109 protein-coding genes are annotated in these 109,564 nt (G+C 71.5%); 62 read left to right on the top strand and 47 right to left on the bottom strand.

What is annotated here, in order from left to right; translation table 11 throughout:
- Positions 1 to 17 precede the first annotated feature (17 nt).
- Positions 18 to 332: a hypothetical protein gene (locus tag GUI43_RS07045; RefSeq protein ID WP_112587620.1), complete on the top strand. Its 315-nt coding sequence runs from the start codon at positions 18 to 20 to the stop codon at positions 330 to 332.
- A gap of 76 nt (positions 333 to 408) precedes the next feature.
- On the opposite strand, the gene GUI43_RS07040 is transcribed toward GUI43_RS07045, so the two are convergent.
- Positions 409 to 747 carry an STAS domain-containing protein gene (locus GUI43_RS07040; protein WP_112698375.1) on the bottom strand — a complete coding sequence of 113 codons (339 nt, stop codon included), beginning with the start codon at positions 745 to 747 and terminating at the stop codon, positions 409 to 411.
- A 211-nt stretch (positions 748 to 958) separates the two neighbouring features.
- Here GUI43_RS07040 and GUI43_RS07035 point away from each other — a divergent pair, with 211 nt between their 5' ends.
- The 5 genes from GUI43_RS07035 (at position 959) to GUI43_RS07015 (ending at position 5,382) form a co-directional block, all read left to right on the top strand.
- On the top strand, positions 959 to 2,716 hold the full coding sequence (locus tag GUI43_RS07035) for a PP2C family protein-serine/threonine phosphatase (RefSeq protein ID WP_112698374.1): 1,758 nt from the start codon (positions 959 to 961) through the stop codon (positions 2,714 to 2,716).
- Entirely contained in the window at positions 2,713 to 3,750 is a 1,038-nt protein-coding gene (locus GUI43_RS07030; RefSeq protein WP_112698373.1) for a cobalamin B12-binding domain-containing protein, read from the top strand. The genes GUI43_RS07035 and GUI43_RS07030 overlap by 4 nt, the downstream gene beginning before the upstream one ends.
- Positions 3,751 to 3,866: 116 nt before the next feature.
- Positions 3,867 to 4,214, top strand: a complete 348-nt coding sequence (locus GUI43_RS07025; protein WP_112587612.1) for an STAS domain-containing protein — start codon at positions 3,867 to 3,869, stop codon at positions 4,212 to 4,214.
- Between the two features lie 85 nt (positions 4,215 to 4,299).
- Complete coding sequence (locus GUI43_RS07020) at positions 4,300 to 4,746, top strand: response regulator (protein ID WP_112587610.1); 447 nt, start codon at positions 4,300 to 4,302, stop codon at positions 4,744 to 4,746.
- Between the two features lie 114 nt (positions 4,747 to 4,860).
- Positions 4,861 to 5,382 carry an ATPase gene (locus tag GUI43_RS07015; RefSeq protein WP_112698372.1) on the top strand — a complete coding sequence of 174 codons (522 nt, stop codon included), beginning with the start codon at positions 4,861 to 4,863 and terminating at the stop codon, positions 5,380 to 5,382.
- Positions 5,383 to 5,409: 27 nt separating this feature from the next.
- Here the strand turns inward: GUI43_RS07015 and GUI43_RS07010 are convergent, their stop codons facing one another.
- From GUI43_RS07010 to GUI43_RS07000, 3 genes are all read right to left on the bottom strand, one after another.
- Positions 5,410 to 6,261, bottom strand: a complete 852-nt coding sequence (locus tag GUI43_RS07010; RefSeq protein WP_170158692.1) for a hypothetical protein — start codon at positions 6,259 to 6,261, stop codon at positions 5,410 to 5,412.
- Positions 6,262 to 6,620: 359 nt separating this feature from the next.
- Positions 6,621 to 7,046 carry an OsmC family protein gene (locus GUI43_RS07005; RefSeq protein ID WP_030332593.1) on the bottom strand — a complete coding sequence of 142 codons (426 nt, stop codon included), beginning with the start codon at positions 7,044 to 7,046 and terminating at the stop codon, positions 6,621 to 6,623.
- 70 nt (positions 7,047 to 7,116) lie between these two features.
- Positions 7,117 to 8,064 (bottom strand): serine/threonine-protein kinase, encoded by a 948-nt coding sequence (locus GUI43_RS07000; RefSeq protein ID WP_112698437.1) that lies wholly within the window; start codon positions 8,062 to 8,064, stop codon positions 7,117 to 7,119.
- 199 nt (positions 8,065 to 8,263) lie between these two features.
- Between GUI43_RS07000 and GUI43_RS06995 the strand changes: the two genes are divergently transcribed.
- The 5 genes from GUI43_RS06995 (at position 8,264) to GUI43_RS06975 (ending at position 14,339) form a co-directional block, all read left to right on the top strand.
- Positions 8,264 to 8,494 carry a DUF8847 domain-containing protein gene (locus tag GUI43_RS06995; RefSeq protein WP_112587606.1) on the top strand — a complete coding sequence of 77 codons (231 nt, stop codon included), beginning with the start codon at positions 8,264 to 8,266 and terminating at the stop codon, positions 8,492 to 8,494.
- A 119-nt stretch (positions 8,495 to 8,613) separates the two neighbouring features.
- Positions 8,614 to 9,354, top strand: coding sequence for a response regulator transcription factor (locus GUI43_RS06990; protein ID WP_372494781.1), 741 nt, complete (start codon positions 8,614 to 8,616; stop codon positions 9,352 to 9,354).
- Positions 9,332 to 10,837 (top strand): sensor histidine kinase, encoded by a 1,506-nt coding sequence (locus GUI43_RS06985; protein WP_112698371.1) that lies wholly within the window; start codon positions 9,332 to 9,334, stop codon positions 10,835 to 10,837. The genes GUI43_RS06990 and GUI43_RS06985 overlap by 23 nt, the downstream gene beginning before the upstream one ends.
- 44 nt (positions 10,838 to 10,881) lie before the next feature.
- Positions 10,882 to 13,098, top strand: coding sequence for an ArnT family glycosyltransferase (locus tag GUI43_RS06980; protein WP_112698370.1), 2,217 nt, complete (start codon positions 10,882 to 10,884; stop codon positions 13,096 to 13,098).
- Positions 13,095 to 14,339, top strand: a complete 1,245-nt coding sequence (locus GUI43_RS06975) for a glycosyltransferase (protein ID WP_112698369.1) — start codon at positions 13,095 to 13,097, stop codon at positions 14,337 to 14,339. Before GUI43_RS06980 ends, GUI43_RS06975 begins: the two co-directional genes overlap by 4 nt.
- A 43-nt stretch (positions 14,340 to 14,382) precedes the next feature.
- Here GUI43_RS06975 and GUI43_RS06970 read toward each other — a convergent pair whose 3' ends face one another.
- From GUI43_RS06970 to GUI43_RS06960, 3 genes are read right to left on the bottom strand one after another with little or no spacing between them, the layout of a single operon-like run.
- Positions 14,383 to 15,519, bottom strand: coding sequence for an FUSC family protein (locus GUI43_RS06970; protein ID WP_112698368.1), 1,137 nt, complete (start codon positions 15,517 to 15,519; stop codon positions 14,383 to 14,385).
- 46 nt (positions 15,520 to 15,565) lie between these two features.
- Entirely contained in the window at positions 15,566 to 15,940 is a 375-nt protein-coding gene (locus GUI43_RS06965; RefSeq protein ID WP_112698367.1) for a sensory rhodopsin transducer, read from the bottom strand.
- Complete coding sequence (locus GUI43_RS06960) at positions 15,937 to 17,154, bottom strand: D-arabinono-1,4-lactone oxidase (RefSeq protein ID WP_112671318.1); 1,218 nt, start codon at positions 17,152 to 17,154, stop codon at positions 15,937 to 15,939. Before GUI43_RS06960 ends, GUI43_RS06965 begins: the two co-directional genes overlap by 4 nt.
- 68 nt (positions 17,155 to 17,222) lie before the next feature.
- Here GUI43_RS06960 and GUI43_RS06955 point away from each other — a divergent pair, with 68 nt between their 5' ends.
- Entirely contained in the window at positions 17,223 to 19,064 is a 1,842-nt protein-coding gene (locus GUI43_RS06955) for a glycoside hydrolase family 15 protein (RefSeq protein WP_112698366.1), read from the top strand.
- A gap of 4 nt (positions 19,065 to 19,068) precedes the next feature.
- On the opposite strand, the gene GUI43_RS06950 is transcribed toward GUI43_RS06955, so the two are convergent.
- Positions 19,069 to 19,917 (bottom strand): arginase family protein, encoded by an 849-nt coding sequence (locus GUI43_RS06950; RefSeq protein WP_112587600.1) that lies wholly within the window; start codon positions 19,915 to 19,917, stop codon positions 19,069 to 19,071.
- A 201-nt stretch (positions 19,918 to 20,118) separates the two neighbouring features.
- Between GUI43_RS06950 and GUI43_RS33770 the strand changes: the two genes are divergently transcribed.
- The 4 genes from GUI43_RS33770 (at position 20,119) to GUI43_RS06935 (ending at position 25,205) form a co-directional block, all read left to right on the top strand.
- Positions 20,119 to 20,268: a hypothetical protein gene (locus GUI43_RS33770; RefSeq protein WP_165947858.1), complete on the top strand. Its 150-nt coding sequence runs from the start codon at positions 20,119 to 20,121 to the stop codon at positions 20,266 to 20,268.
- A 17-nt stretch (positions 20,269 to 20,285) separates the two neighbouring features.
- Positions 20,286 to 21,716 (top strand): class I SAM-dependent methyltransferase, encoded by a 1,431-nt coding sequence (locus tag GUI43_RS06945; protein WP_112698365.1) that lies wholly within the window; start codon positions 20,286 to 20,288, stop codon positions 21,714 to 21,716.
- Positions 21,709 to 23,712 (top strand): sulfatase-like hydrolase/transferase, encoded by a 2,004-nt coding sequence (locus tag GUI43_RS06940; protein ID WP_112698364.1) that lies wholly within the window; start codon positions 21,709 to 21,711, stop codon positions 23,710 to 23,712. Before GUI43_RS06945 ends, GUI43_RS06940 begins: the two co-directional genes overlap by 8 nt.
- A 209-nt stretch (positions 23,713 to 23,921) precedes the next feature.
- Complete coding sequence (locus GUI43_RS06935; RefSeq protein ID WP_112698363.1) at positions 23,922 to 25,205, top strand: citrate synthase; 1,284 nt, start codon at positions 23,922 to 23,924, stop codon at positions 25,203 to 25,205.
- A gap of 333 nt (positions 25,206 to 25,538) precedes the next feature.
- Here GUI43_RS06935 and GUI43_RS06930 read toward each other — a convergent pair whose 3' ends face one another.
- Positions 25,539 to 26,810: a glycosyltransferase family 4 protein gene (locus tag GUI43_RS06930; protein WP_225855447.1), complete on the bottom strand. Its 1,272-nt coding sequence runs from the start codon at positions 26,808 to 26,810 to the stop codon at positions 25,539 to 25,541.
- A 480-nt stretch (positions 26,811 to 27,290) separates the two neighbouring features.
- On the opposite strand from GUI43_RS06930, the gene glgX reads away from it, so the two are divergent.
- The 6 genes from glgX to GUI43_RS06900 all read left to right on the top strand — a co-directional run bounded on the left by glgX (position 27,291) and on the right by GUI43_RS06900 (position 36,968).
- A complete protein-coding gene (glgX, locus tag GUI43_RS06925) occupies positions 27,291 to 29,408 on the top strand; it encodes a glycogen debranching protein GlgX (RefSeq protein ID WP_112698361.1) in 2,118 nt (705 codons plus the stop codon).
- A gap of 1 nt (position 29,409) precedes the next feature.
- Complete coding sequence (gene treY / locus GUI43_RS06920; RefSeq protein WP_112698360.1) at positions 29,410 to 31,713, top strand: malto-oligosyltrehalose synthase; 2,304 nt, start codon at positions 29,410 to 29,412, stop codon at positions 31,711 to 31,713.
- Complete coding sequence (treZ, locus tag GUI43_RS06915) at positions 31,713 to 33,437, top strand: malto-oligosyltrehalose trehalohydrolase (protein ID WP_112698359.1); 1,725 nt, start codon at positions 31,713 to 31,715, stop codon at positions 33,435 to 33,437. Before treY ends, treZ begins: the two co-directional genes overlap by 1 nt.
- Before the next feature lie 819 nt (positions 33,438 to 34,256).
- Positions 34,257 to 35,447 carry a helix-turn-helix domain-containing protein gene (locus GUI43_RS06910; protein WP_112698358.1) on the top strand — a complete coding sequence of 397 codons (1,191 nt, stop codon included), beginning with the start codon at positions 34,257 to 34,259 and terminating at the stop codon, positions 35,445 to 35,447.
- Between the two features lie 131 nt (positions 35,448 to 35,578).
- Positions 35,579 to 35,740 carry a hypothetical protein gene (locus GUI43_RS33765; RefSeq protein ID WP_170158691.1) on the top strand — a complete coding sequence of 54 codons (162 nt, stop codon included), beginning with the start codon at positions 35,579 to 35,581 and terminating at the stop codon, positions 35,738 to 35,740.
- Positions 35,727 to 36,968 carry a helix-turn-helix domain-containing protein gene (locus tag GUI43_RS06900; protein WP_112698436.1) on the top strand — a complete coding sequence of 414 codons (1,242 nt, stop codon included), beginning with the start codon at positions 35,727 to 35,729 and terminating at the stop codon, positions 36,966 to 36,968. The genes GUI43_RS33765 and GUI43_RS06900 overlap by 14 nt, the downstream gene beginning before the upstream one ends.
- A 28-nt stretch (positions 36,969 to 36,996) precedes the next feature.
- Here GUI43_RS06900 and GUI43_RS06895 read toward each other — a convergent pair whose 3' ends face one another.
- The 4 genes from GUI43_RS06895 to GUI43_RS06880 form a co-directional block, all read right to left on the bottom strand.
- A complete protein-coding gene (locus tag GUI43_RS06895) occupies positions 36,997 to 37,866 on the bottom strand; it encodes a hypothetical protein (RefSeq protein WP_146765871.1) in 870 nt (289 codons plus the stop codon).
- An 80-nt stretch (positions 37,867 to 37,946) separates the two neighbouring features.
- On the bottom strand, positions 37,947 to 38,414 hold the full coding sequence (locus GUI43_RS06890; RefSeq protein WP_112698355.1) for a peptidase inhibitor family I36 protein: 468 nt from the start codon (positions 38,412 to 38,414) through the stop codon (positions 37,947 to 37,949).
- A 334-nt stretch (positions 38,415 to 38,748) separates the two neighbouring features.
- Positions 38,749 to 39,378: a 4a-hydroxytetrahydrobiopterin dehydratase family protein gene (locus tag GUI43_RS06885; protein ID WP_112698354.1), complete on the bottom strand. Its 630-nt coding sequence runs from the start codon at positions 39,376 to 39,378 to the stop codon at positions 38,749 to 38,751.
- An 82-nt stretch (positions 39,379 to 39,460) separates the two neighbouring features.
- On the bottom strand, positions 39,461 to 40,474 hold the full coding sequence (locus GUI43_RS06880; protein ID WP_112698353.1) for an aldo/keto reductase: 1,014 nt from the start codon (positions 40,472 to 40,474) through the stop codon (positions 39,461 to 39,463).
- Positions 40,475 to 40,565: 91 nt separating this feature from the next.
- Here GUI43_RS06880 and GUI43_RS06875 point away from each other — a divergent pair, with 91 nt between their 5' ends.
- Positions 40,566 to 41,144 (top strand): TetR/AcrR family transcriptional regulator, encoded by a 579-nt coding sequence (locus tag GUI43_RS06875; protein WP_112587563.1) that lies wholly within the window; start codon positions 40,566 to 40,568, stop codon positions 41,142 to 41,144.
- 22 nt (positions 41,145 to 41,166) lie between these two features.
- On the opposite strand, the gene GUI43_RS33760 is transcribed toward GUI43_RS06875, so the two are convergent.
- Positions 41,167 to 41,328, bottom strand: a complete 162-nt coding sequence (locus GUI43_RS33760; protein ID WP_167457775.1) for a hypothetical protein — start codon at positions 41,326 to 41,328, stop codon at positions 41,167 to 41,169.
- Here GUI43_RS33760 and GUI43_RS06870 point away from each other — a divergent pair.
- A complete protein-coding gene (locus tag GUI43_RS06870; protein ID WP_249037671.1) occupies positions 41,327 to 42,001 on the top strand; it encodes a DUF6518 family protein in 675 nt (224 codons plus the stop codon). The genes GUI43_RS33760 and GUI43_RS06870 overlap by 2 nt on opposite strands.
- 182 nt (positions 42,002 to 42,183) lie before the next feature.
- Here the strand turns inward: GUI43_RS06870 and GUI43_RS06865 are convergent, their stop codons facing one another.
- The 4 genes from GUI43_RS06865 to GUI43_RS06850 form a co-directional block, all read right to left on the bottom strand.
- Positions 42,184 to 42,606, bottom strand: a complete 423-nt coding sequence (locus tag GUI43_RS06865) for an SHOCT-like domain-containing protein (protein WP_112698352.1) — start codon at positions 42,604 to 42,606, stop codon at positions 42,184 to 42,186.
- A gap of 11 nt (positions 42,607 to 42,617) precedes the next feature.
- Entirely contained in the window at positions 42,618 to 42,875 is a 258-nt protein-coding gene (locus GUI43_RS06860; protein ID WP_112587557.1) for a hypothetical protein, read from the bottom strand.
- Positions 42,875 to 43,252 carry a DUF2089 domain-containing protein gene (locus GUI43_RS06855; protein WP_211326655.1) on the bottom strand — a complete coding sequence of 126 codons (378 nt, stop codon included), beginning with the start codon at positions 43,250 to 43,252 and terminating at the stop codon, positions 42,875 to 42,877. Before GUI43_RS06855 ends, GUI43_RS06860 begins: the two co-directional genes overlap by 1 nt.
- A gap of 221 nt (positions 43,253 to 43,473) precedes the next feature.
- The gene (locus GUI43_RS06850) at positions 43,474 to 43,917 is read right to left on the bottom strand and encodes a hypothetical protein (RefSeq protein ID WP_146752881.1); all 444 of its coding nucleotides are present in this window, start codon (positions 43,915 to 43,917) and stop codon (positions 43,474 to 43,476) included.
- A 151-nt stretch (positions 43,918 to 44,068) separates the two neighbouring features.
- Here GUI43_RS06850 and GUI43_RS06845 point away from each other — a divergent pair, with 151 nt between their 5' ends.
- A complete protein-coding gene (locus GUI43_RS06845) occupies positions 44,069 to 44,401 on the top strand; it encodes a YciI family protein (protein ID WP_112698351.1) in 333 nt (110 codons plus the stop codon).
- 206 nt (positions 44,402 to 44,607) lie between these two features.
- Here GUI43_RS06845 and GUI43_RS06840 read toward each other — a convergent pair whose 3' ends face one another.
- Positions 44,608 to 45,681: a glycoside hydrolase family 43 protein gene (locus GUI43_RS06840; RefSeq protein ID WP_249037670.1), complete on the bottom strand. Its 1,074-nt coding sequence runs from the start codon at positions 45,679 to 45,681 to the stop codon at positions 44,608 to 44,610.
- 146 nt (positions 45,682 to 45,827) lie between these two features.
- Between GUI43_RS06840 and GUI43_RS06835 the strand changes: the two genes are divergently transcribed.
- Together GUI43_RS06835 and GUI43_RS34225 are read left to right on the top strand one after the other, a co-directional pair.
- Complete coding sequence (locus tag GUI43_RS06835; RefSeq protein WP_146765870.1) at positions 45,828 to 46,169, top strand: hypothetical protein; 342 nt, start codon at positions 45,828 to 45,830, stop codon at positions 46,167 to 46,169.
- Positions 46,170 to 46,299: 130 nt separating this feature from the next.
- Positions 46,300 to 47,304: a hypothetical protein gene (locus GUI43_RS34225; protein WP_181518495.1), complete on the top strand. Its 1,005-nt coding sequence runs from the start codon at positions 46,300 to 46,302 to the stop codon at positions 47,302 to 47,304.
- 256 nt (positions 47,305 to 47,560) lie between these two features.
- On the opposite strand, the gene GUI43_RS06825 is transcribed toward GUI43_RS34225, so the two are convergent.
- Complete coding sequence (locus GUI43_RS06825) at positions 47,561 to 48,445, bottom strand: S41 family peptidase (protein WP_112698349.1); 885 nt, start codon at positions 48,443 to 48,445, stop codon at positions 47,561 to 47,563.
- 57 nt (positions 48,446 to 48,502) lie between these two features.
- On the bottom strand, positions 48,503 to 49,168 hold the full coding sequence (locus GUI43_RS06820) for a TetR/AcrR family transcriptional regulator (protein WP_112698348.1): 666 nt from the start codon (positions 49,166 to 49,168) through the stop codon (positions 48,503 to 48,505).
- A gap of 101 nt (positions 49,169 to 49,269) precedes the next feature.
- Between GUI43_RS06820 and GUI43_RS06815 the strand changes: the two genes are divergently transcribed.
- Complete coding sequence (locus GUI43_RS06815; RefSeq protein ID WP_112698347.1) at positions 49,270 to 50,184, top strand: SDR family NAD(P)-dependent oxidoreductase; 915 nt, start codon at positions 49,270 to 49,272, stop codon at positions 50,182 to 50,184.
- A gap of 93 nt (positions 50,185 to 50,277) precedes the next feature.
- On the opposite strand, the gene GUI43_RS06810 is transcribed toward GUI43_RS06815, so the two are convergent.
- Both GUI43_RS06810 and GUI43_RS06805 read right to left on the bottom strand, forming a co-directional pair.
- Positions 50,278 to 50,667: a hypothetical protein gene (locus tag GUI43_RS06810; RefSeq protein WP_146765869.1), complete on the bottom strand. Its 390-nt coding sequence runs from the start codon at positions 50,665 to 50,667 to the stop codon at positions 50,278 to 50,280.
- A gap of 105 nt (positions 50,668 to 50,772) precedes the next feature.
- Positions 50,773 to 51,705 carry an NmrA family NAD(P)-binding protein gene (locus tag GUI43_RS06805; protein ID WP_112698345.1) on the bottom strand — a complete coding sequence of 311 codons (933 nt, stop codon included), beginning with the start codon at positions 51,703 to 51,705 and terminating at the stop codon, positions 50,773 to 50,775.
- A 105-nt stretch (positions 51,706 to 51,810) separates the two neighbouring features.
- Between GUI43_RS06805 and GUI43_RS06800 the strand changes: the two genes are divergently transcribed.
- On the top strand, positions 51,811 to 52,380 hold the full coding sequence (locus GUI43_RS06800; protein WP_112698344.1) for a TetR/AcrR family transcriptional regulator: 570 nt from the start codon (positions 51,811 to 51,813) through the stop codon (positions 52,378 to 52,380).
- Positions 52,381 to 52,401: 21 nt separating this feature from the next.
- Here the strand turns inward: GUI43_RS06800 and GUI43_RS06795 are convergent, their stop codons facing one another.
- Entirely contained in the window at positions 52,402 to 53,076 is a 675-nt protein-coding gene (locus GUI43_RS06795) for a winged helix-turn-helix transcriptional regulator (protein ID WP_112698343.1), read from the bottom strand.
- 75 nt (positions 53,077 to 53,151) lie between these two features.
- Between GUI43_RS06795 and GUI43_RS06790 the strand changes: the two genes are divergently transcribed.
- Positions 53,152 to 53,649: a pyridoxamine 5'-phosphate oxidase family protein gene (locus GUI43_RS06790; RefSeq protein WP_249037669.1), complete on the top strand. Its 498-nt coding sequence runs from the start codon at positions 53,152 to 53,154 to the stop codon at positions 53,647 to 53,649.
- A gap of 41 nt (positions 53,650 to 53,690) precedes the next feature.
- A complete protein-coding gene (locus GUI43_RS06785) occupies positions 53,691 to 54,275 on the top strand; it encodes a dihydrofolate reductase family protein (protein ID WP_112698341.1) in 585 nt (194 codons plus the stop codon).
- A 5-nt stretch (positions 54,276 to 54,280) separates the two neighbouring features.
- Here the strand turns inward: GUI43_RS06785 and GUI43_RS06780 are convergent, their stop codons facing one another.
- Entirely contained in the window at positions 54,281 to 55,000 is a 720-nt protein-coding gene (locus GUI43_RS06780) for a DsbA family oxidoreductase (protein ID WP_112698340.1), read from the bottom strand.
- Positions 55,001 to 55,115: 115 nt separating this feature from the next.
- Here GUI43_RS06780 and GUI43_RS06775 point away from each other — a divergent pair, with 115 nt between their 5' ends.
- The gene (locus GUI43_RS06775) at positions 55,116 to 55,547 is read left to right on the top strand and encodes a winged helix-turn-helix transcriptional regulator (protein WP_112698339.1); all 432 of its coding nucleotides are present in this window, start codon (positions 55,116 to 55,118) and stop codon (positions 55,545 to 55,547) included.
- Between the two features lie 5 nt (positions 55,548 to 55,552).
- Here GUI43_RS06775 and bla read toward each other — a convergent pair whose 3' ends face one another.
- The 3 genes from bla to GUI43_RS06760 all read right to left on the bottom strand — a co-directional run bounded on the left by bla (position 55,553) and on the right by GUI43_RS06760 (position 60,016).
- The gene (bla, locus tag GUI43_RS06770) at positions 55,553 to 56,476 is read right to left on the bottom strand and encodes a class A beta-lactamase (protein ID WP_112698338.1); all 924 of its coding nucleotides are present in this window, start codon (positions 56,474 to 56,476) and stop codon (positions 55,553 to 55,555) included.
- Between the two features lie 26 nt (positions 56,477 to 56,502).
- On the bottom strand, positions 56,503 to 59,115 hold the full coding sequence (rph, locus tag GUI43_RS06765) for a rifamycin-inactivating phosphotransferase (RefSeq protein ID WP_112698434.1): 2,613 nt from the start codon (positions 59,113 to 59,115) through the stop codon (positions 56,503 to 56,505).
- Positions 59,116 to 59,314: 199 nt separating this feature from the next.
- Entirely contained in the window at positions 59,315 to 60,016 is a 702-nt protein-coding gene (locus GUI43_RS06760; RefSeq protein ID WP_112698337.1) for a DUF4396 domain-containing protein, read from the bottom strand.
- 156 nt (positions 60,017 to 60,172) lie between these two features.
- Here GUI43_RS06760 and GUI43_RS06755 point away from each other — a divergent pair, with 156 nt between their 5' ends.
- From GUI43_RS06755 to GUI43_RS06740, 4 genes are all read left to right on the top strand, one after another.
- On the top strand, positions 60,173 to 60,643 hold the full coding sequence (locus GUI43_RS06755) for a hypothetical protein (RefSeq protein WP_112587529.1): 471 nt from the start codon (positions 60,173 to 60,175) through the stop codon (positions 60,641 to 60,643).
- A gap of 367 nt (positions 60,644 to 61,010) precedes the next feature.
- Positions 61,011 to 61,538 (top strand): pyridoxamine 5'-phosphate oxidase family protein, encoded by a 528-nt coding sequence (locus GUI43_RS06750; RefSeq protein WP_112587527.1) that lies wholly within the window; start codon positions 61,011 to 61,013, stop codon positions 61,536 to 61,538.
- A gap of 68 nt (positions 61,539 to 61,606) precedes the next feature.
- The gene (locus GUI43_RS06745; protein WP_244220648.1) at positions 61,607 to 62,212 is read left to right on the top strand and encodes a TMEM175 family protein; all 606 of its coding nucleotides are present in this window, start codon (positions 61,607 to 61,609) and stop codon (positions 62,210 to 62,212) included.
- A 14-nt stretch (positions 62,213 to 62,226) separates the two neighbouring features.
- A complete protein-coding gene (locus GUI43_RS06740) occupies positions 62,227 to 62,670 on the top strand; it encodes a DUF5990 family protein (protein WP_112587525.1) in 444 nt (147 codons plus the stop codon).
- A gap of 13 nt (positions 62,671 to 62,683) precedes the next feature.
- Here GUI43_RS06740 and GUI43_RS06735 read toward each other — a convergent pair whose 3' ends face one another.
- Positions 62,684 to 63,775, bottom strand: a complete 1,092-nt coding sequence (locus GUI43_RS06735) for a winged helix DNA-binding domain-containing protein (protein ID WP_112698336.1) — start codon at positions 63,773 to 63,775, stop codon at positions 62,684 to 62,686.
- A gap of 9 nt (positions 63,776 to 63,784) precedes the next feature.
- A complete protein-coding gene (locus tag GUI43_RS06730; protein ID WP_112698335.1) occupies positions 63,785 to 64,972 on the bottom strand; it encodes a DUF418 domain-containing protein in 1,188 nt (395 codons plus the stop codon).
- 187 nt (positions 64,973 to 65,159) lie between these two features.
- On the opposite strand from GUI43_RS06730, the gene GUI43_RS06725 reads away from it, so the two are divergent.
- Positions 65,160 to 65,813, top strand: a complete 654-nt coding sequence (locus GUI43_RS06725; protein ID WP_146765868.1) for a hypothetical protein — start codon at positions 65,160 to 65,162, stop codon at positions 65,811 to 65,813.
- 5 nt (positions 65,814 to 65,818) lie between these two features.
- Here the strand turns inward: GUI43_RS06725 and GUI43_RS06720 are convergent, their stop codons facing one another.
- Positions 65,819 to 66,532 carry a carbonic anhydrase gene (locus tag GUI43_RS06720; RefSeq protein ID WP_249037668.1) on the bottom strand — a complete coding sequence of 238 codons (714 nt, stop codon included), beginning with the start codon at positions 66,530 to 66,532 and terminating at the stop codon, positions 65,819 to 65,821.
- 165 nt (positions 66,533 to 66,697) lie between these two features.
- Here GUI43_RS06720 and GUI43_RS33755 point away from each other — a divergent pair, with 165 nt between their 5' ends.
- Entirely contained in the window at positions 66,698 to 67,204 is a 507-nt protein-coding gene (locus GUI43_RS33755; protein ID WP_170158690.1) for a hypothetical protein, read from the top strand.
- 70 nt (positions 67,205 to 67,274) lie between these two features.
- On the opposite strand, the gene GUI43_RS06710 is transcribed toward GUI43_RS33755, so the two are convergent.
- Complete coding sequence (locus GUI43_RS06710) at positions 67,275 to 68,789, bottom strand: DUF1996 domain-containing protein (protein ID WP_112698333.1); 1,515 nt, start codon at positions 68,787 to 68,789, stop codon at positions 67,275 to 67,277.
- 248 nt (positions 68,790 to 69,037) lie between these two features.
- Positions 69,038 to 70,048, bottom strand: coding sequence for a saccharopine dehydrogenase family protein (locus GUI43_RS06705; RefSeq protein WP_112698332.1), 1,011 nt, complete (start codon positions 70,046 to 70,048; stop codon positions 69,038 to 69,040).
- Between the two features lie 94 nt (positions 70,049 to 70,142).
- Between GUI43_RS06705 and GUI43_RS06700 the strand changes: the two genes are divergently transcribed.
- A complete protein-coding gene (locus GUI43_RS06700) occupies positions 70,143 to 71,096 on the top strand; it encodes a helix-turn-helix domain-containing protein (protein WP_112587513.1) in 954 nt (317 codons plus the stop codon).
- An 8-nt stretch (positions 71,097 to 71,104) separates the two neighbouring features.
- On the opposite strand, the gene GUI43_RS06695 is transcribed toward GUI43_RS06700, so the two are convergent.
- The 3 genes from GUI43_RS06695 to GUI43_RS06685 form a co-directional block, all read right to left on the bottom strand.
- Positions 71,105 to 73,156 carry an amylo-alpha-1,6-glucosidase gene (locus tag GUI43_RS06695; RefSeq protein WP_112698331.1) on the bottom strand — a complete coding sequence of 684 codons (2,052 nt, stop codon included), beginning with the start codon at positions 73,154 to 73,156 and terminating at the stop codon, positions 71,105 to 71,107.
- 3 nt (positions 73,157 to 73,159) lie between these two features.
- Positions 73,160 to 73,522: an SCP2 sterol-binding domain-containing protein gene (locus GUI43_RS06690; protein ID WP_112587509.1), complete on the bottom strand. Its 363-nt coding sequence runs from the start codon at positions 73,520 to 73,522 to the stop codon at positions 73,160 to 73,162.
- A 79-nt stretch (positions 73,523 to 73,601) separates the two neighbouring features.
- A complete protein-coding gene (locus GUI43_RS06685) occupies positions 73,602 to 74,633 on the bottom strand; it encodes a carboxypeptidase-like regulatory domain-containing protein (RefSeq protein ID WP_170158689.1) in 1,032 nt (343 codons plus the stop codon).
- A 244-nt stretch (positions 74,634 to 74,877) separates the two neighbouring features.
- On the opposite strand from GUI43_RS06685, the gene GUI43_RS06680 reads away from it, so the two are divergent.
- The 3 genes from GUI43_RS06680 (at position 74,878) to GUI43_RS06670 (ending at position 77,869) form a co-directional block, all read left to right on the top strand.
- A complete protein-coding gene (locus GUI43_RS06680; RefSeq protein ID WP_112587505.1) occupies positions 74,878 to 75,828 on the top strand; it encodes an SRPBCC family protein in 951 nt (316 codons plus the stop codon).
- A gap of 28 nt (positions 75,829 to 75,856) precedes the next feature.
- Positions 75,857 to 77,029 (top strand): zinc-dependent alcohol dehydrogenase, encoded by a 1,173-nt coding sequence (locus tag GUI43_RS06675; RefSeq protein WP_112587503.1) that lies wholly within the window; start codon positions 75,857 to 75,859, stop codon positions 77,027 to 77,029.
- Positions 77,030 to 77,311: 282 nt separating this feature from the next.
- Complete coding sequence (locus tag GUI43_RS06670; protein WP_112587501.1) at positions 77,312 to 77,869, top strand: GNAT family N-acetyltransferase; 558 nt, start codon at positions 77,312 to 77,314, stop codon at positions 77,867 to 77,869.
- Positions 77,870 to 77,873: 4 nt separating this feature from the next.
- Here GUI43_RS06670 and GUI43_RS06665 read toward each other — a convergent pair whose 3' ends face one another.
- The gene (locus tag GUI43_RS06665; protein ID WP_225855331.1) at positions 77,874 to 78,893 is read right to left on the bottom strand and encodes a S66 peptidase family protein; all 1,020 of its coding nucleotides are present in this window, start codon (positions 78,891 to 78,893) and stop codon (positions 77,874 to 77,876) included.
- Positions 78,894 to 79,241: 348 nt separating this feature from the next.
- Here GUI43_RS06665 and GUI43_RS06660 point away from each other — a divergent pair, with 348 nt between their 5' ends.
- Positions 79,242 to 79,628 (top strand): DUF2267 domain-containing protein, encoded by a 387-nt coding sequence (locus GUI43_RS06660; RefSeq protein WP_170158688.1) that lies wholly within the window; start codon positions 79,242 to 79,244, stop codon positions 79,626 to 79,628.
- A 34-nt stretch (positions 79,629 to 79,662) separates the two neighbouring features.
- On the opposite strand, the gene GUI43_RS06655 is transcribed toward GUI43_RS06660, so the two are convergent.
- Positions 79,663 to 81,141: a glutamate-cysteine ligase family protein gene (locus GUI43_RS06655; RefSeq protein WP_112698432.1), complete on the bottom strand. Its 1,479-nt coding sequence runs from the start codon at positions 81,139 to 81,141 to the stop codon at positions 79,663 to 79,665.
- A gap of 153 nt (positions 81,142 to 81,294) precedes the next feature.
- On the opposite strand from GUI43_RS06655, the gene GUI43_RS06650 reads away from it, so the two are divergent.
- Positions 81,295 to 81,633 carry a DUF3817 domain-containing protein gene (locus tag GUI43_RS06650; protein ID WP_112602008.1) on the top strand — a complete coding sequence of 113 codons (339 nt, stop codon included), beginning with the start codon at positions 81,295 to 81,297 and terminating at the stop codon, positions 81,631 to 81,633.
- A gap of 60 nt (positions 81,634 to 81,693) precedes the next feature.
- Here the strand turns inward: GUI43_RS06650 and GUI43_RS06645 are convergent, their stop codons facing one another.
- Positions 81,694 to 82,242 carry a hypothetical protein gene (locus GUI43_RS06645; RefSeq protein ID WP_211326661.1) on the bottom strand — a complete coding sequence of 183 codons (549 nt, stop codon included), beginning with the start codon at positions 82,240 to 82,242 and terminating at the stop codon, positions 81,694 to 81,696.
- 142 nt (positions 82,243 to 82,384) lie between these two features.
- Between GUI43_RS06645 and GUI43_RS06640 the strand changes: the two genes are divergently transcribed.
- The 3 genes from GUI43_RS06640 to GUI43_RS06630 are packed head-to-tail and all read left to right on the top strand — an operon-like array spanning position 82,385 to position 86,394.
- Entirely contained in the window at positions 82,385 to 83,509 is a 1,125-nt protein-coding gene (locus tag GUI43_RS06640) for a baeRF2 domain-containing protein (protein ID WP_112698327.1), read from the top strand.
- Entirely contained in the window at positions 83,502 to 85,256 is a 1,755-nt protein-coding gene (locus GUI43_RS06635; RefSeq protein ID WP_112698326.1) for a thiamine pyrophosphate-binding protein, read from the top strand. Before GUI43_RS06640 ends, GUI43_RS06635 begins: the two co-directional genes overlap by 8 nt.
- Positions 85,257 to 85,305: 49 nt before the next feature.
- Entirely contained in the window at positions 85,306 to 86,394 is a 1,089-nt protein-coding gene (locus tag GUI43_RS06630; protein WP_112698325.1) for an iron-containing redox enzyme family protein, read from the top strand.
- Positions 86,395 to 86,461: 67 nt separating this feature from the next.
- Here the strand turns inward: GUI43_RS06630 and GUI43_RS06625 are convergent, their stop codons facing one another.
- Positions 86,462 to 86,692 (bottom strand): CDGSH iron-sulfur domain-containing protein, encoded by a 231-nt coding sequence (locus tag GUI43_RS06625; protein WP_112587484.1) that lies wholly within the window; start codon positions 86,690 to 86,692, stop codon positions 86,462 to 86,464.
- A gap of 145 nt (positions 86,693 to 86,837) precedes the next feature.
- On the opposite strand from GUI43_RS06625, the gene GUI43_RS06620 reads away from it, so the two are divergent.
- Together GUI43_RS06620 and GUI43_RS06615 are read left to right on the top strand one after the other, a co-directional pair.
- Positions 86,838 to 88,280 (top strand): hypothetical protein, encoded by a 1,443-nt coding sequence (locus tag GUI43_RS06620; RefSeq protein ID WP_225855330.1) that lies wholly within the window; start codon positions 86,838 to 86,840, stop codon positions 88,278 to 88,280.
- A 222-nt stretch (positions 88,281 to 88,502) separates the two neighbouring features.
- On the top strand, positions 88,503 to 89,651 hold the full coding sequence (locus GUI43_RS06615) for a SigB/SigF/SigG family RNA polymerase sigma factor (RefSeq protein ID WP_112587482.1): 1,149 nt from the start codon (positions 88,503 to 88,505) through the stop codon (positions 89,649 to 89,651).
- Between the two features lie 64 nt (positions 89,652 to 89,715).
- Here GUI43_RS06615 and ctaD read toward each other — a convergent pair whose 3' ends face one another.
- From ctaD to GUI43_RS06590, 5 genes are all read right to left on the bottom strand, one after another.
- Positions 89,716 to 91,707 carry an aa3-type cytochrome oxidase subunit I gene (ctaD, locus tag GUI43_RS06610; RefSeq protein WP_112587480.1) on the bottom strand — a complete coding sequence of 664 codons (1,992 nt, stop codon included), beginning with the start codon at positions 91,705 to 91,707 and terminating at the stop codon, positions 89,716 to 89,718.
- Positions 91,708 to 91,831: 124 nt separating this feature from the next.
- The gene (locus GUI43_RS06605; protein WP_112587478.1) at positions 91,832 to 92,560 is read right to left on the bottom strand and encodes an ATP-binding protein; all 729 of its coding nucleotides are present in this window, start codon (positions 92,558 to 92,560) and stop codon (positions 91,832 to 91,834) included.
- Between the two features lie 128 nt (positions 92,561 to 92,688).
- Entirely contained in the window at positions 92,689 to 93,165 is a 477-nt protein-coding gene (locus GUI43_RS06600; protein WP_112587476.1) for a DUF4383 domain-containing protein, read from the bottom strand.
- An 89-nt stretch (positions 93,166 to 93,254) separates the two neighbouring features.
- Positions 93,255 to 94,394, bottom strand: coding sequence for a glycosyltransferase (locus tag GUI43_RS06595; protein ID WP_112698324.1), 1,140 nt, complete (start codon positions 94,392 to 94,394; stop codon positions 93,255 to 93,257).
- Between the two features lie 23 nt (positions 94,395 to 94,417).
- Entirely contained in the window at positions 94,418 to 95,401 is a 984-nt protein-coding gene (locus GUI43_RS06590; protein WP_225855332.1) for a glucosyl-3-phosphoglycerate synthase, read from the bottom strand.
- A 227-nt stretch (positions 95,402 to 95,628) separates the two neighbouring features.
- Here GUI43_RS06590 and GUI43_RS06585 point away from each other — a divergent pair, with 227 nt between their 5' ends.
- The 8 genes from GUI43_RS06585 to GUI43_RS06550 all read left to right on the top strand — a co-directional run bounded on the left by GUI43_RS06585 (position 95,629) and on the right by GUI43_RS06550 (position 104,930).
- Positions 95,629 to 96,639, top strand: a complete 1,011-nt coding sequence (locus GUI43_RS06585; protein ID WP_112698323.1) for a Gfo/Idh/MocA family protein — start codon at positions 95,629 to 95,631, stop codon at positions 96,637 to 96,639.
- Positions 96,632 to 97,720: a zinc-dependent alcohol dehydrogenase gene (locus tag GUI43_RS06580; RefSeq protein WP_112698322.1), complete on the top strand. Its 1,089-nt coding sequence runs from the start codon at positions 96,632 to 96,634 to the stop codon at positions 97,718 to 97,720. Before GUI43_RS06585 ends, GUI43_RS06580 begins: the two co-directional genes overlap by 8 nt.
- 41 nt (positions 97,721 to 97,761) lie before the next feature.
- A complete protein-coding gene (locus GUI43_RS06575) occupies positions 97,762 to 99,570 on the top strand; it encodes an ABC transporter ATP-binding protein (RefSeq protein WP_225855329.1) in 1,809 nt (602 codons plus the stop codon).
- Positions 99,571 to 99,645: 75 nt separating this feature from the next.
- Positions 99,646 to 101,937, top strand: coding sequence for an accessory Sec system translocase SecA2 (secA2, locus tag GUI43_RS06570; RefSeq protein ID WP_112698321.1), 2,292 nt, complete (start codon positions 99,646 to 99,648; stop codon positions 101,935 to 101,937).
- Positions 101,938 to 102,118: 181 nt separating this feature from the next.
- Positions 102,119 to 102,859, top strand: coding sequence for a GAF and ANTAR domain-containing protein (locus tag GUI43_RS06565; RefSeq protein ID WP_091408352.1), 741 nt, complete (start codon positions 102,119 to 102,121; stop codon positions 102,857 to 102,859).
- A gap of 358 nt (positions 102,860 to 103,217) precedes the next feature.
- Complete coding sequence (locus GUI43_RS06560) at positions 103,218 to 103,703, top strand: DUF2231 domain-containing protein (protein ID WP_112587466.1); 486 nt, start codon at positions 103,218 to 103,220, stop codon at positions 103,701 to 103,703.
- Positions 103,704 to 103,900: 197 nt separating this feature from the next.
- Positions 103,901 to 104,095 carry a helix-hairpin-helix domain-containing protein gene (locus GUI43_RS06555; RefSeq protein WP_112698320.1) on the top strand — a complete coding sequence of 65 codons (195 nt, stop codon included), beginning with the start codon at positions 103,901 to 103,903 and terminating at the stop codon, positions 104,093 to 104,095.
- Positions 104,096 to 104,171: 76 nt separating this feature from the next.
- Positions 104,172 to 104,930, top strand: coding sequence for a class I SAM-dependent methyltransferase (locus tag GUI43_RS06550; RefSeq protein ID WP_112698319.1), 759 nt, complete (start codon positions 104,172 to 104,174; stop codon positions 104,928 to 104,930).
- Between the two features lie 107 nt (positions 104,931 to 105,037).
- On the opposite strand, the gene GUI43_RS06545 is transcribed toward GUI43_RS06550, so the two are convergent.
- Both GUI43_RS06545 and GUI43_RS06540 read right to left on the bottom strand, forming a co-directional pair.
- Positions 105,038 to 105,988: a DUF3500 domain-containing protein gene (locus GUI43_RS06545; RefSeq protein WP_181518493.1), complete on the bottom strand. Its 951-nt coding sequence runs from the start codon at positions 105,986 to 105,988 to the stop codon at positions 105,038 to 105,040.
- Between the two features lie 31 nt (positions 105,989 to 106,019).
- Complete coding sequence (locus tag GUI43_RS06540; protein WP_274526580.1) at positions 106,020 to 106,367, bottom strand: ankyrin repeat domain-containing protein; 348 nt, start codon at positions 106,365 to 106,367, stop codon at positions 106,020 to 106,022.
- 109 nt (positions 106,368 to 106,476) lie between these two features.
- On the opposite strand from GUI43_RS06540, the gene GUI43_RS06535 reads away from it, so the two are divergent.
- From GUI43_RS06535 to GUI43_RS06515, 5 genes are all read left to right on the top strand, one after another.
- Positions 106,477 to 106,854 carry a signal peptidase I gene (locus GUI43_RS06535; protein ID WP_112698318.1) on the top strand — a complete coding sequence of 126 codons (378 nt, stop codon included), beginning with the start codon at positions 106,477 to 106,479 and terminating at the stop codon, positions 106,852 to 106,854.
- A gap of 112 nt (positions 106,855 to 106,966) precedes the next feature.
- The gene (locus GUI43_RS06530; protein ID WP_112698317.1) at positions 106,967 to 107,422 is read left to right on the top strand and encodes a cysteine dioxygenase; all 456 of its coding nucleotides are present in this window, start codon (positions 106,967 to 106,969) and stop codon (positions 107,420 to 107,422) included.
- A gap of 40 nt (positions 107,423 to 107,462) precedes the next feature.
- Entirely contained in the window at positions 107,463 to 107,951 is a 489-nt protein-coding gene (locus tag GUI43_RS06525; RefSeq protein WP_091408377.1) for a rhodanese-like domain-containing protein, read from the top strand.
- A 50-nt stretch (positions 107,952 to 108,001) separates the two neighbouring features.
- Positions 108,002 to 108,547, top strand: coding sequence for a winged helix-turn-helix domain-containing protein (locus GUI43_RS06520; RefSeq protein WP_112698316.1), 546 nt, complete (start codon positions 108,002 to 108,004; stop codon positions 108,545 to 108,547).
- A 247-nt stretch (positions 108,548 to 108,794) separates the two neighbouring features.
- Positions 108,795 to 109,400: a winged helix-turn-helix domain-containing protein gene (locus GUI43_RS06515; protein WP_112587450.1), complete on the top strand. Its 606-nt coding sequence runs from the start codon at positions 108,795 to 108,797 to the stop codon at positions 109,398 to 109,400.
- Positions 109,401 to 109,564 lie beyond the last annotated feature (164 nt).

Here is a 109,564-nt window from a genome sequence, read left to right as displayed (position 1 = left end):
GCGGAAGGAAGGTCGTCATGAAGGAAGTTGTCGAGATCGTCCCCGCTCGACCCGGCTGGTACGCCCGCTGGCAGCTCACACCCGAGCTCACCAGGTGTTACCCGGTGAGCCTGTGGGCGCTGCTGGAGGAGGCCGACGGAACGGGCCGCGAGGTGATCGGGATGGACTGCATCGGTCAATGGCCCGGCGCGGACGACAACGAGGCGGGTGGGCAGTTCGTCCGCTACCTGTACCAGACGCCCGATTCGGGGGAGCCGGAGGACGTGGACCCGGCCCCGATCGGCGAGCTGCGTGAGGACGGCCCCCGGCTCCAGCCGATGACGGCACCCTAGACATTCCTCCGGCCCCCGACCCCAGGTCCCAGGGTCGGGGGCCACCCCGTTCCGCTTCCCGGGGGTGGCCTACGGGTCAGCCGATGGCGCGCACGTCGTCGTCGGCGTACGCCTCGGCGAGCAACTCACTCAGGCCCGTGCGGTCCAGCATCCGCTGAAGCTGAGAGCTGACCCCGGTCAGTCGGATCGCCCCGGCGGCCCGGTGCACCATCAGCAGCGCGCTGAGCCCGGAGGAGTCGCAGAGGGTCACCCCGGTCAGGTCGACCAGAACCGGGGCGTCACAGTCGCCGCGCAGCTCGGCCGCCGCGGCGACCAGGTCGGGCGCGCTGTCGTAGTCGAGTTCGCCGGTCAGCCGGAGTCGGACGTTCCCGGCGGCGAGCCGGGTTGTCTCGATGGTCAACAGCTGATCGGGCATCCCACCATTTTCCTTGTCCAGCGACAAAACGCAAAGCGGGGGCGGCGAAGCGCCCTCGTGTCCCTCGTCCGACACCCCCGCCGTGGCGGTGTCCGTCACCTGCCGTGAGATGCCGCTTTCCGGGTTCCGGCGTAGGGTGGCTGGAGAGTTTTGACAGTGGACGCCGGTTCCGGCACGGGTTCGGTGAACGACAAGGAGTGAGGCTCAGCTGGTGACTGCTTCCGACGTCAGGGACTGGGACCCAGGCGACGGACGGCTCTCCATGCCGAGCACGACTCGACCCTCGGCGTGGTCCGCCGACGTTCGCCGCCCCACAGCGGCCCTGCCGCCGCTGGCCCCCGACCGGGGGCAGGCCACCCCTGACTGGTTAGAGGTCGTCGAGCACTTCAGGGAAGGGCTGGTGGTCTGCGACGCCGATGGCGTCGTGCGGCACGTCAGCCCGGTGGCTGAGCGGTTGCTGCCCGAGGTGACGCCCGGCGAACTGCTCAGCGCGGCCGGTGTGCCCGGGTTGAGCGAAGGCGTCCCCGGGAGCTTCACCCATCGCGGGCGCCGGCTCACCGCGCGCCAGGTGCCGCTCTCCGGTGACCGCTGCTGCTGGTACGTCGAGGACGTCACCGACAGCGTCAGCCGCGCCGACGCGCTGCTCGCCGAACGGGCTCGCTCGGCATTCCTGGCCGTGGTCGGCGACAAGCTGGGCAACCCACTGCACCCCGACCGGGCCGCCGCCGCGGTCGTCCGACTCGCCGTTCCGACCCTGGCCGAGGTGGCGGTGCTGGTGCTCGCCCCGCGGGCCGGGCGCGCCCGCTGGTGGCGGGCCTCACGCACCGACGACGAGGTGCCGACGGTGGACAGCGGTGTACTGGCCGGCGGCGAGCTGCCGACCGCCATCGCCGACGGGTTGACCGGGGCCGAGCCGCACGCGGTGGACTGGCTGGTCGAGCAGGCGGTCGACGCCGGTTGGCTGCCGGGGCTGGCCGGCACCGAGAGCGCTGCCCGGGTCGTCCCGCTGCCGGGGCGCGACGAGCCGGTCGGTGTGCTGCTGGTGGCCCGTCGCGCCACCCGCTGGTACGACGAGGACGACGTGGAGCTGGTCCGGGCGTTCGCGGCCCGCGCCGGCGCTGCGTTGACCACCGCGCTGCTCTACCGCGACCAGGCCGAGGTGGCCGACACCCTCCAGGCCAGCCTGCTGCCGGTCGAGCCGGCCGAGGCCGTCGGTGTGCAGTGGGGCACCGCGTACCGGCCCGCGCAGGCGGGGCTGCGCATCGGCGGCGACTTCTACGGTTCGCACCGGCTCACCGACGGTGGTTCGGTGTTCTTCCTCGGCGACGTGTCGGGCAAGGGTGTCGAAGCCGCCGTCTTCACCGGCCAGCTGCGCCAGTGCCTCCAGGCGCTGCACCGGTTGGAGTCGAACCCGGCGCGGTTGCTGCGGCTGCTCAACGACGCGTTGCTGGAGACGACCCAGGCGCACGGCCAGGGCCGCTTCGCCACGATCGTGCTGGGTGTGGCCCGCCCGGAACGCGACGGTGGCCTCACCCTCACCATGGCCGGCGGCGGGCACCTGCCACCACTGGTGCTGCGCGCCTCCGGTGAGGTGGAGACGGTGCCGCTACGCGGCATGCTGATCGGGGTGGTGCCCGACCCCCGCGTCGGAGAGGTGACAGTGCGGCTGGCGCCGGGCGAGACCTGCCTGCTCTACAGCGACGGCGTGACCGAGGCACGGGGCGGCCGGCGCGGAGACGAGCAGTTCGGCCCCGAGCGGCTGGTCACGGCGCTGACCGGCTGCCAGCGGATGCCCGCGCCGGCCCTGGCCGAACGGGTCGAGCAGATCACCTGCGACTGGCTGGCGCAGGGCGACCACGACGACATCGCCGTGCTGGCGCTGCGGGCGGCCGGCCTGAGCGGGCGCGGGGCGCGGCACCTGCACTCGGTGCCCGCCGGCATCGACCAGACAGAGGAGACTGACGCGTGACCGCCGCCACGGCCACCACCGATCTCGCCGACGCGTACTCCGGGTACCTGGACCACCTCGCCGACGCCGACGAGTACGCCGCGACCGACCTGGCGATCGGCCTGCTCGACGCGGGCGTCCCGGCGGAGCGGGTGCTGCTCGACCTGGTCGCGCCCGCCCAGGCCGAGGTGGGCGAGCGGTGGGCGCGCAACGAGTGGAGCGTCGCCCAGGAGCACGCGGCCACCCACATCAGCGAGCAGGTGGTGGCGGCGGTCTCCGCGCACGTCAAGGCGCGGCCGACCGGCGGCCGGGTCGTGGTCGCCTGCATGGACGGCGAGTGGCACGCGCTGCCACCCCGGCTGGTGGCCGAGGTGCTGCGGTTACGCGGGTGGCAGGTGACCTTCCTGGGCGCCAGCGTGCCCGCGGCGCACCTCGTGTCGTACCTGCACCGCTACGACGCCCACGCGGTCGCGCTGGCATGCGCACTGCCGATGCGCCTGCCGTACGCCCACCGGATGATCGAGGCCTGCCGCCGCTCGGACGTGCCGGTGGTGGTCGGCGGGCGTGGGTTCGGCACGGACGGCCGGTGGGCGCGCCGGCTCGGGGTGGCCTGGGCACCGGACGCGCCCTCGGCGGCGGAGTTGATCGCCGACGAGCGGGCGCTGCGCGGGGCGCCGCCGGCGCGGCTGGCCCACCTGGCCGACGACGAGTACGCCAGCCTGGTGCGCCGTCGCGGTGAGCTGATCGACAGCGCGTTGGCGGAGCTACGGGAGCGGGTGCCGGCGGCACGGGCGTACACCGCCGCGCAGCTTGACGCGACAGTGAGCGACCTGGGCCACATAGTGGATTTCCTGGCCGCGGCGGTCTACGTGGACGACCCCTCGTTGTTCACGGAGTTCGTGGAGTGGCTGTCGGGGATTCTGGGCAGTCGTGGGGTGCCCGCCGGGGCCATCGTCCTGCCGCTGGAGCACTACGCCGCCGCGTTGCGGGACTTCCCCCGGGCGGCGCGGGCGCTGGCGCTGGGATGCGCGGCGCTGCCCGCCACCGCCCGCTGACCGACCCGCTGGTGGCACCCGGAGCGATCACCGCGCTCGGCGGCGGACGAGTCAGCTCTGCGTATACTTGCCGGACTGCAAACGTCCCACCCGAGGGTGGAGCGAGGGGGAGAACGGTGACGTTCAGCGTCAACTACGTCGAGCGCGACGGTGGTGGCGCCTGCCTGCGGCTCGTGGGCGAGCTGGACCTGAGCACCGCCCCCGAGCTGACCGCCGCGCTCGACCGGCTCACCGCGGCGGGCGAGACCCGGGTCCTGCTCGACCTGACCGACCTCACGTTCTGTGACTCCACCGGGATGGCCGTGTTCGTCCGGGGTGACAATCAGGCGGCGGCCGACGGGGGGTGGCTCCGGCTCACCGGCGCCCACGGGAGGGTCGAGCGGGTGCTGCGCGTGACCGGTCTCGCCGACGTGTTGCGCTACGAACCGGAGTCGGTCGACCCCGCGTCCCGCAGTGCTTCATGATGGGCTAGATTTCCCCGCCAGCATTTCCCCCGCCAACGCGGTGACCGTCAGGGTCCCGTCCCCGCCGACTTCGAGGCAGGTAGTGATGGGCGTAGACAGCCCGCAGCCGGTACGCATCCTGGTGGTCGACGACGACCCGGGTGATGTGCTGATGATCGAGGAGGCGCTGGCGGACTCCGACGTCGACAAGATCATCGACGTGGTGAGCGACGGCGAGGAGGCGATGGAGTTTCTCCGCGCCGAGGGCCGGCACGAGCAGGCCCGCCGACCGGACGTGATCCTGCTGGATCTGAACATGCCGCGGATGGACGGTCGGCAGGTGCTCGGGGCGGTCAAGCAGGACGAGGATCTGCGGACCATCCCGATCGTCGTGCTGACCACCTCGAACGCCGACACCGACATCGTCGGCAGTTACACGTTGCAGGCCAACGCGTACGTCACCAAGCCGATCGACCTGGACGACTTCAACGACGTGGTTCGCCGCATCGACGAGTTCTTCGGCCGGGTCGTCGTGCTGCCCAAGCGCACCTGAGGCCTGCGCCACCCGCGCGCATGCTGAACATTTTTCCCGAACCCCCTCGGCGTGAGCGGTCGCGGCCGAGGATCCAGGTGGGGAAGTAACAGCAGCTGCCTGGGGGGCGACAGTATGAGGTTCTCCGTCGTTGAGACCGGTTACGACCAGCGACAGGTGGATTACTGCCTGGACGAGTTGGGAATCCGGCTGTCCCGGCTCGCGGCGCGGGCCGAGGGCGCGGCCGGGGCGGGCCGGGAGTGGGACGAGATCCGCCAGGAGGCAGCCTGGCTCAGTGGGCTCCTGCAGCGACTCGATCTGGGCGACGTCGCCGCCCCCCGGTACGCCGGTGACGCGGTGCGGCGCGAGGCCGCCGAGATCCGGGCCCAGGCCCGCGCCGAGCTGGACGAGGCCCGCGAGGAGGCCCGACGGGTGCGGGAGCGGGCGTACGCGGAGGCCGTGCAGGCCCGACGTGACTTCGAGGCGGCGCTGGACGCTCGCCGACGGCGCGAGGTGCGGGTGGACGAGATCCTCAGTCAGGTGACGGTCGACCAGGTGCCCGCCGACACTCCCACCGCAGCCGCCGGGGTGCCGGGCAGCCGGGTCGGGGTCGGCGGCCCGGACGCGGGCGCGGAGCCACCGCCGGGCCGTCGCTGAGACGCGCGGGCGTGGTGCCCTTCTGGCTCAGGCGGTGAGCGCCGCCGCGACGGTGGTCGCCCGGTCCTCGTGCTGGGCGTACGCATCCGGGTAGGCGGAGATCTGCACGGCCTGGGCGGCGGCGGTGACGCTCATGTCCTGCCAGCCGGGGATCTCGTTGAGCGCCGTGTAGAAGGCCCGCGCGGCGTACGACGGGCGCATCAGCTGGGCCACAGTGCCCCAGCCGCTACTGGGCCGCTGCTGGAACAACCCGACCGAGTCGTGGTCGGAGCCGCTGCCCTGGTTCGGGTACTCCGCCGACTCCGGGAGGACGTCGCTGGCCAGGTTGTAGAGGTTGCTCTCCTGCATGGCGGTGGACAGTGCCACCACCAGGGCGCGGCGCGGCATCTTCATCTCCAGGCCGACGTCCACGATGATCTTCGCGTTGTCCATCTGTGCCTGGTCGAGGCCGGCGACCGGCCGGGGGCGGCGTGGCTTGACCGGCTTCTTGGGCGCCTTTTTGCGGACGGCGGTGGGAGTGGGCGTGGGCTTCGCCGTCGGGCTGGGCAGGACCCGGGCGGGGGCGGCGTCGCGATCCAGTGACCGGGAGGCGCGCTCGTCGGCGATGGCGGCGCGGTCGGCCACCGCCTCGGCGAGCGGCTCAACCGTACGGGGGGTGTCGTCGTTGCCTCTGGCGGTGGCGACCGCGACGAGGCTGAGGCAGCAGGTGACACCGGTGGCCAGCGCCACCCGTACCGGGGTCGAGCGCAGCAGGGCACGCCGCGACGGGTCGGGAGCGCGGTGACGGCCGGTCGTCCGTTCGGTTGATGCGGCGTCGTCCGAGGGGGTGCTCGGGCGCGCGTCGGTCAGCTTCTGGGCGGAGGGGTCGTCGGGATGCACCTGACGAGGCTAAAGAGCTGAATGCCCGATGCCACCAGCCCGTACGGTGGCATGCGCCACAATTTGCCCTGATCATGTCGACTTTATTGGGCAAAACACGAGCGAAGTAGATCAACCTCGCGGATCACTCCAGACGGTTATTCCCGACTTGTCGGGTGAATGCGGTCGCCCCACCACTACGCCAGCTGCACCTCCGGCAAACTTCAGGACTCAGCCGAACAACCGAGGCACGCCTCCGCCAACCGGCCCCCGTTACCCCCCACCTCGGCGCTCTCGCACTTGCTGTCCGCGACATAGGGGCACGCCCCTCATATCGACGACCGAAAGTGCAAGATCGGCGCGGTGGGGCGTGCGTGGAGTCAGTGTCGGCCGTTCTCGGCTGGGGTGACGGTCAGGCGGTGTCGGCTGGCGTCGCCGCTGGAGAACGGCCAGAGCCGGTCGGCGTACTCGACCAGGTCGGCCAGTTGATCTCGGCTCAGCCCGGCTGAGGAGATCTCCGCGTGCACGTCGGCCCGGTATCGGCCGTCGTTGTCCCGTCCCAGCTTCGCCTCCGCGCGGACCTGCACGGTGTGCGCCTCGTCGGTGATCTCCCCGGCCACCTCCACCGCCGCGTGATGCAGGCAGGAGGCGAAGGCCGCGGCCAGCAACTGTTCCGGGGTCAGCCCGGTGCAGTGCGGCGCCAGCGGTGAGGCCAGCGCGGTGGAGAGCCCGCCATCGTCGGTGCGTACGTGACCGCCCTCGGCGGTCGCTGTGGCCTCACGCAGCCAGGAACTCTGATCCGGCATCGCGTTTCTCCCGTCGCTCACCAGGCCGGCTACCCCTTCGCCGCCCGGCGAAACGCCGCCTGTCGTCCGGTCAGCGCCCGGCGGGCAGGTTCGGCTCGTCCACCAGCGCCACCGCCTCGGTGGCCTCCGCGGCGGCCCGTTCGGTCCACGGCGACGTCGGGGCCGCCCGGCGGGTCGTCGGGACCGTCATCGGCACGTACACCCGGGCGTCCACCGCCTCGGCCAGCAGCAGCGCGGCGACCAGGCTGGTCGGACGCTGCTCGGGGTCGTCCGCGAGGCAGGAGTGGCACAGCTCGGCGACCTCCGGCGGGAGCCCGGCGATGTCGGGCAGCGGCTCCGGTGGCCGACGGCGGCGGACGAGCAGCAGTTCGCTGGCGGTCGCCGCGCGGTAGGGCAGGCGGGCGGTGAGGCTGTAGTAGAGGAGCACGCCCAGGGCGTACATGTCGGCGGCAGGGGTGGCCGGTGCCTCGTCCAGCTGTTCGGGTGCCAGGTACGCCGGGGTGCCCAGCACCATCCCGGTCGGCATCGGGTCCGGCGTACCGGCGGCGATGGCGATGCCGAAGTCGAGCACCTTCACCCCGGCCGGGGTGAGCATGACATTGGCCGGCTTGACGTCCCGGTGCACGATGCCCTCGGCGTGCGCGGCGGCGAGCGCGGCGGCGACCTCCGCGCAGACCCGCACCGCGATCTGCCAGTCCAATGGACCGGCGCGCAGGTGCACGGCGAGCGTCTCGCCCTCGGCCAGCTCCATGACGATGTATGGCACCGGTCGGCCGGGCCACGTCGAGGAGGTGCCGAAGTCGTGCACGCTGGCCACGTTGGGGTGTTCCAGCCGGGCGGCCGACCGTGCCTCGGCCCGGATCCGGTCCACCGGGCCGTCCCGATCGTCGCGGCCGGGCGAGAGGAGCTTCACCGCGACCGGCCGGTCCAGCACCTGGTCGTAGGCCCGCCACACCTCGGACATCCCGCCCACACCGATGCGCTGTTCGAGCCGGTACCGCCCGTCCAGCATCCGCATCGACCGCTCCTCGTCCCCGCCCCGCCGACGGCGGGTGCTGAGGTGCCGGTACCCGAGCGCCGAGCTGGGCAAACCGGAGCCCGATTCGGGGCGGACGGCCCCGCGCACCTCGCTGCGCCACGGCGGTGGGTGCGGTAGCTTGCGAGCCAGAGCCGGTGTCACCGATTGTGCCGGCACGGTCACCCGAGGGGACGCCGCGATGAGCGAGGTCACCGTACGCTTCGTCGGTGGGCCCGCGGACGGCCTGGTCCGGCTGCTGCCGGCCGGGTCGGACGGCGCCCCGCCCCAGCGTTGGATCATGCGTCACCCGGACGGCACGGGCTCGGTGCAGCCCGGCCCCGACCACCTCTACGAGCGCGACCGGCCCGACGAGGCCGGCGGCTGGAGCATGCGGTTCGTGCGCACGGACGCGTACGGGGTGTCCGAGTGACCACGAGGCGGGGCTGACCGGTGGTGTCGCCGGCGTCGCGTCGGCCCGGCCGCACAGCTCGCGCACAGCTTCCGCAGGGGCGCGGCACAGGCGTGGCGGCCACCATGGGGCCCATGGTCATGAACGGGCAGGCCGCGCCGAGCCGGATCGAGCTGCGTCGCCCCGACGGCGAACCCGTCCGGGTGCTGGTGGTCGACGACGAACCCACGCTCACCGACCTGCTGTCGATGGCCCTGCGCTACGAGGGTTGGCAGGTCCGCACCGCCGGCAACGGCATGGCCGCGTTGGGCACCGCCCGACAGTTCCAGCCGGACGCCGTGGTGCTCGACGTGATGCTGCCCGACCTGGACGGCTTCCAGGTGCTGCGCCGGCTGCGCGAGCACGCCCCCACCGTGCCGGTGCTCTTCCTGACCGCCCGCGACGCTGTCGAGGAGCGCATCGCCGGGTTGACCGTCGGCGGCGACGACTACGTCACCAAACCGTTCAGCCTGGAGGAGGTGATCGCCCGGCTGCGCGCGCTGCTGCGCCGTTCCGGGCTGGCGATCGCGGCCCGGGAGGAGGCGGTGCTGACCGTCGGTGACCTCAGCCTCGACGAGGACAGCCACGAGGTTCGGCGGGCCGGCCAGCTCGTCACCCTGACGGCTACCGAGTTCGAGCTCCTGCGTTATCTGATGCGCAACCCGCGCCGGGTGCTCAGCAAGGCGCAGATCCTCGACCGGGTGTGGAACTACGACTTCGGTGGCCAGGCCAACGTGGTGGAGTTGTACATCTCGTACCTGCGCAAGAAGATCGACGCCGGCCGCGCGCCGATGATCCACACGCTGCGCGGCGCGGGTTATGTCCTCAAACCCGCCGAGTAGGCGCCACCCGCTGCGCGCCGCCCGTCGGTGGCTGGCCGGGCGCTCCCTGCGTACCCGACTGGTGTTCGCCCTGCTCGCGCTACTGGCGTTGGTCAGCGTCGCCATCGGTGGCCTGACCACTGTGGCGCTGCGGCACTTCCTGATCGACCGGCTCGACGCCCAGTTGGCCCCCGCCACGGCCATGCGGGGCGACCGGCCGGGACGGCCGGCGTTTCCCGGCAACGGACCGGGTATCCCGCGCGGGTTGCCGTCCGGCGCGGTGGTCGCCGAGATCACCGACGGCCGCGTGGCCAGCGCCCGGACCCTTACCAACAGCGCCTCCAGCGCCGACCCGTTCCCCGACGAGCAGTCCGTCCCGGTGGGGGAGGTCGCCGTGCTGGCGGACCTACCGGTCGACGCCAGACCGCGCACCGTCGACCTCGGCGATCGCGGTGACTACCGGGCCGTTGCCCGCCAGTACTGGGACGGGCGGGTACGCGTCGTCGCGATCCCCCTCTCCGGCGTCCAGGAGACCGTCTGGGCGCTGGTCGCCGCACAGGTCGGGGTGGCCGCCGTCGGGCTGCTGCTCGCCGGTGTGGCGGGCGCGCTGATCGTGCGGGCGACCCTGCGACCGCTCAACCGGGTGGCCGCCACCGCCACCCGCGTCACCGAGCTGCCCCTGGACCGGGGGGAGGTGGCGCTCGCCGTCCGGGTCCCGGCCGCCGACACCGACCCGCGCACCGAGGTCGGTCAGGTCGGCGCGGCGCTGAACCGGATGCTGGGCCACGTCGCCGACGCGCTCTCCGCCCGGCAGGCCAGCGAGACACGGGTACGCCAGTTCGTCGCCGACGCCAGCCACGAGCTGCGGACGCCTCTCGCGGCGATCCGCGGCTACGCCGAGGTGGCCCGGCGTGGCCGTGACGAGGTTCCCGCCGACGTGGCGCACGCGCTGCGCCGGGTGGAGTCGGAGAGCACCCGGATGACCAGTCTCGTCGACGACCTGCTGCTGCTGGCCCGCCTCGACACCGGCCGGCCGCTCGCTGTCGAACCGGTGGACCTGACCGCCCTGGTGGTGGACGCGGTCAGTGACGCGCACGTCGCCGGTCCCGAACACCGCTGGCAACTCGAACTGCCCGAGGTGGCGATCCAGGTACCGGGCGACGCCGCCCGGCTGCACCAGGTGGTCGCGAACCTGCTCACCAACGCCCGGGTGCACACCCCGCCCGGCAGCACTGTCACCACCACACTGGCCGTCGACACCGCCAGCGCCGTGCTGACCGTCGCGGACGACGGGCCGGGGGTGCCGGCGGAGCTGCAACCGGAGATGTTCGAGCGGTTCGCCCGGGGCGACAGCTCCCGATCCCGCGCGCACGGCAGCACCGGCCTCGGCCTCGCGATCGTCGCGGCGGTGGTGGAGGCCCACCACGGCACGGTCGGGGTGGACAGCCGTCCAGGTCGGACAATGTTCACCGTCCGGCTGCCGAATCCCACAGCTGACGCATAGTCGGCGCACGGGGTCGCGCCAGCCCGGCCGTCGAGGCTGGCCGCATGGACAGAACAGAGACCCTGCTGACGGCACCCGCCGCACCCGAGCCGCCGCCGGCCGCCCGCCCCGACCAGCACTCGCCGCCGACGCGCCGCTCGCCGGCCTGGGCCCGGCCCGCGCTGGCGATCCTGCTGCTCGCCACCGGCCTGCTCTACCTGTGGGGCCTGGGCGCGTCCGGCTGGGCGAACTCGTTCTACGCGGCGGCCGTGCAGGCGGGCTCGGTGAGCTGGAAGGCGTTCCTCTACGGCTCGTCGGACGCCGCGAACTCCATCACCGTCGACAAGACACCCGCGTCGCTGTGGCTGATGGCCCTGTCCGTGCGCGTCTTCGGGTTGAACAGCTGGGCGATGCTGGTGCCGCAGGCGCTCTGTGGGGTCGCCTCGGTCGGCGTGCTCCACGCGACGGTGAAGCGCTGGTACGGGCCGGCCGCCGGTCTGATCGCCGGCGCGGTCCTCGCGGTCACCCCGGTGGCGACGCTGATGTTCCGGTTCAACAACCCCGACGCGCTGCTGGTCCTGCTGCTGGTCGCCGGGGCGTACGCCACCGTGCGCGCGCTGGAGACGGCCAGCACCCGGTGGATCGTGCTGGTCGGTGTGCTGGTCGGCTTCGGCTTCCTCACCAAGATGTTGCAGGCGTTCCTGGTGGTGCCGGTCTTCGCCGGCGTCTACCTGTTGGCCGCGCCGACCGGGCTGTGGCGGCGGGTGCGGCAGTTGCTGCTGGCCGGGTTGGCGGTGGTGGTCTCCGCCTGCTGGTGGGTGGCGCTGGTCGAGCTGGTGCCGGCCAGCGCCCGCCCGTACATCGGCGGTTCGCAGGGCAACAGCATCCTGGAGTTGACGCTCGGCTACAACGGCCTCGGCCGGATCACCGGCGAGGAGGTCGGCAGCGTCGGCGGCGGTGGTGCGCGGCCGGGTGGCGGCGGTGGCCCGTTCTCCGGGCAGAACGGCGTGCTGCGGATGTTCGGCGGCGAGATCGGTGGTCAGGTCTCCTGGCTGCTGCCGGCCGCGCTGATCCTGCTGGTGGTCGGCCTGCTGCTCGCCGGGCGGGCGGCCCGCACCGACCGCCCCCGGGCCGGGTTGCTGCTCTGGGGCGGCTGGCTGCTGATCACCGGCCTGATCTTCAGCTTCATGTCCGGGATCTTCCACGCCTACTACACGGTGGCGCTCGCACCGGCGATCGGTGCCCTGGTCGGCATCGGCGTGACACTGCTCTGGCGGCAACGCCGACTGCTGCCCGCGTCCGCCGAAGCTGTCGGCACACGCTGGCAGCGGTGGCGTCCACTCGCCGCCACGGCGACGCTCGCCGGCACGCTCGCGGTCACCGTCTGGTGGGCGTGGGTGCTGCTCGGTCGCAGCCCCGACTGGTACCCGTGGCTGCGGACCACCGTGCTCGTCACCGGCCTGGTCGGTGCGGCGCTGCTGTTGCTGGTCACCCGGCTGCCCCGCCGGTTGGTGCCGGTGGTGCTGGGCCTGGGCGCGGCGGCGGCCCTCGCCGGCCCGGTGGCGTACGCGGTGCAGACCGCCGCCACCCCGCACACCGGGTCGATCCCGAGCGCCGGCCCGTTCGTGGCGGGCGGGTTCGGCCGGGGCGGCTTCCCCGGCGGACGACCGCCCGGCGGCATGGAACTGCCGACCGGCGGTCAACTCCCCGGCGGCGGCCAGTTCCCGGGCGGCTTCCCGGAGGGCGGCCAACTCCCGGGCGGCGGCCAGAACGGCGGCGGTCAGAACGGTGGGGGCCGCAACGGCGGTCAGGGGCCAGGTTTCCCCGGCGGCGGCCGCAACGGCGTGCCCGGTTTCCCGGGCGGCGGCCAGGTCCCCGGCGGCCAGGGGCGTACGGCCGGTGGGGGAATGGGTGGGCTGCTCGACGCTCGCGAGCCCAGCACCGCACTGCGCGAGCTGTTGGAGCGCGACAGTGCCGACTACACCTGGGTGGCCGCGACCATCGGCTCGAACAACGCGTCCGGTTACCAGCTCGCCACCGGCGAACCGGTGATGCCAATCGGCGGTTTCAACGGCAGTGACCCGTCGCCGACCCTCGCGCAGTTCCAGCGGTACGTGGCCGACGGAAAGATCCACTACTTCGTCGGTGGTGGTGGCTTCCGGGCCAACGGCGGCAGCTCGGCCTCCCAGGAGATCGCCGCCTGGGTCGCCGAGACGTTCACGGCGCAGACAGTCGACGGGGTCACCGTCTACGACCTCAGCGCCGGTGCGGAGGCGTCGTGAACACGCTGGGCGGGCCACGGGCCGCCATCCGGGCCCGACCCACCGCCGCCGTGCTGGACGTGGTGATCCCGGTCTACAACGAGGAGGTCGACCTCGGGCCGTGCGTACGGCGACTGCACGACCACCTGAGCGCGCACTTCCCGTACCCGTTCCAGATCACCATCGCCGACAACGCCAGCGTCGACGACACCCTGAAGGTGGCCGACGGCCTCGCCGGTGAGCTGCCCGGCGTCGAGGTGCTGCACCTGGACGCCAAGGGGCGGGGGAGGGCACTCTCCGCCGCCTGGTCGGCGTCGTCCGCGCCGGTGCTGGCGTACATGGACGTGGACCTCTCCACCGACCTGGCGGCGTTGCTGCCGCTGGTCGCGCCGCTCATCTCCGGCCACTCGGACCTGGCGATCGGCACCCGGCTGGCGCGTACCTCCCGGGTGGTGCGCGGCACCAAGCGGGAGGTGATCTCCCGCGCCTACAACCTGCTGCTGCGCGGGGCGTTGGCGGCGCGGTTCTCCGACGCGCAGTGCGGGTTCAAGGCGATCCGCGCCGACGTGGCCGTCGAGCTGCTGCCGTTGGTGCGGGACACCGGCTGGTTCTTCGACACTGAGCTGCTGGTCCTCGCCCAGCGGGCCGGGTTGCGCATCCACGAGGTGCCGGTGGACTGGGTCGACGACCCGGACAGCCGCGTCGACATCGTCGCCACCGCCCTGGCCGACCTGCGCGGCGTGGGCCGGCTGGGCCGGGCGCTGCTGACCGGCGCGCTGCCCCTGGCCGATTTGCGCGCACAGCTCGGCCGGGCGCCGCTGACCACGCGGCCGGAGCAGCTCGGCCGGGCGCCGGGGCAGGTGCCGGTGGGGTTGCCCCGGCAGCTGGTCCGGTTCGCGGCGGTCGGGGTGGCCAGTACCCTCGCGTACCTGGTGCTCTTCGTGGCCACCCGGGGCGCGCTCGGCGCGCAGCCAGCGAACCTGCTGGCGTTGCTGCTGACCGCGGTGGCGAACACGGCCGCGAACCGGCGGTTGACGTTCGGCATCAGCGGGCGGCGGCACGCCGGCCGGCACCACCTGCAAGGGTTGCTCGCCTTCGGCCTTGGCCTCGCGTTGACCAGTGGGTCGCTGGCAGTGCTGCACGCGGCGCACGCCGCACCCGCCCGGCCGGTGGAGCTGGCCGTGCTGGTGGCCGCGAACCTGGCCGCCACCGTGCTGCGCTTCGTGCTGCTGCGCCTGGGCATGCACCACCGGCACACCTGAGGCCGCCACCGCCGGCTGAGCCCGCCGCGCCTGCCGAGCGGGCTCAGCCGGCGGCGGCCCGGCGCACCAGCCGGCGTGCCTCGTCGCGGGGCACGCCGGTGGCCCGGAGCAGGTCGTTGACGGCGGTACGGAGTTGGGAGACCACGATCGTTCCGGAGAAGCCCAGGCCCTGCCGGCACGCCGCGCCAGCCTCGCGGACCGCGTGCAGCGCCCGTTCGCGGGCCTGCACCGGCTCCCGCGCGGCGAGGAACTCCCGATGCAGCAACCGGACGGCCTCTCCCAGGTGCTCCACCGCGGCGGGCAGGTCGGGTGGCACCGGTTCCTCGTCGTGCAGTGTGGTGACGATCCGGCGGACCAGACCGCGGCTGTTGCGGAAGGCCCGCTCCATGTGCGTCACCCCACCGCGGTACGCGCCGAGGGCCCTCCGTCGATGCCACCGCACGGGGGAGAGCCGGACGACCTCGTCGGCGGCGGTCACCACCTCGCTGAGCCGGTCCAGTTCGGGTTCGGCGGCGCGCATCCGGGACAGCACCTCCTTCGCCCGCTCGATGTTCCCCTCGGCGAGCGCCTCCGCCGAGGCGGTCATCTCCCGGGCGAAGAGGTCCAGGGCGGGGTCTGCGGCCCGGCGTACGGTCCGCAGCGGGTTGATCGGCAGGAGCACGAGCACCACGAACAGGCCCACCGCCCCGCCGATCAGCGCGTTGATCGTCCGGGGTAGCTCCAGGTCGGGGGCGGTCGGGGTGAGGGTGGCGATGAGCACCGCCGTACCGCCGGCCTGGGTCACCAACGCGCCGGTGCCGCGCACCAGCAACGCCACCGTGATCGCCAGGAAGACGATCACGCCGGTCTGCCACGGCCCGGTGCCGAACAGGCGGATCAGCAGGTCACCCGCACCGATGCCGAGCACCACCCCGATGACCAGCTCCAGGGTGCGGCGGGCACGACTGCCGAGGGACGCCGCGATCACGCCGACGGCCGCGGCGGGCGCGAACGTCGGCTCCGCGTTGCCGAGGATCTCGCGGGCCACCAGCCAGGACAGCGCGGCGGCCAGACCAGCCTGGAATCCCACGATCAGGTACGTCTGCAAACGGCGGTAGCCGGCCCGGCGGGCAGCGGAGATCCGGGAACGCAGGCTGCCCGGCCCCGCTCGCTCGCCGGGCGCCCCGGCCGTCGCGTTCATGGTCGCGGTTACCCCGTGCGGCCGGCGGCCGAACCTGTCCGCGCTGTCACGCCGGATGGGCCATGGTCGCGGCCAGCGCCACCACTCCCGGCAACCGGGTGTCCTGGCGCAGGAACTGCACCACCACCGGCACCGTGGAGCGCAACACACAGCCGTACGGTCGGTCGAGCCGTACCGCTTCCGGGTCGATCAGGTCGTTGAGCCGGACGTGGCGTACCCGCCGGGCGTCGACGGTCAGGGCGTACGGGCCGACCGGCTCGCTGTCCTCGTAGTAGATGCGCAGCTCGATGTCGGCGCGGGTGTCGGTGGTGTTGAGGACGCAGATCTGGTCGAAGCTGGTGAAGGCCGGTTCGGGTCCGTTGCTGGGGAACGGGATGTGCCCGCCCGGCACGACCCACACGCGGGCGCCGATCTCGGTCATCGGCTCTCCTCCAGCAGCCGGGCGAGGTCGGGGCTGAGGAACACCCCGTCCGGGTCGAGTCGGCGGCGGGCTTCCCGGAAGTCGTCCCAGCGCGGATAGAGGGGCCGCAGGTCACCGGCGGTCAACCAGTGCTTCTTGCCCCAGTGCGGCCGGCCACCGTACTGCCGGAAGACCGCCTCCATGTCCCGGAAGTAGTCCTCGTACGGCAGCGAGGTGTTCTGGAGGCAGGCGATGGTGGTGGTCGGCCGGCCGTACGCGTTGCTCAACCAGATGTCGTCGGCGGCGATGCTGCGCACCAGTACCCGCCAGCCGACGACAGTGCGGTGCCGTTGCAGGATCCGCCGCCGGACCTCGGCGAAGCAGGCGGGGAACGCCTCCGACGGCAGCATGTACTCGATCTCCTCGAACCGCAGGTCCCGCTCCTGCGGGATGGTGCGGTGGATTGGACCGGACCGGATCTCGTGGGGTGCGCCCCACGGGCCGGAGTCCGGCACCCGCGGCGCGGCCCAGACCCGCACGTCGGAGCCCCCGTCGATACGGTTCAGGGTGCGGATCTGGGTCTCGTCGCTGCGCGGGTACCAGTAGAAGTCCATGTTGCGGTTGGTGTGCTGCAATTCGGCCAGGTGGTCGAGGGTCCAGTCGATGTGCGCGCACCACGCCCGGCGGTGCAACTCGTAGTGCGGTTGCACGTCCAGGGTGACCTGGGTGACCACTCCGAGAGCGCCCAGCGACAGCCGGGCCGCTGGCAACAGGTCCGCGTTGTCGTCGGCCGAGATGTCGAGAACCTCGCCGGTGCCGCTGACCAGGCGAACGCCGGTCACCTGGGTGCACAGGTTGCCGAAACCGATGCCGGTGCCGTGCGTGCCGGTGGCGGTCGCGCCGGCGATCGACTGGTAGTCCACGTCGCCGAGGTTGTCCATGGCCAGGCCGGCGTCGTACAACCCCTCACCGAGGGCCTTGAGCTTGGTGCCCGCCCACACCCGCGCCCGATCGGCGTCCTCGGTAATGACTCCGGCGAGCCGATCCACGCTGAGCAGGATGTCGTCGGTGCGCGCAAGTGGGCTCGACGAGTGGCCGGAGCCCACCGGGCGGATCGTCCTTCCGTCCTGGCGTGCCCGCACCACCAACTCCCGTACCGCGTCCTCGTCCGCCGGCTCGGCGAGCTCCCGCGGGGTGAACGAAAGGCTGCCGGACCAGTTGACGAACTGTCGCATCCGGCCGACTACCCGTCGGCGCGACCGGTAGTCGCGTTTCCGTGCCGGCCCGCCGGGTAAGGAGCCGCGTGCCGGCCTTCGGCTCCGCGAACACGCCGCCGATCGACTCGTACGCGTTCCTCTCCGACACCCACACCGGGGCGCTGATCGGCGCGGACGGCGCGGTCGACTGGTTCTGTGTGCCGCACTTCGACGGCGACGCGGTCTTCGCGCGGCTGCTGGACCGTCGCGTCGGTGGCGCGTTCACCCTCTCCGTCGCCGCTGACGCCGCGCCGGTCCGCCGGTACCTGCCCGGCACCCTGGTCGTGGAGAGCGTGTACCGCGCCGCCGGTGGCAGCGCGGTCGGTCAGGACTTCCTCGCCGTACAGGCCGGTGATGCCGCACAGCCGTTCCGTGCGGACAAGCTGTTGGTGCGCCGCCTACACGTGCGTGCCGGGTCGGTGCGGGTGCGTGCCGAGGTGACGCCGCGCCCGGGGTACGGCTCCCGTCCGGCCGAGTGGCACCGCGACGACGATCAGTGGGTGGCCGGCGACGCCGGGCTGCGGCTGGTCTCGGAGTTGCCGTTCCGCGTCGACGGCGCGACCGCACGGGCCGAGGCGGTGCTGCACGAGGGGCAGACGGTCGACGTGCTGCTCGGCTACGGCCCGGGCCGCATCGACGCGGTCGACCCCGCCGACCTGCTGGAGGAGACCCGCCGTACCTGGCGCGAGTGGTCGGACCGCGCCGACTACACCGGCCGCGGCCGCGAGCAGGTGCGGCACAGCGCCGCCGTCCTGCGGGGCTTGTCCTTCGACGAGACCGGCGCGTTGCTCGCCGCGCCCACCTCCTCGCTGCCCGAGGAGATCGGCGGGGTCCGCAACTGGGACTACCGCTACACCTGGCACCGCGACGCCGCGTTGCTGCTGCTCGCCCTGTTCCGGTTGGGCCACGCCGAGGAGGGCCGTCGCTACCTGCACTTCCTGCTCACCACGTGCGGCGGGGCGGGCGACGTCCTCAGCCCACTCGTCGGGATCCACGGGGTGACCCGCGAGGAGGAGATCCTCGATCACCTCGACGGGTACGTCGGCTCGCGGCCGGTGCGCATCGGCAACGAGGCCGCCCACCAGCTCCAGTTCGACACGTACGGGCACGTGCTCGACGCCGCGCTGTCGTACCAGCAGCTCACCGGAGAGTTGACCGGCACGCAGTGGCAGGTGCTGCGCCGGCACGTCGACACCATGGCCGCCCGGTGGCGGGAGCCGGACCATGGCATCTGGGAGATCCGGGGGCCACTGCGGCACTACGTCAACTCGAAGATGATGGCCTGGGTCTGCCTCGACCGGGGTGTCCGCCTCGCCGACCTGGTCGGGGACCACGACGCACCGATCGAGCGGTGGTGCGGCGAACGCGACGCCGTCCATGCCGAGGTCCTTGAGCGTGGGTTCGACCGTGGCGTCGGCAGCTTCGTGCTGGCGTACGACTCGACCGAACTCGACGCGTCGTTGCTCCGGATGCCCCTCGTCGGGTTCCTCGCCGGTGGCGACCCGCTGGTGGTGGCCACCATCGACCGGATCCGGCGGGATCTCGCCATCGCCCCGGCGCTCATCCGCCGGTACACGGCCGACGACGGGTTGCCCGGCGAGGAGGGGGCGTTCCTGCTCTGCTCCTTCGAGCTGGTCTCCGCCCTGGTCCTGGCCGGGCGACGCGAGCAGGCCGCCGAGCTGTTCGACCAGCTCCGCGCGTACGCCGGGCCGCTCGGCCTGTACGCCGAACAGCTCGACGCCGACGGCACCGCGCTGGGCAACTACCCGCAGGCATTCACCCACCTCGCGTTGATCGAGGCGGCGCTGAACCTCGATGGCGCTGGCGACCGCGACGCGTTGCACGCGTGGGCGGAGCGAACCGCGCGACAGGGAACGGCCGGCGGCTGACCGTTCAGCCGACCAGCATCTCGGTGAGGACCTCGACGACGCGTCGGGTGTGCCGCCCGTCGGGGTCCTCGTCGGTGTTCAGGTCGGTCACGCTCATCCCGAGCAGCCGGTCGGCGCGGGCCAACGGTGTGACCAGCGCGATCAGATCCGCCCAGCGCGGGCCGTCCGGTTCGGGGTAGGTCACCGCGGGCAGGTCTCGCGGGTCCACCACGTCCAGGTCGAGGTGCAGCCAGGCCGGTCCGTCCCCGTCGGCGGCGAGGCTCGCGCCGACCGTCGCCGCGCCCCGGCGCCGCAACTCGGCGGCGTTGATCTGGTGGATGGCCGGGTCGATCCGGGCCGCCTCGACCCGGCTGCTCTCGTCGGTGGCCGGGCGGTGCCCGAGCAGGTGGACGCGGCCGGGCTCGATCAGCGCGCCGCCGGGGCCGACAGCGGCGGCGGGGCCGTGCCCGGTGACCACCGAGAGATCCATGTCGGCGGCCTCACCGGTCGGTGAGGTCGTGCCGTCGAGGAAATCCGGGTGGGCGTCGACGAACCACAGGTCGGTCGCCGGGGGCAGGGCCCGGCAGACGCCGGGCAGGATCGCGCAGTCGCCGCCGAGCACAAGTGGCCGGTGGCCGTCCGCGATCAACGCGCCGATCCGCGCGGCGATGGCGCCGCCGGCCCGGACCAGGCCCGCCGCGCCGATCACCCCGCTTGCCGGGTCGCGGTTCGGGTCGCGCAACCGCGCCTCGTCGATCTGCCCGTCGTCGTCGGCGGCCAGGGCCTCGCGCAGGCCGGCGCGGCGCAGCGCGGCCGGGGCCCGCTCCTCGCCGCGCCCGGCTCCGGAGGAGTCCAGCGGCGCGTCCACGATCATCCAGGGCACGTGCGCAGCGTACCGGCGTGGACGGCCGTCCCGGCCGCATTCTGTGGTGCGGCTGGGAGTACGCCGATGTGCCCGCGACAGCGACGACGACCGGCGTACGGTGAGGGACAAGTACGGCTTTCTGGGTCAAAAGCCTCATCGGTGTACGCCCTGGGACGCCGGTGTCGAGGCGGCGAGGGCAAGGAGCGATCGGTGGAACATCTGGCCTACCTGGACGCGGGGTCCGGCAGCCTGATCGTGCAGGCGGTCGTCGGTGGGGTGGCTGGCGCCGCGGTCGCCGCGAAACTCTACTGGCGACGGCTGGTCGACCGGTTCCGCCGGCAACCCACCGACCAGCGCTGAGCGGGCCAACCACGACGATGGCGATCTCACCCACCGAGGTACGGCCGGAGCCGGCCTCCTTCCGCGACCCCGCCAACCGGGTCTTCCACGTCGGCGACGAGGTGCTGCGCGGGCTGGACCCCCAGGCCGCCGAGCACTGGCGGGCACTGACCGGCAGCACGTTCTTCCCGGCGCTCGTCGCCGCGCGCAAGGTCTGCGCCACCGAGGACGCCCCGCCCGCCCTGGTTCCGGCCGCGACCGGAACGCCGTGGGCGGCCGTGCTGCGCCACGAGCGCATCCCGTTCGTCTCCCACCCGTACGAGTGGTCGTTCAGCATGCTGCGCGACGCCGCCCTGCTGCACCTGGAGATCCTGACCGCCGCGCTCGGCGAGGGTTTCACCACGAAGGACGGCTCCGCGTACAACCTCCAGTGGCGCGGCGCCCAGCCGGTCTTCATCGACATCGGCTCCTTCGAGCCGGTCCGGGACGGCGAACCGTGGGCCGGCTACCGGCAGTTCTGCCAGACCGTGCTCTACCCGCTGATGCTCACCGCCCACCTGGGCGTCGACTTCCAACCGTGGCTGCGCGCCCGGGTCGACGGCATCGAGGCCGACGAGTTGCGGCCACTGTTCAACGGCGCCCGCCGGCTGCGCCCCGGCGTGCTGACCCACCTGCATTTGCACGGCGCCATGCAGCAGAGCAACGCCGCCGCCAGCACCACCGACGTACGCGACCAACTGCGGGCCGCCGGCTTCTCCCGGGAGTTGCTGCTCGCCACCGTACGCGGCATCGAGAAACTGGTCCGCAAGCTGGACCGCCGCCCGCCCGAGAGCCACTGGTCGGACTACCAACGAACGTGCGGCTACTCGGCCCGCGACCGGGTGGCGAAGGAACAGTTCGTGGCCGTCGCGGTCGCCGCCGGCACCCGCCCCCGCCTGGTGCTCGACCTCGGCGCCAACGACGGCCGGTACTCCCGGCTCGCAGCCGGGCACGCCGACTACGTGGTCGCCGTCGAGCAGGACCCCACAGTCGTCGACGAGCTGTACCGACAGCTGCGCTCCGAGGGGCAGCGCCGCATCCTGCCGCTGGTGCTGGACCTGGCCGACCCCTCGCCGGGTGGCGGCTGGCGGGGCGTCGAACGGGCCGGCTTCGCCGAGCGGGCGTCCGCCGATGTGGTGCTCGCCCTGGCCGTGGTGCACCACCTCGCGATCGGGCGCAACGTGCCGCTGCCGGAGGTCATCGACTGGCTGGCCGGGCTGACCGCGCCGGGCGGCGCGGTGGTGGTGGAGTTCGTCCACCCGGAGGACCCGATGGCGACGCGGCTGCTGGCCAACAAGCCGGCCGGTCTCTTCCCGGACTACCGACGCGACACCTTCGAGACGTTGCTCGCCGCCCGAGGGCGGATCACCGACCGGCTGGAACTGCCCTCGGGCACCCGCACGCTCTACCGGACGGTGATGGGTGGCTGAACCGCGGTGGGACCGGGGCTGGCGAGGTGAGCTGGGCCGGCTGCTGGAGATCGTCGCGCTGGTCGGTCTCGTGGTCACCCAGCCACTGCTGGACGTCCTCGGCCGCAGCCCCGACTTCTTCCTCTTCCACCGCGCCGACCCGGCCCAGATCCTGCTGCTGCTCGCCCTGGTGACGGTGCTCCCCACAGTCGCGGTGGCAGTGCTCGGCGCGCTCAGCCGACTGGCCGGCCGGACCGCCCGCGCCCTCACCCACACCGCGCTGGTCGGGCTGCTGATCGCCGCCCTCGCCGTGCAGGTGGGCCGACACGTCACGCCACTTCGGGGCGTACCGCTGCTGCTGGTGGCAGTGCTGGTCGGAGCCGCCGGCGCGGCCGCGCACCGGCGGTGGCGGGCGCCGGGCCGGGTGCTGCGACTGGCCGCCGCCGGGCCGGTGGCCTTCGTGGCGCTCTTCCTGCTCGCCTCGCCCACCTCGGCGGTGGTCCTGCCGCGCGGCGACGGCGGTGCGGCCGGCACCGCGCAGGGCTCGGCAGTGCACCCGCCGGTGGTCATGCTGATCCTCGACGAGCTGCCACTGGTCAGCCTGCTCGGCGTGGACGGGAAGATCGACGCCGGGCGGTACCCGCACTTCGCCGAGCTGGCCGGCAGCTCCACCTGGTACCGCAACTCCACCGGCGTCAGCGGGTGGACGCCCAACGCGCTGCCGGCGATGCTCACCGGCCGCTACCCGGCCAAGCCGGTCGCCCCGCACTACTCGCAGTACCCGGACAACATCTTCACCGCCTTCGGCGGCCTGTACGACATCCGAGCCGAGGAGAGCATCACGCGGCTCTGCCCGCCCAGTCGCTGCGAGCAGCCGGTCACCCCGGAGCAGGGGCTCGGCGTGCTGGTCCGGGAGACCGGCAAGCTGCTCGGCCGGGTCGCCGGGCCGACGGAGAGCGCCGTCGACCCGGAGGACTCCTACCGCGAGCAGACCCGCGCCGAAGCCGGCCTGGACGCCGCCGAACCGGCGCCGGCCGACCCGAAGTTCCGCTGGGACAGCCTGGACGACAACCAACCGGCCCGGTTCACCAGCTTCCTGGCCGGGCTGAAGCCGACAACCCGGCCCACCCTGCACTTCCTGCACCTGCTGATGCCGCACTCACCGTGGGCGTACCTGCCGTCCGGGGCGCGCTACGACGCCCCCGAGGACCTGCCCAACGACGGCGCCGGGTGGGTCGACCTGGCCCGGCAGCGGCACCTCGCCCAACTCGGCTACACCGACCGGCTGATCGGCGAGACGCTGCGGACGCTGCGCGCCAACGGCCTCTACGACCAGGCCCTCGTCGTGGTGACCGCCGACCACGGGGTCAGCTTCCGCGCCGGCGCGCAGGGCCGGGGCATGGACGCCATCAAGGCCGCCGCCGGCGAGGTCGCCTGGGTGCCGACGTTCGTCAAGGAACCCCGGCAGCAGACCGGCCGGGTGGACGACCGCAACTGGGAACACGTCGACCTGCTGCCTACCGTGGCCGACGAGGCCGGCGTCCGGTTGCCCTGGCGGGTCGACGGCCGCTCCGCCCGGCAGGCCCCCCGCACCGACGGTACGAAGCACTTCTACGACCGCCCCGGCGAACCGGTCACCTTCCCCGGTGGCGTGCCCGCCCCGCCGCCCCTGCCGACACCCCACCCCCTGGTCGGCACCGAGGTACGCGCCGGCCCGGCCGCCGGCAGCGCCCGGGTCGCCGACCTGGCCGCGTTCACCGCCACGGACCCGGACACCGGCACCCTCCCGGCACTCGTCTGGGGCGACGTCCCGGACCGGATCCCGGACGGCACCCTCCTCGCCGTCGCCGTCAACGGCCGCATCGGGGCCGTCGTCCCGGTGGTGCCCGCCGACCCCGGCGGACGCCGGTTCGCCGCGCTGCTCGCCGACGACAAGCTGTTCCACGCCGGCACCAACCAGCTCGACGTCTTCCAGGTCGCGACGGACGGTACGCTGCGACGCCTCACCCTGTCGTGACCCGGCTTCCGGGGTCGGTCCGGCCTGGCTCCCAGGGGCGGTGCGGTCCGGTCCCGTCTGACGGGATACCGGGTTTCCCGGCCGCCCGGTCGGGAATCGGGTGACGCATACCTCACCGCCGAACCACGGCGGGCGTTGTCCCCCGAGCCGCAATTACGGTAGAAGCGAAGGCAATTCAACGTAGATCTGCCGGCGAAGCGAGGAACCACATGACGGAAGTCAAGCTCGATCACCCCGGTGGGCAGCTGTCGATGCCGGTGCATCCCGCGGTCGAGGGCCCCGCCGGTATCGGGGTGAGCAAGCTGCTGAAGGAAACCGGGATGACCACGTACGACCCCGGTTTCGTCAACACCGCCGCTGCCTCATCCGCGATCACCTACATCGACGGCGACGCGGGCATCCTGCGTTACCGGGGGTACCCGATCGAGCAGCTGGCCGAGAAGTCCTCCTTCCTGGAGGTCTCCTACCTGCTCATCTACGGTGAGCTGCCGACCGAGCAGCAGCTGACCGAGTTCACCGAGTGGATTCGGCGCCACTCGCTGCTGCACGAGGAGATGCGCCGCTTCTTCGACGGCTTCCCCCGGGACGCCCACCCGATGGCGGTGCTCTCGTCCGCGGTGAGCGCCCTGTCCACCTTCTACCAGGACAGCCTGGACCCGTTCGACTCCGAGCACGTGGAGATCTCCACGGTCCGGCTGATGGCGAAGGTCCCCACCATCGCCTCGTACGCGTACAAGAAGTCCATCGGTCAGCCGCTGCTGTACCCGGACAACTCGCTGGGGTACGTGGACAACCTGCTGCGGATGACGTTCGGCGTGCCGGCGGAGCCGTACGAGGTCGACCCGGTGATGTCGAAGGTGCTGGACATGCTCTTCGTCCTGCACGCCGACCACGAGCAGAACTGCTCCACGTCGACCGTCCGCCTGGTCGGCTCCAGCAACGCCAACCTGTTCGCCTCGGTCTCGGCCGGCGTGAACGCGCTGTTCGGCCCCCTGCACGGTGGCGCGAACCAGGCGGTGCTGGAGATGCTCCAGCAGATCCACGCCGGTGACGGTGACGTCCGGTCCTTCGTCCGCAAGGTCAAGGACAAGCAGGACGGCGTGAAGCTGATGGGCTTCGGCCACCGGGTCTACAAGAACTACGACCCGCGGGCGGCGATCGTCAAGAAGGCCGCGCAGGACGTGCTGGGCCGGATGGCCAAGCCCGACCCGCTGCTGGACATCGCCATGGAGCTGGAGGAGATCGCCCTCGCCGACGACTTCTTCGTCTCCCGTCGGCTCTACCCGAACGTGGACTTCTACACCGGCCTGATCTACAAGGCCATGGGTTTCCCGACCAAGATGTTCACGGTGCTCTTCGCGCTCGGCCGGCTCCCCGGCTGGATCGCCCAGTGGCGCGAGATGATCAACGACCCGGAGACCAAGATCGGCCGTCCGCGGCAGGTCTACGTCGGCTCCGCCGAGCGGGACTACGTCCCCTTCGGCGAGCGCTGACCCGCTCCTCGCTTCGCCAGCAGGCCGTCGACCCTCCGGGTCGGCGGCCTGCCGCGTTTCCGCGCGCCGAGCTGCCCCGTCCCGGCATGATCGACTCGGGTTCCTTGAAAGCGCGGTGTTCCTCGTGCCGGGACCCCCCGACTTTCAGGAAGCCGAGTCGATCAACCGCAAGTCGGGGCATCCCTAGCACTGGGACACCCCGACATCAAGAAAACCGAGTCGATCAACCCCGCCCGAGCCCGAGCCAGGCCCCGAGCCAAGCCCGAGCCCGAGCCCAGCCCGAGTCCGGGCCCGAGTCCGGGCCGAGCCGGAATCGGGCCTGGACGGCGAGGGTCAGCGCAGGCCGGCGGCGGCGAGCAGGTTGCCCTCGGGCAGCGCCGGAAGGGCGCGACCCTGCGACATCCGCTGCTCGGCGCGCTCGGCGGTGAACGCGGCGTCGTGGTGGATGGCGGCGGCGTAACTGGCGGCGGTGCGTTGGGCGATCGCGGCCCAGCCGTACTGGTCGTGGACCATCCGGCGGGCGCGGCGGGCCATGACGCGGGAACGGTCGGCATCCGACAGCAGCGCGTCCACGGCGTCGGTCAGGCTGTCCGGGTCGTGTGGGCGGAAGGTCATCCCGGTGACGCCCGGCTCGACGATCTCGCCGAGGCCACCGGTGGCGGCGACTGCGAGGGGAGCGCCGGCCGCGGCGCCTTCCAGGGCGACCATGCCGAACGGCTCGTAGATGCTCGGCACGGCGAAGCAGTCGGACGCGGCCATCAGCGCCGGCAGGTCGGTGCCGCCCAGGAAGCCCGGCATGGTGACCATGCCGCCGAGGCCGCGGCGGTGCACCTCGGCCTCCAACTCGGCGCGGTACGGGCCGTCACCCGCGATCACGGCACGCAGGCCGGGGTGCCGCTCGCGCAGCCGGGGGAGTGCGGCGATCAGGTGCTGGACGCCCTTCTCGTACACCAGGCGCCCGGCGAAGGTGACCAGCGGGCCGTTCCCGGCGAAGCGGGCGCGGGCGGCGGCCACGGCACGCGCGGGCACCCGCCAGCGGTGTGGCTCCACGCCGTTGGCGACCACGTCGACCCGCCCGGCCGGTACGCCGAAGAGAGCGTTCACCTCGTCGCGCATGTAACCGGAGCAGACGATCACCCGGTTGGACTCGCTGCTGAGCCACTGCTCGACGCCGTGGATGGTGCGGTTCATCTCCTCCGGCAGCCAGCCCTGGTGCCGACCGGCCTCGGTGGCGTGGATCGTGCTGACCAGCGGGATGTCCAGGTGGTCGCGCAACGTCATCGCGGTGTGCGCGACGAGCCAGTCGTGGGCGTGGATGACGTCGTAGGAGCCGGCCTGGGTGGCGCGCAGGGCGGTGCGGGTGAGGGTGTGGTTGAAGGCCATGGTCCAGGCCAGCAGCGAGCCGGTGGCGAGGGGGAAGGTGACGGGGTCCTCGGGGGCGCGCAGGATGCGTACGCCGTCGGCGTACTCCTCCAGGGGCGCGCCCTCTGAGTGGCGGGTGACGACGGTGACCTCGTGGCCGGCGGCGGCGAGGGCGACGGAGAGGGCGTGCACGTGTCGACCGAGACCGCCGACGAGCACCGGCGGGTACTCCCAGGACAGCATGAGGATGCGGCGGGTCTGCGGGGGCACCCCGGGGCCGGACTGCGCCGGCACGGGCGTGCCGGGCTGCGCGGTGGGACCGGACTGCGCGGGGGGCCGGGAGGTCACTGTGGGCCGGTGGGCCCGGTCCTTGGTGGCAGGGAGCTGCTCGTCGACCCGCAGTGTCACATCAATCTCCGTCCATGCATGGTGGTACGCGCCGGCGTCAGTGGCGGCGGAGCGAGAGGTGTAAGGAGTGGCCGAGGGCCTGGCGGGCACGCGCGAACGCTTGTCCCCGGTCAAGGAAAGTGCATCGGACCCGAGAACGCATCTCGAAAAGGGTCATCGTGACGGAGGACACCCGATCGGTGTAGCGCGCATCAGACGGGCGGTTTTCGCCCACCGCCTGAAAGGATGGATTGGCGCGTCCGGGCCGGGGGCACTACCTGCGTGCGCGCGGGCGATCTCGGCCGGTGCGCACATAACCATGGTCTAAGGAGCGACATGCAGGTCTGGCCGGGCGAGCGGTACCCCCTGGGCGCCACCTACGACGGGATGGGCACCAACTTCGCCATCTTCTCCGAGGTGGCCGAGCGGATCGAGCTGTGCCTCTTCGACGAGTGGGACACCGGCGCGGAGCGCCGCGTCGAGCTGCGCGAGGTCGACGCCTACGTGTGGCACGCGTACCTGCCGGGCATCGAGCCGGGCCAGCGTTACGGCTACCGGGTGTACGGCCCGTACGACCAGGCGAACGGGCTGCGCTGCAACCCGCACAAGCTGCTGCTAGACCCGTACGCCAAGGCCATCGACGGTGACGTGGAGTGGGACCCGGCGGTCTACGACTACGACCTGGACGAGCCGGAGCGGATGTCGGAGACCGACTCGGCGCCGTTCATGCCGAAGTCGGTGGTGGTCAACCCGTACTTCGACTGGGGCAACGACAAGCCGCCGCGCACCCCTTACCACCACTCCGTGATCTACGAGGCGCACGTGCGCGGGCTGACCATGCGCCACCCGGACATCCCGGAGGAGCTGCGCGGCACGTACGCGGGCATCGCCTCCCCACCGATGATCGACTACCTGACCCGGCTCGGGGTGACGGCGATCGAGCTGATGCCGGTGCACCAGTTCATCCACGACAACCGCCTCGTCGACCTGGGGCTGCGCAACTACTGGGGTTACAACACCATCGGCTTCTTCGCCCCGCACCACGGCTACTCGGCGCTGGGCCGGACCGGCCAGCAGGTGCAGGAGTTCCGGGGCATGGTGAAGGCGCTGCACGCCGCCGGCATCGAGGTCATCCTCGACGTGGTCTACAACCACACCGCCGAGGGCAACCACCTCGGGCCGACGCTGAGCTTCAAGGGCGTGGACGCCCCGAGCTACTACCGGCTCAGCGAGGAGGACCCCCGCTACTTCGTCGACTACACCGGCACCGGCAACAGCCTCAACGTGCGCAACCCGCACTCGCTGCAACTGATCATGGATTCGCTGCGTTACTGGGTGACCGAGATGCACGTCGACGGTTTCCGGTTCGACCTGGCCGCCACCCTGGCCCGCGAGTTCTACGAGGTCGATCGGCTGTCCACCTTCTTCGAGGTGGTGCAGCAGGACCCGGTGGTCAGCCAGGTGAAGCTGATTGCCGAACCGTGGGACGTCGGCCCCGGCGGCTACCAGGTCGGCAACTTCCCACCGCTGTGGACGGAGTGGAACGGCAAGTACCGCGACACCGTTCGCGACTTCTGGCGCGGCGAGCCGGCCACCCTCGCCGAGTTCGCGTCCCGGATCTCCGGCTCCGCCGACCTCTACCAGGACGACGGCCGCCGACCGTTCCACAGCATCAACTTCGTCACCGTGCACGACGGGTTCACCCTCAACGACCTGGTGTCCTACAACGACAAGCACAACGAGGCCAACGGCGAGGAAAATCGCGACGGCGAGAGCCACAACCGGTCCTGGAACTGCGGGGTCGAGGGCGACACCGACGACGAGGCGGTCCTCGCCCTGCGGGCCAAGCAGCGGCGCAACTTCCTGGCCACCCTGATGCTGTCGCAGGGCGTGCCGATGATCGGCCACGGTGACGAGCTGGGCCGCACCCAGCGCGGCAACAACAACGTCTACTGCCAGGACAGCGAGCTGGCCTGGGTTGACTGGGACAACGCCGACGAGCAACTGCTGGACTTCGTCCGCACGCTCACCGCGTTCCGCAAACGACACCAGGTGTTCCGCCGCCGCCGGTTCTTCACCGGGCTGCCGGTGAACGGGCGCGGCATCGACGAGCCGCTGCCCGACCTGGCCTGGTACACGCCGGACGGGCGGGAGATGACCGGCGAGGACTGGGGCAACGACTTCGGCCGCTCGGTGGCGCTCTTCGTCAACGGCGAGGGCATCCGCGAGCGCGGCCAGTACGGCCAGAAGCACCACGACGCGTCGTTCCTGCTCTGCTTCAACGCCCACGACGCGCCGCTGGACTTCGTCATGCCCGGCAGCGAGTACGGCCAGAAGTGGGAACGGGTGATCAGCACCGCCGAACCCGAGCCGGACGACGCCACGGTGATCAGCGCGGGCGGCACCATCCGGGTGCCGGACCGCTCCCTCGTCGTGCTGGAGAGGACGATCTGACATGCCGGCCACCCCTCCCACTGCCACCTACCGGATCCAGGTCCGCCCCGGCTTCGACCTGGACGCCACCGCCGCGATCGTCGACTACCTGGACGACCTCGGCGTCAGCCACCTCTACAGCGCCCCGCTGCTGACCGCCACCCCCGGCTCCCAGCACGGCTACGACGTGGTCGACCACCGGGCCGTCAACCCGGAGCTGGGCGGGGAGGCCGCCCGGCAGCGGCTGCTGGCCGCCCTGCGCGACAAGCGGCTCGGCCTGGTCGTCGACATCGTGCCCAACCACGCCGGGGTCGCCGTCCCGGCCGCCAACCCCGCCTGGTGGGACGTGCTCCGCCGAGGGCGCGACTCGGCGTACGCCGACTGGTTCGACATCGACTGGGACCGGGGCCGGCTGCTGCTGCCGGTGCTGGGCGACGACCCGGCCGCCCTCGACGACCTCAAGGTGGTCGACGGGGAGCTGCGCTACCACGAGCACCGCTTCCCGATCGCCGACGGCACCGGCGACGGCAGCGCCCGGGAGGTGCACGACCGGCAGCACTACGAGCTGGTCTCCTGGCGACGCGGTGACGCCGAGCTGACGTACCGCCGGTTCTTCGCCATCGCGGGCCTGGCGGGTCTGCGCGTGGAGGACCCGGCGGTCTTCGCCGCCACCCACGAGCTGATCCTGCGCTGGGCCGCCGCCGGGGAGGTCGACGGCATCCGCGTCGACCACCCGGACGGCCTGCGCGACCCGGTCGGCTACCTGGCCCGGTTGCGGGAGGCCGCACCGGACGCCTGGCTCGTGGTGGAGAAGATCCTGGAGTACGGCGAGGAACTGCCGGACTGGCCGGTGGACGGCACCACTGGCTACGACGCCCTTGCCATGGTCGGTGGGCTCTTCATCGACATCGACGCCGAGGGTGACTTCACCGCACTGGACAACCGCCTCACCGGGCAGCACACCTCCTGGGAGGACCTGACCCACACCACCAAACTGGCCGCCGCCACCCAGCTGCTCGCCGCCGAGCTGACCCGGCTGGCCGCCCTCGCCCCCGAGGTGCCCACCGAGCAGGCCCGCGCGGCGCTCGCCGAGATTGCCGCCGCGTTCGACGTCTACCGGGGCTACCCGCCGTACGGCGCCCGGCACCTCGCCGCCGCCCGCTCCGAGGCCGGCCGCCGCCGGCCCGACCTGGCCGCCGCCCTGGACGCTGTCACCCGCCGGCTGCGCAACCCCAACGACGAGCTGGGCATGCGGTTCCCGCAGCTCACCGGCGCGGTGATGGCCAAGGGCGTGGAGGACACCGCCTTCTACCGGTGGACCCGGTTCGTGGCGCTCAACGAGGTCGGCGACAGCCCCACCCGCTTCGGGGTGCCGCCCGCGGAGTTCCACCGCTTCGCCACCGCCCAACAGGTCCGCTGGCCGGCCAGCATGACCACCGTCTCCACCCACGACACCAAACGCAGCGAGGATGTCCGCGCCCGCCTCGCCGTGCTCAGCGAGATCCCGGGCCGCTGGGCCGAGCAGGTCAAAGCCTGGATGGAGTACGCGCCGCTGCCCGACCCGGCCTTCGCCCACCTGCTCTGGCAGACCGCCGTCGGCGCGTGGCCGATCGAGCGGGAACGGCTGCACGCGTACGTCGAGAAGGCGGCCCGGGAAGCCGGGGCCTCGACCAGTTGGGCGGACCCCGACCCGGCCTTCGAGCAAGCAGTGCACACCCTTGTCGACCAGATGTACGACGACCCGAGCCTGCACGACGAGCTGACCGAACTCGCCGCCGCGATCACCCCGGCCGGCTGGTGCAACTCGCTCGGGCAGAAGCTGATCCAACTCACCATGCCCGGGGTGCCGGACACCTACCAGGGCACCGAGCTGTGGGACAACTCCCTCGTCGACCCGGACAACCGCCGCCCGGTCGACTTCGACGTACGCCGAGAGTTGCTGGCACGCATCGACGGCGGCTGGCGTCCCCCGGTCGACACCGACGGAGCGGCGAAGCTGCTCGTCGTGTCGCGGACCCTGCGGCTGCGGAGGGCGCACCCGGAGCTGTTCACCACCTACCGGCCGGTGCCGGCGCACGGGCGGGTGGGCCGGCACGTGGTGGCCTTCGACCGGGGTGGCGCGATCGCCGTGGCGACCCGGCTGCCGCTGGGTCTGGCACGCGCCGGTGGGTGGTGTGACACAGCTCTGTCACTTCCCGTTCACGAGATGAAGGACCTGTTCACCGGCCGGGTCTACAGTGGCGGGGAGACCCCTCTGGACGACCTTCTGGCCGACTATCCCGTGGCTCTGCTGGCTCCTTCCACCACTTCCGTGGAGGCTGCGTGATGACCGAATTCAGCGTGTGGGCGCCGGACGCCGAGCGGGTGCGGCTGCGCCTGGCCGGCGACGCCGACCACGAGATGCGCGCCGCCGCCGACGGCTGGTGGCAGGTCGAGGTGCCCGACGCCGGCCTCGACTACTCCTTTCTGCTGAACGACGACGAAACCCCACTGCCCGACCCCCGGTCACCGTGGCAGCCTGCGGGAGTGCACGGGCCGAGCCGCCGCTACGACCACGCCGAATTCGCGTGGTCCGACAGCGCGTGGACCGGCCGGCAACTGCCCGGCAGCATCCTCTACGAGCTGCACATCGGCACCTTCACCCCGGAAGGCACCTTCGACGCGGCCATCGACCGCCTCGACCACCTGGTGTCACTGGGCGTCGACCTGATCGAACTGCTCCCGGTGAACGCCTTCAACGGCGAACACAACTGGGGGTACGACGGCGTCTGCTGGTACGCCCCACACGAGCCCTACGGCGGCCCCGACGGCCTGAAACGGTTCGTCGACGCCGCCCACGCTCGCGGCCTGGGGGTGATCCTCGACGTTGTCTACAACCATTTCGGGCCCTCCGGGGCCTACGCGCCGCGGTTCGGGCCCTACCTCGCCGAGCAGAGCAACAGTTGGGGTCGCTCGATCAACCTGGACGGCCCGCACTCCGACGAGGTACGCCGCTACATCATCGACAGCGTGCTCATGTGGCTGCGCGACTACCACGTCGACGGGCTGCGGTTGGATGCTGTGCACGCGCTGCCCGACTCGCGGGCGGTGCCTCTGCTCGAAGAGTTGGCCATCGAGGTCGAGTCGCTGTCGACGCACCTGGGGCGGCCGTTGTCGCTGATCGCCGAATCGGACCTCAACGATCCGCGGCTCATCACGCCTCGGGAGGCTGGTGGGTTCGGCCTGCACGCGCAGTGGAACGACGACGCGCACCACGCACTGCACACGTTGCTGACGGGGGAGCGGCAGGGGTACTACGGGGACTTCGGGTCCTTGGAGACGTTGTCTGATGTGTTGACCGGCGGGTTCTTCCACGCGGGGACCTGGTCGAGCTTCCGGAACCGGCACCATGGGCGACCTGTTGATCCTCGGGTGCCGGGGCACCGGTTCGTGGCGTACCTGCAGAACCACGACCAGATCGGCAACCGGGCTACCGGGGATCGGATCTCGGCTTCTCTCTCGCCTTCGCTGCTCCGCGTTGGGGCTGTGCTGCTGTTGACGGCGCCGTTCACTCCGATGCTGTTCATGGGGGAGGAGTGGGCCGCCTCGACGCCCTGGCAGTTCTTCACCTCGCACCCGGAGCCGGAGTTGGCCTCTGCGGTGCGGACCGGGCGGCGGCGGGAGTTCGCTGCGCACGGGTGGCCGGAAGGGGACGTGCCCGACCCGCAGGACCCGGAGACGTTCGTGCGGTCGCGGTTGGACTGGGCCGAGCTGGACAAGCCTGAGCATCGGGAGATGTTGGCTTTTTACCAGCGGTTGATCGCGCTGCGGCGGTCTCTGCCGGATCTCTCGGATCCTCGGTTGAACGCTGTTTCTGTGCAGCACGGGGACCAGTTTTTGGTGATGCGGCGGGGGGATACGCTTGTGGTGGCGAACCTGGCTGGGCGGGGGCAGGGGGTTTCGCTGCCTGGGGTGGCTCGGCGGGTGCTGCTGGCTACGGGGGAGGGGGTCACCGTCATGCGGGACCGGATCCAGCTGCCGGCGGAGACTGCGGCGATCGTTGCATTGTGAAGCCTGCACCAATTAACAGACTTTAGATCTCGTGGAGCTGCTCAGGCAGCGTGCGCCCGATAAATCCGCCTTGCGTGTATGCGACCCGGCAGGTCGGTCTTTCAGTGTTGGCATAGCGAGGTCGAAAGCGTAGTACAGGACCGACTCGCATCGGATTAACTAGCTTGAAAGCGTGCCGTCCCCGCTACTCTTCGTGGAGCGTTTAAGGTCAAGAACGGCGTCAGCTAATCCTCGGCGATCTTTATGGTAAGCCGGACACCGTCGGTGCCAGGATTCGGTACTGGCGGATGCGTCGGGGTGGCATGACGCAGGCCGTTTTTGCTGGGCTGTCCCGTCCAGACGAGCCTGACGCCGTCATGCTGTAGTTGGCACCAGCGCGGCCTGTCCAGATTGACTCGGCATTCACGCCGTGCCGTGCGTGTGCTCATGACCCGGCGGCTCCCGCACGCTGTCCACCCCCGGGGCACTCCTCCGGCGGGGCGTAGGCACGAATGGTGCCGTTGTGCCGCGCAACTCTTCCGTCAGCGGTGAGGGCTACGGACCGCTTACAGACGGGGCACCGGCCCCGCTGGTGCTGCGAGCGCTGAGTCACCATGCCTCCCCGGTAGGTGATTGCACGTCTTCAGTCTTGTCCGCCGAGCTATGCCGCCCATCATTGCCGATCGAGGCTCGGAAGCCGGCTGACCACGGAAGGTGCCAGACCCGCCCTGGCGGCGTCGAGCGTCACCGATGCGGTGCCCTGCGGGTGTAGCGTCCAACCGTGCGGGCGTAGCGCTTCAACGCTGCAATCCGGTCCTCTAACTGGGGGTGGGCGTAGGCATGGTGAGGAAGCCGGACACCATCGGTGCCAGGATCCGGTACTGGCGGATGCGCCGTGGAGGTATGACTCAGGCCGTTCTCGCCGGGCTCGCTGGCGTCACCCAGTCGTACGTATCGCAGATCGAGTCGGGTCGGAAGACCATTGACCGCCGGTCCACTCTGGTGGCTCTCGCCGCTGCACTGCAGGTCACGGTGGCCGATCTGCTCGGCCAGGGCACCGAGTCCGGCGACCCGGCCCGTGAAAGCGCCGCCGAGTGTGTACCGGCCATCTGGTCGGCCCTGATCGAGATCGAGGCTGGCGAGCGCCGCCCGTCGACCTACACGGCGGACTGGCTGGCCGCCGAGATCGCCCGCGCCGAGCAGCTTCGCACCTCGTGCAGCTACCCAGCGATGGCTCGAATGCTGCCCAACCTTCTGCTTGAAGCCGCCGCCGTAGGTGGCACAGTGCTCGTCCAGGTCGCCTATCAAGCCGGCACCTGCCTGCGGAACCTCGGCTACCGTCACCTGGCCCTTAACGCCGCCCGGCTCGCTGGGGCGGTCGCCGAAGATACCGAAGACCCGGCCTGGATCGCGGCCTCCCGTTTCGCCTACGCGCAGAGCCTGCCGATCGAATCTGCACCGGTCGCGGCCCGTGCCGCCGACCGGTCACTCATCGAGCTGCAAGCTGACTCCGCCGACGAGCGGGTGCGACAGATGCTCGGACAGCTCCACCTCTCGGCAGCGCTGACATCGACGGTGAGCGGTCGTTTGGACGTAGCTCGCGATCACCTTGCCGAGGCAGCGCGCGAGGCCGCCACGCTCGGGGATCCGGTTGACGGTGCCGGTTTCAACGGCTGCGGGTTCGGACCAACGAATGTCGGCCTGTGGGAGATGTCCATCGCCGCCGAGCAGGGCGAATCCGGCCGGGTTATCGAGCTGTCCAGGACGGTCCGGCCGCAGGTGCTCGCGGCGTCCATCCGCCAGCAGTCCTACTGGCTTGACCTCGGTCGCGCCTTGGCGGACGGCGGCCGCCGAGACGTTGAGGCCCTTGCTGCATTCGTGCAGGCCGAGCGGGCCGCGCCGATCCCGTTCGCCATCAACCCCCTCGCCCGCGACGCCGTGGTGACTCTCGCGCAGCGCGCCCAGCGCCGAGCCATCCCCGACGAACTGCGCCTGCTGGCCGGCCGCATCGGCATCAACCTGGCCGCATAACTGCCAGTAATCACCACATCACCAATCCGCCCTACTGTCCGGTTTTGGGACGCAAGCACGTCCCGTGGCCTGGTGCGACGGTGATCGAATCCCCGAGTACCACCGCTGGGCCTCTACCGGAGGAGGCGGGGATGAGCGGTCAGGACGACAATGCTCCGGAGAACAAAGGTGAGGCGGCCGAGCGGGAGGCTGCCAAGCAGCGTCTCCTAGCGCAGGCTGAGGCGGAGCGCGTACCCGTGGAGGACACGACCCGTGCGGTCCCGGACCGGCGGTGGCGGCGTGACCAACGATGACGTGCCGATCGGTCGCCGCGTGGCCCGCTGGCGGGTGCGGCGGTCGATGACGCAGCAGATGCTGGCCGACCGGCTGCGCAGGTCGAAGAGTTGGGTGGACAAGGTGGAGCGGGGTGTGCGCGCCCTGGACCGGTATTCGGTGATCCAGGAGTTGGCCCACGTCCTGCGGGTCGACCCGGAGGTGCTGCTCGGCCAGGCACGCAGCACGCCAGCGGGCACACCGGAGGGGGTGGACGACATCCGTGCCGCCCTCGCCCGCTACGACACCCCGCAAGCCTCAGAGCAGACGGAAGAGCTAAGAAGGCAGGTCGGGTACGCCTGGCTGAGCTACCAGCATGCGCACTACGGGCAGTTGGTGCGAGTCCTGCCGCGCCTGCTCGACGCTGTCCAGGGCGCGCGGTCACCGGAGTTGCTGGTGCAGTCGTACCGGATCACTTCGTCGCTGCTGGTAAAGCTCGGCGAGGCCGACCTCGGGTGGCTGGCCGCCGACCGGGCGATGTCCGCCGCCGGCGACAACCCGATCCTGGCGGCAACGGCGGCCATCTCGGTAGCCCAGGCGCTCCGCGCCTCCAACCGCGACCGCCTGGCCCTAACAGCGGCCCTAACCGCCGCGAACCGCATCACCCCCACCCCAGCGCACCGTGATCATGAGGTTGACGGGCCTTCCGAAGATCAAAGCGACCGTCAACCTCATGATCACCGGGGCGGAGGCAGGGGCGAGCCGCAGCGGTCGGCGGGGGAGTGGGCCGTGGGTGGGACGCTGCTGCTCCAGGCCGCCCTGGCTGCCGCCGGCTGCGGCGAGAGCCGCCGCGCCGACGAGCTGATCGACCGAGCCGCGGGGATCGCCGCCGGGCTGAGGGGGTACGACGACATGCACCACACCAGCTTCGGGCCGATCGCCGCGAAGCTGGCGCGGGTGGTGGTGGCGGCGCAAAGGGGTGACGCCGGCGAGGCGCTGCAAAGGCACTCGACCTTGGTGCGGCGGGAGGCGTGGCGGCGGTTGCCGGCCGAGTACCGGGGCGCGTACCTGGTGGATGTCGCGCGGGCGTACCTCCAGATGGGTGACGTGCGCGGCGCTGCCCGCGCGCTGGTCGACGCGGACAGCGTCGCGCCGGCTGAGGTTCGGTGTCGGCCGTTGGCGCGTACCGTGATCGCCGATGTTGCCCGCGCACAGCCGGCGCCGGCCGGCGTGGCGCGACTGGCCAACCTGGTCGGCCTCACCCGCTGACCGACGTACCCGCCGGTCGCGGCTGGCCTCACCCCGTCGCCAGCACACGTCGGCCATTGGCGAGCCGGGCGCTCTTGGCCTGCTCGTAGCGTTTCATGTCGGCGGAGTGGGTCGCGATCGTGCGCTGTTGGTGCTCCACCATCGCGGCTTGCCAGATCGTCACGAGATCCGTGCTGTCCTTGCACGCGACGTCGGCCACCGCGGTCCGACGCTCCACGTCGCTGGGATGGTCGGTGCTCCATTTCGGGTCGTCGTTGGCCTGCCAGGGGTCGGCGTAGGTGAACCCCTTGCCGGCCATGCACGTCGACCAGGCCCGGAAGGCGGCCTGAACGCGAGCGTCCTGCTCTGCCTGTTGGCCGGCCCGCAGGGCCATGTCGTACAGGAGTGTCTCGTCGATCGGTGGTGCGCCCTCGGTCAGGCGCCGGTTCGCCTCGCCGAGGCAGCCGCCCTCAGGGATTCGGCCGCCGGCCGGCTCGGGTCCGTCGGTGCCGAACCGCGTGCCGCTGAGCGCTACCGCCGTCCTTTCCGGCGGCGGGGGAGCCTTGTCCTCAGCCGCGTCACCGCCGGGTGCGGCGTGGTAACCGAGGCGATGCGCCTGGTCGTGCTCCACCAGCCCGTACAACCCGTCGTGCGTGGCAGCCGGGTCGGTGTGGTGCGGTTCCGGCGGCCGGTAGGAGATGCCGAGCCGGCGCATGCAGGCCACGACAAGCTTCGCCTCGGCCCGCTGGAGAAGCAGATCCTCGTCCCCGGACGGAAACAGTCGGTCCAACGGAAGGCGCATGGTCGCCACCGGTGATGGCGCTGCGGGCTGCTGCGCGGGCCCGCTCGGTTCACAGGCGGCCCCGGCACCGACGGTCAGGCAGGCCAGCACCAGGGCCGCGAATCGCCTACGAATCATGGGCATGGAGACCTCGCTCAGGGTGGAGGGGCTCGCGTTGCCCGCTACCTCACGGCCGACGCGAGCCCCTCGATGCGGTCCTACGGCCGGCAGCGGGTCTGCGGCTGGCCGGCCCAGACGAAGCAGAACGAGCTGAATCGGTCGTTCCAGTTGTTCCCGTTCTGGTCCCGGTCCAGCGTGAGGTTCAAGGCCTCGTCCGACTGGCCGCTGTTGGCCTTCTGACGCCAGAAATAGAGGCCCCGGTAGTTCTCGTGCTCGAAGAGGCGGACGGCATTCTGCGTGTCGTAGTTGCGCAGCGAGCTGACGTTGTCCTGCAGCGAACAGTCCGAGGTGCAGGCAGCCACGAACGACCATTGCCGAAAGTCCGCAGTGGTCGAGAGGGTGTCGTAGCGACCGCCGCGCAGGTCGTTGTTCTGCCACATGCACAGTTCGCCGCTCTCGCACAGGCCGTTGCGCGACGACGCCGCCTGGGCCGGGCTGGCCACGGCCAGGAGCCCGCCGGCCGCCAGCGCCAACGCACCGAAGAACGCCAGGATTTGTCGCTTCATGAGTCTCCTTAGCTTGGGGATTCTTCTGCCGGAGCTGAGTGATTGTGCTGGTGGCACCGGTGTGGACGAGGTCAGTCAACCCCGGGGGTAGCGGCGCAGCCGAGACATTCGAACCAGCTCGAATCTCGATCCTGTCCGGCGTTTCCCGGGTTGCCGCTGAGGGTCCGCCCGGGTTTGGTGAGGGGCGCCCAGATGAGCCCGCGCGGGGGTGGTCGGTAGGCGGCCGTTGGCGCGTACCGTGATCGCCGAGGTTGCCCGCGCGCAGCCGGCGCCGGCCGGCGTGGCGCGACTGGCGACGCTGGTCGAGCTCACGAGGTGAAGCTCGCCCGTCCTGCTATGCGCGGCCGACCCAGGTGGCGACGCACGCCTCGTTGCCCTCGGCGTCGGCCAGGACCCACCACATGGGTGCGTGCGCGTCGGAGACCAGGTGGCCGCCAGCGGCCAGGGCGGCGGCGATGCGAGCCTCCGCCTGATCGTGCGGGACAGCTATGTCGAGGTGCAGGCGGTTGCGCTGTGGGCGCGCCTCGTCCATCGGTTGCAAACCGAAACCCGGGCCGCGGCGCGACGGGTCGAACAGGTAGTCGTCGCCAATCTGCCGATAGCCGAGCAGCGCCTGCCAGAACGGCAGCACGTCCGCGCCGGCGAGTGCGTCGAGGGTGACGTTGATGAGTTGTACGGCGGTCGGGTCGGCGGGGAGGCCCAGCTCCTTGGCGGCGGCCGAGATGCGCCGGGCCAACGAGACATCGCGCCGATTCAGGCTCACCGTGACGCCGGTGTCGCGCAGGTCGATGGTGAGGTGTTGCTGCTGGGCCTCGTCGGCGAGCCGGCCGATCTCATCGACGAGCGCGATGCCCTTGGACAGCGAGCCGGTCGGGAAGTAGGCCGAGACCAGATGGTAGAGGGAGCGCCAGTCCTCGACACCGTCGGCCGCGTGGAACTGCGCGGCCGTGATCTGCCCAGTCATGTCAGCGAACCTAACATCGGTGGCGCGACGGCCTCCCACGGCGGAAGGCGAGCGAGGATGGCGAGGGCGTCTCGTCGCTGAGTCAGGCGGCGTTGTGCTGGCCGTTGACCGGAGGGCTGATGGTGCACTGGCTTGCCGCATCCAGCCGGGTGGAGACGCTTTCCGGCAGCTCGAATGCGAGGCCGGCGAGGTTGGCGCTCAGTTGGTCGGCGGAGCGAGGGCCGAGGACCACCGAGGTGATCTCGGGCCGGCTGCGGAGCCAGGCGAGCGCCACGGTTGGCGTGGTCGTTCCCAGTTCGGCGGCGACGGTGGTGACGTCGTCGACGATGTCGAAGTGCCGCTCGGCGAGGAGACCGGTCACGAATGCGCGTGCCATCGGGCTGGGCATTGCCGCCCATTGGGCGAGTCGGGATCCGGCGGCCGGCGCGGTGCCGCGCTGGTATCGCCCGGCGAGCAGACCGCTGCCGAGCGGGCTGTGGGCGAGGACGCCGAGCCCGTGTTGCTGGCAGGTGGGCACGATCTCGGCCTCGATGGCACGCGTGATCAGGGAATAGTTGGCTTGCAGGCTGATGAAGGGTGTTCCGCCGAGGCGTTGCGCCGCCCATTGGGCGCTGACGATTCCGGCGGCGGTGAAGTTGGAACAGCCGATGTAGCGGACCTTGCCGGAGCGTACGAAGCCATCGAGCGTTGCCATGGTTTCGTCGATCGGGGTGTCCGGGTCGGGCACGTGGCACTGGTACAGGTCGACGTAGTCGGTGCCCAGTCGGCGCAGGCTCGCCTCCAGGGCGCGAGTCAGGTGGGCGCGGGACAGGCCCCGGGTGTTGGGCCCGGCGCCCTGCGGTGCCGCCCCCTTGGTGGCGAGGACGACCTCGGAGCGGCGGTGGGCGATGGCGTGGCCGACAACCTCTTCGCTGGTGCCACCTCGGTAGGTGTCTGCTGTGTCGATGAAGTTGTGGCCGGCGTCGAGGAACTCGCCGATGATGCGGCGGGCCTCGGGTTCCGGCGTCGGTGCCTGCGGGTCGGTGCCGAAGTTCATCGTGCCCAGGCAGGCCCGGGAGACGTGGAGGCCGGATCGGCCCAGTGTCGTGTACTGCATGCCACCCCCGTACAATCGGAATCATCATTCCGCTTCAAGATACGGAACCTAGATTCCGCTCGTCAAGGGTGCTCGATCGGAGGAGGCCGGCATGATCCGCTCGGATGCGGCGCGCAACCGCGCGAAGGTACTCGCGGCGGCCGAGACCGTGCTCGGCGAGCAGGGACTGACCGCCCGCATGGACGAGATCGCCCGCCGAGCCGGAGTGGGTGTCGGCACCGTGTACCGGCACTTCGCCACCAAGGAAGCCCTCTATGCGGCGATCGTCTCGGCGCGGGTGGACCTGCTGCTTGACGAGGCCGCCCGATTGCGCGTCGCCGCGGAGCCACAGACCGGGTTCTTCAGATTCTTCGCGCAGGTCGTCGCGGACGCGGCGCGCAAGAAGACTCTGACGGACGCGTTGCACAGCGCGGGGATCGATGTCAAAGCAGAGCAGGCAGGCCAGCGTGCGCAGATGCGCGAAGCGTTGGCGGACCTTCTGCGCGACGCCCAACGCGTCGGCGCCGTACGCCCCGACGTCGACCTGCCCGAGATACTCGCCCTGCTGCGGGGCGCCAGCATGGCGGCGGAAACCGGTGACTACGCCGGCCCCGTCATCGACCGGACCCTTGCCGTTCTGTTCGACGGCCTGCGCCCGCACGCGCTCCATGCACCCCCGCCTTCGGCGTAACCGGGCCCCTTACCCGATAGTGTCACTTGATCTCCATCGCCTCGGCCACTGTGCGCGGAGCGGGGGAGCGCGACGCCGGGTTCGCCAGCGGGCAGAGCGACTCGGGCACGGCTGACTGGCTGCCGCTTGGTGGGGAGGGGCCGACCAGGCCAGTGGGGGCATACTCGGTATGCTCTGCGGCCATGCGACCTGGTGACCGGGGGGTGATGCTCGCCTCCGTGGTGGGCGGATTCCTGCTCGGCCTTCTCGACTTCTGCTGGATCAAGTGGCTGCCGTATCCCGTCGCGGAACTTGGCAACTCCACCGCGACCTGGGCGGTGGCCGCCTTCTTCTTCGGGTACTGGGTGCGGTCCGGGTGGCTGCGCGCCGCACTCGGTGCTGCCGTCCTGCTCGTCGTCGCGGTGCCCAGCTACTACCTTGCGGCGGCGCTCCTGCAGGGCGACGACCCCGCGGTGCTCTGGGCACCGTCGTCGCTGGTCTGGATGTTCTTCGGCGTGCTCGCCGGTGTGGTCTTCGGCACCGGCGGGACGTGGGCGCGTGGTGAGGGGTGGCGGCAGGTCGTCGGGGTCGCGCTGCCGGCCGCCGTGTTCTTCGAGGAGGCGGCCCGGTTCGCCGGCAAGGCGACCGACCCCACCTACGGGGCCGGCGCGTGGTGGAACGCGGTCATTGACCTTGCGCTGGGCCTGCTGATCGTGGTGCTGACCGGCGGATCGCATCGACGGCGGGCGGTCGCCGTCGCGGTGGCCGTGCCGCTGGCCGGCGCGATCCTGGTGAGCTTCGCGGTGGCCGGCGGGACCGTCGCGTCCGCCGGTGCGAGCCACCCGGGTAGCCGCACTGTCGTTGGCTGTCCCCGCTGACCTGACCCCCGCCCAGCGGCGGGACGGCGCGGAGGGACCACCCGTCCGAGTGGTCCCTCCGCTGGTTTGCTGGTGGGTGGCTAAACTTCAGGTTGGCAATTCACCTGTGCTCTGCTGCGGCGGGCGCAGCCTCGGGAGGGTGTTCCCGCACCCTCTCGAGGGGCCGTCCCATCGGACGGCGCCTACTCGCAGAAGACCCGCACTGTGGCATCGGGTGAATCCACCTCCACGGTGACCTCGTCGAGGTGCTCCACGAGCGCCTCCAACTGCTCGGGCTTTAGCTGCGTCAGGTCGATCGGCACGCCCGAGTCGCTGAGTGAGGCATTGGCCTTGACCAGGGCCTGCGGCGGGACCAGCGCCGCCAGCCGTACACCGGCGCGCAGCAGTTGCAGTGGCACCCGCACGTTGACCCGCGACGGCTCGCCGTTGTCGGTGGCGTCCACCACCACCCGCAGGTACTTCACCTTGCCCTTGGGTCGGGCGTCGTGACTCGCCGTCGCCGGTGCGTGGTCCCGTTCGAGTGCGGCGATGAGCTGCTCCGCCTCCTCGGCGGTGATCTTGCCGGCGGCCAGCATGTCGAGGATGTCCTTGCGTTGTTCGGTCATTCGAACCTCTCCTATCGGATAGCCACGAGCACGGCCGTGCGGCAGTGCTCGATGTCGAAGCGGGCGCCGGGCAGCGCGGAGATGACACGCCAGGCGGCGCCGAGTGCCCGCACCACACCGATGCGGAACACGACGCAGGCCACGATCGCCGCCAGCACAACCAGGACCACGACCGGGAAGAGCACGAGCGCCAGGGGGAGCACCGGAATCCAGAAGCGGATGGGCCGGCGGTCCGGGCGGCTGACTTTGACGGTCACGAGCTGCGGCATCACGTCGGGCCGCCCAGCTCGGCCAGCGCCTGCTGTGCGGTGATCTCACCGCGGCGCAACCGGTCGATGATGTCGGCTCGCGAGGGCGCCGGGTCGGTCTCGACGAAGTCGAGCATCTGCGTGATCCGGTTGAGTCGTGACTTGATCGTCGGGTAGCTCACCCCGAAGATGCGTTCCATCTCCTTGATCGAACCGTGGCAGCGCACGAACGCCGTGACGAAAACCTGATCATCGACGTTGAGCTGAGCCAGTTGCGGTGGCTCGAACTCGCCCTCGATCGCGACGCCGTTGCTCGCCAGGCGCACCCGCTCGACGACGAACGGCTGCCCCCGCGTCAGGCTGGTCAGGTCCTGCCAGTCCATCGTCTGTCCTGTCATACCTAAAGTTTTATCTTAAGAATCCTCAACTTCCAAGCATCCGATCTTAACTTTCTTAAGACCGGCTCGGTTGGAAGAATCCTGGGTCGATCTCACCGCCAGCCGGGAATGCGAAACCGCGGCGGGACCCGAAGAGGTCCCGCCGCGGTCGAAGGGTGTTGCTTGCCGGGCGCCCAGCGGGCGGGAGCGGGCAACCCCGACTCCCGCCCGCGGCAAGCGGATCAGCACATCCGGATGTACCAGACCGGCGAGAAGTCGACGGCTTCCCAGGCGACTCCAGAGCTGAAGCCGCGGATCGGGTTGCGGTTCTGGTCCATGATGTCGGCCCAGGCGCCCCAGGTCTGGTTGTTGTAGATGGAGCCCCAGCCGTTCCAGTTGGTGAGCGAGTACCACCGACACTGGTACAGCACGAACATGCGTCCGCCGAAGTACGTGTCGGTGTAGACGCAGGTGGCGGTGTAGGGGCAGGGGCCGACAGCCTGGGACGAGACGCCGCTGATGCCGGCGTTCGGGTTGTCGGAGGCGATCGCGTTGGCCGGGTTGGCTGACTGCGTCGTGACACCAGCGATCGGATGGTCGGCCGGGGCCGCGGTGGCGGCCGACGGCACTGCGAGCGTGGCGAGGAGGGCCGCGAAGGCCCCGATCAGGAGCATGCGTAGCTTCATGCATTCACGATGCCCGATGGGTACGAAAGCAGAGAGTGTCTCACCTGTGACGGAAAGTACTCCATCTATTGAGGCGTCAACGACCTGGCATTTCGGCCGGGGTCGTGATTGCGACTCGGCGGCCTGCGCGAGCCGCCGCTAGGATGCCGGGGTGGGCAGGTTCCTGGCGCTCTTCAACGGCGCGGCTGACGAGGCCGACAAGGCCGAACTCACCGAACAGCAGCAGGCCGAGTTCATGAGCGCGTGGGCGTCATGGGCGCAGGCCAACGAGAAGGCCATCGTCGACCCCGGTGCTCCCGTGAACGCCAAGAAGCGGGTCACGGCGCGAGGTGTCGAGGACTTCACCGACGCCCTGATCGCCTACACCATCGTGGAAGCGGGCTCGCACGACGAGGCGGTCGAGATTTTCTCCGGGCACCCGCACCTGGGACTGTTCGCCGGAAATTCCATCGCGGTCCTGGAGTGTCCGCCGCCGCCCAGCTGACACTCGCGCGCCGCCCACGATCCACTCGCCTTTACGGAAGTCGGGGTGTCCCGGCTCCGTTGACACCCCGACTTCACGGAACCCGAGTCGATCTCTCACCACTGGCCGGCAACACGGAACCGCAGCGGGACAGGCAGCCCGGCGGCGGCAGCCTCCTCCGGCCCGTGGGTGATTCAGCCCTACACGATCGAAGGCTCACGTCCGGATCACTCGAAGAACTTGATGCTGAACCCGGTGTCGGCCGTCGGGCCGGGCACGTTGGCGCGGCGGTAGGTGGTGTTGCCCCACCAGCAGAAGGTGCCGGTGTACCAGTAGCGGTTCGCCCAGGAGTACGCGGTGCCCTTGGGTACCCCGTGGTACATCAGCGGGAACCTCGGCCCGGCGGGTGGGCTGGTGGCGATGTCGCCGTTGAGCAGCACGAAGCTGTGGTGACCAGGTCCGTTCACGTGCAGGGTCGGATCCCAGCCGGCCATCATGGTGGCCCGGTTCGAGCCGAACAGGCAGCCGTTCGACTTGTACCAGTCCCACACGTACGTCGGGTCGCCGCCGGCGCGCAGCCGTAGGTCGGCGAGGCAGTACTGGTCGCTCCAGCTGCCGTTGGCGGAGTAGACGATGTGGAGCTGCCCGTTGGGGTCCCTGATCGCTTCGGGTGACTCGTTGATGAACGGGTTGCCGACGACGCGCTCCCAGCTCTCGCGGGGCTGGGAAATGATGTACCGGCCACCGGTCGGGGTGAGCGGGTCGCTCATCCGGCTGAGGTAGATGTTCTGTTCGACGTTGGTGTCCCCGGCCCAGCCCGACCAGACGAACCACCGCTGCCCGTTGAAGGTGAACAGGCTGCCGTCGATGGCCCACTTGCCGTCGGGCAGCGCGAGCTGCCGCTCGGCCGTGTAGCCGCTGGCGGGTGACGCCGAGTGGATCGCGTACAGGCGGTGGGCGGTGCCGCGTCCCGCTGAGAAGTAGATGTAGTAGCGGCCGCCATCGGTGACGATCTCCGGGGCCCAGACCTCACCGAGGTTGCGGCTGTCCGTCCAGACCTGCCGCGCGGGTGCGGCGGCCAGCGCGTCGGGAGACGCCGCCTGCCGCACGGCGATCCCGCCGTTGACCGACTGGACGGAGATGTAGGTGCCGCCGACGCGGATCACGCTGGGGTCGGCGGCTCGCATGCCGGTCTGCCCGGCCGCCGCCGGCGCGGCGCCGAACAGGGACAGGCCGGCGGCGAGCACGACGGCCAGCAGGAAGGAGAGGAGTCGCGGAAGGGTTCGGCTACCGACGTTCACGATCGGGATTCCTCTCCTCGATGGAGCTGGAGGCAGCAATCGACATTCATAGATTAGGGCAGGAGTTGCTGTGCCACAGTGTTTCCGCGAGCCGGCATCGGAGCTGGCAGTCACTGGCGGGCATGGGTGCGCTAGCGTTCGGCCCCATGGAACCCGTGGACGTGGTCTTGGCCGTCGCGTGCGCGGCGGCCAACCTGGCCATGGCCGCCGTGCTGCTCGTCAGGAGCCGTGGGGGCACGTCCGTCCCCCGGATCTTCGGCCGCCGACAGCTCCTTCCACGCCCGCGGGCCGCGATGCATGCCTGCCTGGGGCTGGGACTGGGCGTCGGCCTGCTCGTCAAGGACATCTTCCCGCCGGACTCCGCGGGCGACGCGGTGGTGTTCCACGTGGTGAGGATCTTGCTGGTGGCTGCTGTCGTCACCGCCCTGCTGAGCGCCCTCCGGTACCCGCGATCCCTCTCTGGCGAGACCGCCCGCCAGGGGCGGTGACCGGGAGAGCGGCGAAACCGCGATCCGACGGAAGTCCGACGTTGGGTGTCCGCTCGCTCACGCAGGGTCCAACCTGGAAACCGGCTCGCCATCAGGGCGGTCAGTACACAGGGGACATTGGAGGGCTCAGTTGCTGATCATCGCGGAGGAGAAGGACGCCTACCCACCGAACGGTCAGATCCCCAACATGGACACCGACGCGAAGGCGTGCGGCGACATCCTGACCAGGATCGAACCGCTCCTGCCCACCGACCTTCGGGCAGAGGTGATCGGTGCCTTGGTGACCTGGTCGGAGAGCGTGCTGAAGCCAGGTCAGAGCTTCGGTACGTGGGCCGAAGCCATCACCGCCGCGACCAGATACGCACACAGCGACCCCGCGCTCAAGACCGACGACAGTCAGCGGCGTCGTGACCAGGCCGTCGACGACGACGAGGTGGTCAAGCTCAAGGCGGCAGTGGGGAGTACGGGCAAGACCGGCGACCCGCAGATCGCGTTGCGCGACGAGAGCCGCAGGTGGGCGAACTGCGGGATGGCGGCGTTCCAGATTCGCGAGCTGTTGCACGCAGCGGGCGGAAAGCCGGCCAGCGTGTCGCGCGAGACCTACGGGACTGGCGGCGGCGACGCGCTCAAGAAGGCGCTGCTCGTCAAGCCGGTCGGCACCGCTACCGTCCTGCTGCTCGACTGCCAGTTCCCGCAGGTGCACAACTTCATCATCGAGGTGCACCACGACGGGTCGCGCTACCTTGCCCAGGGCTACCAGGGCACCTACTTCGCCCACTGGTGGCTCGGAATCAACGACAGCTACTCCTCCAAGAAGCCCACGCCCGAGATTCTCGCTCTGCGCGAACGGTACGGGTTGGGTCGGGCGATCAGCCCGGAGGATTACGCGACCCTGCTGGACGGCCTGGTCGCGGCCGTCTCGTCCGACTGGCAGGAGACCGCCAACCAATGGTCGGCGTTGCCGTTCAACCCTGACCGGCAGGAGATCGACGGGATTCGCCGCCGGTCCGGATCGCCGACGCTCCTCGTCGAGGTGTTCGAGCTGGGCAAGCCCGCCGTGGCTCGGGCGGCGCTCGGCGACAACGGCGTCGCGTCGCTCAGCGAGCTGGCCACCCGAGGAATGGCAACGGCCTGACACGGCCTGCTCGGCGACGTGCTCAGCGTCGTACTCGTGCTCAACGTGCAGGCCCTGCTGTACCTGGCTTCCGGTGCGTCGCCTACTTCGGCCTGCGCACTGTCCGGCAGCAGCGGCGCCCCGCCGTACGGCAGCGCGCCACCGTCGACGTCGGGTAGACCATGCTCGCGGCGGGTTGGCGGAAGAGTAGTGCGTGGCCTACGCGATCCCGCTGCTGCCGCCGGCGGACCAGCGGCGGCCGCCGACGCAGCCGCGCCTACACGCCCGAGATGGCCTTGAGTGCCGTGTCGAGTGCCTGGTCCGCCGGGACGGGTACGTCGGGGACCACTCCGACGCCCTCCCAGTTGGTGCCGGTGACGCTGTTGATGGTGCGGGCGGTCGGTACGGTCACGAGGATGTGTTCGGTGACCGGGTGGCGGGCCGTCGGATGCGCGCCGCCACGCGTCGTCTCACCGACGACGACGGCCCGGCCGTGCGCCTGAAGGGTGTACGCCACGTCCTCGCCCCCGGAGAACGTCACCGCGCTGGTGAGCACGTGGACCGGGCGGTCCGCGTAGCGGGGCGCGGGCAGGTGCGCGGTCGTCCAGAACTGGCGCGTGGAGCCGGTGGACCGCTCGTAGAAGTCGTTGAGGTGCACCTGGTCGTCGCGGAAGAAGTAGCTGCACCACATCGCGGCTCCCTCCGGTGTTCCACCGGAGCAGGCGCGCAGGTCCAGAATGAGCGCGGAGCTGAGGGCGACCAGTTGCATGGCCGCGCCGATAGCGGCGGCGCCCTCGTCGGCGTACGCGATGCGCCGCACGTCGATGAGCCCGACGTTGCCGTCCAGGTGCTCGACCCGGCGGATCCCCTGGTTCTCCGCCCTGAGCAGCGCGAGGAACGCGGCCCGCCCGCCGTCTTCGTCCGCTGGATCCAGCGACTGCGGCTGGTCCGACCACAGCAGCCGCAGATGCTTGTCCGGGCACACCTTTTGAAGGTGAGCGGTCACCGTCTCGCAGAGCGCCGGCCCGTCCAGGTTGTCGTACTCGCCTGCCGCGAGACGGCGCCGGATCGCGGCGTCGATGTCCGCTACCTTCTCAGGAAAGACGTACCCCGCCTCGATCCGGTCCAGGGCCTGCCCGATTATCTGTTCGTTTGAGAGCACGGCGGGCCACGGTAGACCGCAATCAGCGTCATGACCACCGAGTTTTCGCGCAGAGGCTCAGGAACGCGGCAGCATGCCCACGAGCGACGTGATGATGGAGACCCGCAGGGCTGTCCGTAGGTCGACATGGTGGACCGCGAGCGCCGGCTCGGATTCGTAGACGGCGAGCAGGCTCGGCGGCGGCGAGGTGTAGGCGGACAGCGCGCCACCCATGATCAAGGCGTTCAGGCAGAACAGTTCGGCGTTGTCGCCGACCTCGGGCAGGTGTCGCCGGACGAGGCCGGCCATCACCGCGAGGTTGCCCAGTGCGGCCCGCTTGTGCCGGCGGACCACCTCGACCGAGACGTTGTGTTCGAGCACCCCGCCCTGCGCGCCGAACAGATCGCAGAGCACCGTCTGGGCGGCGAGCGACCGGCTGAGCACGTCGGCCGTCTGCTCCGCCCGTTCCATCGCCGACCGGCTCAGGTCGACACCGTGGGCCAACTCCTGGTCCAGCTCGGTCAGCCAGGTCGTCGTCCGGTCGTCCAGCAGGTCGAGCAGGATCGCCTCGCGGGACTCGAAATAGCGCAGCACGGCCGTCTTGGCCAGGCCGACCCGCCGGCTCAGCTCGTTCAGGGTCACCTCGGCCACCGGCATCTCGTCGAGCATCGCCGAGGTCGTCTCCAGGATGGCCCGGCGTCGGACCTCACGCTGCTCCTCGCTGCGCGCCCGCTGGAACGTCATGACACCAACCCTAGCTTAGGTACCGGCGGTCCCTTGACAGCGTACCGGCGGTACCTTATCGTTTCAGGCATAAGTTACCGGCGGTACCTAAGGAGCTTGAGATGAAGTGGACCGAGCAGCAGATTCCGCGCCAGGACGGCCGGGTCGCCGTGGTCACCGGCGCCAACACCGGGCTGGGCTTCGAGACCGCCCGGCGGCTCGCCGAGCGCGGGGCGTCGGTCGTGCTGGCCGTACGCGACACGGAGAAGGGCAAGCTCGCCGCCGCCCGCATCAACGGCGACGTCTCCGTACGGGAACTGGACCTGACCTCGCTGGAATCGGTGCGCGCCGCCGCGGCCGGCCTGCGCGCCACCCACCCGCGGATCGACCTGCTGATCAACAACGCCGGGGTGATGTACACCCCGAAGCAGCGCACCCGCGACGGCTTCGAGATGCAGTTCGGCACCAACCACCTGGGCCACTTCGCGCTCACCGGCCTGCTGCTCGACCTGCTGCTGCCCGTGCCCGGCTCCCGGGTGGTCACCGTCAGCAGCGTCGGGCACCGCATCCGCGCCGCCATCCACTTCGACGACCTGCAGTGGGACCGTTCCTACGGCCGGGTCGCCGCCTACGGCCAGTCGAAGCTCGCCAACCTGATGTTCACCTACGAGTTGCAGCGCCGGCTCGCCGCGCACGGCACCACCGCCGCGGTGGCAGCGCACCCCGGCATCTCCAACACCGAACTGGCCCGCAACGCCCCGGCGGTCGTCCGCGGACCGCTGACCGTGCTCGCCCCCGTGATCACCCAGCCCGCGACGGCGGGCGCGCTGCCCACCCTGCGGGCCGCCACCGACCCGTCCGTCCTCGGCGGGCAGTACTACGGCCCGGACGGCCCGGGCGAGGCGCGCGGCTACCCGAGGCTTGTCACGTCCAGCCCCGAGTCCTACGACGTGAGCGTGCAGCAACGCCTCTGGGCCGTCTCGGAAGACCTCACCGGCGTGCGGTTCCCGGTGGGCAGGGCAGCCGTCGCGGCGTGACCGTGCCAGGGGCGGGCACGCGGTCCGGGCGCGGGCAGGGGCTGGCGACGGTGGGCGATCACAGACGGCGGCGGCCCGGCGGAGGTCAGGTGGTCAGGGAGCTGTCGTGCCTGCCCTCCGCCGGGCCAGTGTGTCGCGGATGGTGAAGACGACGAGCGAGAGTGGCACGAAGACCCACAGCTGGAGCACTGTGTAGCGGCGCAGTTCCAGGTTGGTGTCGACGCCTGCCAGTTCGGCGTCGAGGGCACCGGGTCGCATCAGCATGAGCGCGTACGTGGACAGCGGTGCGTAGTTGAGACCTGCGCCGGTCAGCCACAGGCCGAACGCCCGGCTGCCGAGGTCGTTCGAGGACGACAGCAGCCAGACGCCCCACGTCACCATGACAACCACGCCGACGAGGAATTCGGCCAGAATGATCCGCCGTCGGCGGGTGGTTCCTCGGCTGCCGTACATGTCGACGGCCGCCAAACGACGAACGTTCATCAGACCGATGGTGCCACCGACGGGCAACCCGTCACAGAGCGTACCGTGATCGCCGCCGCCCGTGCCGCCGGCGCACAGCACTCTGGAGCTGGTTGTCGCGGGCCCTTACGGCTGCGACGGCTCGGGCAGGTTGTGGCGCGCCCAGGCTGCGAAACTCGTGAGGGGAATGCCGAGGGCTCGCGCGTACTCCGGGCGAGCGGGTTGGCCGACAACGTTCATCTGTTCGTGGGAGATGCCGGCCCACTCCGGCATACCTGCGGCGACCGCCTCCTCCTCGGTCATGTCGGGCGCGGTCAGCTCGGCGCCCAGAGCGTCGGAGAGGACCTTGGCGATCTCCGTCAGCGTCAGGTGGTCGCTCGCCAGCTCCAGCTCGACTCCATGGAACCGATCGGGTTCGGCGATGGCCGCGGCGGCTGCGCGGCCGATGTCGTCGACCGCGACGAGGGAGAGCGAGGTCTGTGGCTTGAGGACCGTCGCCAGGCCGCCGGCGACGCCCCGGGGGAGCAGGTACGCCGCTGAGGGTAGGAAGTTGTCCATGAAGAAGCCCGGCTTGATCAGCGTCCAGTGGGCGAAGCCCGCCTCGCGTACCCGATCCTGGATGCCTGCCTTGGTCGTGTAGTAGGGCTCCATGGTCGCCCAGCGGCCCTCGGCCCAGCCGGGCGCCGCGGTGTGCTGGCCAGCGCCACTGACGGAGGTGTGTACGAACTGCGGCACCTTCGCGGCCAGCGCGCTTTCGATCAGGTTGACGCCCTGGGTCAGCTCGCCGTCGAAGTTGATGGTGTTGCCGTCCATCGCGGGCATCTGCACGGAGAAGACGGCCCGTGCTCCCTGCGCGGCCCGGACCAGCGAGTCGCGATCATTGAGGTCGCCGGTGACCAGTTCGGCCCCGAGGGCCGCGACCGCCCGCGCGCGGTCGGTAGCGGGGTCACGGACCAGTGCTCGGACAGGTACGCCGGCCGCGAGCAGGGCGCGAGCGGTGGCACCGCCCTGCCTGCCCGTGGCGCCGGTGACCAGGACGGGTTCGGAATTGGTGGCCATGCGGAGTCTCCTGTCACGGGGCTGAACGATAAACGGCGGGGCCCGCCGTTTATGCTTCGCTAAGATACGGCGGACCCCGCCACTTAGCAACCGTGAGGTGATGCCATGTCCAGCCAGCGAGCGGACGCCCGGCGCAACTACGCGCGCCTGCTGGCCGTGGCCGAGCAGGAGATCGCCGCGCACGGTGCCGACGCGTCCCTGGAGCAGATCGCGCGCATCGCCGGAGTCGGCTCGGCCACCGTGCGCCGACACTTCCCCAGCCGTCACGCGCTGCTGGACGCCGTCTTCCGCGGCGTGATCGAGAACCTAAGCGCCCGCGCCCGCGAGCTGTCCGACGCCGCCGACGCGCGGGCCGCGCTGCTGGACTGGCTCGCCGCTGTCAACGGGAACGTCGCCACCATCAGAGGCCTGGCCATCGCGCTGACCCGCGACTGCACGGCCAGCCCCACGGAGGCGCACGAGCACTGCGCCACCGCGCAGCTCACCGAGGCGGGCGAACCACTCGTCCGCCGGGCCGCGATGGCCGGCGCGGTGGCACCAGACGTGACCATCACCGATCTGCTCGCGCTGATCACCGGCATCGCGTTGGCCACGGAGCACCACGCCGATCCTGCCGCCGACGCCGCCCGACTGCTCGACCTGACGGTGGCGGGAGTCAGCCCACGCCGAGGGTGACGAGGGGCGGATCGCCGGTCGTCAGGGCGTGGTGGGCTGGGGTGCGGGCGTGAACGGGGTCAGGAGCAGGTCAGTGAGGCGGCGCCTGGCGTCCTCGTCGCCGCTCAACCGCAGGGCGCCGGACTCCACGGCCGCCGCCATGGTGATCTCCTGGCCGCAGACGGCCCGGAGGGTGTCGAGGTCGGTGGTGAGCGCCGCGTCGGGTTCGGACGTGGTGCCGCGCCGGAGCTGCACCGTCTCGTCCGCGACGTCGGCAAGGTACGTATCCGAGTCGATGTGGAACGCGTAGCTGCCGGCGAGTTCCGGGGCTCGCGCCGGATCGAAGGCGGCCTTGATGCTGAGCAGCAGGGAGTCGATGCCGAGAGCGCCGTCGGGAAGTTGGGGAGACTGGCTTCCCCAGCGCCCGAACTGAAGGAGGATCGGCTCCAGGGCGCAGCCCCATTCGGTCAGCTCGTAGAGGTGGACCCGCGTCGGCGGGCCCAGGTCCCGCCGCTGCACTACGCCGTGCTCGGTCAACTGGCGCAGCCGCTGACTCAGCACGTTCGGGCTCACCCCGGGTAGGCCTCCGAGTAGGTCGTTGAACCGCCGAGGGCCGAGCAGGAGGTCGCGTACCACCAGCAGCGCCCACCGCTCGCCGATGATGTCCAGTCCACGCGCGACACCGCAGGGATCTCCGTAACTACGCATGCCGCTCATGGCGTCCACCCTACCTGGATCCTAATTTAGGAGTATCACTTGTTCTTTAGGAGTTAGACCCCTAGCGTGGCTCACATGAGCCTGCCGCAAGGTGACGTGAAACTGCTGGACACCCCGTTGGCCTGGCGTCTGCTCGCCGCGTCCCTGGTGGCGCGCCTCGCCTACACCAGCAGGGACGGCACGCCGCGGCTGATCCCGGTGAACATCCTGTGGACCGGCGACGAACTGGTCGTCGGTGCGTTCGCCGGCACGTACAAGATCCGTGACCTGAGCGCCCGGCCGGACGTGGCGGTCTGCATCGACACCGCCGACGGCCTTCCGGAGGTGCTCATGCTGCGCGGCACGGTCACCCTGACCGAGGTCGAGGGCGTCCTGCCGGAGTACGCCACCATCCAGCGCGCGGGAATGGGCGACGAGATGGTCAACGCCTACCTGGCGGCGATCGACCAGTCGGGCCTGCGGATGGTCCGGATCGGCCTACGCCCCACCTGGGTCGGCGTCGTCGACTTCAAGGAGCGGTTCCCGGCTCGTACGCCGCAACCCGTCCGAGCCGCGCTCGGCGGCGGCCAGTAACCAGCACGCCGAGGACCCGGGCACCCGGGGCTCACCACACCATGAAGGCGAGGACAACGTTGCGCAAGATTGTCGTGTCGATGTGGACCACGGTGGACGGCTTCGTCGCCGGCCCCGACGACGAGATGGACTGGCTGCTGGTCGACGAACACCTGCAAAAGTACGAGCGGGCCCTGGTGGACAACGCCGGCAGCCTGATGCTGGGCCGGATCACGCACGCGGACTTCGCCGGCCACTGGCCGTCGACCGCCCAGGACCCCGACCAACCGGACGCCGTGCGGGGGTATGCCCAACGCCTCGACGCGCTGGACAAGATCGTCGTCTCCGCCTCGGAAAACACCGCCACCTGGACGAACACCCGGCGGCTCACACACCTCGACCCCGCCGAGATCACCGAAATCAAGCGTGAGGCCGGCGGCGACATAGTGGTCTACGGCAGTCTCACACTGGTCCGGTCCCTCGCCGATCTCCGACTCATCGACGAGCTGCACCTCCTGGTGCATCCCGTGTTCCTCCGCCAGGGTAGGGCGCTGTTCGAGGGTGGTCAGCCGCCGGCACGGCTGGAGTTGGTGTCCGCCGAACCCTTCCCCTCCGGGGTCGTCCTGCTGAAGTACCGCCCCGCCTGACGGGCTCAGGTGGTGCGGTCGGGCACCGCGCACCCGTCCGGGGCGCACATGCCCTCGGCCGCACCGACAATCGGCAGCGCCTGCGGCGTCGGGTGGCTCTCGGCCCACGCTTTGTCGATGACCGCGAGCAGGTCGTCGAGGCCGATCGCCCCGGGAACGGCGAAGCGGCCGTCGAAGACGAGGAACGGCGCGCCGCGTGCCCCGAGGCGCTGTGCCTCGCGCTGGTCGGCCGCCACGCGGGCCCGGTAGCGGCGGCTTCGCAGGGCGTCGGCGGCTTCGTCGTGGTCCAGGCCCACCTCGGCGGCGAAGTGGAGCACCTCCTCGACGGTCCACAGCTTGCGGGCCTGCCCGAAGTGCGCGCGGAACATCGCCGTCCAGGTCTCGGCGCCGCGCCCCTGGTCGGTCGCGTAGGCGAGCAGTTCGTGGGCGAAATCCGTCGGCCCGAGGGTGCGGTCCACCGCGTGGTAGGGCGTCAGACCCTCCGCCTCGGCAGCCCGCTCGATGGGCCGCAGGACCCGGTCGACGGTTGTCGCGGGAGTCCCCGCCATCGTGATCAACTCCCGCTGACTGACCCCCGCGCGGGGCAGGTCGGGATGGAGCTGGAACGACCGGTGGATCACCCGCACCTGATCGCCGTACGGGAGCCGGTTCAGGGCCCGGTGGAGCCGGTGGTCCATCAGCCCGCAGTACGGGCAGACGATGTCCGACCAGAACTCGATCTTCATGGTGCTCCTCAGTGATTCTCACTTCTTGTTCGTAGCGCCATGATGCATCAGAATCGGAGGGCCACAAAAGGTACATTCATGTGCGTAGCGCGGGCTACGCGGAGGGGTGACGGGGATGAGCGCAGGAGATCTTCGGCGCAGACGCACCAACGTCCGGGGCAACGTCCGAGCCGCTCCGGGGCCCTGCGCGCACTGGAACGACGAGGACGCCGACTTCATCCGGGAGGTCCTGGACCTCGTCGGCGACAAGTGGAGCGTGCTGATCATCGGCACGCTCGCCGACGGCCCTGTCCGCTACTCGGACCTGGGCGACGCGATCCCCGGTATCTCCCAGCGCATGCTCACGCTGACCCTGAAACACCTCCAGCGCACCGGCCTCGTCACCCGGACGTCGTACCCCGAGGTGCCGCCCCGCGTCGAGTACGCCCTCACCGACCTGGGCAGGTCGCTACTCTCCACGGTCCTGGCCCTGGCGGCCTGGTCCGCCGACCACCACGCCGAGATCCGCCGCCACCAGACCTCGTACGACAGCCGCGCCGCGACCTGACGGGCTCATGCTCCCAGTTGGGCGACGACCACGCGGGTGGCCTGGGCGATGACGGCGTCGTCGGGGGTGGCGTCCTTCCTGTCGCGGCTGGACAGCACGGCGAGCACGATCGGGGCCCGGTCAGGCGGCCAGATCACCGCGATGTCGTTGCGGGTGCCGTACCCGCCGGTCCCGGTCTTGTCCCCGACCACCCAGCCGGCCGGCACCTCGGCGCGGACCAGCGCCGCGCCGGTGGTGTTGCCCCGCAGCCAGCCGCGCAGCACGTCACGGTCCGCCGGTTCCAGGGCAACCCCCACGGTGTACGCCCGGAGGTCGCCGGCCAGGGCCCGCGCTGTGCTGGTGTCCCGCTTGTCGCCCGGTGTTCCCTCGTTCAGCGCGGTCTCGTAGCGGGCGACGTCGGTGACCGTGTCGCCGAGCGCGCGCAGCTTCGCCTCGAACCCCGCCGGTCCGCCAAGGTGGCGCAGCAGCAGGTTGCCGGCCGTGTTGTCGCTGTAGCGCACGGCGGCGTCGGCGAGGGCACGCAGACTCATGCCCTCACCGACGTGCTTCTCCGTGATGGGGGAGTGCGCCACCAGGTCCCGCGCCGAGTACCGCACCACGCGATCCAGTTGGGCGTCGGTGGTGCCGTCGAGCACCTCGGCGGCAGCGAGGGCCTTCCACGTCGAGGCGTACGCGAACCGCTCGTCGGCGCGGTACTCCACAGTGCGGCCGGTGCCCGTGTCGACGGCGTGGATCCCGAGTCGTGCCCCGAACTGCTCCTCCAACCGCCGGAACTCCTGATCGGGGGCCAGCGACGGGGCGAGCGTCACCTCCGGGCTCGGCGTCGTCCGCGCCCCGGTCGCCTCGCCGCCGCTGCCGCACCCCGCCAGCGACACCACTGTCGACGCCGTGGCCACCCAGATCGTCAGCCGTAGGACCGAAACCGCCATCGTCGTTCCTCCTGTAACGCCGCCGGTCAGGGCAGGATCTCGACGTACCCGTCGCTGCCGTGCACGCGGATCCGCTGCCCGTCGCGGATCAGCCGGGTGGCGTCGAGCACGCTGACGACAGCCGGCAGGCCATACTCCCTCGCGATCACCGCGCCGTGCGTCATCAACCCGCCGACCTCTGTCACCAGGCCGGCGATACCGACGAACAGGGGCGTCCAGCTGGGGTCCGTGTGGGCGGTGACGAGGATGTCACCCGCTTCGAGGTCGGCCTGCGCCATGTCCAGGATGACGCGGGCGCGTCCTTCGACCGTCCCGGCGGACACCGGCACACCGGCCAGGGCGCCGGCGGGCACGTCGTCGCGTCGGTACGCCCCGGTGATCGCCTCGCCGTCGGAGGTCAGCACCCGGGGCGGGGTGAGCGCCTGGTAGGACCGGAACGCGTCCCGGCGCTGCCGGATCAGCTCGTCGTCCACCCGGTGCGTGCGCGCGGCCTCGTGGAACTCCTGGAACGTGAGGTAGAAGACATCTTCGGTCTCGGTGAGCACCCCGGCGCGTACCAGGCGCTCGGCCTCTGCCAGCAGGGCCTGCTTGTAGATGAAGTAGCGGCTGATGATGTCGTACTTCGGGTACTCCCGGTAGCCGATGAAGGTCCGCACCCGGTCGATCATCCGCGCGGTCTCGTCGGCCTTCTGCTCCCCGTCCGGCAACGCCCGCAGGCGCGTCAACACCTCCTGCGCCTTCTGCTGCGCCTGCTGCTGACCCTGCTCGAAGCGCCGCCGGGCCGCGCCCGGCTCGAAGAGCTTGATGTTGTCCAGCAGCACGGGCACCAGCGTGCTGGGGCGTTCGCTCCACCGCGGCCGGGTGATGTCGATCTCGCCGACGCAGCGCATGCCGTACCGGTCGAGGTACGCCTCGATGGCGGCGCGCGCCTCGGCCCCGCCCGCGACCTTCGGCAGCTCGTCGAGGAAGTCGTCGTGCGCGCCTTGCAGGAACGCCACCACCTCCGGATACGGACGGATCACGTCGGCGACGTCGAGCAGCGCCAGCCCCATCTCCGACGTGATGTTGCCGGGGGCGGACAGGGTGAGGGTGTCCGCGGCGTTCTTCTCGCCCAGCCACTCGTGCAGCCGGTCGTTGAGCCACCAGGTGGCCTCCATGCCGGCCATGATCGCCTGCATGTTCAGCGGATCGCCGAGGACCCGCTTGTGCTCCTGGAAGGCCTCCAGCAGGAAGTCGAACAGCGCCGTACCGGTCACCGGCGCGATGTCGCGCCGCAGGGCGGCGATGGACGCCTCGCTGCGCTCGATCAGCTCGGTGACGATGGCCGGGTCGGTCTCGATCGAGGTGGACGCGCCGCCGGTCGTCGGTCTGCCGGGCTCGCCGGTGTCCGGGAGCGTCGGAACGAAGTCCCCGCGGTCGATCAGGGTCTCCAGCGCGTCCCTCATCAGCGGATCGGACTTGCCCGCCAGGTTCAGGAAACCGGCGCGGCTCGTGGGTGAGGCAAGCAGCCGGGTGGCGTCGACGAACAACCTCCCGCCGGCCTCCAGCATCTGGGCGATGGCCGTCAACCGCCACATGGAGAGACCCAGCGGCCGCATGGCGTCGGTCATCATCTGCTGGTGACCGACGGAGAGATAGACGTGGTTCTCCTGGTCATCGGCCGCCGGGATGGGGAACAGCGTGGTGATCGGCCGGCTCTGCACGATCTGGAAGTCGTCGTCGACCATGCACCACTCGATGTCCTGCGGGCGGCCGAAGTGTGCCTCGATCCGTCGCCCGAGCCGAACGAGTCGCACCACCTGCGCCCGCGTCAGCGCCGGCTGCTCCTGCCGCTGCCTGTCGATCGCCACTTCTCGCGTGCCGCCCCCGGGCAGCGCGGTGACGGCCCGCTGCTTCGCGGCGACCGTGCCGGCCACGACCTCGCCGTCGCGCACGGTGAAGACGTCCGGGTTCACCAGGCCGGACACCAGGGCCTCGCCGAGGCCGAAGCTGGCGTCCACTGTCGCGACCTTCCGGTTGCCCGTCACCGGGTCCGCCGTGAACAGGATGCCGGAGGCATCCGGCAAAACCATCTGCTGTACGACAACAGCCATCTGAACGCTGCGGTGGTCGATGCCGTTACGCAGGCGGTAGATGACGGCCCGCTCGGTGAACAGTGACGCCCAGCACCGGCTGACGTGCCGCAGGGTCGCCTCCGGCCCCACCACGTTCAGGTAGGTATCCTGCTGGCCGGCGAAGGACGCCGTGGGCGTGTCCTCCGCCGTCGCGCTGGACCGCACGGCGTAGGCGGCCTGCTCGCCGAACCGGGCGAGCGCGCTGGTGATCGCGGCCGCCAGGTCGCCCGGAACCGGGACCTCCTCGACGCTGCGACGGATCTCCGCGCTGAGCGTGCGAATCGCCTCCCGGTCGTCCGGGCTCAGGCGCGACAGCTGATCGAGCCGATCGTCGATCGACGGCGCCTGCGCCATGATCCGCCCGAAGGCGGCCGTCGTGACGCAGAACCCCGCCGGCACCCGGATGCCGTCGATCCGGGACAGCGCGCCCAGGTGCGCGGCCTTGCCGCCGACGACCGACACCTGCGTCTCGTCGACCTCTCGAAGATCCAACAACGGTGCCCGGTCGCCGCGGTCCCCGTCCATCGACAACACACCCACGTCGCGCCCCCGTTACCTCGTTTGTGCTGGTCCGGCCGCCGATTCTGCGCCACGACCGGGGTCTTGCCGCAAGCCCCCAGGTGCGGTATACGTTAGAAGTGGCAGGGAGAGTGATCTCCTTGCCGCTTGTTTTTTGTGCCGCTTGTTCCTTGCCGGGGCAGCCGAGCCGGCGATCCGGCCCCGCTCAGTCGTAGGGGAGTCGGCGCGGCTCGAACCTCAGCCTTCGGCCGAGCTGCCAGGAGGCGGTGGGCCAGGCCGCGACGAAGCCGGCTATCAGCCCGAGCTGACCGGCGAACCAGAACGTCGGGCTGTCGGGTCGCAGGTGTAGCTCCGGAAAGACCACCCGATGCGCGAGGGTCAGCCACACGAACAACGCCACCTCGAACACGGTGATGGTCAGCAGCTCGATCCTGCCGACGCTCGACAGTGCGTGCCAGACCTTCGTCAGGCTGCGACCCGGCCCGGCGAAGTACCGGAAGAGCACGGCGATCGTCACCGCCGTCAGGTAGTCGCCGGCGTAGGCGACCCACAGCGGGTCCTCGGCCGGGTCGAATCTCACGGCGTACAGGGCGACCTCGGCGACGATGAACCCGAGAGCGCAGTGCGCGCCGCAGCGGGACACGTGGGTGACGACGATGCCCCGGCGGGGCCGTCGCGGTTGATCCTCCTGCCGCCGTTGAGAGAACGCCTCAGGTCTGCCCCAGTTCCAGTAGAGGCGGACAGCGGCCGGGCCGATGTAGAGGACTGTCACCAGCCAGACGATCTCCATGACCCGGACCGGCTGACGGTTTCCGCGGAAATAGGTGTCGGCCAGCACGACCGCGAAGCTGACGACGCCGACCGCGAGCGAAGCCCACGAGAGCGCTACGAGCCAGGTTGGTTGCATCCCCGCCCCTTCCGCCAGCCGGGCGAGTCTTTCATGACGTACTCGTTCAGATCGGCGGATCGGGCGTTCCCGCGTGCCGGCGCGGACGGATTCACCCTCCCCGACCCTGCCCGGACGGAGGAGTGAACCAGCCAGCCGCTGCACTACGGTGCGAGGGTGACGAGTGCCCCTCGCGAAGCGGAAGCGCGCGTCGGTCCGATCGGCGCGCTGCTCAGCCGACTCGTGTTCCTGGCCATCTGCCTACCCGGACCGGTTCTGCTCGTCGCCGCCGTGACGCTGGACCCACCGCGATCGTCCAGCGACTTCTGGGGTCTGCTGGTCGGTGGCGTCCTGGCGACAGCCATCGGTGTCGGGTTCGGCGTCTTCGGTTGGCGGGTGGTGGGCCGCTCGCGCCGTGACGCGCGTCGGCTGGCCGCGGCTGGCGTCGCCGCGATGGCGGAGATTCTCGCGGTGGCGAACCACCTGGACGGCGAAAATCCCGGGCTGGAGCTCCGCCTGCGAATCAGTGGGCCGGGGTTCACCCCGTTCGAGGCGGACACGATCCACGCGGACGATCCGGCGCTCGTACCGGGCGCGGTGCTGGCGGCGGTCGTGGACCCCGCCGACCGTCTCTTCTTGATCATTTAACTTCTCCTGGCACCCGCCGGATTCCATCTCGATCGCGACGACCACGGACCGTGATTCGCGGGGTCGAAGAGGCATCGCCGCGCTGGCACACTCTCGGGCATGGTCGACTGGTATTCGCGGGCCGAAGTGGACGGCGACGTTGTCCGGATCTCGGAGCCGCACGTCAACGAACTGTTGTCGGCGGAGCATGGAGTTTCTCGTCGACCTCGACGTGTCCGTCGTCCATCCCGGCCACGGGGACAGCTTCGACCGGACACGCCTTCGGCAGTTGGCCGAGACCTACCTGCGCAGGACGGCGTAGGCGCGCCCTGCCGATCTTGACGGCGGCTTACCCGGTTAGGGTGCTCGCCATGATCGAGGACGTCGTATGCCGTTGACGAATCCGTGGCTGTCGGAGCCCACGCCAGCGAAGCGGCTCGATCGTGAACGGCTTGAGGAGCGCCTCCTCAACCTGTTGTCGTCGCAGAACATGTGTGTGCTCGCGACAACGGGTCCGGACGGGCCGCTGGCCACCCCGGTGCGGTACTACCCGCTCGGCTTCGCGGTGCTCTTCACCGCCGCGCCACGGTCGCCGAAGATCCGCAACATCGCCGCCGACCCGCGCGTGTCCATCGGCATCTTCGCGCCGCTGGTCGGACTGGCCAGCAGCCGCGGTGCCCAACTGTTCGGGACGGCCAGGGTGCTTTCGCCGGAGCATCCGGACCGCGCGCACTACTGGGCGGCGGTTCGGTGGGAGAACGAGCACGCCGAGCGGGGGCGGGCGCTGTCCGAGCCGCCCGAGGACACACTCGTGGTCGTCGAGGCGGATCGGATCGTCTACACCGAGCACTGGCTGCGACGTGAGGGTTTCGCGCCACGCCAGTTCTGGCGCCGCTCCGCCAATGACGAAAGCTGACCTATTGCATAATTCGCTACGTGCCTCCCAAAAGGGAAACTTCACGGCTGACCCGTAACCCGGGCCGATTGCTGGCCTTCAGCGACGGTGTCTTCGCGATCGCCGTGACGCTCCTCGTGCTGGAGATCCAACCGCCCCACGACTTCGGGAACCTCGTCCAGGGGCTCGGTGCGCTGTGGCCGTCGTACCTTGCGTACACGTTGAGCTTCCTGCTCATCGGGCAGGTGTGGGTGAATCACCACGTCATGTTCGACCGCGTCCGGCATGTCGACCGGGGGGTCCTGTTCCTCAACACGTTGCTCCTGATGGTCATCGCGTTCCTGCCGTTCTCCACGTCACTGCTCGCCGAAGCGTTGCGGGCGGAGCAGGGGCTGCGTGCGTCGGTCGTCGTCTACGGCGGCACACTGTGGACGGCGGCGGCCCTCTTCAACATCGTGTGGGCACACCTCCGTCGGGCCGAGCTGCTGAACCCCGGCCTCGGTCGCTTCGGTGCGCGAGCCATCGGCCGCCGGTTCGCGCTCGCGCTGGTCTGGATCGGCTCCGGCATCCTCGTCGGCGCGTTCGTGCCGATCGCCGGCGTCGTCATCATCGCCGCGTTCCTGCCCGCCTACTACCTGCCCATCCGCGGCGAGTACGGCGAGAACGACGACACCGCCGAGCAACCAGCCGACTAACTAGAGTCGGTGCCATGCGGATCCGGATCGACGGCAGCGATCTCCCAGGTCAGCGTCCCGGTGCGGAGGCCGACGCGCTGCGGCGGGGCAACGTGCACGTCGGGGTTCAGCGCAAGGCCGAGGTCGTCGATCAGGTGCCGGCCGACGCGGCAAGCGCCACCTGGTCCTTCGAGGTGTCCAGCCGCGAGATCGACGGAACGCTCGACGTCGGTGGCCCCTGGGTGCACGGCCGCCCCGGGGCCCGGTTTCTCTATCTGAGCTGGGGCGCGGTGACCCAGGACGGCTTCGCGATGTTCCGACGAGCCAAGTTGATGTTCACCGACGTGCCGACCGAGCTGCTGCGCGCCGCCCACGAGGGCAACGGGACGCTGGTCGGCCGGCTCGGGTTGACCGATGCCGTCGGTGGGCCGATCTGCGCTCGGGTGCACCCGCCCGCCATCGCCTGGGCGGTGGAGTGAGCGTCCTCGAGAACTAGCTGCCGAAGTCGACGCCGCTGAGGGAGACGGAGCGGTACGCGGCGAGGTGTTCGGCCTGCGTGGTGATGGCCTTACGCGTGGCGTCCGACAACCGGTGCCACGGCTGGACGGCGACAGTGAACGTCCTGCCGGACTTGCGGGGACGCCAGGTGCCGACCAACTCGCCGTCGACCAGGACGGCGCCGGGGCGACCGAGCACCGGCCACAGCTCCTTGGCGTGGGCGGCGTCGGGCACCAGCGTTGCCCGGTCCTTGGCCTGCAAAAACAGGTCGAACGGGCCGAGCAGGCGGGTGACAGTGCTGTCGGCCGACTCCAGCGCCTCCTCGTCGGCGGCCAGCAGTGAGCGCACCTCGCGGTCGACCGTCACCTCGATGACATCCTCGGGCCAGTGCGCCTTCACGTCCTTCACCGGTGCGTCGAGGTAGTCGGCGACCTGTTTCGGGGTGGCCGGACCGAGCAGGCGAAGATACGCGCGGATGAGGTCGAAGCGGTCACCAGCAGCGGCTGCCTTCCTGAACCCGGTGATGCGCCGCAGGACCGGGGGTGAGGTGTCGAGCTGCAACTCCAGTCCGGCCCGTACGGCGGCGAGCCGGAACGGCATCTCGTAGAGGTGCGTGGCGTCACACGGACGGCAGAACCGCAGGTAGGGCTCGGGCAGCATGGTGGCCAGGCGGCCGGAGACGTCCCCCTTGACCGTCGGCGTGCTGACGATGGCCCGCATCCGGTCGGCGATCTCGTCCAGGGCTGCCAGAGTGTCGATGCCGGCGGCCTTCAACGGTTTCGCGGCGTCGTAGATGCGCTTGCCGGCGTCGGCCGAGGATTTGGGTTCGACGGCGGCGGCCACCTTCGCCACGTCGGCCCGGCGGTAGAGGTGGGGAGCGCCCCGGACGGTCCACAGCAGGACCAGATCGGTGTCGGACAACGCGGTCACGTCGACCCCGCGTACCGCCAGCGCCCACCGCGCGCCGTCCGGACCGGTGTTCTGCACGCCGAGGTCCAGGACGGCGGTGTCGGTGAGCGTGCCCTCGTCCCGGTCGAGCTGCTGGGCCCGGACCCGGAAGTTCATCACCTGGTGCCGATCGACCATGTCAGCACCCTAGTTGGGGCGGCGCTCCCGGTGGGTCCAGGCGCGCAGCGCCCATTCGACGGGGCCGTACCGGAACCGCCGCAGCCACCACGAACTGACCACCAGCTGCACCGCGAAGATCACCAGTGCGATCAGCAGTGTCTGTGCCGGCGCGGTGCGGCCGACCAGGCCCCACCCGAGGCCGGTGAAGACGAGCACGCACATGAGCGACTGGGCCAGGTAGTTCGTCAGGGCCATCCGCCCAGCGGGCGCGAACGCCCCCGCGAGGCGCGGCCGCCGCGTGAACAGGCGCAGCAGGGTCGCGGCGTAGGCGGCGGCCAGGAACGGCGCGGTGACGATGCTGACCATCAGCCCGGTCAGGTTCGCGGTGGAACCACCGACCGCGAACACGACGGCGCCGGCCAGACCGATCGGATACCCCACCCGTTCGCACCGGCGTAGCAGGTCCTGGTGGGCGGGCACGGTGGCGAGAAGCCGGTGCTTACCGGCGGCGAGGCCGACGAGGAACGCCGCGAACGCCAGGGGCCCCTGCACGGCCAGACCGCCGATCATCGCCGGCATCGACCGCACATGCTCCAGGACGACATCGCCGAGGCCGCCGCCCAGGGCCAGCGTCGAACGCGCACCGGCGCTGACTGCGGCGGCCTCGTCCGGAACCAGCGTGGCACCGAGGACCGCGGCGATCCCGACCACGACGGCGATGCCGCCGATGATGGTCGCCGCCGCGACCAGCGCGGTGCGGGGCTCGATCCGCCGGACCGCGAGCAGCACGAGACCGAGCAGCGCGTACGTGGTGAGGATGTCGCCGTGGAACAGCAGCACCGCGTGCAGCGCGCCGAGGACGAACAACCCGGAGAGCCGGCGCAGGAACGCCGGGCGGAACGCCACTCCGCGCCGTGTCGCGGAGTCGAGTTGCAGGGTGAAGCTGTAGCCGAACAGAAAGGCGAACAGCAGGTACGCCTTCATCGCGAACAACAGCTCCACCGCGCCGGCGATCAGCAGGTCGACTGCGCCGTGCGTCGGATCGTCGACCAGGTGGAAGTCGTAGCCGGAACTGAAGAACGCGATGTTCACCAGCAGGATGAGCAGCAGCGCGCTGCCCCGCAGTGCGTCCACGACGGTGATTCGGGCGAGGGTGTCCCCGGGCGGGGGCTGTGGGTGGCCGTCGCCTGGTCGGTCGAGCCCTGTCACATTCATGGTGTCCAGCCTCCGGAGCGTGACCCGCCGCCGTGAAGTCTTTTCGTCACACGGACCGTCGTGACGAAAAGACGCCATCCCTGCGGCGGGGGAGGCGATTTCCCTCCGCGCGGCGATCCGCTCGTCGCGCCGTTCCGCGACGGTGATCTCGGATGTGCCAACGCCCGCCACTGATGGAGACGACGCCGTGACCCGTACACCACGTACGAACGCCATGCCCGCACCGCCGCCGTCCTGGGCCCGCCGAGCCGGGCACGTGGCGTGGATCGCCCCCGTACTGGGGTTCATCCCGCTGCACGTGCCGTGGATCCTCGGCATCCCGCTGTTCGCCAATCCCGACCCGTTCCGCGAGTGGTACCACGGTCGCGGGCCCGGAGTGGGGGATCACCCGGTCGACGGTTTCCTGGGCCTGCCGGCCGGCGCGTTCTACCTGGGCCTGCTCTGCGTCCTCGCCGGGCTCGGCGGCGTTCTGGCGCTGGGGCTCATCAAGGACTGGGGGCTCGTCTTCCCCCGGTGGGTGCCGTGGCTGCGCGGACGTCGGGTGCCACAGTGGTTGCCGCTGACGCCAACGGTGCTGGGGTCCGCCCTGATGATCGGCTATTCGGCGACCCTGCCCTGGCAGTTCGCCGCTGACCTGGGGGAGTCCAGCTCGGATGACATCTTCACCCCGACCGGCGTCCTGATCGGCCTGCCGCTCCTGCTGGCCTGGGCGGTCGCGTTGCCGTTGGCCGGTTGGTCCTACTTCCGCCGTACCCGTCGGCCGCGACGCGACCGGCGGCGCCGGTCGGCGGCAGTGGATGACCGACCAGCGTCGCCGTCCGGGTGGCCCAGGATCGGGTGACGGCCTCAGGCCACCAGGGAAACCCGCCCGTTGTCCAGGTCGTAGCGGGCGCCCACCACGTGCAGCGCACCCTCGTGGACCTTCTCGGCGATGATCGTGCTGCGTGCGCTGAGCGCCCGCACCTGGGCGGCGATGTTGGCCCGGACCCCGTTCTCCACCGGGTCGCCGGGCTGGTCCAGCACCGGCTCGACGATCGGGCGCAGGGCGTCCACGATGGTGCCGATGTGCCCGGGCGCCGTCCCGCCGGTGTGGATGGCGTCGATGGTGGCGGTGATCGCGCCGCAGCGTTCGTGGCCGAGGACGACGATCAGCAGGCTGCCGAACTCCTCCACCGCGAACTCGACGCTGCCGAGCAGCAGGTCGTCGACGATGTTGCCGGCCACCCGGTTGTCGAACAGGTCACCCAACCCCTGGTCGAAGAGCACCTCGGGGGCGACCCGGGAGTCCGCGCAGCCGACGGTGATGGCGAACGGGTGCTGACCGGCGGCGAGCCGGTGCAGGTCGGTCAGGCCCTGGTGCGGGTGCCGGCCGTGCCCGGAGGTGAACCGCTGGTTGCCGGCCTGCAGCCGGCGCAGCGCCTCGGCCGGCGTATCGACCGGGTTGTCGGCTGGCGCGGCGGCGGCGGACGGACTGGCCCCGGCCGCGCCGAGGGCCACGGCGGCGGCACCCCCGGCGGTCAGCAGCGAACGGCGGGACAGGTGGGAACGTGCCACGATCATCTCCCTGAGGTGAGGCAACTCGCCTCTTCCTACCAGCCCGCCGTCCACATAGGTGGTTGCCGTGCGGTGGCCAGTGGGCGGCGGTGAATCGTCGCTGACAGCACGCGGAGTGGCGGACGCCGAGCGAATTGATCACCGTGTGGACTTCGGCTATCGTCCGCGTCCGTGAAATCTTCCCGTCTTGCCTCCGCCATGTTGATCCTTGCCGTTTCGACGGCCCTCGCCGCCTGTGGCGACGCCGACAAGGCGACGACCGCCGGATCCACCACGCCCGCTCCCACCTCCGCAGCCCCGTCCGCGGTGGCCACCTCCGCCGCCGCCACGCCGGCCTCGTCACCCGCGGCGGGCGCGGCGACCGACAAGCAGCTCTGCGAGGCGGTGAAGAAGGCCAGCGACGAGATGAGGACCGAGATGGTGAAGGTCGCCACGACCGGTGACGCGTCGGCGGCGGACTTCAAGAAGATCCTTACTGGGCTGGAGCAGAAGGTGACCACTGTCGCCTCGACCGGCGACGGCAAGCTGGCCGACGCCCTGCGGACCTTCGCTGCCGAGGCGGCCAAGGCTGCGGCCGCGGCGGACCCGGCGACCGCCGCCGACAACCCGGCCTTCGAGAAGGCTGGCAAGGACGTCAACGCCGCATGCAAGGCGGCCGGCGTCAGCGTGAATCTCTGACTGACGTGATGCGATGACGGACGGCCCCCACGCCTGAGCGGGGGCCGTCCGTCGACGACGGAGGCGGTGGTCAGCCGCCGGCGAAGGTCGTGTCGACGCCACATTTGGCGTTCTGGTTGAGGCAGGACTTCACCAGGTCACCGAGACGCTCCGGCTCCCAGGCGTTCATGAAGTCGCCGTGCATGGATGACGGCTTGCCGGAGGAGAGGCTGAGGCCGTCACCGCCCAGCGACTCGTAGTTGACCATGAAGGAGAGATCCGGCACGGCCACCGGGTACCTGCCGGTGCAGACGCCGTTCACCGGGTCGCCCATGTGTGACTTGTGATCGGGTGAGTCGATGTTCTTGCCGTCCCAGCAGTCCTTGAACACGAGCTGGAAGATCAGGTTGCCGCCGGGGGCGCACTTCGGCCAGTTGCCGTCGGCGCTGCGGCCGATCTCGGCGCTGCCCGCGCACCAGAACTGGTTGCTACCGGCGTTCTTCGGAGTGTCGACCTGCCGCTTGGCGTCGCCCTCGACCACGACCAGGCCCGGCGGGAAGGGCTTGACGGTCGACGGGTCCTTGACCCGCGAGCCGTAGTAGATGCGCATGCTCTTGATCGGTACGGCCTTGCCGTCCTTGCGTAGCTCCGGGGTCCAGTAGGCGCTCTTGTCCCCGGGGGCGTTGCAGGTGTTCGCCGCGGTGAACAGCTTGTCCGTGGTGGTGAAGGCGTCGATTTTCGGGCCGAAGAAGGTGTGCATGTGCGAGGCGCCGGACAGGCCCGGCAGGACGATCGGGTCGTCCGGGGCGGAATTCGCGACGCCGCAGTCGGTGTGGAACTCCGGCACCCGGGTGGTGCCCGGCGGCACCGCCTTCGGCTTGATGGCGTTGAAGGCGGCCAGTTCCCTGCTCCACTTGGCCTGGTCGACGGGCACCCAGCCGCCGGCCGGTGCGCTCGGCGGGACGGACGTCGACGGGGACGCGGACGCGGACGCGGTGGAACTCGGCGTGGCCGAAGGGACGGCCGACGTGTTCGGCGTGGCCGAGGCGCTCGGCGACGTGCCGGTCGCGGGGCCGAACGTGAACCAGTTCAGGTTCACGAAGTCCGACGTCGAGGTGCTCTTCATGACGGCGAAGACGGTCTGCGCGCCGGCCGGCACAGCGGACGCCTTCGCGGTGACGGTGGTCCATTTCTGCCAGCCACCGGTCCCCGCGATCGGGAAACTGGCCAGCAGTGGACCGTTCTGCGCGCCGAGGCGCAACTCGACACTGCCGCCGGCGGTGTTGAGCGAGGCGACCCGGGCCGTCAGGTCGACACCCGTCACCGACACACCGTCGAAGCGCAGCCAGTCGCCGCTGGCCAGCCAGCCGACGTTCCGGCCGCCGTCGGCGTCGCCGGTGCCCTCGGTCTGCGCCCCGGACTGTGCCGCGAAGGCCTCTGCCTGCACCCGGCCGGGCACGGCGACCTCTTCGGCCTGGGCGCCGGCGATGTAGATGCCGCTGCCGGCCAGCGCGGCGACGACCGCTGAGGCGAGCGTGATGCGAGTGAGGCGACGACGCTTTCGCACCCGATCCGGCGGTGCGACGTGCGCGGGGGGAGTCCGCATTACCAGTGGTTTCCTTCGAGTCGACGATAAAGCTCTGTCGGAAGGAGTATGTGCACGTCAAGGGCCTGCATCAACTGGCGGGGAAAGAATTAAGGAGGCCGGTCGACAAGTGCCCTGGCAGCCAGCGCGGCGGCTCCGGATGACAATTTTTCGCCCGCGCAGCCTTAAGTTTCTTTTAAGTCCCGCTGCCCCGTTCCGGTTCGATGATTACGATTTTTGAGTAACGAATTGTGGTCGAATTCGTGGTCTCAGTCGCCGAGCAGTTCGACGCAGATGGTCGGCGACAGGGCGCGCAGGAAGTCGGGCGCGTCGAACATCTCGCCGGCGGAGGCGACGCCGCTGGTCCTCGTCCGACCATCGAGGACGCGCCCGACCGCCTCCACGGCCAGGGGCGCGCTGACGGCGTAGATGTCCCGGCCACTGGCCACGACGCGGCGGCGGGTGTCGCCGCGACGCACCATGACGTCGACAGTGAACGTCTGCGCTGACCGGCCCCGCTCGTCGACCGCGACCGGCGCTGCCGCGGCGGCCAGGTCGGTGGCGGCGTCGACGGTCATGTACGTGCGGACCTCGGGGATGGCCAGGTGCCGGGGGATGGTGACGACGTCGGCCATGCTGAACTCGCCGAAAACGGTGCGCCGGCCCAGCGGCGCGGGGAAGTCCCAGTCCACCCTCGGCAGCTCCCCGCCGGGGTGGTACTCCAACCGGCCGCCGGTGTAGCGGACCCGGCGGCCGGCGCGGCGCTCGCGGGAGACGACGCCCGCGGCGACCGTCCCGGCCGTCGGGTGCCAGCTGCTCAGTCCGTACGCGACGTGCGCCTCGTCGGCCGACGTCCAGTCGCCCATCGCCGTCGTCGCGAGCAGGTCGCCAAGCCCACCGAAGAAGGCCATCGCCGGAACCACCGCCACACCGGCTGCGCGGGCGCGCTCGGTGAAGTGCGCGAACGTGTCGAGGTTGGCCTCGATCTCGGCGGCCACGTCCACGTACGGGATCCCGGCGCGCAGCGCGGCCTCGATCACGTTGGCTGCGGTCGCCGCGAACGGGCCGGCGCAGTTGACGACCGCGTCCACCCCGGTCAGCGCCGCGTCGAGCGAGGCCGGATCGTCGGCCGACGCCACCCGGTAGGCGAGCCCGAACGCCGCCAGTCGGTGCGCGTCGCGGCCCACCGGCAGCGCATCGAACCCGCGCTCGCGCAGCTCCGCCATCACGAACCGTCCGGTGTGCCCGTACGCCCCGAACACCGCCACCCGGTAACCCATCGCTGCCCCCTCGAAAGATCGACTGGGACCAGCCTCCCGCAGCGGTCGGCGGCCGACCAGTGTCGGGAACGCCAATCCCCGTACAGTTTCGGACATGGCCCTTGTCGCGATCGCCGCCACCGACGGGATGCTGCACTTCGAGCTGGCCCTGGCCTGCGAGGTCTTCGCCCACGACCCCTCCGGCCTGGCCGACCCCTGGTACGACGTAATGGTCTGCGGCCCCGGCCCGGTCCGGGTCGGCCGCTTCCTGGTGGCGCCCGACGACGGGTTGGACCGCCTCGCCCGAGCCGACACCGTGATCGTCCCGTCGGTGGAGGACGTCGACGCGGACGTGCCGCCCGACCTGCTCGACGCGGTCCGCGCGGCCCACCGGGCGGGCGCCCGGATGGTCTCGCTGTGCACCGGCGCGTTCGTGCTGGCTGCCGCCGGGGTGCTCGACGGGCTGCGGGCCACCACGCACTGGGCGCACACCGAGGCGCTGGCCGCCCGCTATCCCCGGGTACGGGTCGACCCGGACGTGCTCTACGTCGACAACGGCACCGTGCTCGCCTCCGCCGGCAAGGCCGCCGCGATCGACCTGTGCCTGCACCTGATCCGGCGCGACCACGGCTCGACCGTCGCCAACGCGGTCGCCCGCCGCCTGGTCGTGCCACCGCACCGCGCCGGTGGTCAGGCCCAGTACGTCACCACCCCGGTGCCGGCCCGCGACGACCACCCGCTGGCCACCCTGTTTCCCTGGGCGCTGGCCCGCCTGGACCGGCCGCTGACCGTCGAGGACCTGGCCCGGCAGGCGAACATGAGCTCCCGCAACCTGGCTCGCCACTTCCGATCGGCCACCGGCACCACCCCGCTGCTGTGGCTGTCGACGCAGCGGATCCGCCGCGCCCAGGAACTGCTGGAGCAGACCGACGACAGCATCGACGCCATCGCGCAGGCGGCCGGCATGGGCACCGCCGCGACGCTGCGTCGACACTTCCACCGCACCGTCGGCGTACCGCCGGACGCGTACCGGCGCACCTTCCGGGCCACCGGGCCAGCCGTCGGCTGACCGTGCCGTCAGTGCTGGTCGGGGCGTTGGCGGGCGAACGCGTCGCGCTCGCCCCAACGGCCGGGGATGTCCAGGAGCGCGATCCGCCCGAAGGTGGCGGGCAACGCCGGGTCCACGGCCAGGTGGTCCTCGTGCGGGTTGATGCCGAGCATGGTGCGGATCAGCAGCATGCAGGCTCCGCTGGACCACGCCTGCGGACTGCCCGCGGTCGGGTACCGGATCGGAAACTTGGTGGTGTCGCGGTCGAACCCGCCGAACGCCTCGGGTAGCCGACCCTCGAAGTAGGTGGCGGCGGAAAGGATGCCCTCGGCGATGCGGGCCGCCTCGTTGCCGAACCCGTAGCGGCGCAGACCCCACGCGATGAACGAGTTGTCGAACGGCCAGACCGTGCCGTTGTGGTAGCCGAGCGGGTTGTAGCGGCGCTGCCCCTCGGCGAACGTCCGCACCCCCCAACCGGAGAAGAGCGCCGGACCCATCAGGTGCTCGACCACCCGGGGCGCCCGCTCCGGTGGCACGATGCCGCTCCACAACAGGTGCCCGATGTTTGACGACAGGCTGTCCACGGGAGTGCCGTCGTGGTCGAGCGCGAGGGCGTAGAAGCCGCGGTCCTCCAGCCAGAACTCCCGGTTGAACCGGTCGTACAGGGCCGCCGCCTCGCTCTCCAGCCGCGCGGCGAAGGCAGGATCACCCCAGAAGGTACGGGCCAGCCGGGCCCCTCGGATCTTCGCGTCGTAGGCGTACCCCTGGGTTTCGCAGGTGGCCCTCGGGAAGCCCGGCAGCCGGCCGTCGGCGTAGGAGATGCTGTCCCAGGAGTCCTTCCAACACTGGTTGTCCAGGCCGGTGGCCCGGTTGCGTCGCTGGTACCAGATGTAGCCGGTGGAGTTCAGATCCGCGTACCTGTCGATCCAGGCCAGGGCCGCGCGAGCCTCCTGCTCCAACTCCATCACCAGCGCGGTGTCGCCGCTCCACCGCTCGTACTCGTCGAGCAGCACCACGAACAGCGGCGAGGCGTCCACAGTGCCGTAGTAAGGCGAGTGTGGCTGCTCCTCGAACGCGGCCGACTCCCCGTAGCGCAGCTCGTGCAGGATCCGGCCCGGGTCCTCCTCCAACACGTCGTCGGTCCGGGTGCCCTGCAACGACGCGAGGATCCGCAGTGTCGGTGGGGTCAGCGAGGGGGTGACCGGCAGGGTCTGCAGGCAGGTCAACAGGCTGTCGCGACCGAACAGGGTCATGAACCACGGCAGGCCGGCCGCTGGCACGCTCGCCCCGCCGAGGGAGAGCGGGGCGAAGCGCAGCGCCGCCAGGTCCACCAGGCTGCGGCGGTAGACCTGCTGGAGGCCGACGCTGTCGGTGTCCAGGGTCGGGGCCGCCGCGACCCATTCCTGCACGCTGGTGGGCAGGGTGGACTCGTCCGGCCGTAGGGCCCGCAGGGCGGAGCGCAGGTCTACGCCGTCCGGGCGCAGCGCCAACATGACGGCCTGCAACCGGGTGGACCACTGCTGCCCGGGAGGCAGCCGGACCGCGAAGCCAAGGCCGTCCGGGCCGAACTCCGCGGGCTCGCTGGCCGACACGATGACCTCACGTCGGTAGGTGCCGCGCCGGTAGCCCAGGCGCAACTCGTTCTCGCCGACGTTTGTGTAGTACGCGCCGCTCTTCTCGCCGATGTCGAACTTGATCTCGAATATGTCGGCGAAGTCGGCGGCCACCTCCAGACGCACGTCGAGCGTCATGTCCCGCTCACCGTAATTGAAGATCGTCAGCGACTCGGTGAGGTCCGGGCCGATGCGCCTGCGTCGAATGGCCGACACGTCGGCCTCCACGTAGTCCACCGCCGCGCCCGGGACCGCGAAGAAGGTGACCTCGAAGTACTGGCTGTCGTCCACCGACAACGCGGTCATGCACTCGCCGTTGACGGTGAGCCTCCAGCGGGACAGGAAACGCGTGTCAGCGGCGAAGAGGCCGACCGGGGTGCTCGGGGACGATTCCACGTCGCCGCTGGCGTCGGACACCATGAAGGTGTTCCCGTCGATGCACGCCACGGTGCCAGCGATGTCCCTCATCGGTCACGTCCCACTGTCGGGATCCTCACGCTGAAGCCGCCCCGGCTCTCGCGGAAACAGCCGCCCGATACGCAACGCCAGGGCGAGATCACCGTCGACCATGATCTCGCCCCGGGTGATCGCCGCCAGCCCGTTCACCTCGCCCCGCGCCATCGCCTCCGCGAGCTGCGCGGACACCTGGATCACCGTGGTGGCGGGGGCACCGCTTCGCGTCACCCGCATCCGGCCATGATCGATGTCCAGCAGCCACTGCTCCAGGTTGCCGTCGTCGCGGATGTCGAATCGCACGCTGCCACAGACCTTGCTGAACCGTGGATCCTGGCCAGCGACCGTCAACCGCTCGAAGAAGGCGCTGGTCTCCGACATCCCACCTCCTCGGGCGCTGGTAAGAGCGCATGCCGGCTACCCGCTGCCCCGCACTCCTAACGCCGGGCGGTGCCCCTGTTCAGGGTGCGGCCGAGAAGCGCGTCCCGAGATTGAAGTCCACCATGACCGGCGCCCGTCGGACCCGCACGGCAGTCGCGGCGTCGAAGCCGGCGGCGTCGCGGTGCCAGACCGGAGGGGTGTACGCGCAGTCGCAACGCAGTTTCACCCGCTGCCCGGGGAGCAGGCGCAGGGCGTAACCGGTGCCCACGTCCGCCACACCGGCCAGGTCCCCGGTGGCCGCGTCGAACGCGATCACCTGGGCGTAGGTGATCAGCTCGTCGACCCGCACCGCTCCGCTGAGCGGCGTCCCGGCGGGCAGCGCCTGGTTCAGGGTCACCGTCTGTTGGGCGCGGACCCGCACCGGCCGCGCCTGCTGCCGGCCGCCCACCCCACCGGACCACACGGTCGCCAGCCCGGCGGCGGCGAACTGCACGGGCCAGTGGTACGGGCCGAGGCCGGTGATCGTGTAGCGGCCGTCGTCGTCGGTGGTCGGGCCGTGGTCGCCGTACTTCGGGTGCGGCACGTAGGGCACCACCATGACCAGCGCACGGGGGATCGGCGCGCCCGTCGCCGCGTCGGTCACCACTCCGACGACGGTGCCCGGCGGGTCGAGCCGGATGACCGGCGCGTTGCTCACCACGCCGGGCCGCACCTGAATCACCTGTGCCCGCTCGCGCTCACCGGTGCCGCCGTGCCGCCCGACCCACTGCAAGCCGTGCGCCGTCTTGTCGTAGGGGTGCACCAGCAGCCGGTACCTCCCCGGGGCGACATCCCCGGTCACCAGGACGCCCTGCTCGTCGGCGCAACCCCCGTACCGTCCGAGTTGGTCCTCACCGATGCTGACCGCCGCCAACGCAGCGGCGTCCACCGGGACGAGCCTGGCGCAGGCCCGGGGGACCGGTGCGCCGGTCGTCGCGTCGCGGACCACTGTGCGGACGCCGCCGGGCGCGGGCGACCCGGGGGTACGCGCGGCGGCCGGTGCGGCGGCCTCCCCGACGAGCAGTGCGACGGCGATGGTGGCGGTCAGGTGGCGCAGCAGAGCACGGCTCACGGGATTGTCCTTCCGGCGGCGCGGCGGGTTGGGCCGACGGTAACGGCGTTCAGGTGATCCAAATCGGTCAATGTCGCGATGCCGACCGTTGCCGCAGGCTTTCCCGCTCACACCGCCCGCATCGGACGTTCTGCCCCGAACCCGGCGCGCGCGGCACCTGTTCGACATAGCGTCACGGGGGCGGGGAAACCACCGCCGCCCCCGCCGGCGGACCGGCGGCGACGCCCACCGGAAGGGACCGGACATGAGTCGTGTCGACACTGTGCTCCTGCCGGAGTTGGACGGGCCGGTGCCGGCGACGCTGCCGAGCGCGCTCGGCCTGCTGAGCCTGGCCCTGGGAGTGGGCGCGCTGGTCGCGCCCGGACCCGTCGCGCGACTGACCGGGGTGGACGACTCCCCGGCCGCGCGATCCGTGCTTCCGGCCATCGGCCTGCGGGAGTTGGGCAGCGCCGCCGGCCTGCTCAGCGGCCGCCGCCCGGCCGGCTGGGCCTGGAGCCGGGTGGCCGGCGACGCCATGGACCTCACACTGCTTGGGCGGGCCCTCGCCGACCGTAGCGGTGAACGCCGCCGCCGGGTCGCGCTGACCACCCTCGCCGTCGCCGGCATCACCGCCGTCGACGTGCTCGCCGCCGTGCGCGTCGGGCGGGCTCGACGGGCCCGCGCCCGGGTGATCCGGATGCAGATCGCGGTGACGGTGAACCGGTCGCCCGCCGAGGCGTACCGGTTCTGGCGGGACATGGAGAATCTGCCCCGGTTCATGGCGCACCTGGAGTCCGTCCGTGCCGACGACCTGCGCCGCTCGCACTGGATCGCCCGTGGCCCGGCCGGGCACCGCGTCGAGTGGGACGCCGAGATCATCGACGACCAGCCGAACAAGTCGATCACCTGGCGGTCGCTGCCGGGGACCCGGGTGCCCAACGCCGGCCGGGTCCGGTTCGTGCCCGCCCCCGGCGACCGGGGGACCGAGGTGCGGGTGGAGCTGCGCTACGCGCCGCCGGCCGGCGCGCTCGGCCGAGCGGTGGCGAAGCTCTTCGGCGAGGAACCCGAGCAGCAGGTCCGCGACGACCTGCGCCGGTTCAAGCAGGTGCTGGAGACCGGCGAGGTCGTCCGCTCCGAGGGCAGCCCCAACGGCATCTCCGTACGCCAACAGGCCATGCAGCGACCCGCCCAGCCGCTGCCGGCGTCCCGCCGCTGACCGCCCGAGCTCTCCGAAGGGACCGAGAATGAAGGCCACCGCCTGGATGGGCACCGACAGCGTCAAGGTCATCGACGTACCCGACCCGAAGATCATGAACGCCCGGGACGCGATCGTCCGGATCAGCACCACCGCGATCTGCGGCTCCGACCTGCACCTCTACCACGGCTACATCCCCGCCATGCGCAAGGGCGACATCCTCGGCCACGAGTTCATGGGCGAGGTGGTGGAGGTGGGCCCGCAGGTCCGCAACCTCGCCCCCGGCGACCGGGTGGTGGTGCCCTTCCCGATCGCCTGCGGGCACTGCTCGTCCTGCCAGCGCGGCCTCTACTCGGTCTGCGAGAACTCCAACCCGAACGCCGGCATCGCCGAGAAGATCATGGGGCACTCGCCGGCCGGCATCTTCGGCTACTCGCACCTGCTCGGCGGCTACGCCGGTGGCCAGGCAGAGTACGCCCGGGTGCCGTTCGCCGACGTCGGCCCGGTCAAGGTGCCCGACGAGATCAGCGACGACCAGGCGGTCATGCTGGCCGACGTGTTCCCGACCGGCTACATGGGCGCCGAGATGTGCGACATCAAACCCGGGCAGGTGATCGCCGTCTGGGGCGCCGGGCCGGTCGGGCTGCTCGCCGCGGCCAGCGCCCGGCTGCTCGGCGCGGAGCGGGTGATCGTCATCGACCGGTTCCCGTACCGGCTGCGGTTGGCCGAGGAGCACATCGACGCCGAGACGATCAACTACGAGGAAGCCGACGTGCTGGACACCCTCAACGAGATGACCGCCGGCCGGGGTCCTGACGCGTGCATCGACGCGGTGGGCCTGGAGGGCCACCACGGCAACGCCGCCATGTACGCGTACGACCGGGCCAAGCAGGCCGCGCGAGTCGAGACGGAACGGCCGTTCGCGCTGCGGCAGGCGATTCTCGCCTGCCGCTCCGGCGGGGTGGTCTCGGTCGTTGGCGCGTACGGCGGCTTCGTGGACAAGTTCCCGATGGGCGCGTTCATGAACCGCTCGCTGATCATGCGGACCGGTCAGTGCCACGTCCAGCGCTACACCCGGCCGCTACTGGAGCGCATCCAGCGCGGCGAGATCGACCCGAGCTTCATTGTCAGCCACCGGATGCCGCTGCGTGACGCCCCGAAGGGCTACAAGATCTTCCAGAAGAAGCAGGACGACTGTACGAAGGTGCTGCTCAAGGTCTGACCGACGGCCAGGTCCGCCGGCGGGGGAGTTCTTCGCGCGCTGCCTTTGGAGCTGATGTCGCAAACGATTCAGCGCGGCTGGGCCGGGGGAGTCCGGCGGCTGGACCGGGCTGGGCCGGGCTGGGCTGGGCTGGGTGGCCGGGAGGTGATGTCGTCAACGGTTCAGCTCCAAAGGAGCCGACCAGAGCCTCGGCTATCAACGCCCGTCGCTCTGCGTGCACACGGCGCCGAACCCGGCCTTGGCTCTGCGCAAGCTAGCGTGTCCGCCATGGAGAGTGGCGGCATGTCGATGTCTGTCTCGGCCGATCTCACTGTCCGGCTACGGCCGGTTGCCGAGCCCGACCTGGCGATGTTCCGGCGGTTCTGCACCGAGCCGGGCCTGATCGGTCTGGACTGGGCCGGCTTCCGGGACGCCGGGGTGCCGGCGCGGCGGTTCGCCGTCGACGGCTACCTCGGCGAGGACGACGGACGGCTCGTTGTGGAGGTCGAGCAGGAGCAGGCCGCCGCCGGCGTCGTCAGCTACACCGCTGGGCGTTACGCCGGCCGGGCGTCGTACTGGGAAATCGGCATCGTCCTGCTGCCGCAGTGGCGGGGGAGGGGCATCGGCTGGCGCGCCCAGGCGTTGCTCTGCGACTACCTCTTCCAGCACAGCCCCGCCCAGCGCATCCAGGCCGGTACGCACCCGGAGAACGTCGCCGAGCAACGGGCGCTGGAGAAGGCCGGTTTCCAGCTCGAGGGCGTCGTGCGGGCCAGCGAGTTTCGGGCTGGCCAATGGCGTGACGGCTACCTGTACAGCCGGTTGCGTGACGACCCGTCCCCCTGGGACCCGACGCAGGTCTGAGCCCCTAGCGTGGGCGGACCCCCGGCTCCACCGTCAGGGTCCCTGCCGTGGCGTCGATCGTGGCGCGCGAGCCCAGCGGAACGGTGAGCTGCCCGTCGCCATGCCCCAGCCGTAGCCCGCCGAGGACCGGTACGCCAAGGTCGTACAGGCGGTCCTTGAGCATCGCCGCCGCGTCCCACTCGCCCGGCTCACCGACACTGTTGGTGATCTGGCCGATGACCACACCGGCGACCCTGCGCAGCACGCCCACCCGGCGCAGCTCGGTCAGCATGCTGTCGATGCTGTACGGAGCCTCGTCCACGTCCTCGAAGAAGAGGATCGCGCCGTCGAACTTCGGGGAGTCCTCCGCACCGAGCGAGGTGGAGATCAGCGTCAGGCAGCCGCCGAGCAGGGGCCCCGATGCCCGCCCCGGCACCACAACGGAAGCGGCTGTCTCGGCCGGGTCCCGGGAGATCGTGACGGGTGCGGTGGTCATCACCGCCCTGCGGAGCGCCTCCGCCGACTCGGGGCCGGTGCGGTCGTCACTCCAGTTGACCATGGGGCCGTAGAAGGTGACCAGGCCGGTATCGCGCCAGAGCTTGCCGTGGATGCTGGTGATGTCGCTGAAACCGACGACCACCCGGGGGTCCCGGCGCAGAACGGAAACGTCGATCTGATCGACGATCCGCTGCGTGCCGTAACCGCCACGGGCGGCGAAGACGGCACGGATGCCCGGGTCGGTGAGCGCGGCGTTCAGGTCGGCCAGCCGTTGCGCGTCGGTGCCGGCCAGATAGCCGTATTTGGTGAAGACGTGCCTGCCCAGCTCGACCTCCAGGCCCCAGCTCCGCAGGATCTCGATGCCGCGGGCCATGTTCGTGGGGTCGGGGGTGCTGCCGGGCGAGACGACCCGGACCCGGTCACCGGGTGCCAGCGCCGGCGCCCGCAGGACGCGCTTCGCACCAACCGGCGCGGCCTGCGCCGACGTCGCCTCCGCCGTGCCGACGAGCACCGCGCCGCCGGCGGCCGCTGCTCCCATCCGCAGCATGTGTCGACGGGACAGGGGCACCCGCGCCGGCCCCTCGATCGTGGCTGGGTCTGTTCCAGAAGTGGCCACCGGCGTCCCCTCATCGTGATCAGACGATGTGTGCGAGCTGCCACAGCCTACGACAGGCATCAATCGGCGTGGGGGTCCACAAGGGACAACGGCCACTTCAGCGAACGCGCGGTGCCCCTGTATCAGCGGGCAGGCTTCCGTTTTGTGAGGTCTCGCCCGCCGACGGTGGGAAAGCCCGGGTCCGCGCAGGACCCGTTTGTCACCAGGGAGCCTGGGAACTCGCCCCGTTCGTCCGCAGGCAGGCCCGACGGCATGCCGACGAGACCGAAGGAGCAGGGCATGGAGTACGAGCAGATGATCGCCACGGTACGACAGCGCGCGGGCCTCGGTGAGAACGAGGCCGTGCGGTCCGTGCAGGCCGTCCTGTCGGTGCTCGGTGAACGGCTCGCCGGACAGGAGGCAGACAACCTTGCGGCGCAGCTACCGGAGCGGCTGAACGGGTCCGTCACCCGCAATCCGCAGGGCCGCCGGTGGGATGTCGGCGAGTTCCTGAAGAACGTCGGGGACCGCGAACAGGTCGCGAACGCGGACCAGGTGCGTCAACACGCCCAGGCGGTGTTGCGTACCGTCGCCGAGGCGCTGAACGACGACGAGCGACACGACCTGCTCGCCCAGCTTCCCGGCGGCATCATCGATCTCTTCGGTGTGCCCACCCCGCGAGGCTGAGCCCCGCGCCGATCGGGCGACCCATCCGGTGTGCTCACGGGATCGGCCACTCGTGCACCGGCCGGTTGCTGTGCATCAGGTCGACGTAGTGTCGGACCACCTCGCGCAGCGCCTCCGGCCGGTCCAGGTGGTCGGCCGACTCCAACCGGTGCAACGTCTCCACCTGCCAGGTCGCGCCGTTGCGGCCAGTCAGGCACCGCTGCTCGATGATGCCGAGCAACCGGTCACGCTCGACCGGGTCGAGCCCCCACCGGTCCAGGCCGTGATGCGCCATCGGCAGCAACCGGCGCAACACCAACTCGGTGACGGGCAGGTAACCGAGACCGGGCCAGAAGACCTGCGCGTCGATGCCATGCCGGGCGCAGCTGGTGAAGTTCTCCTCGGCGGCGCTGAACGACATCTGCGACCACAGTGGCCGGTCCGACTCGGCGAGGGCGCGCACCAACCCGAAGTAGAAGGCGCCGTTGGCGATGGTGTCCAGCACGGTCGGGCCGGCAGGCAGCACCCGATTCTCCACCCGCAGGTGCGGCCGGCCCCGCGACACGTCGTACACCGGGCGGTTCCACCGGTAGACGGTGCCGTTGTGCAGGCGCAACTCGGCCAGATTGGGCACCTCACCGGCCGCGAGGGCCTGCGCCGGGTCCTCCGGATCGCAGACCGGCAGCAGCGCCGGGAAGTAACGCACGTTCTCCTCGAACAGGTCGAACACGCTGGTGATCCAGCGTTCGCCGAACCAGACCCGGGGGCGTACCCCCTGGGCTTTGATCTCCTCCGACCGGGTGTCGGTGGCCTGCTGGAACAGCGGAATGCGGGTCTCGCGCCACAGCTCCCGGCCGAAGAACAGCGGCGAGTTCGCGCCGACCGCCACCTGAATGCCGGCCACCGCCTGGGCGGCGTTCCAGTAGTCGGCGAACTGGGCCGGGCTGACCTGGAGATGGAACTGGGTGCTGGTGCAGGCCGCCTCCGGGGTGATCGTGTCGGCCGTGACCGCCAGACGTTCCACCCCGCTGATGGCGATCGGCAGATCCTCGCCGCGGGCCGCAAAGATCTGCTCGTTGAGCAGCTTGTAGCGGGGGTTGGCCGACAGCGTCTCGGCGGTCAGGTGCTCGGGGCGCAGCGTCGGCAGGATGCCGATCATGACCATGTGCGCGCCGATCGCCCGGGCCTTCACCTCGGCGGCGTTGAGGCTGGCCCGCACGTACTCCTCGAAGTCGGCGGTGCCGGTGCCGGTCAGCCGGCGCGGCGGCACGTTGATCTCGATGTTGAACTGGCCCAGCTCGGTCTGGAAGCTCTCATCGGCGATGGCCGCCAGCACGTCGGCGTTGCGCATCGCCGGATTCGACGCCTCGTCGACCAGGTTCAGCTCGATCTCCACGCCGGTCATCGGCCGGTCGAGGTCGAAGCGGGACTCGCGCAGCATCTCGGCGAAGACATCCAGACAGCGGCGGACCTTGTCGCGGTACCGGGCTCGATCCTCTCGACTGAAGGTTCGTACGCCGACGTCCTCGCCCATGGTCACCACCCCGTCACCGCCGGTCCCCCTAACCTCGCACGTGATCGGCGGGCGGGGGAAGACCCGAGGACCCTTTCCTACCCAACTGCCCGCCCTGTTAGCCCAGCCAGAGCGGACCGATAGCATTGCGGGCCGAGAGGTGGTGGCGTGCGGATGCGCGAGAAGGTGACCCGGCTGTTCGTCGCGGCGGCGATCGCCGAGGCCTGCTCCTGGCTGGCCCTGCTGGTCGGCATGCTGGTCAAGTACGGTCCGCCGGACAACGAGCTGGGCGTCAAGATCTTCGGGCCGATCCATGGCGGCCTGTTCGTCGCGTACGTCCTGTTGGTGCTTGCCGTGGCCCGGCTGCACCGGTGGAGCCTGCTGGCCACGGCGGTGGCCCTGGCCAGCGCGGTGCCGCCGTTCGCCACCCTGGCCTTCGAGCGCTGGGCCCGCCGCCGGGGGATGCTCGGCGTCGACCGGCAACCGGCCCGCGAGCCCGCCCCGGTCGGCTGAACCGCCGACCCACCCGCACACCCACCCCGGTCGGCTGAACCGCCGACCCGCCGGGGCCGGTCAGGTCAGCGCGGAGCAGGCCGCGACGCCGGCCAGCAGCAGCGTGCCCAGGAACGCCTGCAACAGCAGTGGCGGCCCGAGATGCGACCAGAGCGTCGCCGTACGCGGGGTCAGCAGCTGCCCGGTGGTGAGGTTGACGATCCGCTCGATCCGGGGCGGCAGCTCCGGGTCGCGTTGCGGGCGCAGGGTGAGCTGCACCTGGTCTGCCGGGTGCAGGGCGCTCTGCGGCAGGTGACCGTGCAGCTCCACCTCGCAGAGCTGACCGGCGGCGTTGCGTAGCCGCACCGGGGTGACCAGGTATTCCGGACCCTGCTTCAGCTCCTTCCAGCGACGGCGGGTGCCGCCGCCGCCGAACGAGAAGAGCGCGCGCAGAAGCAGGGCGGGCAGCCGGGCGAAGGCCGCCGCCGCGAGCACCGCCACCAGCACCGGCTGACCGATGCGTACCTCACGGGTGTAGCCGTCGAGCAGGCGGATCAGCCGCCCGGTGACGATTCGTTCCGTCGGGTGCACGATCCGTCGGGTATCGAGTCCGCTGTCCATTTCCACCACCGAGAGTCCGCTTGTGTTCACAGATCGTATCGACGTCGTCGGTTGAACGACGTGAATGAAACCTGGTCACGGGCTCACGGCCGCGAGGTGACATCCCCGGCGACCCGGGTAAGCGGGGGGCCGAGCTGGAAAGGGGTCGAGCATGCAGCTGTCCTTCCTGCGCCCGCTCTACGACCGTCCCGGGCCGTGGTGCTCGGTGTATCTGGACGCCTCCGCGGACACGGAGGACGCCCATCCCGCGTTGGATCTGCGCTGGCGTGCCCTGGAGCGCAGCCTGGCCGAACAGGGGGCCGACGAGGCGAACATCGCCGCGCTGGACCGCGTGGTCCGAGGTCATGACCCGATGGTCGGGGACTACGGCCTGGCGCTCTTCGCCAGTCACGGCCAGGTGGTGCTCTCCGAGTACCTGTCCGCGCCGCCACTGCGGGACCTGGCCCACGTGGGGCCGCTGCCGCACGTGATGCCGTTGCTCGCCCAACGCGGCGAGCAGGTGGCCTGGGTACGTGTGGTCGCCGACCGCCTCGGCGCCGACGCGATGGCGGTCAGCGCCGGCGGGGTGCCCCGACGAGCGCACGTCGCCGGGCGGGACGAGTACCCGCTGCGGCGGGCGAAGCCCGGCGGCTGGTCGCAGTCGCGCTACCAGCGGGCGGCCATGGAGGCGTGGCACCAGAACGCCGGCGACGTCACCGCGGCGACAGTGCAGCTGGCCGACCGGGTCGGCGCGGACGTGGTGGTGGTCGCCGGTGACGTCCGGGCCACCGGAATGATCGCCGCCCAGATGCCGGAGCGCTGGCAGGACCTGGTGGTTCGTACCGATGCCGGGTCGCGGGCCGGCGGCGCCGACCAGACGATGTTGGACGACCTCACCGTGCAGACCATCGCGGAGATCGCCGACCAGCGGATCAGCGCCGCGCTGGACAAGTTCGGCGTGCAGGAGGACGTGGGCGGCGGGCTCGACGCTGTCGTCTCGGCCCTGCAACGCAACCAGGTCGACATGATGCTCATCGTGGACGACCCGTCGGCAAACGGTGAGCTGTGGATCGGCGCGCAACCCACCGAGATCGCCGTCGACCCGGAGCAGCTGGCCGCCATGTCGGTGGCCGACCCGCAGCGGGTACGCGCCGACGCGGCGCTGGTCCGGGCGCTCGTGGGCACCGACGCGGCACTGACCGTGCTCGGCCCCGATGAAGCGCCCGACCTCACCGACGGCGTCGGCGCGGTACTGCGCTACGTCGACCCCAGCACACCGGGGCGCGGCAATGGTTGACCGAACGGTTGCGGACGTCGTGGTGGAGCGGCTGCTGGCCTGGCGGGTGCCCCGCGCCTTCGGGTACCCGGGCGAGGCGATCGCTCCACTGGTCGACGCGCTGGACCGCACCGGCGGCGAGCCGGCGTTCATCCCGGCCCGGCACGAGGAGACCGCCTCGTTCATGGCCACCGGGCACGCCAAGTTCACCGGCGGCATCGGGGTCTGCCTCGCCACCCAGGGCCCCAGCGCCGTCCAGCTGCTCAACGGCCTCTACGACGCGAAGCTGGACAGCAAGCCGGTGGTGGCCATCGTCGGGGAGGACATCTCCGGTCCGCTCGGCGGCGCGCACCAGGAGATCGGGCTGAGCCGGCTCTTCGGCGACGTGTGCAACCAGTTCGTCCGGTACGGCCGCAGCCCCGACGAGGTGGGGGCGCTGCTGGACCAGGCGTTCCGAACGGCGGCGGCGACCCGCAGCCCGACGTGCGTGGTGCTGCCCCGACAGTTGCAGGAGGCGTTGGTGCCCGACCTGCAGTCGTACGGCGCCGGGGTGATCACGGCGACCCCCGGCGAACCGCTGGCCCGGGTCCTGCCGCACGACGTGGACCTGGACGCCGCCGCGCAGCTGCTCGGCGGCGGCCAGCGGACCGCGATCCTGGTGGGCCAGGGTGGTCGGGACGCGGCCGCCGAGATCATCGAGATGGCCGACCGGCTCGGCGCCGGGGTGGCCACCTCGCTGCTCGGCAAACCGGTGCTCGACGAGCGGTTGCCGTTCCACACCGGGGTGCTCGGCGAGGTCGGCACCCCGGCCGCCGCCGAGCTGATGGGTGGTTGCGACACGCTGCTGATGGTCGGCACCAACGACCCGTGGACCGACTACTTCCCGATGCCCGAGCAGGCGCGCACGGTCCAGATCGACATCGACGGCCGCCGGATCGGCACCCGCTACCCGGCCGACGTGCCGCTGGTCGGTGACGCCGCCGAGACGCTGCGGGCGCTGCTGAGCCGGGTACGCGGCCGGCCCGAGCAGCAGTGGCGGGCCACCGTGGAGAGTTCGGTGGACCGCTGGCGGGAGGTCGCCGCCGAGCGGGTCGCCGCCGCCGCGGACCCGGTCAACCCGCAGCTCGTCCTCCAGGAGCTGTCCGCCCGGATGCCCGGCACCGGGTCGGTCGCCGTCGACGTCGGCTCGGTCCTCTACTGGTACGCCCGGCACCTCACCCTGCCACCGGGGGTCAACGCGCAGCTGTGCGGCACCCTGGGCTCGATGGGTTGTGCGCTGCCGTACGCGGTGGCGGCCAAGCTCGCCGCGCCCGACCAGCCGGTGGTCGCGCTGGTTGGTGACGGGGCGATGCAGCTCAACGGGCTCGCCGAACTGATCACCGTCTCGCACCTTTGGCAGCAGTGGCGCGACCCGCGGCTGGTGGTGCTGGTGCTCAACAACAGGGACCAGAACGGCATGGGTGGCGGGCGACAACCGTCGTCCGACCCGACCCGCCGCCGCCCCGACGTGCCGTACGCCGGGTGGGCCCGGCTGCTAGGGCTGCACGGGGTGCGGGTGGACCGTCCGGAGCTGGTCGGCGCGGCCTGGGACGAGGCGCTCGCTGCGGACCGCCCCTGCGTACTGGAGGCGGTCGTCGACCCGGCGGTGTCGCTGGCGCCGCCGGAGCCCGCCTTCGCCGACCTGCGGGGCCTGTACGCCGAGGGCGCTCCGGCCCGGAAGGTCCGCGAGCAGGTGGAGGCCACCGCGAACGCTGACGACCTCGTTTAGCCACCCTGGACCAGGGCATGAGTAGCGGCCCGACGACGCTGGAGGTCCCATGTCCGAGCCCGCCGACCGCCGCTACGGTCCCGCGACCCTGCCGACGGCACGGGGTCCGCTCTCCACGGCGGTCGTGGAGGCTCTGCGGTACCCGCCGCACGACCTGCCGGCCGATCTCGGCGTCGACCTCTACCCGGCGGACCCGATCACCGACGAGGACCTGCAGCTGACGCTGTTCCTCTGCTACGAGCTGCACTACCGGGGCTGGCTCGGGGTGGACGAGTCGTGGGAGTGGCAGCCGACGCTACTGGCGGTGCGTGCCCGCTGCGAACGGGTCTTCGAGACGGCGCTGCGTCGGCTGGTCGGCGCGCCGTCGGTGCCCGCCGCCGGGGTGGCGGCCGGCCTGGCCGAGCTGGTCGCTGCCGACGACGGGCCGGCGCTGGCCGCGACGTTGCAACGCCGCGCCGACCTCACCCAGTTCCGCGAGTTCGTCGTCCACCGCTCCGTCTACCACCTGCGGGAGGCGGACCCGCACAGCTGGGCGCTGCCCCGCCTCGGTGGCCCGGCCAAGGCCGCGCTCGTGGAGATCCAGACCGACGAGTACGGCAACGGGCGGCTGGACCGGATGCACGCCGAGCTGTTCCGGAGCACCCTCGACCGGCTGGGCCTGGACACCGGTTACGGCGCGCACATCGCCGTGGCGCCGGCGGTGACGTTGGCGACCAACAACCTGATGTCGCTGTTCGGGCTGCACCGACGGCTGCGCGGCGCGCTGCTCGGGCACCTGGCCGCGTTCGAGATGACCTCCTCGCTGCCCAACCGTCGCTACGGCAACGGGTTGCGCCGACTCGGCTTCGATGAGGTGGCCACCCGCTTCTACGACGAGCACGTCGAGGCCGACGCGGTGCACGAGCAGATCGCCGCACACGACATGTGCGGTGGCCTGGTAAGCGTCGAGCCGGCCCTCGCCTCGGATGTGCTCTTCGGCGCGGCGGCCGGGCTCGCGGTGGACCGGCTGTTCGCCGCGCACCTGCTGGACAGCTGGGCCGCCGGCCGCAGCTCGCTGCGCGCACCGGCCCCGCCGGCCGTGCCGCCCAAGGTCTCGCTTGTGGCGTCACAGGAGGTGGCCCCACCCGCGCTCGTCTGATCAAAGGGGCAGATCCTCTGGTGCGGCCCCTCCGCGCCCTCTCGCTGCGCGACGCGGCGACGTGGGGTCAGCCTTCGCGGGTGGTGCCCGCGCGGAAGTTGATCGCCTTGTGGGTGCCGTCGCAGAACGGCTTGAGCGCCGACTTGCCGCACCGGCACAACGCCACAGTGCCCCGCCGTGCGTCGATGCGCTCGCCGTCCGGGGTGACCAACGCGAAGTCGCCGCGGACCAGCAGCGGTCCGTCCTCGTACGGGGTGATCGTGGCGGCGGCGGGCTCGCTGGTGTCGTCGGTGCGCATGGCCCCGGAAGTGCCCGCCCTGGCCCTGGCGAAACCCGAGCCGTCGAACGCCGGTGATGACCGGGGAACCCCGCTGACCAGCGGAATGTGCCGCCAGGTGGGTGATGCCCCGTTTGAACCCCATCGGGACGGGAAGCCGGGCCGCGTGGTGAGCGAACGAGGCAAGGTGGGGCCGGTGCACAAGGTGCACAAGGGGCTCACGGCCGATGGCGCCGGTCTCGCCGGCGACCGGGTCGTGGCCGCGGGCAGCTCCGCCCGGGTGCTGGTCGCCGCCACCGCCCGGGCACTACGCGGGGTCGACTGCGCCGACCTCGGGCACACCGGGCCGACGTCGCGGTTCCCCGGTGCCCCCGAGCCGGTACGCCGTGCCGCGGTCACCCGTGCCGCCGGCCGGGTCGCGCTCACAGTGGCCCAGGTCGACGAGGTGGACGCCGCAAGGGTGGCCCGCTGGTTCGTCGACCAGTACCCCCGCCGGCGCTACCCCGGGGTGCTGATCGGCTCTCCGCACGGCGCGGCCGCACACCTCGCGGTGGCCCTCGGCGTGCCGTGGCTGCCGTCGGGCTTCGAGATGACAGTGCACTGGTCCGACGGCGGAGTGGACCGCCCGGCGGACGCCGCGGAGCATGGCGCGGCACTCGCCACCCGGTTGCTCGCCGGCAACGCCGACCTGCACCTGCGCCAGGTGCACTGCCCGGCCAGCCGTGGCGCGCTGACCGGGGCGACCGTGTCGCTGACCGCCGCGTGGAGGGCCCTACCGGCCGCGTACGCGCGGTTCCTGGCCGACCTGCTGGTGCCGGGTGCCCCCGTGCTCCTGGTCCGCGACGCGCGCACCTGGCCGGTGCTGGAGCGCGGGCCGGGGCACAGCTTCCAGGTCGGCTGCCCGGGCAGTGGGCTGGACCCGGTGGACTTCCACCCGGACAGCCACGCGTTGCGGCAGGTGCTGCGCTCCGTCGGGGGCGACGCGACCCGGTGGCAGCCGCCGGAGGTGTCCGTGCCGTCGGCGTACGCCGAGCACGGCGTCGACTCGGGCTTCGAGTTGGCCGCGCGGGACTGGTCCGCCCGCCACCAGCACCCGCTGCACCGGGTGTTGGTGCCCCGGCCGGCGGCGCTGAGCGCGGGCGTGGCCGACCTGTACCGGCGGTGGCTGCGGCGCGCCGGCAAGACCGGTGACCGGTTGGTGGTGGAGTGCGGTCGACTGCTCGACCCGTGGCAGGTGGTGCGGGCGGGGCTGGTGCCGTACTGGTGTGAGAACGCCACCCGCCGCAGCGTCGACGAGGCCGAGTGGTGGCTCGCCGGCAGCGAGGCGTTCAGCTCGGTGGACGTGTTGCCCGAGCCGCCCGGGGTGCGCTCACCCGCGCTGGCCGGGTTGCCGCAGTGGCTGGCCGTCGCCGGGTTCGGTCGGCGGCGTCGGGCGCTGGACCGCACCACCGCCCGGGGTTACCCGGTCACCTCGGTGCCCACCCGTCGGGCCACCGAGGTGCTGCGCGCCCAGCCGTACGACCTGCCCGCGCCGCCCCCGCTGGGGGTCGCCGAGGCGCTGGCAGTGCTCCGCGACAGCGGCGGCCACCAGGGGTTGTTGGTCTCCTGAGACGGAGCACGCCGAAACATCCTCGCGAACCCCGGGTCCCGTGATTGAGTACCTACGGAGCGGGAACATCGCTGGCTGCGACGGCCTGATTGCGCTGCGTAGAGGCGGTGTCGCCCGCTGGCATCCCAGTCACTGACCCACTTTCCGGCCCGGTGCGTGGCTCGACCACGCGCACGACCGGTTTCCCGATCCGGGCGGGGGACCTTCCTGAGGGAGGCGCGGATGTTCGGACAGACGAGCACGACCACGACCACGACCCCACCACCACCCACCGATCGAGGTCTGGAGGATCTCGACGCGGCAGCGATGGCGTACGCGGCCCGGATCGCCGGGCTGCCGCCGGAGCGGCGGGGGGAGGCCCGGGACGACCTGGTGCGCTTCGCGCTGCCGTTCGCCGGCCGGCTGGCCCGTCGGTACCGGGGGCGGGGGGAGCCGCTGGAGGACCTGGAGCAGGTTGCCCGGCTGGGGCTGGTCAACGCCGTCGACCGCTATGACCCCGAACGGGGCTCGTTCACCGCGTACGCCGCGATCACCATCGTGGGCGAGATCAAACGCCACTTCCGGGACCGTACCTGGGGCGTGCACGTGCCCCGCCGGCTGCGAGACCTGATCCTCGAGGTGGGGCAGGCCACCGCCGCACTCACCAGCGAGCTGTCCCGGGCCCCGTCGGTGGCCGAGCTGTCCGCCCGGCTGGAGACCCCGGAGGAGGAGATCCTCGCCGCCCTGGAGTCAGCGGCCGGCTACAGCCCGGCCTCGCTGAACGCGCCGGTGGGTGGGGAGAGCTCCGCCGAGTTCGGGGACCTGGTCGGCGAGTCGGACAACGCGTTGGAGTCGGTCGACGACCGGGTGACGGTGAGCGGGCTGCTGCACCGACTGCCCTGGCGTGAGCGACGGATCCTCGCGATGCGCTTCTACGGCAACCAGACCCAGGCGGAGATCGCCGCCCGGTTCGGCATCTCGCAGATGCACGTGTCCCGGCTGCTGTCGCGGGCGCTCACCTGGCTGCGCCAGGCGATGCTCGCCGACGCGCCGCCGCCGTGGCAGAACGGCGCCGCCGAACCCGACCCGGGCAAGACCCGGATCTCGGTCAAACAGAACGGCGACTCGGTGGTGGTCGAGGTCGGCGGCGAGATCGACCGCGACGGCGCGGACCAGCTGCGTCGGGCCATGCTGGAGGCGGTCACCGGCCAGCCCAGCGAGGTGGTCGTCGACCTGGTCGGCGCGGGTGGCTTCGACGCCGGTGGGATCGCCGCGCTGATGGCCGGTCGGGACGCGGCGGAGCGGACCGGGGTGCCGCTGCGGCTGACCCGGGTCCAGCCCGCGGTACGCCGCTCGCTCACCGCCGCCGGCCTGGCGCCGGCCCGGGACTGACGCACACGGACGAGCGAAGGGCCGACACCCCGCTGGGTGTCGGCCCTCCTGCGCGTACCCCTGGTCAGTGCTCTTCGGGGTTGCCGTCGCTGTGCGGGTGGCGCCAGCGCTCGTGTGGCTTCGGCTCGTCCTCGGCGTCCTGCGGCGGGTCGCTCTGCTCGAAGCTCGGCCGGCGGACGCCCTCAGGCTCCGGCACGTCCACCGGCCGGGCGCCGGAGCGCGGCGCCGGCTGGTAGTCGACCGCGTCGCGTGCGCCGTGCGCGCCCTCGGCGGACGGCGACTCCGGGGCGTGATGCTCCATCCGGAACTCCTCGGCGAAGTGCTGTGGCGGCTTGGTGGTGCGCTGCGGCAGGTCGCGGCCCAGATCGGCGACGAGCGGGCCGTACTTCAGGTCGAAGGCGGGGCGCTCGGAGCGGATCCGGGGCATCCGGTCGAAGTTGCGCAGCGGCGGCGGGCAACTGGTGGCCCATTCCAGGGAGTTGCCGAAGCCCCACGGGTCGTCCACCGTCACCATCGCCCCGTACCGCCAGGACTTCCAGGCGTTGTAGATGAAGAAGAGGGTGGACAGGCCGAGGATGAACGCGAAGATGCTGGAGACCGTGTTCAGGGTGGTGAAGCCGTCGGTGGGCAGGTAGTCGGCGTACCGGCGCGGCATGCCCTCGCTGCCCAGCCAGTGGTGCACCAGGAAGGTGCCGTGGAAGCCGATGAACATGGTCCAGAAGTGCGCCTTGCCGAGCCGTTCGTCGAGCAGTCGTCCGGTCATCTTGGGCCACCAGAAGTAGTAGCCCCCGAAGAGGGCGAAGACCACGGTGCCGAACACCACGTAGTGGAAGTGCGCCACCACGAAGTAGCTGTCATGGGTGTGCCAGTCGACCGGCGGGCTGGCCAGCAGGACGCCGGTGAGGCCGCCGAGCAGGAAGGTGACCAGGAAGCCGATGGCGAACAGCATCGGCGTCTCGAAGGTGAGCTGGCCCTTCCACATGGTGCCGATCCAGTTGAAGAACTTCACACCGGTGGGCACCGCGATCAGGTAGCTCAGGATGCTGAAGAACGGCAGCAGCACCTGGCCGGTGGCGAACATGTGGTGCGCCCAGACCGTCATTGACAGCACTGTGATGGCGATGGTGGCCAGCACGATCCCCGTGTAGCCGAAGAGCGGCTTGCGGGAGAAGACCGGGATGATCTCGGTGATGATGCCGAAGAACGGCAACGCGATGATGTAGACCTCGGGATGGCCGAAGAACCAGAAGAGGTGCTGCCACAGCATCGGGCCGCCGGTGGCCGCGTCGTACACGTGCGCGTTGAGCAACCGGTCGGCCGAGAGCGCCAGCAGCGCGGCGGCCAGCAGCGGGAAGACGAGGATCACCAGCACGCTGGTGAACAGCATGTTCCAGGTGAAGATCGGCATCCGGAACATGGTCATGCCGGGCGCGCGCAGCGTGAGGATCGTGGTGATCAGGTTGACCGCGCCGAGGATGGTGCCGAGCCCGGAGACGACCAGCCCGAGCACCCACATGTTCGCGCCCACGCCGGGGCTGTTCTCGACGCTGCTGAGTGGGACGTACGCGGTCCAGCCGAAGTCCGCCGAGCCGCCCGGGGCGAGGAACCCGCCGACCACCATGAGGCCGCCGAAGAGGTACAGCCAGTAGGCGAGCGCGTTGAGGCGGGGGAACGACACGTCCGGTGCGCCGATCTGGATCGGCACGATGTAGTTGGCGAACCCGAACGCCGCTGGCGTGGCGAACAGCAGCAGCATCACCGCGCCGTGCGAGGTGAAGAGCTGGTTGTACTGCTCGGAGGAGAGGAACTGCATCCCCGGGCGGGCCAGTTCGGCCCGGATCAGCATCGCCTCCAGGCCGGCCAGCAGGAAGAACCCGAAGGAGGTCAGCAGATACAGCAGGCCGATCTGCTTGTGGTCGGTCGTGGCGAGGAACTTGATCAGGGAGTTGCCGGGGACCGGTGTCCGTACCGCTCCCGGGAACCCCCCGAAACGGGCCGGTGCCAGGATCGCCGGGCCCCGATCGCGACCGGGTTCTGTGGTTACCCGCTTGGGCATGGCTGCTCACCCCGTCGTGACGGCAGAAAGGACGGGCGTGCTCTACCCACCCTCACACCATGTAACCAGCCAATGACGGGAATTTCGGTCAGATCGCCAGTACCGGCGCAAGCGCCTCGAACGGTCAGGTCGCCGGAAGCATCGCCCAGACGGCCTTGCCCGGACCGGCCGGCACGCTGCCCCACCGCTGGGTCAGCTCCCGGACGAGCATCAACCCTCGCCCACCCTCGGCGTGCAGGTCCGTCCTGCCCGCACGGGCCTGGGCGCTGCTGCCGTCCACCACCGCCAGGTGCAGATACGGCCGGCGCAGGGTCACCGTCACCTGCATCGGCGTGCCGGCGTGGCGCACCACGTTGCCCACCAGCTCACTGAGCACCAACGCGGCCGGGCCGGACGCGTCGGGCAGGTTCCATCGCGCACACGCCTCGGTGACCAACTCCCGGGCCCGCCGGCAGGCCCCGGCCACCGGCTCCAGCCGGGTCCGCATCCGCAGCGTGGACGTCGTGCCGGCCAACCGGGTCGCCTCCGCGCAGTCCGCGGACACCGGGAGCACCCGGCACGTCGTCGACTCGGCCAGCCATCGTGCGGCGACCGGCGACGGGGAGCAGAGCAGCACCGGCACCGCCGGCCACTCCTCGGCCCGGCGAGCGGTCGCGGCGAACACGGACAGCGCCAACCGATCCTCCACGCTCACCCCGGCCATGTCGACCACCAGCGCCTCCGGCTGGTCGACCAGCGCGTCGCTGAGCGCCCGGTGCACGGAGCGCATCGTGCCGAGATGCAGCGGACCGGTGAGCCGGACGACCGCCACCGGTGCGGTGGTGCGCACCTCGCAGGTGATCCCGCTCGACATCGGCGCCTCAATTCGCTGCTGGGTCGGGATCTGCCAACTACCCGAGGCCGTTCCCGGTCAAACCGGACCGACAGCGGGGCGAGGCAGGTCACGTCCCGCAACCCCAGGTCAGGGGCGGGCCCGGCCGGTCAGGCTTGGGCTCGGCGGTCAGCAACGGGGCGGCCGGTCAGGACGCCCAGTGCGATCATGCCGACGCCGAGCCCCAGGTGCAGCCAGTTGTCGGCGTCGTTGACCGGCAGCACGTTCGCCCCGGTGTCGTGGTCCACCGCCAGCCCGTAGAGCCAGAGCACCAGGTAGACCGCGCCGCCGCCGATCAGGAACGCCCGAGCACCGGTGACCGTCCGGGCCAACAGCAGACCCACCACCCCGTACGCCAGGTGCACCAGGTTGTGCAGCACCGACACCTGGAAGACGCCGAACAGGTACGCGCCCGAGTCGTGGCCGGCGAAGCGCAGCGCGTCCATGCCGGTGGTGATCCCCGGCACGAAGCCGAGTACGCCGATCAGCAGGAACAGCACCCCCACCGTCGCAGCCGCGCGACGGACCGGCGGTTTGCCGTCGGCAGGGTTGGGTCGGGCCCGTGAGTGCGCCATCGATCCGACCATTCCCGGCTCCTCGTCGCGCGGCGGGCATGAGCGCTGCCGGCTACCCGCTGGCACGACCGGCAAACCCCCGGCCGGGCCCCGCCCGTCGGTCAGGCCGGCAGCAACCTCGGCGCGCTCGCCGACTGCCGGACCCGCTCGTACAGCTCGACGTAGCGCTGCGCCATCACCGCGGGCGTGAAGCGCTGCGCGGCCACCCGCCGACACTCGTCGGGGTCGAGCAACTCGGCGGCGAGGACGAGGTCGCCCAACTCCTCCTCGTCGGTGGTGAGCAGCCCCGTACGGCCATGCTCGATCAGCTCCGGCAGGCAGCCCCGGGCGGTGGCCACCACCGGCGTACCCAGGGCGAGCGACTCGACGACCGCCGTGCCGCCCGGCTCCTCCCACCGCAGCGGGAACAGCGACGCGCGGGCGCTGGCGAGCAGGTCGTCGCGCTCCTGTCCGGCCACGGTGCCGACCCAGCGGACCAGGTCACCGTCGACGTGCGGTGCCACCTCGTCGAGGAAGAACTGCACGTCCGGGTTCTGCCGGGCCTCGTCGCCGGCCGCGGCCAGGTCAGCCGGCCGATGGTACGGGCCGACGGGGCCGGCCAGCACCAGCGGAATACCGACCCGGTGCGCGAGCCGGGCACCCACGTCCTGCCCCTTGCCCGGGTTGATCCGGCCCAGGATGAGCAGGTGCTCGCCCTTGTCCGGTCGGGGCCGCCGGTCGGCGTCCACGGCGAGCGGCGTGGACAGGTGCACGTGGCCCACCGAGTGCTCCCGCAGCGCCAGCGGGGCGCGGGCCAACTGCGACGCGGAGACGCCGTTGACCCGGACCCGATCGCCGCCGTCCAGACTGCCGTAGAGAGCCGGGTGCTTGGCCAGGTCCCAGTGCAGGGTGTGCAGGGTCGGCGGTCCGGCCGGCCCCATCGCGGCGAGGGTGGCCAACCCGACCGCCTCGACGTGATCGTGCACCAGGTCGACGTCGTCGCGGGAGTGCAACTCCCGCACCACCCCGGCCAGGTGCGCCTGGGCGATCCCGCAGACCTGGTTGTACGGCCGCTGCAACGCGGCGAACTGCCCGTCGGCGAAGACCGAGATCTGCTCGTCCACCGGCAGGGTGCTGCTGCCCACCGAGGCGAGCACCACCCGTACGCCGAGTCGCCGCAGCTCCGGCACCAGGGTGGCGATGACGTTCTCGATGCCGCCGTAGCCGGGCGGTGGCACGGACAGCCACGGGCCGGCGTTCATCAGCACAGTGAGGCTCCTCGTGCTCACGCGGCGGCCACCCGGCGGCGGGGCACCCGGTGGCGCAGTTCGGCCAACGGCGGGCGCTCTTCGATGGACACGTCGCTGACCACGATCTCGCGGTCCAGGTTCGGCAAGGTGTCCGAACCGCCGCGACGGAACTGGGTCAGCAACGACTCCGGCGCGAACCCGGGGGTCGCCCAGCCGCGCCGTTGCAGCCGGGACCAGGCGGTCAACATGATCTGCGCGGACATCCGGCCCAGGGCGGCGGTGTCCTGGTGGCGGTGCTTGCGTTCACCGAGGTCGACCTGCGCTAGCGCGTCCAGGCCGACCAGCTCGAGCAGGTCGATCATCATGGCCGTCTCCACCCCGTATCCGGAGACGAACGGCACCTGGGCCAGCACGTCCCGGCGAGCCGCGTACTCGCCGGCGAGCGGCTGCACGAAGCCGGCCAGCTCGGGCCAGAAGAGGTTGAGCAGCGGTCTGGCCATCAACTCGGTCACCCGGCCCCCACCGTCCTGCTCCACGCTGGCGCTGCCCACCAGGGGCCGGTGATAGAAGCCCTTCACGAAGTCGACCGACGGGTCGGTCAGCAGCGGGCCGAGCAGCCCGCTCACGAAGTGCGGTCGGAACTCCCGCAGGTCGGCGTCGATGAACGCCACCACGTCTCCCTCGGCGGCGGCCAGCCCGGCCCAGAGCGCGTCGCCCTTGCCGGTGAGCCGGGGCAACCCCCGGGTCATCGCGTCCTGACTGACCACCTCCGCGCCGGCGGCACGGGCCACCTGCGCGGTCCGGTCCGTCGAGCGGGAATCCACCACGATCAGCTCGTCGACCAGGGCCACCCGATCCATCAGGTGCTCCCGGATGGTCGACACGATCGCGCCGACGGTGGCCTCCTCGTTGCGCGCCGGCAGCACCACGCTGACCCGGGTCTCACCCTTGGCTCGCAACAGCCGACGGGTCGGCCAGTCCGCCGCCGACGTCGTCCGGTACGTGGCCCACGCCTCCACCACCGGCGACACACTCGATGTCGTATCCCGCACGGGCACCCCTCCGTTCGTGCGTGGAAAAACCAAATTTGGTTGTTCCCATTCCTCATCACGCGCTAACCGCATTCTCGGCAACAGCTTGATCACAGTGGTGACGACAATGCGTTCCCGGGTGATGAACGTTTGATTGCGCACAGCTCAGGGGACTGCTCCCATCGCACATGAAATGTCTTCGAAGGGGTGTCGGAATGCGGAACTGCCGGGTGGGTCTGGTCGGAGCCGGCGGCGTGGCACAACGCCACGCGCGGGTACTGGCCGGGTTCGACGACGTCGAGCTTGTCGGCGTCACGGACGTCGCGCCGGAGGCCGCGTCCGCGCTGGCCGCACAGCACGGTGGGCGGGCCTGCGCCGACGTCGCCGAGCTGCTGGCCACCGAACTGGACGCCGTGTACGTCTGCGTGCCACCGTTCGCGCACGGTCCCGCCGAGGAGGCGGTGATCGAGGCCGGGGTGCCGATGTTCGTGGAGAAGCCCGTCGCGGTCGACCTGAGCACCGCCGAGCGGATCGCCGACCTGGTCGCGCGGCGCGGCCTGCGCACCGCAGTCGGCCACCACTGGCGCTACCTGAGCGTGCTCGACCAGGCCCGCGACCTGCTCGCCGACCGCCAGGTGCGGATGGTCAGCGGCGCCTGGCTGGACAAGGTGCCCCCGGTGGCGTGGTGGTCGCGGCGGGACCGCTCCGGCGGCCCGGTGGTCGAGCAGGCCGCCCATGTGCTCGACCTGATCCGTGTGCTGGCCGGCGAGGTGACCGAGGTCACCGCGTACGGCAACGGCACACCACCGCCGGTCGACGGCGCCGACATCGACTCGGTGACCACCGCCGCGCTGCGCTTCGCCGACGGCGCGGTCGGCACGCTCAGCGCCGCCTGCGTCCTCGGCTGGAAGCACCGCGCCGGCCTGGAGATCCTCGCCGACGGGCTGGCCCTCGCGATCACCGAGGACGGGCTGTCGATCCGCGACGCCGACGGCGAACGACATCTCCCCGCCGACCCGGAAGCCGCCCGGGTGGCGGTGGACCGGGCCTTCGTCGACGCCGTCCGCGGCATCGGCGACGACGTGCGCGTCCCGTACGCCGAGGCCCTCGCGACCCAGCGGCTCGCCCTCGCGGTGGCCGACTCGGCCCGCACCGGCACCACAGTGCGGCTCGCCGCCGCGACCACGCCGGCGGCGCTCACCCCGGGGGTGACGGTCGATGCGTGACAAGGTCGTGGTGGTCACCGGCCCCGGCCGGGTCGACCTCGTCGAGCAGGACGCCGCCCCGCTGCGCCCCGGCACGTTCCGGGTCGAGACGCTGTTCAGCGGCGTCTCCGCCGGCACCGAACTGAGCTACGTCAAGGGCACGAACCCCTACCTGAACGTCACCTGGAACGCCGACCTGGGCCTGTTCCAGCCGGGCGCCGCCAGCACGCCCTACCCGGTGACCCGACTCGGCTACATGCAGGTCGGCCGGGTGGTGGAGAGCGAGACCCCGGCCGTCGCGGTGGGCACTGTCGGCGCGATGACGTACGGGCACCGCACCGGCTGGCTGGCCGACCCGGTCGCCGAACGGTTCGTGGCGCTGCCCGACGACCTGGACCCGCTGCTCGGCGTCTACGTCGCCCACATGGGCCCGATCTGCGCCAACGGCCTGCTGCACGCCGCCGCCGACCTGCACGGCACCGACGTCCGCGCGCTCGGCGACGGGGTACGCGGCCGACGGGTCGCCGTCGTCGGCGCCGGTGTCGTGGCGCTGCTGACGGCGTTGTTCGCCCGGCACAACGGCGCCGCGTCGGTGGTGGTGCTCGACCCCACCCCGCACCGCCGCCAGGTAGCCGAGGCGCTCGGTCTGGAAACCCTCGACCCCGACGCGGACGACCCGGCGGTGGTGCTCAAGACCCGCTGGGCGCACACCGCAGGCGACCGGGGCGCCGACGTGGTGTTCCAGTGCCGGGGGCAGGCGTGGGCGCTGCACCTCGCCCTTCGGCTGCTGCGGCCCCAGGGCACCGTCATCGACCTCGCCTTCTACCAGGGCGGCGCGGACGCGGTCCGCCTCGGTGAGGAGTTCCACCACAACGGGCTGTCGCTGCGCTGCGCCCAGATCGGCCGGGTGCCGCGTGGGCTCGCGCCCACCTGGGACCGCGAACGGCTCTCCGCCGAGACCGTCGACCTGCTCAGGACGTACGGCGACGCGATCCGCAAGCACCTCGTCTCGGCGGTGGTGCCGTTCGACGAGGCGCCCGCCCTCCTCACCGACCTGGCCGACCGTCGCCGCCAGGAGCTTCAGGTGGTGCTCGCGACCTGACCCGACTTCGCCGCGTGCCAGGGGCGGCTACCGTTCGCGACATGAGCACCGTGCAGGACCGGCCGGTTTCCGGCGACACCTCGACCGACCGGCCGGACGGCGGCAGCCCCGGGAGCCGGTCGGTCGGCCTGGCCGCGTTGCTGCCGTACCTGCGGGAACACCGCGGCACCCTCGTCGTGGTCGGCGCGCTGTCGCTGGTCGGCTCGGCGGCGTCGCTGGCGCAACCGCTGCTCACCCGGTCGGTGCTGGAGCGGATCGGCGCCGAGCAGGGGGTGTCCCGGCTGGTGGCGGTGCTGGTAGCCCTCGTGGTGCTCGGCGCGGCGATCGGCGGGCTGCGTGACTACCTGCTGCAACGCACCGCCGAAGGAGTGGTGCTGGGCACCCGGCGTCGGCTCGCCGGCCACCTGCTGCGGCTGCCCATCGCCGAGTACGACCGCCGACGCACCGGCGATTTGCTCTCCCGGGTCGGCTCGGACACCACGCTGCTGCGCGCGGTCGTCACCTCCGGGCTGTTCGAAACGGTCACCGGGGCGGTGACGGTGCTCGGCGCCGGCACGGCCATGGTGCTGCTGGACCCGCTGCTGTTCGGCGTCACCCTGCTCGGGGTGGCGCTGGGGCTGGTCTTCGCCGCCACCTTCGCCCGCCGGGTCCGGGCGCTGGCCCGAGTCGCCCAGGAGCGGATCGGCGAGATGACCTCGGCGGTGGAGCGGGCCATCTCGGCGGCCCGGACCATCCGGGCCAGCCGCGCCGAGACCCGGGAGACGGAGACCGTCACCGGCAGCGCCCGGGAGGCGTACGCGGCGGGACTGCGGGTGGCCCGGGTGCAGGCGTTGGTCGGCCCGATCGGCTCGGTCACCGTGCAGGGCGCGTTCCTGCTGGTGCTCGGCATCGGTGGGGCACGGGTCGCCGCCGGGGCGATCTCCGTCGGCGACCTCGTCGCGTTCGTCATGTACCTGTTCCTGCTGGCGCTGCCGTTGGGCCAGGTGCTGCGGGCGTACACCCAGTTGCAGTCCGGTTTAGGTGCCCTCCAGCGGATCGAGGAGATCCTGGCCGTGCCCGCGGAGGGCGCGGACGACAGTCCGGCGCGCGCCGCCGCGACGGCGACTCCGCGCCGCCCGACCCCGATGATCGAGTTCGACCGGGTCGGCTTCGGCTACCCGGGCGGTGAGCCGGTGCTCCACGAGGTCAGCTTCGCGGTCCCCGCGGGCACCCGGACCGCCCTGGTCGGTCCCTCCGGCGCCGGCAAGTCCACGGTGCTGGCCCTGGTCGAGCGCTTCTACGAGGTGAGCGGCGGCGCGGTCCGACTCGACGGCACCGACGTACGGGACCTGCCCCGCGACGCACTGCGGGCCCGGCTCGGCTACGTCGAGCAGGAGGCTCCCGTGCTGGCCGGCACGCTGCGGGAGAACCTGCTGATCACCACCCCGGACGCCACCGACGACCGATTGCGCGACGTCCTCGACGAGGTCAACCTGGGCCACCTGGCGCAGCGCACCCCGCTGGGCCTCGACGTGCAGGTGGGCGAGGGTGGCGTGCTGCTCTCCGGAGGTGAGCGGCAGCGGCTGGCCATCGCCCGCGCGCTGCTCGCCGGCCCGCCGGTGCTGCTGCTCGACGAGCCGACCAGCAACCTCGACTCCCGCAACGAGGTCGCGCTGCGCCGCGCCATCGACGCCGTGGCCGTCCGCCGGACCCTGTTGATCGTGGCGCACCGGCTGGCCACCGTGGTCGACGCCGACCAGATCGTCGTCCTCGACGGCGGCCGGGTGGTGGCCGTGGGCACCCACGCCGAACTGACCGCCACCGACCCGCTGTACCGGGAACTCGCCAGCCACCAGCTGCTGGTCGGCTGACCGCGCCCCAGGAAGGCCAACTTGCCGGGCGGCCGGGCCGCGCGAGCCGCCCGGAATCGCGTACCGTTGCCGCTCATGGGTGTGTCGCAACGGTTCAAGAGCAAGTTCCGGCGGTTCCTCCAGCGCCCCGGCTCGACCGTGGATCTTGCTCCGCTGGAGAAACTGCTCCCGGCGATCGAGGCGCGCGAGGCTGAGCTCACCGCGCTCGACGAGGCCGAGCTGACCGCGGCCGCGGGCGCCGCCGCCGGTTACGAGGAGATCTGCGCCGTCGGCCGTGAGGCCGCCCGCCGTGGCCTCGACCAGCGGCCGTACGACGTGCAGCTGCTCGGCGCGATGTCGCTGCTCTCCGGCAAGGTCGCCGAAATGGCCACCGGTGAGGGCAAGACACTGACCGCCACGATCGCCGCGTACGGGCACGTCCGGCTCGGCAACGGCCCGGTGCACGTGCTCACCATCAACGACTACCTGGCCCGCCGCGACGCCCAGTGGATGGAGCCGGTCTACACCCTGCTCGGCCTCACCGTCGGCTGGGTCAACGAGGCCTCCACCCCGCAGGAGCGGCGCGACGCGTACGCCTGCGACGTCACCTACGTCTCGGTCAGCGAGGCGGGCTTCGACTACCTGCGCGACCAACTGGTCACCGACGTGGAAGACCGGGTCCAGCCCGCGCTGACCACCGCCATCGTCGACGAGGCCGACTCGATCATGATCGACGAGGCCCGGGTGCCGATGGTCCTGGCCGGCGCGGTGCCGGGCGAGCAGGACCCGGTGCACGCCGCCGCCGCGCTCGTTCGTGGCCTGCGCAAGGGCAAGCACTACACGGTCGCCGAGGACGGGCGCAGCGTGGCGTTCACCTCCGCCGGCCTGGCCGCCATGGAGGCCAAGCTCGGCATCGACCTGTACGACGAGGAGCACGTCGCGCAGCTCTCCGCTGTCAACGTGGCGCTGCACGCGCACGCCCTGCTGCACCGTGACGTCGATTACATCGTCCGGGACGGCTCCGTCGAGCTGGTCGACGAGATGCGCGGCCGGGTGGCCCAGCGCCGCCGCTGGCCGGACGGTCTCCAGGCCGCGGTCGAGGCCAAGGAGGGGCTGGACGCCACCGCCGAGGGTGAGGTGCTCGGCACCATCGCCATGCAGGCGTACATCGCGCTCTATCCGAAGGTCTGCGGGATGACCGCCACCGCTGTGCTGGTCGGCGACCAGTTGCGGGAGTTCTTCGACCTCGAGGTCGCGGTGATCCCGCCGAACACCCCGTGCATCCGCGAGGACGAGCCGGACCGCATCTACGCCACCCGGGCGGAGAAGGACGAGGCGCTGATCGACGAGATCCAGCGCTGGCACGCCAAGGGACGGCCGGTTCTGGTCGGCACCCTGGACGTCAAGGAGTCCGAGGGGTTGGCCGCCGGCTTGAACGCCGCCGGGGTGCCCTGCGTCGTACTGAACGCCAAGAACGACGACGAAGAGGCCGCGATCATCGCCGAGGCCGGCGCGTACGGCGCCGTGACCGTCTCCACCCAGATGGCCGGCCGTGGCGTCGACATCCGCCTCGGCGGCAGCGACCAGACCGACCAGGAGCGGGTCTCCGAGCTGGGCGGGCTCTACGTGATCGGCAGCGGCCGGCACGACAGCCGCCGGGTGGACGACCAGCTGCGCGGTCGGGCCGGCCGGCAGGGCGACCCGGGCGGCTCGGTCTTCTTCGTCAGCCTGGAGGACGACCTCGTCGTCCGGCACGCCGCCGACTCGGTGCCGGCCTCGCCGCGGATGAACGCCGACGGTCTGGTGACCGACGAGCAGGTCGACTACGCGGTGGAGCACGCCCAGCGGGTCGCCGAGGGCGTCAACCACGAGATCCACCGCAACACCTGGCGCTACAGCGTGGTGATCGAGCAGCAGCGCAAGGCCCTCGCCGCCCGCCGGGAGCGGCTGCTCACCAGCGACGTGGCCGCGGTGATGCTGTTGGAGAAGGAGCCCGAGAAGGCCGGCGAGATGGACGAGGACCTGCTCGCCCGTGCCGCCCGGTCGATCGCGCTCTACCACCTGGACCGGCTCTGGGCCGAGCACCTGGCCGAGCTGTCGGAGGTCCGCGAGGGCGTGCACCTGCGCGCGCTGGGCCGGCTCGACCCGCTGGACGAGTTCCACCGGGCCGCGGTTCCGGCGTTCAACGACCTGATCCCGGAGATCGAGGCCCGCACCATCGCCACGTTCAACGAGACCGAATTCGATGAGGACTGGCAGCCGGACGACGGCACCCTGGTCCGGCCCACCGCCACCTGGACGTACCTCGTGCACGACAACCCGTTCGGGTCCGAGCTCGACCGTCTGATCGCGTCGATCGGGCGGCGGCTCAGCGGCGCCTCGCGCTGACGTACCGACCGTCGGGGCCCCGATTGCGCCTCCGCGCGTGACCGGGGCCCCGATTTACGCCGTTTCGACCCAGGTTTCCCAGGGTAGTAGGGCTGGTCGGTCGAGTCGGGAGAGAGCAGACGATGACACAGGTGACGATGCTTGCCGGGCAGGCGCGAGACGGCACGGAGGCTGCGAACCGGTGAACCTCGACACGCGGGAACCGGTGGTGCACACCCTCGGCGTCCTGGAAGCGGCCGCACTGTTACGGGAGCTGACCGCAGGGCTGATCGCCCTGACCGACTTTGATGAGGCGCTGCTGGCCCTGGTCCGGGTCACCCGGGACGCCGTCGCCGGGGTGCGCTGGTGCGGGTTCACCGCCCTGCGGGCCGGCGAGCCGGCCGGGGTGGCAGCCTCCGACGAGGGGCTGGCCGGGCTGGACGACCTGCGACACGGGCCGGACACGCCGGCGATGAGCGCGATCCACCGCCGCGAGATGATCCTCGCCGCCGACCTGACCGGTGAGCTCCGCTGGCCGGCCTGGACGGCGCACGCCCGCGACCTCGGCGTACGCGGGGTGATCTCCGCACCGGTCGACATCGACGACCAGGTCATCGGGGCGATCAACCTGTACGCCGCCGCGCCGGACCTGTTGACCCCGCAACACCAGTTGACCGCCATGCTGCTCGCCGAACACGCCGGCCTGCTGCTCGCCGCCGTCCGCGACCGCAATCGACAGCTCACCCTCGCCGGTGAGCGGGACGCCTCACTCCTGCACGACGGGGTGGTGGGTCAGGCCGTCGGCGTGATCATGACGCAGCGCGGGTGCCCGCCGGCCGAGGCCCTCGACGTGCTGCGGACCGCCGCCTCGTCGCTGGACATCCCGCTGCGCGAGGTGGCCGAGCGCCTGGTCCGGACGGTCTCCCGCCAACGCGACAACTGACCCCGGCCGCCGAGGCCGCGTGGGTCGCGTCGGCCGCTGGGGTCGGGTTGGCCGCTGGGTGCCGTCGGCCGCGTGGGCTGCCCGGGTCGCGTCCGCCGCGTGGGCGGCGTGGGCGGCTCGGGCCGCGTCGGCGGTGTGATCAACTCGGGTTCTTGGAGATCGGGGTGTCACGGGCCGGCGGACGCCCCGACTTCCTGAAGCCCGAGTCGATCACCCGCCGGTCTGGCCGTCCGGCCGACGGGCGCGGCCACGGTGCCCGTTCTCCCTGCCGGCGGCGAGTCGGGCGGCATCGTTTCGCCTCGACCGGCCCCGGGTAGCACTCTGGTCAGGTGAGCTGCGCCGACCTGGGGGAGGACCGATGCAGAGCCGGCTGCGGGTGCAGGGGCACCCGATCCAACCGATGCTGGTGACGTTCCCGCTCGGGCTCTTCGTCAGCGCCACCGTCTTCGACCTCACCGACGTGATCGGCGGGCCCGCGTTCCTCGGCGAGGTCGGCTACTGGACCGGCGTCGCCGCCCTCGTCGCCGCCGCGCTGACCGCCGTGGCCGGCATGGTCGACCTGTGGGACGTGCCGGGCGACCGTACCCGCCGTACCGCTGTCGCCTTCAACCTCGTGAACGCGGTGATGGCCGCCATGTTCCTGCTCACCTGCCTGGTCCGGTCACACTCCCCGCAGCGCGGCGCGTCGGTCGCGATCCTGGTCACCGAACTGGTCGCGCTGGCCGTCGGCGGGGTCGGCGTGCACCTGGGCGCCCGGCTGATGCGTCAGTTCGACAGCGGCCGCGCCGAGTCCGGCGGCCTGGATGCGCTGGCCGGCTCCACCGGCGAGATCGCCCGCCCCTGACCCGACCTGCCGGCGGTCTCGTCTCTGGCCCCACCGGCCGAGCGGGCCCGCTGATCGGACCCGCTGGACTCGCCCCTGACCCACCCGGCCAGACGGTGCCGACCTGGCCCGACCTGGCCCGCCCCGCCGTCCGGCCGGCAAGTGGGCCTGGTGCGCGGGGCCGGCATCCCTGCGACTGGTCGGTCTACCATCCCGGGATGACCTCCTCTCTGGACACGCTCCCGAAGATCGGCGCGCCCGCCACCAGGGCCCTGCAGGGCGCCGGCTACACCGCGCTGCGTCAGCTCGCGGGCGTTCCCGAGGCGGACCTGGCCAAGCTGCACGGCATGGGCCCGAAGGCGCTCGGGATCCTCCAGGCCGCCCTCGAAGAGCACGGGCTGAGCTTCGGCTGAGATCCACCGCGGACACCCCGACCGGGCGGCGGCAAATGGGTTGCCGGCCGGGTGACCGGCCGCGAAGCTGACCGCCATGACCGGTGAGCGTGACGCCGAGGACTTGATCGCGGAGGCCGCCGCCGCGCCCGTCGATGGTTGGGGCTTCGAGTGGCTGGCCGGCCGGGCCACCGAGGAGCGTCCACCCTGGGGGTACGCCCGGCTGGTCGCCGACCGGATGGCGCGGGCCGATGCGGCGCTGGACGTGGACACCGGCGGCGGGGAGGTGCTCGCCGAAGTGCCGCGTCCACCGAAGCTGCTGACGGCGACCGAGGCGTGGCCGCCGAACGTGGAGGTGGCCCGCCGGACCCTGCGTCGGGTCGGCGCGTCGGTGGTCGCGGTCGCACCGGACGGGCCGCTGCCGTTTCGCGACGCCTCGTTCGACCTGGTGGTCAGTCGGCATCCGGTGCGTACCGACTGGGTGCAGACGGCACGGGTGCTGCGGTCGGGCGGGACGTTCCTGTCGCAGCAGATCGGGGCCGGCACCATGCGGGAGCTCAGTGAGGCGATCCTCGGGCCGTTGCCGCCGCCGACCCAGCGGCACCCCGAGTACGCGGTCGCCGCCGCCGAAGCGGCTGGCCTGCGGGTCGTCGACCTGCGCCGGGCCACCCTGCGGGCGACCTTCGCCGACATCGGCGCGGTGGTCTGGTTCCTGCGCAAGGTGATCTGGACGGTGCCCGGGTTCACTGTCGACCGCTACCGCGCACCACTGCGCGACCTCCACCACCGCATCGCCAACGAGGGCCCCTTCGTCGCCCACGCCCAACGCTTCCTCATCGAGGCCACCCGCCCCTGACGGCCACCCCCACCCGTCGATCTTGCACTTTCGATACCCGCGAAAGCCGCCTACCCGCGTAACTCGACCGCCGGAACTGCAAGATCGGCGAGGGCGGGGGCGCGGGGTTAGTGGGGGTGGGCCTGGTGGTGGGTTGCCAGGACGTCGGCGCCGAAGTCGCTGGCGGGGCGGCGCAGCACGGTGTGCGCGTGGTTGCCGTCCGCTGTGGTGTTGTCGTACTCGATCAGCAGGTCGTCGCCCTGCACCCGGTAGTAGTGCCGCCGCCCCGGTTGGGTCGGACCGGCCCAGGCGAAGTGCAGCGGGCCGGCGTCCAGTCGGGTCGCCTCCCGGATGGCCAGCTCGGGCGGTAGCCGGTCGAGGTAGAGGGCGACCACCTGGTCGAGCAGCGCGCGGCCGGTCGGCCCCAGCCGCTCCGCCGGTACGCCGAGGGGCTCCAGCGGCGCGTCGACCCGCCCGCGGGTGGCGCTGATGATGTCCGCGGGCGCCTCGTCGGCGATGATCGCGGCGGCCCGCTCGGCCGGGCCCAGCGCGTCGAGCAGGGCGCGGGCCAGGTCCTCCTCCACACCGAGTGGACGGGAGACCGGCCGGCCGGCGTAGCGGACCGCGGCCGGGTTGGCACCGAAGAAGATCGGCGCGGGGGAGACCTGACCGTCCACCACTGTCATGTTCACCGACAGGTGGTGCCCTTCGAGTCGCCACGCCCAACGGTCGTCGCGCGCCGGGTCGCCGAACACGGCCACCCAGTAGTCGGCGCTGTGCCGCCCGCGCTGCCAGCCCTCGGCCCGGTCCAGCACCTCCTCCAGCGAGATGATCGCCATCGCCTGTGCGTACGCCGAGGGGCTGAGCGCGGTGGCCAGCAACCGGTGAGCGGCCTTGCGGGCGGTGACGTCGAGCTCGGCGAGGCAGACGCCCGGTCGGGGTCGGGGCCGGTACTCCAGCCAGCGTCGGGCCGCCTCGTCGTCGAACGAGTGCACGGCGCTCTCGCGGGTGGCGGGGTCGAGCGCGGTCAGCAGCGCGGTGCCGGCGGCCCGCATCTGCTCCGGCAGAGGATCTTCCACCGACTCTGTATACCGGCCGGCCGTGCCGGTGTCAGCCGACGCGCAGCAGCTCTGTCATCTCCGGCAGGTCGAAGAAGCGCGCGGTCTCGACGGCCGACGGGTTGCCGTGTGCCGGATCCGCGCCAGCGGCGAGGAGCGCGCGGACCGCCTCGGTGCTGCTGCGGAAGACCGCCGCGGCCAACGCGGTCTGACCTCGGTCGTTGGCCCGGGTGTGGTCGGCGCCGCGGCTGAGCAGGGCGGCCACCGTGTCCGGGTGGGCGTGGTACGCGGCCAGGATGAGCAGCGTGTCGCCCTTGTCGTTGGTGAGGTTGACCGGCAGGCCGGCGTCGATCTGCGCCGCCAACTCGTCGGTGGCGCCGGCTCGGGCCAGGTCGAACATGCGGTGCGCGAACGCAAGCGTCTCGGCGTCGAGGTTCTCGGTCACCGGTCCAGGTTAGCCACACCGGTCCTGATAGGTTGCTCGGCCGGCGCGCTGGGGGAGGGGTCCGATGGGTGAGACGGTGTACGTGGGCAACGCGGGCGTCGACGGCGCTACCAACGCCGGTTGGCTGCTCGGGCACTTCGCGCCGCCGGGGGAGATCCGGCACAGCACCGACGTCGAGGTGAAGTGGGGCGTGCATCCGCCCGGGCAGGCCCGGTCGCGGTGGGCGACCGGTGAGGTGCGCACCACTCTGCTCGTACTCGTCGAGGGGTGTTTCCGGGTGGAGTTGCCGGACCGGACGGTACGGCTGGCCGCGCCGGGCGACTACGTGGTGTGGGCCCGTGGGGTGGACCATTCCTGGTTCGCCGAGCGCGCGTCGGTGGTGTTGACAGTGCGCTGGCCCTCGTTGCCGGGCTACCGCGCGGACCCGCCGGTGCTGCACTGATTCACCCGAGCGGCTGGCTCTGCATCCCACCAGACGGAATTACCTACTAAACCTATAGGCTTTGCCGTCTAGAGTACGAGGGCACCCCGCCGAACGACCGCGAGGAACCCCCATGACGCACCACCGTCCGGAGCCCGACCTGCTCACCGTTGCCGCCGGATGGGCCGACCCGGCCGGCTGGCCGGTCGCGCTGCGTTTCGACCCCGCCGAGCGCTGGTACACCCGCCTCGCCGTCAGCGACGAGCACGAGGTGTGGGCGCTGAGCTGGCTGCCCGGGCAGGGCACCGACCTGCACGACCACGGCGGCTCCTCCGGAGCGTTCCGGGTGGTCAGCGGCGTGCTCACCGAGGAGACGGTCAGCGCCGGTCGACTACGCCCCCGACTGCTGTCGGCCGGCGCGGGCCGCCGCTTCGGCCCCCGGCACGTGCACCAGGTGACCAACCGAGGCTCGGCGCCGGCGGTCAGCGTGCACGTCTACCGGCCGGCGCTGCTGCGGATGACCCGCTATCACCTCCTGGACGGGCGGCTGCGGGTCGCCGAGGTCGCCGAGGCCGGCCGGTCCTGGTAGCCGCGCCCACCGAGGACCCTGTCACCGGAAGGAACCGAGAATGCAGATAACCGCCGAGCACTGTCCCGCCCCCGTGCCGCCACCGGGCTCCCGGGGCATCGACGAGATCCTGGCCGCCGCGCGGGCCCGGCTGCGCCGGCTGGACCCGGAGCGGGCGCACCTGGCGTACCGGGCCGGAGCGCTGCTGGTCGACATCCGCCCGGCCGCGCAGCGGGCCGCGCACGGCGTGGTGCCGGGCTCGCTCATCGTCGAACGCAACGTGCTGGAGTGGCGCTTCGACCCACGCTGCGCGGCCCGGCTGCCGCAGGCCGTCGACTACGACGTGCCGGTGGTGATCCTCTGTCAGGAGGGCTACACCTCGTCGCTGGCCGCCGCCGCGTTGCAGGACGTCGGCCTGCACCGGGCCACCGATGTGGTCGGTGGGTTCGCGGCCTGGCGGATCGCCGGCCTGCCGGCCCTCGGCCCGACCCCACTGCACCACCCCTCTCCCCTCGCGTCCCCGGTCAACGCCGGCTGGGCGCGCCGCTGACCGTCACGCCACACCCGGCGTGGCGCGCGTACCGCCACTCAGGAGGCACCATGTCCGTCGTCGCCATCCCCACGCGCCGCCACCCCGGCGTGCGCCCGCCGGCCCGTCCGCGCACCAGCCCGACCCTGACCATCACCCTCGATCTCGTCCCCGGGCCGCTGAGCCCTCGGCTGGCCCGGCTGGTGCAGCTGCTCGGCGAGCTGGCCGAGTCGGGGGAGGGTCAACTGCGTGCCGTGGAGGACCCCGCGTCGGGGCCGCGACCGGCTCCGCGCCCAGTCGTGCCGCCCGCCGCACCGGACCACGTCCGCATCCTGGCCGGCTCGCGGATGGTCCGCCAGGGCGACCGGGTCATCGCGCTGACCCGCATCGAGTACGAGCTGCTGCTGTTCCTGGCCGAGCGGCCCCGCCGGGTCTTCACCCGCCTGCAACTGCTCTCCAGCGTCTGGGGCTACGAGCACGCGGTGGCCCGGACGGTGGACGTGCACGTCCGCCGGCTGCGCGCCAAGCTGGCCGGCTCGGAGGTGGTCACCACCGTCTACGGCGTCGGCTACCGGCTGGCCGACGAGGCCCCGATCAGCGTGGATCACAGCAGCTGAGCCCTGGTCCGGCGGCGATGTGACCGCCTGGTGAACCGGTCGGGGACCCCCGTAACGGGGCATCTCGACGACTCTGCTGTAATCATCAGGCCTCGTACGCAGAGCGAGCATTCGGCTCCGATGTGTTCGTCAATTGTCACATTCATGCAACGCAGCCGCCTCTTGACCCTCGCCCAGGCGCCGGGAAGCATCGATGAAGCGGCGTCCCGGGCCGTGGGGAGATACCCGGACCAGCCCAAGGAGGACCATGTCGGTCAGCCCCGCCTCGTCGCGCGCCGGATGGCATACGTCCCAACCCGCGGTGCCCGGTCGACCTCCCGGCGGCCAGCGTCGCCCGGCGAACACCGCCGCGCCCGTGCTCACCGTGACGCTGTCCATCCCGCTGGCCTGTGAGGAGTCGCTGACCCCGGCGGCGCGCCGGCTGTTGGAGGCCGCTCGCGAGATGCTGGAGCGGGGCGAAGGCGTGATCATCGGCTCGGTACCGGCCGAACGCCGCCCCGACCAGGCGCCCGCCAACCGGTCGCCGGCCCGCCCGATCAGCCCGACCATTCCCGCCCTGCACATCCTCGCCTCGTCGCGCTCGGTGCTGCGCGACGAGGAACCGCTGCCGCTGACCCGGCTGGAGTTCGATCTGCTGCTGCACCTGGTCGCCCACCCGCGCCGGGTGTTCACCCGGCTGCAACTGCTCAACGCCGTCTGGGGCTACGAGCACGCCGGCGTGCGCACCGTCGACGTGCACGTGCGTCGGCTGCGCGGCAAGGTCGGCGTGGACGTGCCGCTGGTGACCACCGTCTACGGCGTCGGCTACCGGCTGGCCGACGACGCCCGGGTCACCATCGACCGCAGCGGCTGACCGGCGGCACCGACGTACCCGGCGCGGGGCAGGATGGTCCGGTGCGCATCCGCCCCATCTCGCCCGATCTGCTCGTCGCCGAGCTGACCGGCCGGCTGGCCGACGCGGCGACCCGCGCCGCGACCGCCGCCCACGGCCACCCGCAGCCGGCGTCGACGAACTGG

Source organism: Micromonospora noduli (assembly GCF_003264365.1).
Lineage (GTDB): Bacteria > Actinomycetota > Actinomycetes > Mycobacteriales > Micromonosporaceae > Micromonospora > Micromonospora noduli.
The sequence above is the reverse complement of the archived record's forward strand: the minus strand, read 5'-3'. Positions and strand labels throughout refer to the sequence as shown.

What these genes read in the sequence shown, in the direction of transcription:
- GUI43_RS07045 (WP_112587620.1), top strand. Translation starts at nt 18, where the DNA reads ATGAAGGAAGTTGTCGAGATCGTCCCCGCTCGACCCGGCTGGTACGCC.
- GUI43_RS07040 (WP_112698375.1), bottom strand. Translation starts at nt 747, where the DNA reads ATGCCCGATCAGCTGTTGACCATCGAGACAACCCGGCTCGCCGCCGGG.
- GUI43_RS07020 (WP_112587610.1), top strand. Translation starts at nt 4,300, where the DNA reads ATGGGCGTAGACAGCCCGCAGCCGGTACGCATCCTGGTGGTCGACGAC.
- GUI43_RS07015 (WP_112698372.1), top strand. Translation starts at nt 4,861, where the DNA reads ATGAGGTTCTCCGTCGTTGAGACCGGTTACGACCAGCGACAGGTGGAT.
- GUI43_RS07005 (WP_030332593.1), bottom strand. Translation starts at nt 7,046, where the DNA reads ATGCCGGATCAGAGTTCCTGGCTGCGTGAGGCCACAGCGACCGCCGAG.
- GUI43_RS07000 (WP_112698437.1), bottom strand. Translation starts at nt 8,064, where the DNA reads ATGCGGATGCTGGACGGGCGGTACCGGCTCGAACAGCGCATCGGTGTG.
- GUI43_RS06995 (WP_112587606.1), top strand. Translation starts at nt 8,264, where the DNA reads ATGAGCGAGGTCACCGTACGCTTCGTCGGTGGGCCCGCGGACGGCCTG.
- GUI43_RS06990 (WP_372494781.1), top strand. Translation starts at nt 8,614, where the DNA reads ATGAACGGGCAGGCCGCGCCGAGCCGGATCGAGCTGCGTCGCCCCGAC.
- GUI43_RS06985 (WP_112698371.1), top strand. Translation starts at nt 9,332, where the DNA reads ATGTCCTCAAACCCGCCGAGTAGGCGCCACCCGCTGCGCGCCGCCCGT.
- GUI43_RS06980 (WP_112698370.1), top strand. Translation starts at nt 10,882, where the DNA reads ATGGACAGAACAGAGACCCTGCTGACGGCACCCGCCGCACCCGAGCCG.
- GUI43_RS06970 (WP_112698368.1), bottom strand. Translation starts at nt 15,519, where the DNA reads ATGAACGCGACGGCCGGGGCGCCCGGCGAGCGAGCGGGGCCGGGCAGC.
- GUI43_RS06965 (WP_112698367.1), bottom strand. Translation starts at nt 15,940, where the DNA reads ATGACCGAGATCGGCGCCCGCGTGTGGGTCGTGCCGGGCGGGCACATC.
- GUI43_RS06960 (WP_112671318.1), bottom strand. Translation starts at nt 17,154, where the DNA reads ATGCGACAGTTCGTCAACTGGTCCGGCAGCCTTTCGTTCACCCCGCGG.
- GUI43_RS06950 (WP_112587600.1), bottom strand. Translation starts at nt 19,917, where the DNA reads ATGATCGTGGACGCGCCGCTGGACTCCTCCGGAGCCGGGCGCGGCGAG.
- GUI43_RS06945 (WP_112698365.1), top strand. Translation starts at nt 20,286, where the DNA reads ATGGCGATCTCACCCACCGAGGTACGGCCGGAGCCGGCCTCCTTCCGC.
- GUI43_RS06935 (WP_112698363.1), top strand. Translation starts at nt 23,922, where the DNA reads ATGACGGAAGTCAAGCTCGATCACCCCGGTGGGCAGCTGTCGATGCCG.
- GUI43_RS06930 (WP_225855447.1), bottom strand. Translation starts at nt 26,810, where the DNA reads ATGCTGTCCTGGGAGTACCCGCCGGTGCTCGTCGGCGGTCTCGGTCGA.
- glgX (WP_112698361.1), top strand. Translation starts at nt 27,291, where the DNA reads ATGCAGGTCTGGCCGGGCGAGCGGTACCCCCTGGGCGCCACCTACGAC.
- treY (WP_112698360.1), top strand. Translation starts at nt 29,410, where the DNA reads ATGCCGGCCACCCCTCCCACTGCCACCTACCGGATCCAGGTCCGCCCC.
- treZ (WP_112698359.1), top strand. Translation starts at nt 31,713, where the DNA reads ATGACCGAATTCAGCGTGTGGGCGCCGGACGCCGAGCGGGTGCGGCTG.
- GUI43_RS06910 (WP_112698358.1), top strand. Translation starts at nt 34,257, where the DNA reads ATGGTGAGGAAGCCGGACACCATCGGTGCCAGGATCCGGTACTGGCGG.
- GUI43_RS33765 (WP_170158691.1), top strand. Translation starts at nt 35,579, where the DNA reads ATGAGCGGTCAGGACGACAATGCTCCGGAGAACAAAGGTGAGGCGGCC.
- GUI43_RS06895 (WP_146765871.1), bottom strand. Translation starts at nt 37,866, where the DNA reads ATGATTCGTAGGCGATTCGCGGCCCTGGTGCTGGCCTGCCTGACCGTC.
- GUI43_RS06890 (WP_112698355.1), bottom strand. Translation starts at nt 38,414, where the DNA reads ATGAAGCGACAAATCCTGGCGTTCTTCGGTGCGTTGGCGCTGGCGGCC.
- GUI43_RS06885 (WP_112698354.1), bottom strand. Translation starts at nt 39,378, where the DNA reads ATGACTGGGCAGATCACGGCCGCGCAGTTCCACGCGGCCGACGGTGTC.
- GUI43_RS06880 (WP_112698353.1), bottom strand. Translation starts at nt 40,474, where the DNA reads ATGCAGTACACGACACTGGGCCGATCCGGCCTCCACGTCTCCCGGGCC.
- GUI43_RS06875 (WP_112587563.1), top strand. Translation starts at nt 40,566, where the DNA reads ATGATCCGCTCGGATGCGGCGCGCAACCGCGCGAAGGTACTCGCGGCG.
- GUI43_RS06870 (WP_249037671.1), top strand. Translation starts at nt 41,327, where the DNA reads ATGCGACCTGGTGACCGGGGGGTGATGCTCGCCTCCGTGGTGGGCGGA.
- GUI43_RS33760 (WP_167457775.1), bottom strand. Translation starts at nt 41,328, where the DNA reads ATGGCCGCAGAGCATACCGAGTATGCCCCCACTGGCCTGGTCGGCCCC.
- GUI43_RS06865 (WP_112698352.1), bottom strand. Translation starts at nt 42,606, where the DNA reads ATGACCGAACAACGCAAGGACATCCTCGACATGCTGGCCGCCGGCAAG.
- GUI43_RS06860 (WP_112587557.1), bottom strand. Translation starts at nt 42,875, where the DNA reads ATGCCGCAGCTCGTGACCGTCAAAGTCAGCCGCCCGGACCGCCGGCCC.
- GUI43_RS06855 (WP_211326655.1), bottom strand. Translation starts at nt 43,252, where the DNA reads ATGACAGGACAGACGATGGACTGGCAGGACCTGACCAGCCTGACGCGG.
- GUI43_RS06850 (WP_146752881.1), bottom strand. Translation starts at nt 43,917, where the DNA reads ATGAAGCTACGCATGCTCCTGATCGGGGCCTTCGCGGCCCTCCTCGCC.
- GUI43_RS06835 (WP_146765870.1), top strand. Translation starts at nt 45,828, where the DNA reads ATGGAACCCGTGGACGTGGTCTTGGCCGTCGCGTGCGCGGCGGCCAAC.
- GUI43_RS06820 (WP_112698348.1), bottom strand. Translation starts at nt 49,168, where the DNA reads ATGACGTTCCAGCGGGCGCGCAGCGAGGAGCAGCGTGAGGTCCGACGC.
- GUI43_RS06815 (WP_112698347.1), top strand. Translation starts at nt 49,270, where the DNA reads ATGAAGTGGACCGAGCAGCAGATTCCGCGCCAGGACGGCCGGGTCGCC.
- GUI43_RS06810 (WP_146765869.1), bottom strand. Translation starts at nt 50,667, where the DNA reads ATGAACGTTCGTCGTTTGGCGGCCGTCGACATGTACGGCAGCCGAGGA.
- GUI43_RS06805 (WP_112698345.1), bottom strand. Translation starts at nt 51,705, where the DNA reads ATGGCCACCAATTCCGAACCCGTCCTGGTCACCGGCGCCACGGGCAGG.
- GUI43_RS06800 (WP_112698344.1), top strand. Translation starts at nt 51,811, where the DNA reads ATGTCCAGCCAGCGAGCGGACGCCCGGCGCAACTACGCGCGCCTGCTG.
- GUI43_RS06795 (WP_112698343.1), bottom strand. Translation starts at nt 53,076, where the DNA reads ATGAGCGGCATGCGTAGTTACGGAGATCCCTGCGGTGTCGCGCGTGGA.
- GUI43_RS06790 (WP_249037669.1), top strand. Translation starts at nt 53,152, where the DNA reads ATGAGCCTGCCGCAAGGTGACGTGAAACTGCTGGACACCCCGTTGGCC.
- GUI43_RS06785 (WP_112698341.1), top strand. Translation starts at nt 53,691, where the DNA reads ATGAAGGCGAGGACAACGTTGCGCAAGATTGTCGTGTCGATGTGGACC.
- GUI43_RS06780 (WP_112698340.1), bottom strand. Translation starts at nt 55,000, where the DNA reads ATGAAGATCGAGTTCTGGTCGGACATCGTCTGCCCGTACTGCGGGCTG.
- GUI43_RS06775 (WP_112698339.1), top strand. Translation starts at nt 55,116, where the DNA reads ATGAGCGCAGGAGATCTTCGGCGCAGACGCACCAACGTCCGGGGCAAC.
- bla (WP_112698338.1), bottom strand. Translation starts at nt 56,476, where the DNA reads ATGGCGGTTTCGGTCCTACGGCTGACGATCTGGGTGGCCACGGCGTCG.
- rph (WP_112698434.1), bottom strand. Translation starts at nt 59,115, where the DNA reads ATGGACGGGGACCGCGGCGACCGGGCACCGTTGTTGGATCTTCGAGAG.
- GUI43_RS06760 (WP_112698337.1), bottom strand. Translation starts at nt 60,016, where the DNA reads ATGCAACCAACCTGGCTCGTAGCGCTCTCGTGGGCTTCGCTCGCGGTC.
- GUI43_RS06750 (WP_112587527.1), top strand. Translation starts at nt 61,011, where the DNA reads ATGCCGTTGACGAATCCGTGGCTGTCGGAGCCCACGCCAGCGAAGCGG.
- GUI43_RS06740 (WP_112587525.1), top strand. Translation starts at nt 62,227, where the DNA reads ATGCGGATCCGGATCGACGGCAGCGATCTCCCAGGTCAGCGTCCCGGT.
- GUI43_RS06735 (WP_112698336.1), bottom strand. Translation starts at nt 63,775, where the DNA reads ATGGTCGATCGGCACCAGGTGATGAACTTCCGGGTCCGGGCCCAGCAG.
- GUI43_RS06730 (WP_112698335.1), bottom strand. Translation starts at nt 64,972, where the DNA reads ATGAATGTGACAGGGCTCGACCGACCAGGCGACGGCCACCCACAGCCC.
- GUI43_RS06720 (WP_249037668.1), bottom strand. Translation starts at nt 66,532, where the DNA reads ATGATCGTGGCACGTTCCCACCTGTCCCGCCGTTCGCTGCTGACCGCC.
- GUI43_RS06710 (WP_112698333.1), bottom strand. Translation starts at nt 68,789, where the DNA reads ATGCGGACTCCCCCCGCGCACGTCGCACCGCCGGATCGGGTGCGAAAG.
- GUI43_RS06705 (WP_112698332.1), bottom strand. Translation starts at nt 70,048, where the DNA reads ATGGGTTACCGGGTGGCGGTGTTCGGGGCGTACGGGCACACCGGACGG.
- GUI43_RS06700 (WP_112587513.1), top strand. Translation starts at nt 70,143, where the DNA reads ATGGCCCTTGTCGCGATCGCCGCCACCGACGGGATGCTGCACTTCGAG.
- GUI43_RS06695 (WP_112698331.1), bottom strand. Translation starts at nt 73,156, where the DNA reads ATGAGGGACATCGCTGGCACCGTGGCGTGCATCGACGGGAACACCTTC.
- GUI43_RS06690 (WP_112587509.1), bottom strand. Translation starts at nt 73,522, where the DNA reads ATGTCGGAGACCAGCGCCTTCTTCGAGCGGTTGACGGTCGCTGGCCAG.
- GUI43_RS06680 (WP_112587505.1), top strand. Translation starts at nt 74,878, where the DNA reads ATGAGTCGTGTCGACACTGTGCTCCTGCCGGAGTTGGACGGGCCGGTG.
- GUI43_RS06675 (WP_112587503.1), top strand. Translation starts at nt 75,857, where the DNA reads ATGAAGGCCACCGCCTGGATGGGCACCGACAGCGTCAAGGTCATCGAC.
- GUI43_RS06670 (WP_112587501.1), top strand. Translation starts at nt 77,312, where the DNA reads ATGTCGATGTCTGTCTCGGCCGATCTCACTGTCCGGCTACGGCCGGTT.
- GUI43_RS06665 (WP_225855331.1), bottom strand. Translation starts at nt 78,893, where the DNA reads ATGCTGCGGATGGGAGCAGCGGCCGCCGGCGGCGCGGTGCTCGTCGGC.
- GUI43_RS06660 (WP_170158688.1), top strand. Translation starts at nt 79,242, where the DNA reads ATGGAGTACGAGCAGATGATCGCCACGGTACGACAGCGCGCGGGCCTC.
- GUI43_RS06655 (WP_112698432.1), bottom strand. Translation starts at nt 81,141, where the DNA reads ATGGGCGAGGACGTCGGCGTACGAACCTTCAGTCGAGAGGATCGAGCC.
- GUI43_RS06650 (WP_112602008.1), top strand. Translation starts at nt 81,295, where the DNA reads ATGCGCGAGAAGGTGACCCGGCTGTTCGTCGCGGCGGCGATCGCCGAG.
- GUI43_RS06640 (WP_112698327.1), top strand. Translation starts at nt 82,385, where the DNA reads ATGCAGCTGTCCTTCCTGCGCCCGCTCTACGACCGTCCCGGGCCGTGG.
- GUI43_RS06635 (WP_112698326.1), top strand. Translation starts at nt 83,502, where the DNA reads ATGGTTGACCGAACGGTTGCGGACGTCGTGGTGGAGCGGCTGCTGGCC.
- GUI43_RS06630 (WP_112698325.1), top strand. Translation starts at nt 85,306, where the DNA reads ATGTCCGAGCCCGCCGACCGCCGCTACGGTCCCGCGACCCTGCCGACG.
- GUI43_RS06625 (WP_112587484.1), bottom strand. Translation starts at nt 86,692, where the DNA reads ATGCGCACCGACGACACCAGCGAGCCCGCCGCCGCCACGATCACCCCG.
- GUI43_RS06615 (WP_112587482.1), top strand. Translation starts at nt 88,503, where the DNA reads ATGTTCGGACAGACGAGCACGACCACGACCACGACCCCACCACCACCC.
- ctaD (WP_112587480.1), bottom strand. Translation starts at nt 91,707, where the DNA reads ATGCCCAAGCGGGTAACCACAGAACCCGGTCGCGATCGGGGCCCGGCG.
- GUI43_RS06605 (WP_112587478.1), bottom strand. Translation starts at nt 92,560, where the DNA reads ATGTCGAGCGGGATCACCTGCGAGGTGCGCACCACCGCACCGGTGGCG.
- GUI43_RS06600 (WP_112587476.1), bottom strand. Translation starts at nt 93,165, where the DNA reads ATGGTCGGATCGATGGCGCACTCACGGGCCCGACCCAACCCTGCCGAC.
- GUI43_RS06595 (WP_112698324.1), bottom strand. Translation starts at nt 94,394, where the DNA reads ATGAACGCCGGCCCGTGGCTGTCCGTGCCACCGCCCGGCTACGGCGGC.
- GUI43_RS06585 (WP_112698323.1), top strand. Translation starts at nt 95,629, where the DNA reads ATGCGGAACTGCCGGGTGGGTCTGGTCGGAGCCGGCGGCGTGGCACAA.
- GUI43_RS06580 (WP_112698322.1), top strand. Translation starts at nt 96,632, where the DNA reads ATGCGTGACAAGGTCGTGGTGGTCACCGGCCCCGGCCGGGTCGACCTC.
- GUI43_RS06575 (WP_225855329.1), top strand. Translation starts at nt 97,762, where the DNA reads ATGAGCACCGTGCAGGACCGGCCGGTTTCCGGCGACACCTCGACCGAC.
- secA2 (WP_112698321.1), top strand. Translation starts at nt 99,646, where the DNA reads ATGGGTGTGTCGCAACGGTTCAAGAGCAAGTTCCGGCGGTTCCTCCAG.
- GUI43_RS06560 (WP_112587466.1), top strand. Translation starts at nt 103,218, where the DNA reads ATGCAGAGCCGGCTGCGGGTGCAGGGGCACCCGATCCAACCGATGCTG.
- GUI43_RS06555 (WP_112698320.1), top strand. Translation starts at nt 103,901, where the DNA reads ATGACCTCCTCTCTGGACACGCTCCCGAAGATCGGCGCGCCCGCCACC.
- GUI43_RS06550 (WP_112698319.1), top strand. Translation starts at nt 104,172, where the DNA reads ATGACCGGTGAGCGTGACGCCGAGGACTTGATCGCGGAGGCCGCCGCC.
- GUI43_RS06540 (WP_274526580.1), bottom strand. Translation starts at nt 106,367, where the DNA reads ATGTTCGACCTGGCCCGAGCCGGCGCCACCGACGAGTTGGCGGCGCAG.
- GUI43_RS06535 (WP_112698318.1), top strand. Translation starts at nt 106,477, where the DNA reads ATGGGTGAGACGGTGTACGTGGGCAACGCGGGCGTCGACGGCGCTACC.
- GUI43_RS06530 (WP_112698317.1), top strand. Translation starts at nt 106,967, where the DNA reads ATGACGCACCACCGTCCGGAGCCCGACCTGCTCACCGTTGCCGCCGGA.
- GUI43_RS06525 (WP_091408377.1), top strand. Translation starts at nt 107,463, where the DNA reads ATGCAGATAACCGCCGAGCACTGTCCCGCCCCCGTGCCGCCACCGGGC.
- GUI43_RS06520 (WP_112698316.1), top strand. Translation starts at nt 108,002, where the DNA reads ATGTCCGTCGTCGCCATCCCCACGCGCCGCCACCCCGGCGTGCGCCCG.
- GUI43_RS06515 (WP_112587450.1), top strand. Translation starts at nt 108,795, where the DNA reads ATGTCGGTCAGCCCCGCCTCGTCGCGCGCCGGATGGCATACGTCCCAA.